Annotated in this window: 100 protein-coding genes and 2 pseudogenes (2 of these 102 cut by a window edge); 49 read left to right on the forward strand and 53 right to left on the reverse strand. The window is 69.1% G+C overall.

What is annotated here, in order from left to right; all coding sequences use genetic code 11:
• Positions 1-94, forward strand: partial view of a 3-hydroxyacyl-CoA dehydrogenase gene (locus tag EV671_RS00230; RefSeq protein ID WP_132569016.1) — the 3' end only. It extends 1,346 nt beyond the left edge of the window; only the last 94 of its 1,440 coding nucleotides appear in the window; its start codon lies off the left edge, out of view; its stop codon occupies positions 92-94.
• A complete protein-coding gene (pcaF, locus tag EV671_RS00235; RefSeq protein ID WP_132569017.1) occupies positions 91-1,293 on the forward strand; it encodes a 3-oxoadipyl-CoA thiolase in 1,203 nt (400 codons plus the stop codon). The genes EV671_RS00230 and pcaF overlap by 4 nt, the downstream gene beginning before the upstream one ends.
• A gap of 59 nt (positions 1,294-1,352) precedes the next feature.
• Here pcaF and EV671_RS00240 read toward each other — a convergent pair whose 3' ends face one another.
• From EV671_RS00240 to EV671_RS00265, 6 genes and pseudogenes are all read right to left on the reverse strand, one after another.
• On the reverse strand, positions 1,353-2,555 hold the full coding sequence (locus EV671_RS00240) for an NAD(P)/FAD-dependent oxidoreductase (protein WP_132569018.1): 1,203 nt from the start codon (positions 2,553-2,555) through the stop codon (positions 1,353-1,355).
• A gap of 180 nt (positions 2,556-2,735) precedes the next feature.
• Complete coding sequence (locus tag EV671_RS00245; protein WP_132569019.1) at positions 2,736-2,936, reverse strand: hypothetical protein; 201 nt, start codon at positions 2,934-2,936, stop codon at positions 2,736-2,738.
• Between the two features lie 273 nt (positions 2,937-3,209).
• Entirely contained in the window at positions 3,210-4,169 is a 960-nt protein-coding gene (locus EV671_RS00250; RefSeq protein WP_132569020.1) for an IS1595 family transposase, read from the reverse strand.
• 97 nt (positions 4,170-4,266) lie between these two features.
• Positions 4,267-4,581, reverse strand: a pseudogene (locus tag EV671_RS00255) (transposase); the annotation flags it as partial.
• 445 nt (positions 4,582-5,026) lie between these two features.
• Positions 5,027-7,960 (reverse strand): TonB-dependent receptor domain-containing protein, encoded by a 2,934-nt coding sequence (locus tag EV671_RS00260; RefSeq protein ID WP_132569021.1) that lies wholly within the window; start codon positions 7,958-7,960, stop codon positions 5,027-5,029.
• A gap of 458 nt (positions 7,961-8,418) precedes the next feature.
• Complete coding sequence (locus EV671_RS00265; RefSeq protein WP_132569022.1) at positions 8,419-10,590, reverse strand: malate synthase G; 2,172 nt, start codon at positions 10,588-10,590, stop codon at positions 8,419-8,421.
• A 156-nt stretch (positions 10,591-10,746) separates the two neighbouring features.
• Between EV671_RS00265 and EV671_RS00270 the strand changes: the two genes are divergently transcribed.
• On the forward strand, positions 10,747-11,664 hold the full coding sequence (locus EV671_RS00270) for a LysR family transcriptional regulator (protein WP_132569023.1): 918 nt from the start codon (positions 10,747-10,749) through the stop codon (positions 11,662-11,664).
• Here the strand turns inward: EV671_RS00270 and EV671_RS00275 are convergent.
• The 7 genes from EV671_RS00275 to EV671_RS00305 form a co-directional block, all read right to left on the reverse strand.
• Complete coding sequence (locus EV671_RS00275; protein WP_132569024.1) at positions 11,661-12,041, reverse strand: DnaJ family domain-containing protein; 381 nt, start codon at positions 12,039-12,041, stop codon at positions 11,661-11,663. The two genes, EV671_RS00270 and EV671_RS00275, sit on opposite strands and share 4 nt — an antisense overlap.
• Positions 12,042-12,228: 187 nt before the next feature.
• Positions 12,229-13,929, reverse strand: coding sequence for an AMP-binding protein (locus tag EV671_RS00280; RefSeq protein ID WP_132569025.1), 1,701 nt, complete (start codon positions 13,927-13,929; stop codon positions 12,229-12,231).
• A 100-nt stretch (positions 13,930-14,029) separates the two neighbouring features.
• The gene (locus EV671_RS00285; protein ID WP_132569026.1) at positions 14,030-16,834 is read right to left on the reverse strand and encodes a serine/threonine-protein kinase; all 2,805 of its coding nucleotides are present in this window, start codon (positions 16,832-16,834) and stop codon (positions 14,030-14,032) included.
• Entirely contained in the window at positions 16,834-17,427 is a 594-nt protein-coding gene (locus EV671_RS00290; RefSeq protein WP_132569027.1) for an ECF-type sigma factor, read from the reverse strand. The genes EV671_RS00285 and EV671_RS00290 overlap by 1 nt, the downstream gene beginning before the upstream one ends.
• Position 17,428: 1 nt before the next feature.
• Positions 17,429-18,727 carry a tryptophan--tRNA ligase gene (locus EV671_RS00295; RefSeq protein ID WP_132569028.1) on the reverse strand — a complete coding sequence of 433 codons (1,299 nt, stop codon included), beginning with the start codon at positions 18,725-18,727 and terminating at the stop codon, positions 17,429-17,431.
• Positions 18,728-18,856: 129 nt separating this feature from the next.
• A complete protein-coding gene (locus EV671_RS00300; protein WP_132569029.1) occupies positions 18,857-19,879 on the reverse strand; it encodes a LacI family DNA-binding transcriptional regulator in 1,023 nt (340 codons plus the stop codon).
• A 30-nt stretch (positions 19,880-19,909) separates the two neighbouring features.
• Complete coding sequence (locus EV671_RS00305) at positions 19,910-21,844, reverse strand: glycoside hydrolase family 3 protein (RefSeq protein ID WP_132569030.1); 1,935 nt, start codon at positions 21,842-21,844, stop codon at positions 19,910-19,912.
• A gap of 220 nt (positions 21,845-22,064) precedes the next feature.
• On the opposite strand from EV671_RS00305, the gene EV671_RS00310 reads away from it, so the two are divergent.
• The 8 genes from EV671_RS00310 (at position 22,065) to EV671_RS00345 (ending at position 33,336) form a co-directional block, all read left to right on the forward strand.
• Positions 22,065-24,806 carry a TonB-dependent receptor gene (locus EV671_RS00310; protein WP_132569031.1) on the forward strand — a complete coding sequence of 914 codons (2,742 nt, stop codon included), beginning with the start codon at positions 22,065-22,067 and terminating at the stop codon, positions 24,804-24,806.
• A gap of 138 nt (positions 24,807-24,944) precedes the next feature.
• Positions 24,945-26,309: a GH1 family beta-glucosidase gene (locus EV671_RS00315; RefSeq protein ID WP_132569032.1), complete on the forward strand. Its 1,365-nt coding sequence runs from the start codon at positions 24,945-24,947 to the stop codon at positions 26,307-26,309.
• A gap of 129 nt (positions 26,310-26,438) precedes the next feature.
• Entirely contained in the window at positions 26,439-27,668 is a 1,230-nt protein-coding gene (locus tag EV671_RS00320) for an ABC transporter substrate-binding protein (RefSeq protein WP_132569033.1), read from the forward strand.
• Positions 27,669-27,670: 2 nt separating this feature from the next.
• A complete protein-coding gene (locus EV671_RS00325) occupies positions 27,671-28,549 on the forward strand; it encodes a carbohydrate ABC transporter permease (RefSeq protein WP_207911056.1) in 879 nt (292 codons plus the stop codon).
• Complete coding sequence (locus tag EV671_RS00330; RefSeq protein WP_132569034.1) at positions 28,546-29,409, forward strand: carbohydrate ABC transporter permease; 864 nt, start codon at positions 28,546-28,548, stop codon at positions 29,407-29,409. Before EV671_RS00325 ends, EV671_RS00330 begins: the two co-directional genes overlap by 4 nt.
• Positions 29,406-30,446 carry an ABC transporter ATP-binding protein gene (locus EV671_RS00335; RefSeq protein WP_132569035.1) on the forward strand — a complete coding sequence of 347 codons (1,041 nt, stop codon included), beginning with the start codon at positions 29,406-29,408 and terminating at the stop codon, positions 30,444-30,446. Before EV671_RS00330 ends, EV671_RS00335 begins: the two co-directional genes overlap by 4 nt.
• Positions 30,443-31,954, forward strand: coding sequence for a tryptophan halogenase family protein (locus tag EV671_RS00340; RefSeq protein WP_277592354.1), 1,512 nt, complete (start codon positions 30,443-30,445; stop codon positions 31,952-31,954). The genes EV671_RS00335 and EV671_RS00340 overlap by 4 nt, the downstream gene beginning before the upstream one ends.
• Positions 31,951-33,336 carry a glycoside hydrolase family 30 protein gene (locus tag EV671_RS00345; RefSeq protein WP_132569036.1) on the forward strand — a complete coding sequence of 462 codons (1,386 nt, stop codon included), beginning with the start codon at positions 31,951-31,953 and terminating at the stop codon, positions 33,334-33,336. Before EV671_RS00340 ends, EV671_RS00345 begins: the two co-directional genes overlap by 4 nt.
• A 75-nt stretch (positions 33,337-33,411) precedes the next feature.
• Here EV671_RS00345 and EV671_RS00350 read toward each other — a convergent pair whose 3' ends face one another.
• Both EV671_RS00350 and EV671_RS00355 read right to left on the reverse strand, forming a co-directional pair.
• Positions 33,412-34,998 carry a ricin-type beta-trefoil lectin domain protein gene (locus EV671_RS00350; protein WP_207911057.1) on the reverse strand — a complete coding sequence of 529 codons (1,587 nt, stop codon included), beginning with the start codon at positions 34,996-34,998 and terminating at the stop codon, positions 33,412-33,414.
• A gap of 279 nt (positions 34,999-35,277) precedes the next feature.
• Positions 35,278-36,591 (reverse strand): glycoside hydrolase family 30 protein, encoded by a 1,314-nt coding sequence (locus EV671_RS00355; RefSeq protein ID WP_207911058.1) that lies wholly within the window; start codon positions 36,589-36,591, stop codon positions 35,278-35,280.
• Between the two features lie 502 nt (positions 36,592-37,093).
• On the opposite strand from EV671_RS00355, the gene EV671_RS00365 reads away from it, so the two are divergent.
• On the forward strand, positions 37,094-39,043 hold the full coding sequence (locus EV671_RS00365) for a sialate O-acetylesterase (protein WP_132569039.1): 1,950 nt from the start codon (positions 37,094-37,096) through the stop codon (positions 39,041-39,043).
• A 58-nt stretch (positions 39,044-39,101) separates the two neighbouring features.
• Positions 39,102-41,366, forward strand: a complete 2,265-nt coding sequence (locus EV671_RS00370) for a putative bifunctional diguanylate cyclase/phosphodiesterase (protein ID WP_132569040.1) — start codon at positions 39,102-39,104, stop codon at positions 41,364-41,366.
• On the opposite strand, the gene asd is transcribed toward EV671_RS00370, so the two are convergent.
• Positions 41,352-42,188, reverse strand: a complete 837-nt coding sequence (gene asd / locus EV671_RS00375) for an archaetidylserine decarboxylase (RefSeq protein ID WP_132569041.1) — start codon at positions 42,186-42,188, stop codon at positions 41,352-41,354. The genes EV671_RS00370 and asd overlap by 15 nt on opposite strands.
• Positions 42,189-42,270: 82 nt before the next feature.
• Here asd and trhO point away from each other — a divergent pair, with 82 nt between their 5' ends.
• The 5 genes from trhO (at position 42,271) to EV671_RS00400 (ending at position 47,476) form a co-directional block, all read left to right on the forward strand.
• A complete protein-coding gene (gene trhO / locus EV671_RS00380) occupies positions 42,271-43,065 on the forward strand; it encodes an oxygen-dependent tRNA uridine(34) hydroxylase TrhO (RefSeq protein ID WP_132569042.1) in 795 nt (264 codons plus the stop codon).
• A 184-nt stretch (positions 43,066-43,249) separates the two neighbouring features.
• Positions 43,250-44,551, forward strand: a complete 1,302-nt coding sequence (locus EV671_RS00385) for a UDP-N-acetylglucosamine 1-carboxyvinyltransferase (RefSeq protein ID WP_132569043.1) — start codon at positions 43,250-43,252, stop codon at positions 44,549-44,551.
• Between the two features lie 2 nt (positions 44,552-44,553).
• On the forward strand, positions 44,554-45,456 hold the full coding sequence (locus EV671_RS00390; RefSeq protein WP_243655536.1) for a TIGR02285 family protein: 903 nt from the start codon (positions 44,554-44,556) through the stop codon (positions 45,454-45,456).
• Positions 45,453-46,361, forward strand: a complete 909-nt coding sequence (locus tag EV671_RS00395) for a pseudouridine synthase (RefSeq protein ID WP_132569045.1) — start codon at positions 45,453-45,455, stop codon at positions 46,359-46,361. Before EV671_RS00390 ends, EV671_RS00395 begins: the two co-directional genes overlap by 4 nt.
• On the forward strand, positions 46,358-47,476 hold the full coding sequence (locus tag EV671_RS00400; RefSeq protein ID WP_132569046.1) for a GGDEF domain-containing protein: 1,119 nt from the start codon (positions 46,358-46,360) through the stop codon (positions 47,474-47,476). Before EV671_RS00395 ends, EV671_RS00400 begins: the two co-directional genes overlap by 4 nt.
• Here EV671_RS00400 and EV671_RS00405 read toward each other — a convergent pair.
• A complete protein-coding gene (locus tag EV671_RS00405) occupies positions 47,448-48,158 on the reverse strand; it encodes a hypothetical protein (RefSeq protein WP_132569047.1) in 711 nt (236 codons plus the stop codon). The two genes, EV671_RS00400 and EV671_RS00405, sit on opposite strands and share 29 nt — an antisense overlap.
• A gap of 37 nt (positions 48,159-48,195) precedes the next feature.
• Between EV671_RS00405 and EV671_RS00410 the strand changes: the two genes are divergently transcribed.
• Both EV671_RS00410 and EV671_RS00415 read left to right on the forward strand, forming a co-directional pair.
• Positions 48,196-49,074 carry an amino acid ABC transporter substrate-binding protein gene (locus EV671_RS00410; protein WP_132569048.1) on the forward strand — a complete coding sequence of 293 codons (879 nt, stop codon included), beginning with the start codon at positions 48,196-48,198 and terminating at the stop codon, positions 49,072-49,074.
• 100 nt (positions 49,075-49,174) lie between these two features.
• Entirely contained in the window at positions 49,175-50,161 is a 987-nt protein-coding gene (locus tag EV671_RS00415; RefSeq protein WP_132569049.1) for a GGDEF domain-containing protein, read from the forward strand.
• 3 nt (positions 50,162-50,164) lie between these two features.
• On the opposite strand, the gene EV671_RS00420 is transcribed toward EV671_RS00415, so the two are convergent.
• On the reverse strand, positions 50,165-50,983 hold the full coding sequence (locus tag EV671_RS00420; RefSeq protein WP_132569050.1) for an HDOD domain-containing protein: 819 nt from the start codon (positions 50,981-50,983) through the stop codon (positions 50,165-50,167).
• A gap of 36 nt (positions 50,984-51,019) precedes the next feature.
• Positions 51,020-51,781, reverse strand: coding sequence for a sulfite exporter TauE/SafE family protein (locus EV671_RS00425; RefSeq protein ID WP_132569424.1), 762 nt, complete (start codon positions 51,779-51,781; stop codon positions 51,020-51,022).
• A gap of 537 nt (positions 51,782-52,318) precedes the next feature.
• On the opposite strand from EV671_RS00425, the gene EV671_RS00430 reads away from it, so the two are divergent.
• The 3 genes from EV671_RS00430 to EV671_RS00440 all read left to right on the forward strand — a co-directional run bounded on the left by EV671_RS00430 (position 52,319) and on the right by EV671_RS00440 (position 54,757).
• Entirely contained in the window at positions 52,319-53,719 is a 1,401-nt protein-coding gene (locus tag EV671_RS00430; protein ID WP_165917424.1) for a TIGR03790 family protein, read from the forward strand.
• A gap of 99 nt (positions 53,720-53,818) precedes the next feature.
• A complete protein-coding gene (gene gspG, locus EV671_RS00435; RefSeq protein ID WP_132569052.1) occupies positions 53,819-54,241 on the forward strand; it encodes a type II secretion system major pseudopilin GspG in 423 nt (140 codons plus the stop codon).
• A 57-nt stretch (positions 54,242-54,298) separates the two neighbouring features.
• Positions 54,299-54,757, forward strand: a complete 459-nt coding sequence (locus EV671_RS00440) for a hypothetical protein (protein WP_132569053.1) — start codon at positions 54,299-54,301, stop codon at positions 54,755-54,757.
• Positions 54,758-54,779: 22 nt separating this feature from the next.
• Here the strand turns inward: EV671_RS00440 and EV671_RS00445 are convergent, their stop codons facing one another.
• Positions 54,780-55,187, reverse strand: coding sequence for a hypothetical protein (locus EV671_RS00445; RefSeq protein ID WP_132569054.1), 408 nt, complete (start codon positions 55,185-55,187; stop codon positions 54,780-54,782).
• 54 nt (positions 55,188-55,241) lie between these two features.
• Between EV671_RS00445 and EV671_RS00450 the strand changes: the two genes are divergently transcribed.
• Positions 55,242-55,760: a CAP domain-containing protein gene (locus EV671_RS00450; protein ID WP_132569055.1), complete on the forward strand. Its 519-nt coding sequence runs from the start codon at positions 55,242-55,244 to the stop codon at positions 55,758-55,760.
• Here the strand turns inward: EV671_RS00450 and EV671_RS00455 are convergent.
• From EV671_RS00455 to EV671_RS00475, 6 genes are all read right to left on the reverse strand, one after another.
• Complete coding sequence (locus EV671_RS00455; RefSeq protein ID WP_243655523.1) at positions 55,738-56,403, reverse strand: response regulator transcription factor; 666 nt, start codon at positions 56,401-56,403, stop codon at positions 55,738-55,740. The genes EV671_RS00450 and EV671_RS00455 overlap by 23 nt on opposite strands.
• On the reverse strand, positions 56,394-57,623 hold the full coding sequence (locus EV671_RS00460) for a sensor histidine kinase (protein WP_132569056.1): 1,230 nt from the start codon (positions 57,621-57,623) through the stop codon (positions 56,394-56,396). The genes EV671_RS00455 and EV671_RS00460 overlap by 10 nt, the downstream gene beginning before the upstream one ends.
• A gap of 1 nt (position 57,624) precedes the next feature.
• On the reverse strand, positions 57,625-58,824 hold the full coding sequence (gene mnmA, locus EV671_RS00465; protein WP_132569057.1) for a tRNA 2-thiouridine(34) synthase MnmA: 1,200 nt from the start codon (positions 58,822-58,824) through the stop codon (positions 57,625-57,627).
• Positions 58,825-59,019: 195 nt separating this feature from the next.
• A complete protein-coding gene (locus EV671_RS26620) occupies positions 59,020-59,193 on the reverse strand; it encodes a hypothetical protein (protein ID WP_165917425.1) in 174 nt (57 codons plus the stop codon).
• Positions 59,190-59,972 (reverse strand): substrate-binding periplasmic protein, encoded by a 783-nt coding sequence (locus tag EV671_RS00470; RefSeq protein ID WP_165917426.1) that lies wholly within the window; start codon positions 59,970-59,972, stop codon positions 59,190-59,192. The genes EV671_RS26620 and EV671_RS00470 overlap by 4 nt, the downstream gene beginning before the upstream one ends.
• A 42-nt stretch (positions 59,973-60,014) precedes the next feature.
• Positions 60,015-60,512: an NUDIX hydrolase gene (locus EV671_RS00475; protein WP_132569059.1), complete on the reverse strand. Its 498-nt coding sequence runs from the start codon at positions 60,510-60,512 to the stop codon at positions 60,015-60,017.
• Positions 60,513-60,596: 84 nt separating this feature from the next.
• Here EV671_RS00475 and EV671_RS00480 point away from each other — a divergent pair, with 84 nt between their 5' ends.
• From EV671_RS00480 to EV671_RS00510, 7 genes are all read left to right on the forward strand, one after another.
• Complete coding sequence (locus EV671_RS00480) at positions 60,597-61,712, forward strand: Re/Si-specific NAD(P)(+) transhydrogenase subunit alpha (RefSeq protein ID WP_132569060.1); 1,116 nt, start codon at positions 60,597-60,599, stop codon at positions 61,710-61,712.
• Positions 61,713-61,714: 2 nt separating this feature from the next.
• On the forward strand, positions 61,715-62,035 hold the full coding sequence (locus EV671_RS00485) for an NAD(P) transhydrogenase subunit alpha part 2 (protein WP_132569061.1): 321 nt from the start codon (positions 61,715-61,717) through the stop codon (positions 62,033-62,035).
• On the forward strand, positions 62,032-63,507 hold the full coding sequence (locus EV671_RS00490; RefSeq protein ID WP_132569062.1) for an NAD(P)(+) transhydrogenase (Re/Si-specific) subunit beta: 1,476 nt from the start codon (positions 62,032-62,034) through the stop codon (positions 63,505-63,507). The genes EV671_RS00485 and EV671_RS00490 overlap by 4 nt, the downstream gene beginning before the upstream one ends.
• A gap of 96 nt (positions 63,508-63,603) precedes the next feature.
• Positions 63,604-65,277 carry a long-chain-fatty-acid--CoA ligase gene (locus EV671_RS00495; RefSeq protein WP_132569063.1) on the forward strand — a complete coding sequence of 558 codons (1,674 nt, stop codon included), beginning with the start codon at positions 63,604-63,606 and terminating at the stop codon, positions 65,275-65,277.
• A gap of 77 nt (positions 65,278-65,354) precedes the next feature.
• Positions 65,355-65,855, forward strand: coding sequence for a hypothetical protein (locus EV671_RS00500; RefSeq protein ID WP_165917427.1), 501 nt, complete (start codon positions 65,355-65,357; stop codon positions 65,853-65,855).
• 175 nt (positions 65,856-66,030) lie between these two features.
• A complete protein-coding gene (locus tag EV671_RS00505) occupies positions 66,031-66,747 on the forward strand; it encodes a 16S rRNA (uracil(1498)-N(3))-methyltransferase (RefSeq protein WP_132569428.1) in 717 nt (238 codons plus the stop codon).
• Positions 66,744-67,907, forward strand: a complete 1,164-nt coding sequence (locus EV671_RS00510) for an MFS transporter (protein WP_132569065.1) — start codon at positions 66,744-66,746, stop codon at positions 67,905-67,907. Before EV671_RS00505 ends, EV671_RS00510 begins: the two co-directional genes overlap by 4 nt.
• Before the next feature lie 137 nt (positions 67,908-68,044).
• On the opposite strand, the gene EV671_RS00515 is transcribed toward EV671_RS00510, so the two are convergent.
• The 12 genes from EV671_RS00515 to EV671_RS00570 form a co-directional block, all read right to left on the reverse strand.
• Positions 68,045-68,560 (reverse strand): hypothetical protein, encoded by a 516-nt coding sequence (locus tag EV671_RS00515; RefSeq protein WP_132569066.1) that lies wholly within the window; start codon positions 68,558-68,560, stop codon positions 68,045-68,047.
• Entirely contained in the window at positions 68,547-69,815 is a 1,269-nt protein-coding gene (locus EV671_RS00520) for a THUMP domain-containing class I SAM-dependent RNA methyltransferase (RefSeq protein ID WP_415840398.1), read from the reverse strand. Before EV671_RS00520 ends, EV671_RS00515 begins: the two co-directional genes overlap by 14 nt.
• A 27-nt stretch (positions 69,816-69,842) precedes the next feature.
• The gene (locus EV671_RS00525; protein WP_132569067.1) at positions 69,843-70,436 is read right to left on the reverse strand and encodes a uracil-DNA glycosylase family protein; all 594 of its coding nucleotides are present in this window, start codon (positions 70,434-70,436) and stop codon (positions 69,843-69,845) included.
• A gap of 25 nt (positions 70,437-70,461) precedes the next feature.
• Positions 70,462-70,965 (reverse strand): hypothetical protein, encoded by a 504-nt coding sequence (locus EV671_RS00530; RefSeq protein WP_132569068.1) that lies wholly within the window; start codon positions 70,963-70,965, stop codon positions 70,462-70,464.
• Between the two features lie 8 nt (positions 70,966-70,973).
• Positions 70,974-72,476 carry an RNA polymerase factor sigma-54 gene (locus EV671_RS00535; RefSeq protein WP_132569069.1) on the reverse strand — a complete coding sequence of 501 codons (1,503 nt, stop codon included), beginning with the start codon at positions 72,474-72,476 and terminating at the stop codon, positions 70,974-70,976.
• 166 nt (positions 72,477-72,642) lie between these two features.
• On the reverse strand, positions 72,643-73,404 hold the full coding sequence (lptB, locus tag EV671_RS00540; protein WP_132569070.1) for an LPS export ABC transporter ATP-binding protein: 762 nt from the start codon (positions 73,402-73,404) through the stop codon (positions 72,643-72,645).
• The gene (gene lptA, locus EV671_RS00545; RefSeq protein ID WP_243655524.1) at positions 73,401-74,021 is read right to left on the reverse strand and encodes a lipopolysaccharide transport periplasmic protein LptA; all 621 of its coding nucleotides are present in this window, start codon (positions 74,019-74,021) and stop codon (positions 73,401-73,403) included. Before lptA ends, lptB begins: the two co-directional genes overlap by 4 nt.
• Before the next feature lie 45 nt (positions 74,022-74,066).
• Entirely contained in the window at positions 74,067-74,729 is a 663-nt protein-coding gene (locus EV671_RS00550; protein ID WP_132569072.1) for a thiol:disulfide interchange protein DsbA/DsbL, read from the reverse strand.
• Positions 74,726-75,388 (reverse strand): thiol:disulfide interchange protein DsbA/DsbL, encoded by a 663-nt coding sequence (locus tag EV671_RS00555; RefSeq protein WP_132569073.1) that lies wholly within the window; start codon positions 75,386-75,388, stop codon positions 74,726-74,728. The genes EV671_RS00550 and EV671_RS00555 overlap by 4 nt, the downstream gene beginning before the upstream one ends.
• Before the next feature lie 34 nt (positions 75,389-75,422).
• Positions 75,423-76,073 carry an SPOR domain-containing protein gene (locus EV671_RS00560; RefSeq protein ID WP_132569074.1) on the reverse strand — a complete coding sequence of 217 codons (651 nt, stop codon included), beginning with the start codon at positions 76,071-76,073 and terminating at the stop codon, positions 75,423-75,425.
• Positions 76,070-77,788 (reverse strand): arginine--tRNA ligase, encoded by a 1,719-nt coding sequence (gene argS / locus EV671_RS00565; protein ID WP_132569075.1) that lies wholly within the window; start codon positions 77,786-77,788, stop codon positions 76,070-76,072. The genes EV671_RS00560 and argS overlap by 4 nt, the downstream gene beginning before the upstream one ends.
• A 64-nt stretch (positions 77,789-77,852) precedes the next feature.
• The gene (locus EV671_RS00570; protein WP_132569076.1) at positions 77,853-78,257 is read right to left on the reverse strand and encodes a VOC family protein; all 405 of its coding nucleotides are present in this window, start codon (positions 78,255-78,257) and stop codon (positions 77,853-77,855) included.
• Between the two features lie 30 nt (positions 78,258-78,287).
• Here EV671_RS00570 and EV671_RS00575 point away from each other — a divergent pair, with 30 nt between their 5' ends.
• The 3 genes from EV671_RS00575 (at position 78,288) to EV671_RS00585 (ending at position 80,407) form a co-directional block, all read left to right on the forward strand.
• Positions 78,288-79,631, forward strand: a complete 1,344-nt coding sequence (locus EV671_RS00575; protein ID WP_132569077.1) for a serine/threonine-protein kinase — start codon at positions 78,288-78,290, stop codon at positions 79,629-79,631.
• An 80-nt stretch (positions 79,632-79,711) separates the two neighbouring features.
• Complete coding sequence (locus EV671_RS27905; protein WP_132569078.1) at positions 79,712-80,005, forward strand: PsiF family protein; 294 nt, start codon at positions 79,712-79,714, stop codon at positions 80,003-80,005.
• A 165-nt stretch (positions 80,006-80,170) separates the two neighbouring features.
• On the forward strand, positions 80,171-80,407 hold the full coding sequence (locus EV671_RS00585) for a glycine zipper domain-containing protein (protein WP_132569079.1): 237 nt from the start codon (positions 80,171-80,173) through the stop codon (positions 80,405-80,407).
• 9 nt (positions 80,408-80,416) lie between these two features.
• Here EV671_RS00585 and EV671_RS00590 read toward each other — a convergent pair whose 3' ends face one another.
• The 5 genes from EV671_RS00590 to EV671_RS00610 all read right to left on the reverse strand — a co-directional run bounded on the left by EV671_RS00590 (position 80,417) and on the right by EV671_RS00610 (position 85,783).
• Positions 80,417-81,376 (reverse strand): peptide ABC transporter ATP-binding protein, encoded by a 960-nt coding sequence (locus EV671_RS00590; RefSeq protein ID WP_132569080.1) that lies wholly within the window; start codon positions 81,374-81,376, stop codon positions 80,417-80,419.
• Positions 81,369-82,319 carry an ABC transporter ATP-binding protein gene (locus EV671_RS00595; protein WP_132569081.1) on the reverse strand — a complete coding sequence of 317 codons (951 nt, stop codon included), beginning with the start codon at positions 82,317-82,319 and terminating at the stop codon, positions 81,369-81,371. Before EV671_RS00595 ends, EV671_RS00590 begins: the two co-directional genes overlap by 8 nt.
• A gap of 604 nt (positions 82,320-82,923) precedes the next feature.
• Positions 82,924-83,820 carry an ABC transporter permease subunit gene (locus EV671_RS00600; RefSeq protein ID WP_132569082.1) on the reverse strand — a complete coding sequence of 299 codons (897 nt, stop codon included), beginning with the start codon at positions 83,818-83,820 and terminating at the stop codon, positions 82,924-82,926.
• Positions 83,817-84,842: an ABC transporter permease gene (locus EV671_RS00605; protein WP_132569432.1), complete on the reverse strand. Its 1,026-nt coding sequence runs from the start codon at positions 84,840-84,842 to the stop codon at positions 83,817-83,819. The genes EV671_RS00600 and EV671_RS00605 overlap by 4 nt, the downstream gene beginning before the upstream one ends.
• Positions 84,842-85,783, reverse strand: a complete 942-nt coding sequence (locus tag EV671_RS00610; protein ID WP_207911060.1) for an N-acetylmuramoyl-L-alanine amidase — start codon at positions 85,781-85,783, stop codon at positions 84,842-84,844. The genes EV671_RS00605 and EV671_RS00610 overlap by 1 nt, the downstream gene beginning before the upstream one ends.
• A gap of 274 nt (positions 85,784-86,057) precedes the next feature.
• On the opposite strand from EV671_RS00610, the gene EV671_RS00615 reads away from it, so the two are divergent.
• Both EV671_RS00615 and EV671_RS00620 read left to right on the forward strand, forming a co-directional pair.
• Positions 86,058-86,717: a hypothetical protein gene (locus EV671_RS00615; RefSeq protein ID WP_132569083.1), complete on the forward strand. Its 660-nt coding sequence runs from the start codon at positions 86,058-86,060 to the stop codon at positions 86,715-86,717.
• A gap of 74 nt (positions 86,718-86,791) precedes the next feature.
• A complete protein-coding gene (locus tag EV671_RS00620) occupies positions 86,792-87,628 on the forward strand; it encodes a right-handed parallel beta-helix repeat-containing protein (RefSeq protein WP_132569084.1) in 837 nt (278 codons plus the stop codon).
• A gap of 8 nt (positions 87,629-87,636) precedes the next feature.
• Here EV671_RS00620 and EV671_RS00625 read toward each other — a convergent pair whose 3' ends face one another.
• Genes EV671_RS00625 through EV671_RS00640 form a run of 4 tightly spaced genes read right to left on the reverse strand, consistent with a single transcriptional unit; the run spans position 87,637 to position 92,084 of the window.
• Entirely contained in the window at positions 87,637-88,185 is a 549-nt protein-coding gene (locus tag EV671_RS00625) for a DUF2894 domain-containing protein (protein ID WP_132569085.1), read from the reverse strand.
• Positions 88,185-88,829, reverse strand: coding sequence for an OmpA family protein (locus EV671_RS00630; RefSeq protein ID WP_132569086.1), 645 nt, complete (start codon positions 88,827-88,829; stop codon positions 88,185-88,187). Before EV671_RS00630 ends, EV671_RS00625 begins: the two co-directional genes overlap by 1 nt.
• Positions 88,822-91,410: a hypothetical protein gene (locus EV671_RS00635; RefSeq protein ID WP_132569087.1), complete on the reverse strand. Its 2,589-nt coding sequence runs from the start codon at positions 91,408-91,410 to the stop codon at positions 88,822-88,824. Before EV671_RS00635 ends, EV671_RS00630 begins: the two co-directional genes overlap by 8 nt.
• Positions 91,407-92,084 carry a DUF3348 family protein gene (locus EV671_RS00640; RefSeq protein WP_132569088.1) on the reverse strand — a complete coding sequence of 226 codons (678 nt, stop codon included), beginning with the start codon at positions 92,082-92,084 and terminating at the stop codon, positions 91,407-91,409. Before EV671_RS00640 ends, EV671_RS00635 begins: the two co-directional genes overlap by 4 nt.
• Positions 92,085-92,169: 85 nt before the next feature.
• On the opposite strand from EV671_RS00640, the gene EV671_RS00645 reads away from it, so the two are divergent.
• Entirely contained in the window at positions 92,170-93,279 is a 1,110-nt protein-coding gene (locus EV671_RS00645) for a threonine aldolase family protein (RefSeq protein ID WP_132569089.1), read from the forward strand.
• 51 nt (positions 93,280-93,330) lie between these two features.
• Complete coding sequence (locus EV671_RS00650; protein WP_132569090.1) at positions 93,331-94,977, forward strand: acyl-CoA synthetase; 1,647 nt, start codon at positions 93,331-93,333, stop codon at positions 94,975-94,977.
• A 15-nt stretch (positions 94,978-94,992) separates the two neighbouring features.
• Here EV671_RS00650 and infA read toward each other — a convergent pair whose 3' ends face one another.
• The 4 genes from infA to pdxR all read right to left on the reverse strand — a co-directional run bounded on the left by infA (position 94,993) and on the right by pdxR (position 98,154).
• Positions 94,993-95,241, reverse strand: a complete 249-nt coding sequence (gene infA, locus EV671_RS00655) for a translation initiation factor IF-1 (protein WP_132569091.1) — start codon at positions 95,239-95,241, stop codon at positions 94,993-94,995.
• 84 nt (positions 95,242-95,325) lie between these two features.
• Positions 95,326-95,547, reverse strand: coding sequence for a hypothetical protein (locus EV671_RS00660; protein ID WP_132569092.1), 222 nt, complete (start codon positions 95,545-95,547; stop codon positions 95,326-95,328).
• A 345-nt stretch (positions 95,548-95,892) separates the two neighbouring features.
• Positions 95,893-96,567: a PAQR family membrane homeostasis protein TrhA gene (gene trhA / locus EV671_RS00665; protein WP_132569093.1), complete on the reverse strand. Its 675-nt coding sequence runs from the start codon at positions 96,565-96,567 to the stop codon at positions 95,893-95,895.
• Positions 96,568-96,630: 63 nt separating this feature from the next.
• Complete coding sequence (gene pdxR / locus EV671_RS00670; protein WP_132569094.1) at positions 96,631-98,154, reverse strand: MocR-like pyridoxine biosynthesis transcription factor PdxR; 1,524 nt, start codon at positions 98,152-98,154, stop codon at positions 96,631-96,633.
• A 289-nt stretch (positions 98,155-98,443) separates the two neighbouring features.
• Between pdxR and EV671_RS00675 the strand changes: the two genes are divergently transcribed.
• The 7 genes and pseudogenes from EV671_RS00675 to EV671_RS00705 all read left to right on the forward strand — a co-directional run bounded on the left by EV671_RS00675 (position 98,444) and on the right by EV671_RS00705 (position 106,155).
• Positions 98,444-101,290, forward strand: coding sequence for a TonB-dependent receptor plug domain-containing protein (locus tag EV671_RS00675; RefSeq protein ID WP_132569095.1), 2,847 nt, complete (start codon positions 98,444-98,446; stop codon positions 101,288-101,290).
• Positions 101,291-101,605: 315 nt separating this feature from the next.
• Entirely contained in the window at positions 101,606-102,127 is a 522-nt protein-coding gene (locus EV671_RS00680; protein WP_132569096.1) for a DUF4209 domain-containing protein, read from the forward strand.
• A 291-nt stretch (positions 102,128-102,418) separates the two neighbouring features.
• Entirely contained in the window at positions 102,419-102,718 is a 300-nt protein-coding gene (locus EV671_RS00685; RefSeq protein WP_243655525.1) for a helix-turn-helix transcriptional regulator, read from the forward strand.
• Positions 102,715-104,028, forward strand: coding sequence for a type II toxin-antitoxin system HipA family toxin (locus EV671_RS00690; protein ID WP_132569097.1), 1,314 nt, complete (start codon positions 102,715-102,717; stop codon positions 104,026-104,028). Before EV671_RS00685 ends, EV671_RS00690 begins: the two co-directional genes overlap by 4 nt.
• A 560-nt stretch (positions 104,029-104,588) precedes the next feature.
• Positions 104,589-104,813, forward strand: a pseudogene (ligD, locus tag EV671_RS00695) (non-homologous end-joining DNA ligase LigD); the annotation flags it as partial.
• 333 nt (positions 104,814-105,146) lie between these two features.
• A complete protein-coding gene (locus tag EV671_RS27935; RefSeq protein WP_415840382.1) occupies positions 105,147-105,329 on the forward strand; it encodes an MbcA/ParS/Xre antitoxin family protein in 183 nt (60 codons plus the stop codon).
• Between the two features lie 505 nt (positions 105,330-105,834).
• Positions 105,835-106,155, forward strand: a complete 321-nt coding sequence (locus EV671_RS00705; protein WP_132569099.1) for a hypothetical protein — start codon at positions 105,835-105,837, stop codon at positions 106,153-106,155.
• Positions 106,156-106,496: 341 nt separating this feature from the next.
• On the opposite strand, the gene EV671_RS00710 is transcribed toward EV671_RS00705, so the two are convergent.
• Positions 106,497-106,730, reverse strand: coding sequence for a hypothetical protein (locus tag EV671_RS00710; protein WP_132569100.1), 234 nt, complete (start codon positions 106,728-106,730; stop codon positions 106,497-106,499).
• Between the two features lie 226 nt (positions 106,731-106,956).
• Here EV671_RS00710 and EV671_RS00715 point away from each other — a divergent pair, with 226 nt between their 5' ends.
• The 3 genes from EV671_RS00715 (at position 106,957) to umuD (ending at position 112,140) form a co-directional block, all read left to right on the forward strand.
• Complete coding sequence (locus EV671_RS00715) at positions 106,957-109,980, forward strand: HsdM family class I SAM-dependent methyltransferase (protein WP_132569101.1); 3,024 nt, start codon at positions 106,957-106,959, stop codon at positions 109,978-109,980.
• Positions 109,981-110,030: 50 nt separating this feature from the next.
• Complete coding sequence (locus EV671_RS00720) at positions 110,031-110,690, forward strand: hypothetical protein (RefSeq protein ID WP_165917428.1); 660 nt, start codon at positions 110,031-110,033, stop codon at positions 110,688-110,690.
• A 232-nt stretch (positions 110,691-110,922) separates the two neighbouring features.
• Positions 110,923-112,140: a translesion error-prone DNA polymerase V autoproteolytic subunit gene (gene umuD, locus EV671_RS27660; protein WP_165917429.1), complete on the forward strand. Its 1,218-nt coding sequence runs from the start codon at positions 110,923-110,925 to the stop codon at positions 112,138-112,140.
• Positions 112,141-112,255: 115 nt separating this feature from the next.
• Here umuD and EV671_RS00730 read toward each other — a convergent pair whose 3' ends face one another.
• Positions 112,256-112,690, reverse strand: a complete 435-nt coding sequence (locus tag EV671_RS00730) for a mercury resistance transcriptional regulator MerR (protein WP_003131969.1) — start codon at positions 112,688-112,690, stop codon at positions 112,256-112,258.
• A 71-nt stretch (positions 112,691-112,761) separates the two neighbouring features.
• On the opposite strand from EV671_RS00730, the gene merT reads away from it, so the two are divergent.
• Positions 112,762-112,845, forward strand: the 5' portion of a protein-coding gene (merT, locus tag EV671_RS00735; RefSeq protein WP_132569104.1) for a mercuric ion transporter MerT. 267 nt of this gene lie beyond the right edge of the window; only the first 84 of its 351 coding nucleotides appear in the window; the start codon lies at positions 112,762-112,764; its stop codon lies off the right edge, out of view.

Here is a 112,845-nt window from a genome sequence, read left to right on the forward strand (position 1 = left end):
GCGCTGGGAGCGCGGCGCCGTCGTCGCGCTGCTCGACCGACTCGATTCCCACTATCGCGGCGAGCGCTATCGCGTCAGCCCCTATCTGAAATGACCCAAGCCTTCATCTGCGACGCGATTCGCACGCCCTTCGGCCGTTATGGCGGCGCGCTGTCCTCCATCCGCACCGACGACCTCGCGGCCCTGCCGATCAAGGCGCTGATGGCGCGCAACGCGAATGTCGACTGGGCTGCCGTGGCCGACGTCATCTACGGCTGCGCCAACCAGGCCGGCGAGGACAACCGCAATGTCGCCCGCATGGCCGCGCTGCTGGCCGGCCTGCCTGTGGACGTGCCCGGCAGCACGGTGAACCGCCTGTGCGGCTCGGGCCTGGATGCCATCGGCACGGCCGCGCGCGCCATCCGCGCCGGCGAGGCCGGGCTGATGATCGCCGGCGGCGTCGAGAGCATGAGCCGCGCACCCTTCGTGATGCCCAAGGCCGAATCGGCCTTCAGCCGCGCGAATGCCGTCTACGACACCACCATCGGCTGGCGCTTCATCAACAAGCAGATGAAGGCCCAGCACGGCGTGGACTCCATGCCCGAGACGGCCGAGAACGTGGCCCAGGATTTCGGCATAGCACGCGAGGCCCAGGACCGCATGGCGCTGGCCTCGCAGACCAAGGCCATCGCGGCGCAGCAGCGCGGCTTCTTCGAGCGCGAGATCGTGCCCGTCGAGGTGCCGCAGAAGAAGGGCGAGCCGCTGCGCGTGCTGCTGGACGAGCATCCGCGCGCGACCAGCCTGGAGGCGCTCGCCAAATTGAAGGGTGTCGTCAAGCCGGACGGCAGCGTGACGGCCGGCAATGCCAGCGGCGTCAACGACGGCGCCTGCGCGCTGCTGATCGCCAGCGAGGCCGAGGCCGCACGCCAGGGCCTGAAGCCGCGCGCCCGTGTCGTCGGCATGGCCACGGCCGGCGTCGCGCCGCGCATCATGGGCATCGGCCCCGCGCCGGCCACGCGCAAGGTGCTGGCGCTGACGGGCCTGAGCCTCGCGCAGATGGACGTCATCGAGCTGAACGAGGCCTTCGCGGCCCAGGGCCTGGCCGTGCTGCGCGACCTGGGCCTGGCGGACGACGACGCCCGCGTGAACCCCAACGGCGGCGCGATCGCGCTGGGCCACCCGCTGGGCGCCAGCGGCGCGCGGCTGGCGACGACGGCGCTCAACCAGCTCGAAGTGAGCGGTGGCCGCTACGCGCTGTGCACGATGTGCATCGGCGTGGGGCAGGGCATCGCGCTGGTCATCGAACGGGTCTGATGACCTTGCGGGACAGACCCTGGCACGCAGCGCCACGCGCTGTCCCCAACTGATCAGGGCTACTCGAAGAAGAGCCGGCTGAGACCCTTCACGCTGACGAGGTTGCCAGGGTTGCTGGTCTCGTTGAGTACGCCGCTCATGCGCTGAAGCAGCCGCGGGCTCTTCTTCGCGCGCCAGATCAGCAGGTCGGCCAGCCAGGGGTGGGCGTTGACGCGGTTGGCACGTTCGTACAGGTCGAACTTGGGCTTGAGCGCCGTCAGGCCGACCTCGTAGGCCGCCCGCGCTGCCGTGTCGTCTTCGCGATGGGCCAGGATGGCGTCGGCCGCCAGCATGCCGGTCTCCATCGCCTTGCCTATGCCTTCGCCGGTGAAGGAATAGGTGCTGCCGGCCGCCTCGCCGGTGACGATGAGGCCGGGCCGCGTCCACTTCGCGCCGGTCAGCGTGCAACGCAGCGGCGCGCCCTTGAGCTCGCCGACCAGTTCGCCGACGCGCATCAGTTCCGCCGCCGGCTCGTACTTGGCGACGAAGGCGTCGAAGATCGCGCGCAGGTTGACGTCCTTCTTGCGGCCCTTGCCGCCGCCCAGGTCGCGGTGCGAGTCCGTCACACCGACACCGATGTTGAAGTGGCCGTCCGGCGCCGGGAAGATCCAGCCATAGCCGGGCCGCACGGCCTTGTCCCAGACGACTTCCAGCGCCTTGATCCTGCCCACCATCTGCGGCGCCTTCACATAGCCGCGCAGGGCCACGCCGCTGGGCGTGTGGCGCTCGCACATGCCGGCGGCCGTCAGCGCCTTGGGCACGGCGCCGGTCGCCAGCACGACCCAGCGAGCAGCAACCTCGATGGTCTCGTCGCCATGCTTCAGCCGCGCACCCGTCACCCGGTCGTCGGACTCCAGCGGCGCTTCGAAGCGGGCCTGCTCGAAGCGCGCTCCCGCGTCCCGGGCCGCCTGCAGCAGCAGCGCGTCCAGCTCGCGCCGCGGCAGCACGGCCAGCGCGCCCGGCACGTCGATGCGCCCGCCGCGCGGCCCGATGCAGCCGACATGGGCCACGGGCTGGGCCAGGCGCATGACCTCGTCCAGCAGGCCCAGGCGCGCCAGCGCCTTGTGCGCATCGGGGATCAGCCCGTCGCCGCAGGTCTTGTCGCGGCCGGGCGGGTGCTGGTCGACGAGCAGCACGTCGACGCCCGCGCGGGCCAGCACGCGCGCGCAGGCGCTGCCGGCGGGGCCGGCGCCGATGATGAGAACGTCGGTGAAGAGGGGCATCGTTCGGTCGGGGCGGGACGGGAAAGACTTGGCGAGAAAAATGGCGCGCATCATCGACGCAACCCTCGGGCATTGTCTCAGCCCGCACGCGTTGCCGTCGACAGGCTGCTCACTACGTCAGCACTGGTAGTGAGACGAGACCTTATGGTGGTGGCCAATGGCAGCCGACCAGTCGAGCGGTTAGTGGCCGATGGCTCCATAGGTCCGGAAGTCCGTGGCGGGCTTGCGGTCGAACATGTTGGCGATCGAGCCGGACAGGTCCAGCGTCATGAACGGGGCAATTTTTTGGCCGTTGGGTGCATCGGAGCCGTTCAGATAGGTCAGGGCGCTGGTGTTGTCGGACTTCTCGAGCTTGTTGTCGAGCGAGCTGCGATAGTTCACATTCGCACCCAGGCGCTACTGGCCCATGTCCCTAGCGGCTAGTCGCGGCCTAATCTTACTGTGGCACAAGAATATCGACGTTCGGCCACAGCACGTACATGGGCCTAATTGAAGGGTCAACTCATAGCTCAGCAGGTGACGCAAGGACGTGATTGACGTCGGCACGTGGCGCTGAGCGCGCTGGGCTACCCCTCGGGATGTAATCTTTGGGACGGTCAGGCAACGCGCGGATGGCGAAGTTGTTGGCGCTGTTCGCGTTAGCTGATGACGCAGTCAGACTCCCCGCGCCAAGTCCAAGAAGGACGCGGACTTGGCACCGGTTTGGGCGTTGCGGTCCAGGGCGCGGAACCAGCCCAGGTAATTCTGCAGGTTGGACGTGGCCACGCCGTTGAAGCGCCGCATCCAGGTCTTGAAGCGCGAGTGATAGGCATTGACGTTCTGGATGTGCCACGCCCCACGGCGGCGCTCGCCCTTGGAGAGGTTGAGCGCCTGGTGCTCGATGCCCAACTCGCGTGCGGCCGCCGCCAGCGTGCCGCTGCCATCGGTGCACAGCACCGCATCGGCGGCCAGCGCTTGGGGCAGGACCTGCTTCACGGCGGCCTTGGTGGCACATGGCAGCACGAAGTCCGTCGTCGCGCCGCTGCGGTCGCGCAGCACCAGCACCGGGACCTGCTCGTCGGACAGGCCGCGCTTGGCCGCGTGTCCGCCACGGTGGCGGGCCTTGCGCGACTGCTGCGCCAACAGCTGGCGCTGCCCTTTGAACGAGCGCAATTCGTAGGTCTCATCGGCCTCGGCCACGCCTTGCAAGCCACCCGCCTTGACGGCCTGGGGGAGGGTCAGAAAGCGATGGCGCCACCGAAACGCCGTGGTGCGATGCACCCGCAACTGTTGTGCGGCCTGACGCGCACTCAGGCCCGAAACCAGCACATCGGTCTGCGCCAGCCACCGGTCGCGGTGACGCAGCCGGGCCAGCGGCGTACAGGTCAGCGCATTGAAACTGCGCGTACAGGCACGGCACTTGTAGCGTTGCCGACCGTCGGCGTGTCCGTTGCGCACGACGCGAAGACTCTGACAACGCGGGCACTGGGGATGTTTGTCGCGCAGTCGCTGCAGCGCCCCGTCCACCTCGTCCAGCGAGGTCGCAGCATCCAGGCGCCGGCGCAGTTGCTGGCGCTGCTCGGGATTCAAGTGGTCGACGCAGTCAAGCCAGGCCTTCAGTTCGGTGTCGCGCATCACGGGCTCCACTGGCCCCTCCTGAGGGGGCGTAGGTCAAGCTTCTCAGCTCGGTGGCTCACCAGGTGAGCCATCATCAGCTAACGCGAACAGCGCCCTTCGGAAACCCGGTGTCGTCAATGATCCACCAGCCCCCTTCGCTGAAGTCCATCTTGGGCACGACCCACTGGCAGACGCGACGAAGCATTTGCTCATCGGACCACTCAGCCTTCGCCACGAAGTGATGCAACGACTGATGTCGTGCACTGGCATGAACCGGGTCGACACGAGCGGCCGTGGGCTCGACACTCTTGCGAGCCAGCGGCAACATCAGCCCCGTGCAATAGCCACGAAGCCCCTCGTGGCGGTCGGCATGCCCCAGGCCCGAAGCCAAATGCCTCAGGTATTCCTCAAAGCGGTCTGCGGCATTCATCGATCCTCATCGAAAGAATCAAGAAGTTCGCATAATGCCTTGATTTTATTGACACAGTAAGACTAAGGCTACGCTGAACAAGCCGGCGATTTCGACGCTGCGTCGCGCCAACGTCTTGCTTGCTCGAATTGACGCCGTTTTGCCGCGCCAATGCTGCATTTTTCGGCGCTTTTGAGGCAGTAAGCGCGTAGCGCGCCCGTTGCGGGCGCACTCATGCCACAAGGCGCTTGCGCGCCATGTAGATGGGCCAGCATCCTCTTGAGGTCACGGCTGCGCATTTGGAGCTCCTGCAGCCCCGAACGTCGGGGCCATGCCCCCCCCAATGTCCTCTCTCACTGGCTCACCAGATGAGCCATCACGAATCAATGCGCAAAGAGCCAACAACAAAGCCCGCGCGAAGGCGGGCTTTGCATTCGATGCAGGACGCCGAAGCGTCTGCCATCGATCAGTACGACATGCGAACGCCGACGTAGTAGCGGCGGCCGATGGCGTCATAGGTGCCTGCATCGGTCTCTGCGCCGGTCGTATTGCCCGGCAGGCCTGAGATGATCGGGGGCGCCTTGGTGTTGAACAGGTTGTTCACGCCGGCGTAGAGCTGAGCCTTGCCCAACTTGTAGCTGCCTTGCAGGTCGAAGTAGGCCTTGGCCGCGACCTTGCCCTGTTCCTTGAGGGCGGGCTGGCAGACGTTGTTGGCGTCGGTATTGCACAGCCCGTTCATGAACTGGTCATCCAGATAGGCCTTGCCGATGTAGGTAGTCGTCGTGTTGACGGCCCAGGGACCGGAGGCATAGCCGAGGTTCAGCATCCAGCGGTTGCGCGAGTTGCCCACTTCGCCCAGCGAGGTGTCCTTGTCGGCATCGTCGGTAGGCTTGTTCCAGGCATCCAGCAGATGCGTCCAGGTCAGGCGGGCTGTCAGCATGCCCGGGCCGACGCGCTCGGCGTAGCTCGAGGTGAAGTCGATGCCGCGGGCCTTCTGGCCGCCGCTATTGACCGGGTTGTCGCTGATGAATTCCAGCGAGCCCACGCTGTACGCACCCTGCACGGCCGTGCGGCGGGTGATGAAGCCGCAGTAGGCCTGATTGCCCTTGTTGAAGCACTGGTCCAGCGAATAGGCGCGACCCGGGCTGTTGATTGCGCGGTCGATCGAGATGTCGTAGTAGTCAGCCGTGAAGGTGAAGTTCTTCAGCAGGTCGACGCTCTTGGGCGTGAGCACCAGTCCGACGGTCGTCGACTTGCCTTGCTCGGACTTCAGCTTCGGGTTGCCGCCGCCAAAGCCGCTGATGCCCTGCAAGTCGGCTTGGCTCAGCAGGAACTTGCCGTTGGCCGCCATGTTGGCCACCACGCCCGGGTAGGACTTGCAGGTGTCCGCCTTCACGCCGGTGTCGGTGGGCAGGAGGCCGCTGCAAGGATCCTTGAGTCCGGTCGGGAAGGTCTGCGAGGCACCCTGGTAGAGGTCGCCTATGTTCGGCGCGCGCGTCGACACGGCCCGGGTCGCGCGGACACGGACGGTGGAGTTCACGGCCCAGTCCAGGCCGGAGTTCCAGCTGTTGGTGCCGCCGACCGTGGAGTAGTCGCCATGGCGATAGGACAGCAGGCCGTCCAGGTTCTTGACGGCCGGCAGGTTCTTCAGCAGCGGCAGCTTCGCTTCGACGAAGAGTTCGCGAACGCTGTACTGGCCTGCAGTGTTGGCCAATGCATTGCCGCCGTTGAGGCCGGATTGGGTCAGTGCGTCGAAATTGGTGGCGGAAGCCTCCTTGCGCCATTCAAAACCAGCCGCAACGCCGACGGGGCCGGCAGGCAGGTCGAAGGCGTCGCCGGTAACCGATGCGCCGGCCATCTTCTGGCTCACGCTCGTGTTCAGCGAACTCGGTGCGTTGATGTACTTGGCCGCAGCAGCGCTCAGAGTGTTGGCGCCGAAGATGTTGGCCGGCACGCAACCCTGCTTGCGTGCATCGGCGCTCACGCAGATCGGGTTCCCGAAGGCATCGGGAATCACGTTCAGTGCGTTGTACAGGTTCATCACGTTGATCTGACCGGTACCAACTTGCCCTTCGCGGGTGAAGCCGTAGCCGACGTAGGTCTCATAGGACCAGCTCTTGGTCAGGTCGCCCTTGGCCCCGCCGACAACGCGGAAGGTGTCGCGGTTGGCCGACTGGGTGCGATCGGCGACGTCGGACATGCGACGGGTGAAGTTGTAGTCCTTCAGGCCATCACCGTTGCGGTCCGTCATCAGCGCGAGCAGCGCCGGCGGGATCAAAGGATTGGCGACCTTGACGCCGTTCACCAGAGTTTCGGCCGGGATGTTGCCGCCGCCCGGCGTGACGTTCACGGACGAATCCAGCGGGAAGGGCTCGAGATGGGTGAAGGTCTTCGTGTTGGCGTAGGTGCCTTCGAAGAACAGGGTATGGGACTCGTTGAGCGCGTAGTCGCCCTTGGTCGCCATCAGCACACGATCCGTGGGGATCGCGATCGTGCGGAAGGCGGAGCGGTTGAAGCCGGTCGCGCCGACGCCGTCACCCGCGGGGCCATTGCTTGAGAACGGGATCAGATTGCCGTTCGCGTCGAACGTGCGGCTGGTCTTCGCACCCGTGGGGCTGGTGTAGAAAAAGCGGCCTTGCGGAGCAAAGCTCGAATAGAAGGGGCGCTTGACCTTGAAGATGTCGGACGCCTCACCGGTGAGTGCGCTCGTCGAGATCTGGTCAACGGCCGAGGCTTCGCGGTCGCGCGAGTACACGGCGCCCTGCTTGCTGACGGCGAAGTGGGCCATGATGTTGCCCTTGCCGTCGGCCGCGTTCGTGCCGAAGGTGATGCCGAACTTCTTCAGCGTGTCGTCGTTCTTCTGGCTCTGGCCGACCGACGCATCCATGTTCACGCCTTCGAAATTGCGCTTCAGGATGATGTTGACCACGCCGGCCACGGCGTCGGAGCCGTAGGTGGACGAGGCGCCGCCGGTCATGACTTCGACGCGTTCGATGAAGTCAGTCGGGATGGTGTTCAGGTCAACGGCCATCGAGCCCGGCACGCCGGACACATAGCGGCGGCCGTTGACCAGCACCAGGGTGCGGTCAACGCCGAGGTTGCGCAGGTCGACGGTCGACACGCCGGCGCTGGACGTCGAGAAGTTGGAATTCGTGCGGCTGATGCTGGGCGTACCGAAGGTCGGGTTCTTGAGCAGCAGATCCTGCAGATTGGTCACACCGGACGCCTTGATGTCGGCGGCCGTCATCACTTGGATGGGGGCCGCGGACTCAGCGTTGACGGACAGGATGCGGCTGCCTGTGACTTCGACACGCTCCAGCTGTTGTTGGGCTAGAGCTGGCACGGCCGCTGCGGTCAGGCAGGCCAGCACCGCGGCGCTCATTGCGTTTCGTTTGAACATAAGAAGAGGCTCCAAAGGGATGATCACCCGCCCGGCGTCGTGGCCGAGACTTGACTCGTCGCCGCGGTGACACGGCAAGGAGGGCGGTAGTCTGTGTGAGGCTGCGTTAGCGAAGTCAAGGGTTCGTCCCAATTGAGCCGTGCTTCCGTGATCGAGCAGGTCCTGGGTTCTCGCGTGCGTCGGGTGAATCGCTATCCGCACCCATCGGCGCTGCTTCCCGGCGTCTTCAACAAAGCCTAGGCAGGACCGGCACTTGGAGCATTCGGTATCAAGTCAGGAAGCCCCTCTGGCTGCGGAGAAGTGCACCGTTCCCCTCGAGCGGTGTCAAAGGAGAGGCTCGGCCCTGATTTTCGGGGGGTGAGCCGGTTTTGTTGTCCCGCAGCGACGCATCCCCCCCCTAGTCCGTCAAGTTTTATGACTTTTGGCAGGGGCGTAAATTTTTTTTTCCGAAAGTGACTTCATGCTGCGCCTTTCACTTTCAGCCGCCACGCATGCAGCAGCGGCTCCGTATACCCGCTCGGCTGCGCCTCGCCTTTGAACACCAGATCCTGTGCTGCCTGCATCGCAGCGCCCTGCGGACTGGCGGCCAGTGACTTGTAGGCGGCATCGCCCGCGTTCTGGCCGTCGACGACCTTGGCCATGCGGGCGAAGGTCTCGCGCACCTGTTCGGCGCTCACGACGCCGTGGCGCAGCCAGTTGGCGATGTGCTGGCTGCTGATGCGCAGCGTCGCGCGGTCTTCCATCAGGCCGATGCCGTTGATGTCGGGCACCTTGGAGCAGCCCACGCCCTGGTCCACCCAGCGCACCACGTAGCCGAGGATGCCCTGCACGTTGTTGTCCAGCTCCTGCTGGCGCTGCTCGGCGGTCCAGTCGGCCTTGGGAGCGACGGGGATGGTCAGCAGCGCGTTCAGGATGGCCTCGCGCTCGGCGCCGAGGTCGACCTTCTCCAGCTCCTGCTGCACGGCGGCGACGTTGACCTGGTGGTAGTGCAGCGCATGCAGCGTCGCGGCGGTGGGCGAGGGCACCCAGGCGGTGTTGGCGCCGGCCCTGGGGTGGCCGATCTTCTGTTCCAGCATCGCGGCCATCAGGTCGGGCATGGCCCACATGCCCTTGCCGATCTGGGCGCGGCCGCGCAGGCCGCAGGCCAGCCCCGTGAGCACATTGCTGCGCTCGTAGGCCTGGATCCAGCTCGTGGTCTTCATGTCGCCCTTGCGCAGCATGGGGCCGGCGCGCATGGCGGTGTGCATCTCGTCGCCGGTGCGGTCCAGGAAGCCGGTGTTGATGAAGGCGACGCGGCTGGCGGCGGCGGCGATGCAGGCCTTCAGGTTGACCGAGGTGCGGCGCTCCTCGTCCATGATGCCCAGCTTGACCGTGCTGTCCGGCAGGCCGAGCAGCTTCTCGACGCGCGTGAACAGCTCGGCCGCGAAGGCCACCTCGGCCGGGCCGTGCATCTTGGGCTTGACGATGTAGACCGAGCCGGTGCGGCTGTTGCCACGGCGCTTCAGGTCATGCATCGCGATCGTCGTCGTGACGACGGCGTCCATGATGCCCTCGGGGATCTCGCTGCCGTCGTCCAGCAGGATGGACGGGTTGGTCATCAGGTGGCCGACATTGCGCACGAACATCAGCGAGCGGCCGTGCAGCGTGACCGTACCGCCGTTCGGCGCCGTGTAGACGCGGTCGGCGTTCAGGCGGCGCGTGAAGGTCTTGCCGCCCTTGGCGACTTCCTCGGTCAGCGTGCCCAGCTGGATGCCCAGCCAGTTGCGGTAGGCCAGCAGCTTGTCTTCGGCGTCGACGGCGGCGACGGAGTCTTCCAGGTCCAGGATGGTGGACAGTGCCGACTCCAGCACGACGTCGGCCACCCCGGCCGCATCGCTCTTGCCGATGGGCGTCGTGCGGTCGATGCGGATGTCAAGGTGCAGGCCGTGGTGGACCAGCAGCACGCTGCTCGGCGCGGCGGCGTCGCCCTGGTGGCCGGCAAAGGCGGCCGGGTCCTGCAGGCCGGTCGTCGCGCCCGAGGCCAGCGTGACGACGAGCCGGCCCGCCTCGACGCGGTAGCCGATCGCGTCGGCATGCGAGCCGGCCGCCAGCGGCGCGGCCTGGTCCAGCACCTGGCGGGCGAAGGCGATGACCTTGGCGCCGCGCACCGGGTTGTAGGCGCCGGCGCGCGTGGCGCCGTCGGTCTCGGGGATGGCGTCGGTGCCGTAGAGCGCGTCGTACAGCGAGCCCCAGCGCGCATTGGCCGCGTTCAGCGCATAGCGGGCATTCAGGATGGGCACGACCAGCTGCGGGCCGGCCTGGCAGGCCAGCTCGGCGTCGACATTGGCGGTGCTGACCTGCACCTGGGCCGGCGGCTCGACGAGGTAGCCGATGCGGGTCAGGAAGGCCTTGTAGGCCGGCATGTCGGCGATAGTGCCCGGGTGGGCCTCGTGCCAGGCGTCGATCTCGGCCTGCAGGCGGTCGCGTTCGGCCAGCAGCGCGCGGTTCATCGGCGTGAGCTCATGGGCCAACTGGCTGAAGCCGGCCCAGAAAGTGTCGGCTGCCACGCCGGTGCCGGGCAGCACCTCGGCATCGATGAAGCGGGCCAGGTCGGCATCGACCTGCAGGCGGTGGAGCGTGGTGCGGGACATGGGGGCCTCCATGAAGACGGTTGACGGATTGCTGCACATCTTGCCCCCGCGCGAGCCCGGGATTCGCATGCGGTGGCGCAAGGAATCTGTGACCAAAACGCAAAGATACATGCTGAAACCGCTGTCTTTGCATCGGCAAGTCAGCACAATCCGGGCATGGACAAGCTCAAGCAGATGGAGTCCTTCGTCCTCGTCGCCGGCAAGGGCAGCCTGACGGCGGCGGCGGCGGTGGAAGGCGTCGCGCCGGCCGTCATGGGCCGGCGGCTGGACGCGCTGGAGGCGCGCCTGGGCGTCAAGCTGATGCTGCGCACGACGCGGCGGCTGACGCTGACACCCGAGGGCCAGTCCTTTCTGGAGGACTGCCAGCGCCTGATCGCCGCGCTGGCCGACGCTGAAGGCGCCGTCAGCGCCGGTGGCCTGAAGGCCAGCGGGCATCTGCGCGTGACCGCGCCGGCCGGTTTCGGCCGCCGCCACGTTGCGCCGCTGGTGCCGCGCTTCCTCGCCGAGCATGCGGAGCTGAGCCTGTCGCTGAATCTCAGCGACCGCGTCGTCGACATCGTCCACGAGGGCTTCGACTGCGCGGTGCGCGTGGGCGACCTGCCGGACTCCAGCCTCGTCAGCACGCGGCTGGCCGACAACCGGCGCCAATGCGTCGCCGCGCCGGCCTATCTGAAGCGTGCCGGCACGCCCCGCCATCCCGACGAACTGGCCCGCCATGCCTGCCTGACGCTCAGCTCGGAGGCCAGCCAGACCCGCGGCTGGGCCTTCCGGATCGACGGTGCCGTGCAGCATCTGCGCCCCGAAACCCGGGCCCAGGGCCGGCTGGACTGCAGCGACGGCCAGGTGCTGCACGACTGGTGCGTGGAGGGGCTGGGCATCGCCTGGCGCAGCACCTGGGAGGTCGAGGCCGACCTTGCGGCAGGCCGGCTGGTCAGTGTGCTGGACGAGTTCGCAGCGCCGCCCAATGGCATCTATGCCGTGTTCCCGCAGTCCAGGCATCTGCCGCTGCGCACGCGACTGTGGGTGGAGCATCTGCGCGCCCATTACGGGCGGTCAGACTACTGGAGAAGTTAGATCCTGCCGCTGGCACGCATGCCTTCGAGGCGCAGTGCAATGAGCTGCTCCAGCTCTGACAGCTTCTGCCGCAAGGCCGCGCGCTCGGCATCGTCGCGGCTTGCGTCCAGCTGCCTGCGCAAATCCGCGCGGGTCTTGAACAACTCCAGCTCCGGCGGCGGCACGCCGGCGTTCTTCAGCACCTTGAAAGGCAGGCGGAACTCCAGGGGCGTCTCGGCCCAGCCTTCGGCCTCCTGCAGCGGACGGCCAAAACTCTCGGCGCTCTGCAGCTCGCCGGACCGCATGGCCGCGGCGAGGTGTTTCGCGATCACGTCATCCTGCTCGCGCAGCAGCGTGTTGCGGTGAACCTCGGGGTCGGGTGAGGGCAGGGGCTTCATGGCCCGATATCTTGCATCAGCTGCAGCCCCGCCTCATGCCCGCCGCCCTGCATGGCGGCGGTCCTTCGTGAGCCGTCGGACGAGCCGCAGGGCTCGTCCTCGGTGCTCACTCATGCCGACCGCCTTGCATGGCGGCCGTCCTTCGGCAGGCGTCGAACAGGCCGCCGGGCCTGTTCTCGGTCCTGCCTCAGTCCCCGAACTGCACCTTGGCCCGCTTGCCCACCCAGCTCTCGAACTCGGCGCCATAAGCCTCCTCGATGCGGTTGCGCTTGACCTTGAAGGTCGGCGTGATGAAGCCGTTGTCCACGGTCCAAGGCGTCTTGATGAGGACCAGGGTGTCGAGCTGCTCGTGCGGGTCCAGGCGCGCGTTCACGTCGTCCAGGTGGCGGCTCAGCTCGGCCATCAGCGTGGTGCGCTCGGCCTCGCTGCTGGCGCGCTGCAGGCCCTGGGGCGACAGCATCGCGATGCCCAGCGGCTGACCCATGTTGGCGCCGGCCACGCAGCAGGCCTCGACATTGGGGTTCATGCCCAGGCGGTCCTCGATGGGCGCGGGCGCGACGTACTTGCCCTTGCTGGTCTTGAACAGGTCCTTCACCCGGCCGGTGATGCGCACGCAGCCGTCCGGGTCCTGGCTGGCCTTATCGCCGGTGCGCAGCCAGCCGTCGGCGGTGAAGGCCTCGCGGGTCTGCTCGGGCGCCTTGTAGTAGCCCAGCATCACGGCCGGGCTGCGCATCTGCAGCTCGCCGCTGTCGGGGGCGATGCGCACCTGCACGCCCTCGTAGGCCGGGCCTACCGTGCCGCGCTGGTTCCTGCCCGGCACGGTCAGGTGGGACAGCGCCAGGTTCTCGGTCATGCCATAGCCCTCGTTGATGGCCAGGCCCAGCCGCGCATACCACTCCAGCAGCGCCACCGGCATCGGCGCGGCGCCGCCGGCAGCGAAATGGCAGTGGTTCAGGCCCAGGGCCTTGAGCACCTTCCTGCGCACCAGGCCGCCGATGATCGGCAGGCGCAACAGGCGGTCGAGCTTTTGCTGCGGCATCTTGGCCTGCACGCCCTGCTGGAACTTGACCCACAGCCGCGGCACGCTGAAGAAGACCGTCGGCAGCGCGCGCTGCAGGTCGGCCGCGAAGGTGTCCAGCGACTCGGCGAAATAGACCCGCATGCCGGTGGCCAGCCAGCCATGCTCGACCAGGGTGCGCTCCACCACATGTGCCAGCGGCAGATAGGACAGCATGCGGTCGCGGCCCGTCATCGGGATGCGCCTGAGGCCGGCGTCCACGGCCCAGGCGAAGGCGCCGAAGTTGTGCATCACGCCCTTGGGCAGGCCGGTCGTGCCCGAGGTGTAGATCAGCGTGCAGAGCTCGTCGGCCGCGCGCACCACCTCGCCCTTCAACGGCTCGGTGCGGGCACAGATCGCGTCCCAGTCCTCGTAGGTGCTGCGCGCATCGTCGGGCGACAGCGCATAGCTCGCGCCGGCCAGGCCGGCCGGCACGCCGGGCTTCATGTGCTCCCAGCCGTCGAGCTTGCCGACGAAGAGGAAGCGCGCCTCGCTGTGCGTGAGGATCTGGCTGATCGTCTCGGGGGCCAGCGTCGGGTACAACGGCACGGAGACATAACCGGCCATCCAGATGGCGAGGTCGCTCATCAGCCACCAGGCGCAGTTCTTGGACAGGATGGCCACCTTGGCATCGGCCGGCCAGCCCTCGGCGGTGCCGCGGGCCTTCAGGAAGGCGGCCATGCGGCGCACCTGGTCGCCCACCTGGGCCCAGGTGAAGTCCTTGACGACGGGGCCACCCATGGGCTGAGTCAGCGTCACCGTGCCGGCCGCCGTGCGCTCCCAGTGGTACAGGCGTGGCAGGGCGAGCTGGTCGGCGGCGATCGTGGCCATGTGAGTCTCCTCGGGCATTCTTATTTCGGGAGCGGTGAAGTTAACCGCGCGTCAAGCGTGCCCCGCTACGGGTAAACACCCTGCGGCTAGAGTGAGTCCTCTAGAACTGGCCGTCCCAGTCCGCCGGCATGGCCGGGCCATCGAGCTCGCGGCGCAGCCGGTCCAGCGGATGGCTGCCCAGCCAGGCCGGGCGCAGCGCGTCGGCGCGGGCCAGGGCCTCGGCCACGGGCTGGCGCGCGCGGCGCAGGCTCAGGGCCAGGTCGAGCTGGGCGGCCCAGTGCGCCAGCGGCTCGGGCTGGGGCAGGCCGTCGAGGTAGGCGACGCGCTGGCGCAGCGCCGCGATGCTGGCCGGCAGCGCGCCGCGCGCGCGCAGCAGCTCGCCCTGCCATTGCGCGATCAGGCTCTGCAGCGCGGCATGCTGCTGCAGCCAGGGCTGGGCTTCCAGGTCCTGCAGCGGCGCGAGCGCGATGCCGGCGAGGTCGGGGCGCTGCAGGGCCAGGGCCGCACGCACGACATTGCCGCTGGCCTCGACCCAGTTCGGCCCCGTCAGCAGCTGCGAGGGCTGCAGGGCCTCGGTGAGGCGCTGCACCTCGGCGGCGGCGCCCTGGCTGCGGCCGGCGTTGACCCGGGCGAGCAGGGCCGCGGCGTCCAGCGGCAGGCGCAGCCGCGGGTGGTCGGCGGCGCGGATGCTTGCCGCCAGAGTCTCGTGCACGGGCAGGGCCTCGGCCCACTGGCCGCGCGCGCCGAGCTGGCGGGCCAGGTCGCTGCGCGTGCGCTGGGCGCTGAGGTTGCCGGGGCCGAGCAGCGCGTCGCAGTCCGCCGCCAGCTGCAGGGCCGCCTCGACCGTCGCCTCGGGCCGGCCCAGCCGCGCCTGCGCGTTCCACAGGTGGCGGCGCAGCTGCAGCGCGAAGCGCTCGCGGTGGGCCGGCGGCTTGAGCATGGCCGGGCGGATGTCCAGCATCAGCTTCTCGGCGTCCTGCAGCCGGCCCTGGGCCAGGCGCAGGTGGTAGACGTAGGCGTTGAAGTACTGCGCGTCGAAGGAGTCGGCCGGGAAGCGCTCGAGCACCAGCGGCCAGGTCTCGGCGCGCAGGCGCTCGGCGTCGTCAGGCCGGCCGGCCTGGGCGTAGGCGACGATGAGCTGGTAGCGCAGATCCAGCTGTTCGCCCGGGTCGACATGCCGGTGCTCCAGCGCGGCCAGCAGCGGCTCGCCGCGCGCGATGACGCCCAGCGGCGAGCTCAGCGCGGTGTCCAGCCGCAGGCGCAGGCGCAGCGCGCGCAGGCTGGCCGGGTCGTCCTCGCCCCAGAGCTCGCGGGTCAGCGCGACGAGCTGGTCGGCGAGCGGGAGCGCGACGTCGAAGCGGTTCATGTCCGCATAGGTGTTGCCCATCACCTCCAGCACGCGGGCATGCGTGACCGGGTCGTCCGCGAAGCGCGTCGGCAGCTCGGCGCGGCTGCGGTCCAGCAGCTCCAGCACATTCGGGGTGTGGCCGCCGTGCCGATCGGGGTTGGCGCTGGACAGCAGCTCGGTCAGGAAGCGTGTGACCGCCTCGCTCTGGCGCGCCGCCGCCTGGGCCTCGCGGCGCTGCCACAGGCTGACGGCCAGGCCGGCGCTGAGCGTCGCGAACATCAGCGTGGCGCCGATCGCCAGCGCCGCGTTGCGCCGCATCCAGAGCCGCACGCGATGCCACCAGTCCTCAGCGCGCACGCTGACCGGGCGCTGGGCCAGCCAGTGCTCCAGGTCGTCGATGAAGCCGCCGACGCTGGCGTAGCGCTCGGCCGGCTCCTTGCGCAGCGCCTTGGCCGCGATGGCCTCCAGGTCGCCGGCCGCGCGTTCGGCGTCATGCGGCCGGCCCGGGCCGGCGCTGGCGCTGGCGCCGTGCAGGGTGGCGCCGCCGGTCGAGCCCGAGGTGCGCGTGCCGCGCGTCGAGCGCGAGATTCGCTGGGCGTCGCCATGCAGCACCGCATGCTCCAGCGCCGTGCGGTTGAGGCCGCGCTCGCCGAAGGGCAGCTCGCCGCTGGCCAGCTCGTAGAGCATGACGCCCAGCGAATAGATGTCGCTGGCCACGCCGACCGACTCGCCGGTGATCTGCTCGGGTGCCGCATAGGCCGGCGTCAGGCGCCGGCCGGAGATCAGCGTCAGCTGGTGGTCGGCCTGGTGGCCCGAGTCGTCCAGCAGGCCGGCGATGCCGAAGTCCAGCAGCTTGGCCTTGCCCCGCTCGTCCACCATGACGTTGCCGGGCTTGAGGTCGCGGTGCAGGATGAGCTGGGCATGCGCATGCTCGACGGCGCGCGCCACCTCCAGCAGCAGCCTCACGCGCTCCACGAGGCCGAGGTCGTGCTCGCGCACATGCTCGGACAGCGTGCGCCCCGGCACGTACTCCAGCACCAGGTAGGCGCGGCCGTCCTGCTCGCCGGCGTCCAGCATGCGCGCGATGCCGGGGTGGGTCAGCCGGCCGAGCAGCGCGCGCTCGCGGGCGAAGCGCGCGGCCAGGCCGGGGCCGGAGCGGTCGGCGCGCAGCAGCTTGATGGCGGCCTCGCCCTGGTAGAGGCCATCGGCCCGCTCGGCGCGCCAGACCTGGCCCATGCCGCCCTCGCCGAGCAGCTCGGCCAGGCACCAGGAGCCCAGGCGGTCGCCGGGCTGGGGCGGGGTGGTGGCCGAGAGCGTCGGTTCGCTCAGCGCCGCGACCAGGCCGGCGTTGTAGCCCGGCATCTCGACGATGACGGTGGCGTCCTCATCCTCGGCGGGCAGCGAGGCCAGCATGCGCGCCAGGCGCGCGGCCAGCTCGGGCGGTTGCAGCGCGGCCAGGCGGGCCTGACGCTCGGCCGCGGGCAGCTCGGCCAGTTCGTCGAACAGCGCGGACAGGCGCTTCCAGTCGCTCGCCTGCAAGCCCGGCCCCGTCTGCATCAGTAGACGGTGGTGGGCGGGTCGCCGAGCAGCTCCTGCAGCAGCGCCCGGGCCTTCAGCAGCTCGCGGTTGATGCTGCGCGTGGACAGGCCGCGCACGGCGGCGACCTCGGCGATGGACAGGCCGGCGAAGCCGATCATCTCGATCAGCTCGTAGAGCCCCGCGTCGAGTTCGCGCATGCGCGCCAGCGCCTGGTCCAGGCCGATCAGGTCGACCGCCTGGCTCTGCGCGGCGGCCACGTCGCCGGCGGCAGACAGCGTCACCATCACCGCGTCGCCGCCGCGCTTGTCGCGGCCCTCGGTGCGCAGGTGGTCGATGACCACCGAGCGCAGCACGCGGCCGACGTAGGCGAAGAAATGGCCGCGCGTGTCGCCCTGCAGGCCCTGCTGGTCGGCCATGCGCAGGAAGCCCTCGTGCACCAGGGCCGTCGTGTTCAGCCCCGCCATCCGCCCATTGGGGCCGCTCTGCGCCAGGCGCACGCGCGCCACGCGCTTGATCTCGGGGTAGAGCAGTGCGTAGAGTTGCTGCAGCGAGGCCGCGTCGCCGCGGGCGGTGCCCGCCAGCAGTTCGGTGATGGCGGGCTGGGCGCTCACTTCAGCCTTCTTCCTGGAAGGCGGTCAGCGCGGCGGCGATGTCGGCGTCCGAGCCCTCGCGCCGCACCGGCGCGTCGGCGCTCAATGCGGCCGAGCCCTCGCGCTTGAGCCGCGCGACCCACTGGCCGGCGTCGCGGCCCTGCTCGAAGCCGCTGCTCTGCAGCAGCAGCTCGCCGCCGGCCGACAGCAGCTTGAAGTAGAACCTGCCGTCGGCTTCGCGGTATTGCTTGAAGACGGGCAGCGCCGCTTTATCGAGCTTGGCGGCCTTGGCCGTTGCGGCGGCGGACGTGTAGGGCCGCAGCCCTACGGCCTCGCGCAGCTGCTTCAGCAGGGGCGCGGCCATCGCGCGGGCGCGCGCAGCGCCGGCCTGCAGGATGGCCTCGAGCCGCTCGGGGTGGGCCATCAGCTCGTCGTAGCGGGCGCGCATCGGGCCGATCTGGCCTTCGATCAGCGCCACCAGCTGCTGCTTGGCCTCGCCCCAGCCCAGGCCGCCGCGCAGCGCCGCACGGAAGGCGGCGCGCTGCTGGGCGCAAGCGAAGGCGTCGTAGATCGTGACCAGGGCCTGGCCCTCGGGGGCCTTGGGCTCGCCGGGCAGCTTGCTGTCGGTGACGATGCGCGCGACCGCGTCCTTCAGCGCCGCGCTGCCGCCTTCGAACAGAGGGATGACGTTGTCATAGCTCTTGCTCATCTTGCGGCCGTCCAGGCCGGGCAGCAGCTCCATCTCGGCATCGGTCACGGCCTCGGGCAGCGTGAACAGCTCGCGGCCCTGGCCGAACAGGTGGTTGAAGCGCTGGGCGATGTCGCGCGTCATCTCGATGTGCTGCACCTGGTCCTTGCCCACCGGCACCTTGTGCGCGTTGAACATCAGGATGTCGGCCGCCATCAGCACCGGGTAGCTGAACAGGCCCATTGTCACGTTGGCGTCGGGTTCCTCGCCGGCGGCCGTCGCCGCGTCCACCGCGGCCTTGTAGGCATGGGCGCGGTTCATCTGGCCCTTGGCCGTCACGCAGGTCAGCAGCCAGGTCAGCTCGGGGATCTCGGGGATGTCGCTCTGGCGGTAGAAGGTGACGCGCTCGGTGTCCAGGCCGGCAGCCAGCCAGGTAGCGGCGATGGCGCGGCTGGAGCGGGCGATGCGGTCCGGCTCGTCGCACTTGATCAGCGCGTGGAAGTCGGCCATGAAGAAGAAGCTCTCCACGCCCGGGGTGCGGCTGGCGGCGATGGCCGGGCGGATGGCGCCGACGTAGTTGCCGAGGTGCAGGGTGCCGGTGGTGGTGATGCCGGTCAGGACGCGAGAGGACATGTCAGGGGTGCTCGGCCGTCCGGAGCCACTGACGCGCCCCTCGGGGGGCAGCGAACGAAGTGAGCGTGGGGCGGCATAGAAGTGGGCCGAAACAGAAAGTTCAGGCCCGGATTGTGGCGGCTGTTGCCGTCAGCCGCGTTTGCGCGCAGGCGGTGCCGCCACCGAGGCCCGCCAGGTCACCGAGATGTCGAACTGCCGTGCCACCGGCAGCTCCAGCCCGTAGCAGCGGTTCAGCAGCCAGTTCAGGCCCGAGAGCGTGACCTCGTGGCTGGGGATGTGCACCGACGTGAGGCGGGGTGCTGCGAACTCCGCGCTCGGCGAGTCGTCATAGCCCAGCACCGACACCTCGTGCGGCACCGACACGCCGCGCTCCTGGAAATGCGAGAGCAGGCCGATGGCCATCTCGTCGTTGGCGCAGAACACGGCGGTCGGCAGGCGCTTGGCGCTCAGCAGCACCTCGGCCGCGTCCCAGCCGGCCTGGTTGGAGAAGTCGCCCGGCACGGTCAGCAGCTTGGACGTGTCCAGGCCGCGCAGCGCCAGCTCGCCCATGAAGCCGGCCAGGCGGGCGACGTTGTCGGGCGAGCTGCCCGGTCCGGACACGACGGCGATGTCCTTGTGCTTGTGCTGCAGCAGTGCGCGCGCCGCCTGCACGCCGCCCTGCACATGGTCGGCCGTGAAGCACTGCTCCCGGATGCGGTCGAAGTGGCGGTTCAGCACGACGACCTGGCGCGCGGCCGGGCCCAGTGCCTTGATGTCCTCGTCCTGGATGGCATTGGACAGCACGATGAGGCCGTCGCAGTCGCGGTCCAGCAGGAAGCGCACGCCGTCTTTGGTCTCGACGCGCTCGTCCTCGATGCCTTCGCCGAAGGCCACCACCATGTGCAGACCCTGCGCGCGCAGCACGAGGTCGATGGTGCGCAGGATGGGCGTGTAGTAGGTGCCGCGCAGGAAGGGGATGTAGACGCCGATCAGCTTGGACGTGCCGGCACCCAGCGAGCGCGCCGTCTGCGAGGGGCGGAACTTGAGCTGGGCGATGACCTTGCGCACGCGCTCGGCCGTGGCCGGCGCGACGGAACCGTTTCCGCTGATGACGCGCGATGCGGTGCCCACGCCCACGCCTGCCAGTCTCGCCACGTCCTTGATCGTTGCCATTCGCCCTCTAGGTCTGCTGGGCGGATTGAATCACAGTGGGCAGATGGGCTGCGGGTCGGCGGGTTCGGGGAGAAGTTTGCCGCCGGCTTGCGTTTCCTTGCCGCTCAGGCCGCCGCCGACGGGCCACCAGGGCTTGGCTTCATGGCTGCTGAACTGGCAGGGCCCGGCCGGCCAGGGGAAGGGCAGGCGGCCTGTGAAGCCCGGCCAGGGCCTGCCGTCGGCCGGGGCGACGAGGGCGTCCACGAGGCCGGCGCCTTCGCTCCCCGGCAGCCAGGCGGCAATGAAGGCGTCGCTGTGGTTGGCCAGGTCGTTCACATAGAGCGGCCGGCCGGAATAGAGCAGCGTGACGACGGGCGCGCCGCGGCCGGCCACGCGCTGCAGCAGCGCCAGGTCCTGCGGCTGGCGCCGGCTGTGGCGCAGGTTGTCGGTGATGCGGATGTCGCCCTCACCCTCGGCATAGGGCGACTCGGCCAGCACGGCCACGACGGCGTCGAAGCGGGCCGGGTCGCTGCGGCTGCCGTCGGCGTCGAAGGCGACCTGGGGCCCGCCCAGGCGCTGGCGCAGCGCGGCCAACAGCGTCGTGCCCTGGGGGAAGTCGGCATTCGTCGTGTCGCGGCCCTGCCAGGTGAGGCTCCAGCCGCCGGACTGGTGGGGCAGGCTGTCGGCCGCCGCGCCGACGACGAGCACGCGCGCCGTCGGCCTGAGCGGCAGCAGGCCCGGCCGGTTCTTCAGCAGCACCAGGGACTCGCGCACCGCGCGGCGCGCCAGCTCGGGCGCCTGCATGGCCTCCACCGTGGCGGGCACGGCCGGCTGCATGCCGACGCCGAACTTCACGCGCAGGATGCGCCGCACCGCGTCGTCGATGCGTGCCATCGGGATGCGGCCCTGCTCGACGGCCTTCACCGTGTTGGCGATGAAGGGCTTCCAGTGGAAGGGGACCATGACGATGTCGATGCCGGCATTGATCGCGGCAGGGCAGTCGTCCACCGTGCAGCCGGGCAGCTGGGCGATGCCGTCCCAGTCGCTGACGACGAGGCCGTCGAAGGCCAAGCGGTCTTTCAGCACGCCGGTCAGCAGCGCCGCATTGCCGTGCATCTTGCCGTGCTCGACATAGCCGGCGCTGTCGGTCCAGCTGCTGAAGGAGGCCATCACGGTCTGCACGCCGGCGTCCAGCGCGCCGAGGTAGCCGGCGCCGTGCACCTGGGCCAGCTCGGTGGCCGTGGCATGGCTGACGCCCTGGTCGATGCCGCGCCGCGTGCCGCCGTCAGCGATGAAGTGCTTGGCCGTCGCCAGCACGCCGCGACCCTGCGCGAGCCCGTCCTGCAGGCCCTCGACCTCGGCCTGGCCGAGGCGGCGCACCAGGGCCGGGTCGGCGCCGAAGCTTTCATAAGTGCGGCCCCAGCGGACGTCCTGCACGACGGCCAGCGTGGGTGCGAAGGTCCAGTGCAGGCCAGAGGCGCGCACCGCGCTGGCGGTGGCGCGGCCGATGTCGCGCACCAGGTCGGCGTCGCGCGTCGCGCCCAGCGCGATGTGGTGCGGGAAGAGGGTGGCGCCGCGCACATTGTTGTGGCCGTGCACGGCGTCGGTCCCCCACAGCAGCGGGACGCCCGGCGTGGCCTGCCGGGCCGCGGCCTGGAACTGCTCGGACAGCGCGCGCCACCGTGCCGGCGTGGCGTTGCGGTCCTGGCCCGGCCAGCCGCCGCCGCCGTTGAGCACGGTGCCGATGGCGTAGTCGCGCACCTCGTCGGGCGTGATCGCGCGGATCTCGGGCTGGGTCATCTGGCCGATCTTCTGACGCAGGCTCAGGCCCTTCAGCGCGGCCTCCACGCGGGCTTCCAGGGCGGCGTCGCGCACGGACGGGCGTGTCGGCCAGGCCTGCACGATGGAATCGGTTCCTGCCGCGTCGGCAAGAGTGGCGACACACAGCAGCAGGGTGCCGGTCAGGATGGGAGTGGCGCGGGGCATCGTTGTCGTTCGGTTGGGGCTGCGACGGTAGCTGGTGAGACGAAAAAACGTCAACCCCCGGGCGGGCGAGATTGACAAGGTGGGCACTGGCGATTTAGATTTGCGCCGCGTTTGGAACCGGTTCCATTTTGCGACGAAACTCACCTGCCGGGCAGGCGAAGCACGATCCGCAAGATGGCCTCGCCAAGCAGCGAACAAGATCGAACCAGGAGACAAAGAAATGCCAGTCCACCAGCTGCGCGCCGCAGGGCGCGCTTTCGCGTCCATTCCCGCCCGTCAACGCCTCACACCCGTGGCGGCCGTCTGTGTCGGCCTGTTGTGTCTGCCGATGCCGACCCAGGCGCAGGCCCAGTCCGCCGGCGACCAGAAGCTGGACACAGTGACGGTGAGCGGCTTTCGCGCCAGCCTTGAAAGCTCCATCAGCACCAAACGCAATGCCGATGCCATCGTCGAGGCCATCTCGGCCGAAGACATCGGCAAGCTGCCCGATGTGTCCATCGCGGATGCCATCTCCCGCCTGCCTGGCCTCACCGCCCAGCGCGTGGCCGGCCGCTCGTCCGTCATCAGCATCCGAGGCATGGCGCCTCGCTACGGCGTGACGCTGCTGAACGGCCGCGAGATCGTCTCCACCGGCGACAACCGTTCGGTGGAATACGACCAGTTTCCGTCGGAGCTGATCAATGCCGCCACCGTCTACAAGACGCCTGACGCCAGCCTGTCCGCCCAGGGGCTGTCGGGCACGATCAATATGAAGACGCTGCGGCCGCTGGACTTCGGCAGCTCGCGGGCGGTCGTCGGCGCACGCCTGGAGCGCAACTCCAATGGCGCGCTCAACCCGGAAATCTCGGGTATGGGCAACCGCCTCAGCGCGTCCTACGTGACCCAGTCTGCGGACCGCACCTTCGGCGCGGCCGTGGGCTTCGCCCATCTCGACTCGCCCAGCCAGGAGAAGCACTACAAGAGCTGGTGGTGGGCCAATACCAACAACTGGGGTTCACCGCTGGCCGGCGTGCCGACCGACGCCGTGGCGCTGCAGGGCTTCGAGCTGGGCGCGGCCTCGTCGCGCCAGAAGCGCGACGGGCTGATGGGCGTGCTGGAGTACAAGCCCAACGCCAACCTGCACGGCACGGTGGACCTGTACTACTCCAAGTTCGACCAGACCGAGGCGCGCCGCACGGTGATGTCGGACATGTCGACCTGGTCGGGTGCCGTCTGGACCAACGCCCAGACCAGCTACGTCAACGGCGACAAGATCGTCACCCGTGCCGACGTCACGAATGCCACGCCCGTGGCCCTGACGACCTACAACAAGCGCCAGGACGACATCCGCGCCGTCGGCTGGAACAACGAACTCAAGCTGGCGGATTGGAAGCTGGTGAGCGACCTCAGCTGGTCCAAGGCCAAGCGCGATGAACAGAACGCCGAGGTGGAGGCGGGCTCCAAGAGCCGCGTGGACCTGGGCCCGGACCACTTCGTCACCGGTGACGGCCGCTCCACCTTCCAGCCGGTCTTCGACTTCTCCGACCCCAAGAGCGCCTACCTGACCGACCCGGCCAACTGGGGGCGTGACGGCCGCAGCCAGTTCCCCAAGGTGCGCGACGAGCTCAAGGCGCTCAAGCTCTCGGCAGGTCGCAACTTCGAGGGCTGGATGAACAGCTTCGAAGCGGGCCTGGACTACTCCGAGCGCGACAAGTCGATGAACCGCACCGAGGTCTACTACAACCTCAAGAACAACCGCACCCCGGTGCTGATCCCGAGCAACCTGCTACGCACGCCGACGGACCTGAGCTTCGCGGGCAGCAACATCCACATGGTCAACTTCGACCTGCCCAGCGTGCTCGGCCTGTACGACGCGGTCCCAGCCTCGACCGATCAGGCGCCGGGCCGCATCTGGTCGGTCCATGAAAAGGTTACCGCCGGCCACGCCAAGCTAGGTCTGGAGTTCGACTGGGGCGTGCCGGTGCACGGCACCCTGGGCCTGCGCGTGGTGCATGCCCAGCAGTACAGCAACGGCCTGCTGTGGAACCCCAAGACCAGCGCGAGCGACCCCACCAGCGGCGGCACCAGCTACACCGACACGCTGCCCAGCATCAACCTGTCGGCCGACGTGACGCCCAACACCATCGTGCGCTTCGGCCTGGCCAAGGTGCTGGCACGCCCGAACATGGAAGACATGCGCGCCGGCTTCTCGGGCATCAGCGTCAGCAGCAACGACCGCACCTGGTCGGCCAGTGGTGGCAATGCCAAGCTGGAGCCGTGGCGCGCCGATGCGGTGGACCTGTCGGCCGAGCACTACTTCAGCAAGCGCAGCTACGTGGCGGCAGCGGCCTTCCACAAGCACATCAGGAACTTCGTCTACTCGCAGAGCATTCCGTTCGACTTCACCGGCTTCCCCAATCCGACGACCTACACGCCCATCAGCAACATCGGCCTGCTGAGCACGCAGGCCAATGGTCACGGCGGCATGATTGCCGGCACTGAGCTGAGTGGCTCGCTGGACGCCGGCCTGATCAGTCCTGCCGTGGACGGCATCGGCATGAGCTTCAGCTACGCCAACACGCGCAGTTCGCTGCATGAGGACAACAACCTCAACAACCCGCTGGACGGCCTCTCGGGTGTGGTGAGCAACTTCGTCCTGTACTACGAGCGCGACGGCTTCTCGGCTCGCATCGGCAGCCGCCACCGTTCCGCCTTCGTGACCACTGTGCGTGGCACCTTCGGCGAGAACGTACCCAGCATGATCTCGGCCGAGACCATCCTGGACGGGCAAGTCGGCTACTCTTTCGAGACTGGCGCATTCAAGGGCCTGTCGCTGACGCTGCAGATCAACAACCTGCAGGACCGGCCCTACCGCACCCGGGTCGGCATCTCTACCGGCGCCAAGGATCCCAACGCCACGCTGCCGGAGCGTTACACCTCGTACGGCCGTCAATTTCTGCTGGGAGGGACCTACAAGTTCTGACCAGGCGCCGCCAGTGGGCCCCGCGGCCCGCCTGGTGTGTCCCGAGTGCCAGGCGGCCCCCGTGCCGTCTGGCCCACGTTGTTTCCTGTTTCCCGAATCTGCGCCGGCGCCCCCAGCCGGCGCCTTCCCTCCTGCCGCATGAGCTCCAACCCCGCCCCGATCCGCAAAGACTTCCCCGCCGACTTCCGCTGGGGCGTGTCCACCTCGTCCTTCCAGATCGAAGGCGGCGCCCGCGAGGACGGGCGCGGCGAGTCCATCTGGGACCGCTTCTGCGCCGAGCCCGGCCGCATCCGCGACGGCTCTAACGCCGAGGTCGCCTGTGACCACTACCACCGCTGGCCGCAGGACCTCGACATGGCCAAGGCCCTGGGCGTCAATGCCTACCGCTTCTCCATCGCCTGGCCGCGCATCCTGCCTAACGGGAGCACAGGCCGTGGGCCGGTGAACGAAGCGGGCCTGGCCTTCTACGACCGGCTGGTGGACGGCATGCTGGAGCGCGGCCTCGACCCCTGGGCCACGCTCTATCACTGGGACCTGCCGCAGACCCTGCAGGAGCAGGGCGGCTGGACCTCGCGCGACACCGTCACCGCCTTTCTCGAATACACCGACATCGTCACCCGCCGCCTGGGCGACCGCGTCGGGCACTGGATCACGCACAACGAGCCCTGGTGCTCCTGCATGATGGGCTACTGGGAGGGTGTGCACGCCCCCGGCGGCAGGAGCCTGGCCGACGCGATGCAGGCCTGCCATCATGTGCTGCTGTCCCACGGCCAGGCCGTTGCGCTGATCCGCCGCAACTCGCCCGACGCCCAGGTCGGCATCACGCTGAGCCTGCACCCCATCGCCGCCGCGTCCGACAGCGCCGCGGACCTTGCCGCGCTGCAGCGCCACGACGGCCTGCGCAACCGCTGGTTCCTCGACCCGCTGTTCGGCCGTGGCTACCCCGAAGACACGCTGGCCCTGCTGGGCGAGGCCGCACCGCGCGTCGAGGCCGGCGACCTGGCGGCGATCGCCGCGGCGACCGATTTCCTCGGCGTGAACTACTACTTCCCCGAGGTGGTGCAGGACGATCCCGATCCGACGACGGGCGGCCCCACGCGCACCCGGCTCGTCGAGCGCGAAGGCGTGGAGCGCACCGGCTTCGGCTGGGAGGTCTCGCCCCAGGGCCTCGTCGACCTGTTGGCCCGCATCCAGCGCGATTACGCGCCCGCCGTCATCCAGCTGACCGAGAACGGCTCCACCTTCGAGGACGTGCTGACGACCGAAGGCCGTGTGCACGACACCGAGCGCCTGTCCTATCTGCAGCGCCACCTGGCCGCGCTGCGCCAGGCCATGGACGCCGGCGTGCCAGTGAAGGGCTATTTCGCCTGGAGCCTGCTGGACAACTTCGAATGGGCCGAGGGCTATCTGCGCCGCTTCGGCCTGGCTCATGTGGACTACGCGACCCAGCAACGCAGGCTGAAGGACAGCGGCCTCTGGTATGGCCGATTTCTGAACGAATAATTAATGAAAACTGGGCCACCCATACCGGGGTACGGCCAGTTTCTAAATGAAATATTACAGGGTTCTCCCTCAGGCGCATTGAACCGCGCCGGGTGACACTGCGCTCGCCCCACAAGATCCGGAGACAAGATGAAGACCGCCCGCCATGCCCTGGCCGCCGCCGCGCTCGCCGCCGCAACCCTGCCCGCCACCGCTCAAGCGCTGAAGGCCGAGGTCATCCACTGGTGGACCTCGGGCGGCGAGTCCGCCGCCGTCAAGACGCTGGCCGAGGCCTATCGCGCCCAAGGCGGCGTCTGGGTGGACACGGCCGTCGCGCTGGGCGAGCAGGCCCGCTCGGTCGCCATCAACCGCATCGCCGGCGGCAACCCGCCGACGGCCGCGCAGTTCAACACGACGCAGCAGTTCCGCGACATCGTCGACCAGGGCATGCTGAACAACGTCGACGCGGTGGCCCAGCGCGACGGCTGGGACAAGTTCCTGCCCGAGACGGTGCTGCAGGCCATCAAGGTCAAGGGCCACTACTACGCGGCGCCGGTGGACATCCACAACATGACCTGGTTCTGGTTCTCCAAGGCCGCCTTCAAGAAGGCCGGCATCGAAGAGCCCAGGAGCTTCGACGAACTCTTCACGGCCCTGGACAGGCTCAAGGCCGCCGGCCTCGTGCCCCTGGCCCACGGCGGCCAGCCCTGGCAGGACGGCATCGTCTTCACGGCCGTGCTGGCCCATTACGGCGGCCGCGAGCTCTACCTGAAGGTCTTCCGCGACCGCGACCCCAAGGCCATCATGGGCGAGGACTTCAGACGAGTGCTGCTCGCCTTCAAGCGCCTGCAGGGCTACACCGACAAGGGCTCGCCGGGCCGCAACTGGAACGACGCGACGGCCCTGCTCATCAGCGGCCGCGCCGGCGTGCAGATCATGGGCGACTGGGCCAAGGGCGAGTTCGCCCAGGCCCGTCAGGAGGCCGGCAGGGACTACGGCTGTGCGCCCGGCTTCGGCCCGCATGCGCCCTACATCGTGCAGGGCGACGTGATGGTCTTCCCCAAGACCGACAAGCCCGACCAGGTCAAGGCCCAGCAGCTGCTGGCCAGCGTCATCACCCAGCCAGCCACGCAGGTGGCCTTCAGCATCAAGAAGGGTTCCATCCCCATCCGCACCGACGTGGACGCCAGCAAGATGGACCTCTGCGCGCAGATGGGCGTGGCCGCGATGAAGGACAAGTCGCGCCAGCTCGGCAACGGCGAGATCTACATCACGCCCGACCAGAACGGCGCGCTGCAGGACGTGCTGACCGGCTACTGGAACCGCAACATCCCGGTCGAGAAGGTCCAGAAGGACATCGTGGCTGCGCTGAGGAACTGAGGATGAAGCGTCGCGGTCTCGCGGCCTGGGGGGCCTTGCTGCCCCTGGCCGTCATCGTTCTCGTCGGCTATGTCGGCACCGTGCTGTGGACGCTACGGACTTCGATGTCCACGTCGCGCACCTTCCCCAAGGGCGACTTCGTCGGCCTGCAGCAGTTCGAGCGCCTGCTGGACAACGAGCGCTGGCAGCTCGCCATCCACAACCTGGCCGTCTACGGCGTGCTCTACATCGCGGCGGCCATGGTCATCGGCTTCCTGCTTGCCGTCTTCATCGACCAGAAGGTGCGTGGCGAGGGCGTGCTGCGCACGGCCTTCCTCTACCCCTATGCGATGTCCTTCGTCGCGACCGGCCTGGTCTGGCAATGGGTGCTCAACCCCGACAGCGGCCTGCAGAACGCGATGCAGCAGCTGGGCTGGCAGGATTTCACGTTCGACTGGATCGTCGATCAGGACAAGGTCATCTACACCGTCGTCATCGCCGGCACCTGGCAGGGGGCGGGGCTGGTCATGGCGCTGATGCTGGCCGGCCTGCGCGGCGTCGACGAGGAGATCTGGAAGGCCGCGCGGCTGGACGGCATCCCGGCCTGGCGCGTCTACCTGTCCATCGTGCTGCCGATGATGGCGCCGACGCTGGCCACCGTCTTCACGCTGCTGGCCACCGGCGTCGTCAAGGTCTTCGACACCGTCGTGGCCATGACCCAGGGCGGCCCCGGCACGGCCAGCGACGTGCCGGCCAAGTTCATCATGGATCACCTGTTCGGCCGCGCCAACCTCGCGCTGGCCTCGGCCGGCGCGGTCATGCTGCTGATCACCGTGCTGGCGCTTGTGGCACCCCTGGTTTATGTGCGCAGCCGAAAGCAGGCCCGGGGAGGCCACGCATGAGCACGCGCAAAGCCACCCAGGCCTGGGCCCGCGTCGGTGTCTACGCCTTCCTGGGGTTCGCCGCGGCCTTCTTCCTGCTGCCGCTCTACGTGATGCTGACGACCTCGTTCAAGAGCATGGAGGAGATCCGCCTCGGCCAGATCTTCGCGCTGCCGTCGGCGATCACCCTCGACGCCTGGCGGGCAGCCTGGAGCGAGGCCTGCACCGGCGTCAGCTGCGAGGGCGTGCGCGGCGGCTTCTGGAACTCCGTCAGCATCGCCCTGCCCTCGGTCGTGTTGCCCATCCTGCTCGGCGCCCTCAACGGCTATGCGCTGTCCTGGTGGAAGCCCAGGGGCGGCGAATGGCTGTTCGGCACGCTGATGCTGGGTGCCTTCATCCCCATCCAGGTGATGATCTACCCGCTCGTCAAGCTGGAGGCCGCCGTCGGCATCTACAGCAGCCTGCCCGGCATCGTGTTCGTGCACATCGTCTTCGCGATGCCCATCATGACCCTGCTGTTCCGCAACTACTACGCGGGCCTGCCGGGCGAGCTGTTCAAGGCGGCGCGGGTGGACGGCGGCGGCTTCTGGCGCATCTTCGGGCAGCTGGTGCTGCCGATGTCCACGCCCATGCTCATCGTCGCGGCCATCATGCAGATCACCGGCGTGTGGAACGACTACATCCTGGGCCTGACCTTCGCCGGCCGCGACAACCTGCCGATGACGGTGCAGCTCAACAACGTCATCAACACGACGACCGGCGAGCGTCTCTACAACCTCAACATGGCCGCGACCATCCTGACGTCGGCGGTGCCGCTGCTCGTCTACCTCGTCTCGGGTCGTTGGTTCGTTCGCGGCATCGCCGCAGGTGCAGTGAAATGAGTGGTGTGAACATCCAGGGCCTGAGCATCAAGTTCGGCCACAACGAGGTCATCAAGGGGCTGGACCTGCAGGTGCACGAAGGCGAGTTCCTCGTGCTGCTCGGCCCCTCGGGCTGCGGCAAGTCCACGTTGCTGCACAGCATCGCCGGCCTCATAGCCGTCAGCGGCGGCCGCATCCATATCGGCGGCCGGGACATGACCGAGGCCGAACCCTCGGAGCGCGGCATCGGCATGGTCTTCCAGAGCTATGCCCTCTACCCGACGATGACGGTGGAGAAGAACATGAGCTTCGGCCTGCGCGTGGCCGGCACGCCCAAGGCCGAGATCGCACGGCGCGTAGACAAGGCCGCGCGGATGCTGCAGCTCACGCCGCTGCTCGACCGCAAGCCGGCCCAGCTCTCCGGCGGCCAGCGCCAGCGCGTCGCCATCGGCCGGGCCCTGGTGCGCGAGGCCGGCGTCTTCCTGTTCGACGAGCCGCTGTCCAACCTCGACGCCGAACTGCGCCGCGAACTGAAGCTGCTGCATCAGACGCTGGGCAGCACGATGATCTACGTGACCCACGACCAGGTCGAGGCGATGACGCTGGCCTCGCGTATCGTCGTCATGAAGGGCGGCGTCATCCAGCAGATCGGCACGCCGGCCGAGGTCTACGAGACGCCGGCCAACCTCTTCGTCGCCGGCTTCCTCGGCGCGCCGGCCATCAACCTCGTACCGGCCACCGTGGCCGCCGATGGCGTGTCGCTGCATGGCGCGCTGCCGCTGCGCCTGCCGGCGGGCAAGGTCGGGGCGGGGCAGGGCGTCGTGCTGGGCATCCGCCCCGAGCATCTGCGCCTGCAGGACGACGGCCGCTGGCGCGCCACGGTGCAGCTCGTCGAGCCCATGGGCAACCATCAGGTCGTCTGGATGACGCTCGGCGGGCAGGGCCTGTCGGCCCTCGTGCACGACGGCCGCCGCGTCGCGGCGGGCGACACGCTGGCCTTCGATCTCGACGAGTCCCGGCTGAGCATCTTCGACGCCGGCAGCGAGCAAAGGCTGTGAACGGCGAGCGCCGCATCGTCATCGTCGGCGGCGGCACCGCCGGCTGGATGAGCGCGGCGGCGCTGGCGTCACGGCTGCTCGGCAAGGACGGCGCGGCGCGCTGGACGCTGCGGCTCGTCGAGTCCGACGAGATCGGCATCGTCGGTGTCGGCGAGGCCACCATCCCGCCCATCCGCGGCTTCAATGCGCTGATCGGCCTGGACGAGGACGAGTTCCTGCGCGAGACCGGCGGCACGTTCAAGCTCGGCATCGAGTTCTTCGACTGGGGCGCCCTGGGCGAGCGCTATATGCATGCCTTCGGCGACGTCGGTCGGTCGCTGGACGAACTGCCCTTCCACCAGCACTGGCTGCGCCTGGGCGCCGCGTTGCCTCTGGCCGAATACTCGATCAACAACCAGGCCGCGTTGGCCGGCCGCTTCATGCGCCCGCGGCCCGACATGGCCGGCTCGCCGCTGGCCGAGATCGCCTACGCCTTCCATTTCGACGCGGCGCGCTATGCCGCGTTGCTGCGCCGTCACGCCGAGGCCCGCGGCGTGCAGCGCGTCGAAGGCCGCATCACGCATGTGGAGCGCGACGGCGGCGGCGTCCGCCGCCTGCGGCTGCAAGACGGCGAGGTCGTCGAAGGCGACTTCTTCATCGATTGCTCGGGCCTGCATGGTTTGCTGATCGACAAGACCCTGGGCGTCGCCTTCGAGGACTGGTCGCATTGGCTGCCCTGCGACCGCGCCTGGGCCGTGCCCACACCGCCGAGCGGGCCGCTGCTGCCCTACACCCGCGCGACGGCGCGCGAGGCCGGCTGGCAATGGCGCATCCCGCTGCAGCAGCGCACCGGCAACGGCCATGTCTTCGCCAGCGCCTTCGTCGACGAGGCGGCGGCGCGTGAGACCCTGCTGCGCCACCTTGAGGCCGAGCCCCTCGCTGAACCGCGCCTGATCCGCTTCCGCGCCGGCCGCCGGCGCGAGGCCTGGGTTGGCAACTGTGTCGCCATCGGCCTCGCGGGCGGCTTCCTGGAGCCGCTGGAGTCCACCAGCATCCACCTGATCCAGAGCGCCGTGCTGCGTCTGATCGAGATCTTCCCGGGCGACCGGGCCGAGCCCGCCGACATCGCCGAATACAACCGCCAGACGGCGGCCGAGATGGAGGCGGTGCGCGACTTCGTCATCCTGCACTACAAGCTCACGCGCCGCGACGATTCTCCCTTCTGGCGCCATTGCCGCGAGATGGCCGTGCCCGAGGCGCTGCAGGCCCGCATGGCGCGGTTTGCCAGCCATGGTCACATCCTGCGCCGGGGTCAGGAGCTGTTTTCCGAGCCGAGCTGGCTGCAGGTCCTCGTTGGCCAGGGGCTGCGCCCTCGCCACGCCCATCCGCTGGCCGGGCTCAGCGCCGGCGAGCGCGTGCAGGCCTTCGTCGACAACACCCGCGACGTCGTGCGCCGCTGCGTCGCCGTCATGCCGGCCCATGCCGACTTCATTGCCGCCCACTGCGTGGCTCCCAGCCAGAAACCATGAAGACACTGCTCCTGACCCTGACGGCCGCGTGCGTCGGCGTTGCCAACGCCTCACCTGTACAGGCCTTCCTGACCACGGCCGACCGCCAGCACCTGCTCGTGCCCAGCGAGGTCGCCACGCCCTCGGCCGCTGCGGGCGCCGTCATCCGCATCGACCCCGCGCGCCGGCACCAGAAGATCGCCGGCTTCGGTGCGGCCCTCACCGAAGGCTCGGCCTGGCTGATCCGCCACGGCATGAACGAGGCCCAGCGCGACGCGCTGATGCGCGAGCTGTTCACGCGCGAGGGGGAGGGCATCGGCTTCGAGTTCACGCGGCTGACCATCGGCGCGTCGGACTTCTCGCGCCACCACTACAGCCTGGACGACATGCCGCCCGGCCAGGTCGACCCCGAGCTGAAGCACTTCTCGCTCGACCCCGAACGGGCCGACGTCATCCCGCTGACGAAGCAGGCCCTGGCGCTGAACCCGGCGCTGCAGGTCATGGCCTCGCCCTGGAGCGCGCCGGGCTGGATGAAGACCGGCGGCAGCCTCGTGCAGGGCCGGCTCAAGCCCGAGTTCTACGGCGCCTTCGCCCGCTACATGGTGAAGTATGTCGAGGCCATGCAGGCCGAGGGTGTGCCCGTCTTCGCGCTGACGCTGCAGAACGAGCCCCACTTCGAGCCCGGCGACTACCCCGGCATGCGCCTGCCGCCGGCCGCGCGCGCCGCCATCGTCGGCCAGCACCTCGGCCCGCTGCTGAGAAGCAAAGGCATGAAGACCCAGTTGCTGGAGTGGGACCACAACTGGGACGAGCCCTGGAGCCCGATGTCGATGCTTGCCGACAAGACGGCGCGGCAATACGTGTCGGGCATCGCCTGGCATTGCTATGCCGGCGACGTGTCTGCACAGTCGCAGGTGGCCGGGCACTTTTCCGAACTGGACGTCTGGCTGACCGAATGTTCGGGTGGCGACTGGAAGCCGCATTGGGCCGAGACCTTGCCCTGGATCACGCGCAACCTCATCATCGGCGGCACCCGCCACGGTGCGCGTGGCGTGCTGATGTGGAACCTGGCCCTGGATCCGGCCCACGGCCCGCACACCGGCGGTTGCACCGACTGTCGCGGTGTCGTCACCATCGACCCCAAGGATGGGAGTGTCACGCGCAACATCGAGTACTACGCCTTCGGCCACGCCAGCCGCTTCGTGCGCCAAGGCGCGTGGCGCGTGGATTCAGAAGGGGGTGCGGCGGGGCTGGACCATGTCGCCTTCACGAACCCCGATGGCGGCACCGTGCTCATCGTCTGCAACTCGGGTGCCGCGGCGCACCGCTTCACGGTGCAGGCGCCGGGCCGGCGCTTCGCCTACGAGCTGCCGGCCAGTGGCGTGGTGACATTCGTGTGGTGACGAGAACACTGCTGCGCGCGGTCCCGTCGGCATCGGCGGCGGTCGCTTGAGCCGCCGCCGCGAACCGTCCCGGCCTCAGGGCTGGGCGGCCAGCTTCCAGCCCTGCTGGGCGCTGCCATCGCAATCGGCGATCTGCAGCCCGGCGCCATTGGTGGTGGCGCCGCCGGCCACCGCCAGGCAACGGCCACTGGCCAGCCCGACGAACTGGTAGTAGCCGTCGGCCCGCAGCACGGGCGTCCATTGCTGGTTGCCGCCGCCACCATAGGCCCAGAGCTGCGTGGGCGAGCCGTTGGTGGTGGCCGCGCCGGTCACGTCCCAGACTTCCCCGGGCGCACCGCGGCTGACCACCTTGCGCACGCCGCCGCTGACCGCCTGGAACTGCCAGCCCTGGTTGCTCTGGTTGCTGCCGCAGGCCCACTGCTGCAGCACCGTGCCGTTCGCCGTGCCCCAGCCGGCGGCGTCGATACACAGGCCGCTCTTGACGTTGACGACGTTGAACCAGGTGCCGGTGGCGATGCCACCGCGGCCGTTGACGCCGCCGCCATCGATGCCCAGGGCCGGGTTCTTCGCGAATGACTTGGCCGTCGTCCACTGGGCCCACTTCGATGCGATGGTGGCCTGCGAGTCGGTCGAGATATCGGGCGTCTGTGGCCAGTAGGTCGGGTCGTAGAAGCCCCAGCTGTCGGTCGGCAGGCCGTGCGTGGCCTTGTAGGACCACATCGTCCAGCTTAGGCCGGCGTTGTTGTAGGTGTCGACCGTGTACTGCCAGGTGGTGGCGCCGTTGCCGAAGTCGTTGAACTCGCCGATGTAGGCCGGCACGTTCCAGCTAGCGTGGTTGTTGAAGTCGGCCACCTGCTTGTCGGCGCCGGCGCGCACGCTTGCGTCGCTCATGTTCGAATACTGGTACTCGTGCATCTGATAGACCACGTTGGTCCAGTTGTGCAATGCCGGCGAGGGCAGCATGTCCCAGTTCCAGTTGCCGAAGGTGCCTTCGATGTAGACGATATGGTCGGGGTCGGCGGAGCGTACGGTGCTGTAGAGGCTGTCGTAGGCCGAGATGACCGCGGCGGCGTTGGGTGCGCCGGTGGGCTCGTTGAGCAGGTCGTAGCCTGCGACGGTCGGATTGCCCTTGTAGTGGTTGGCGATCTGCCACCACATGAAGCCCGTGTTGCCCTGGTTGTTGGCGTCGGTCCAGTAGGTGTTGAGGTTGGCTTGTCCGGTCGTGTCGGAGGCGGATTGGCCGCCTACCGCGCCGTGCATGACGATGACGACATAGAGGCCACGCTGGGCGCAGGCGTCGACGAGCCAGTCCAGCATGTCGAAGGCGTCCGCACGCCAGCCGCTGTTGGACACGTTGTCCAATGGGTAGAACTGACCCCACCAGACGGGCACCCGGACGGTGTTGAAGCCCGCAGCCTTGATGTTGTCCAGGTCCGAGGCCGTGATCCAGCTTTGCTGGTAGGTCTTGAGCAGCGCCTGCTGCGCCGCGACGCCGAAGCGGCTGTTCAGCGTGCGCATGACGCTGTAGGTGTCGGGCAGGGAGCCGCTGTCCAGCGGGCTCATCCACTTCTCCATGACGAACCAGCCGCCCAGGTTCAGACCGCGCTGCGGCACGACGTTGCCGGCCGCATCGACGACGCTGCGGCCGCTGGTGCGCAGCATGGGCAGTGTCGCGTGCGCAGATGTCGTGAGGCCGGCAAGGGCGGCGACCAGGAGTGGTGGGACCAGTGACCTGCGGAAATTGAACATGTGTTTGTCTCCGTTGTTTGCGCGTTTGCGCTTGCTCGAGGTGATGCCCGCCGGCACGCGGACCCGTTTCCGAGCGCGCGCAGCGGGCAACATTGGAATCGATTCCAATGTTCTTGCCGGATGCGATTCGTGCAGGCCCTGAGGGCGTCACCTCGCATGCGACCTATCGGTCGGGGCAGGCCTGTCCGCGGCCTATTTCCAGCGCATGGTGGCGGCCGACTGGGCGGCCAAGGTCAGCGAGAAGTTGCCCGCCGCCGCGTTCACCGAAACATTGCTGGCGACGCTGCTGTCGTTGAACACCAGTAGCACGGTCGTGCCGTCGGGGTTGGCAAAGGCAACGGAAAGCACCGTGCCCACGCTGGTGGAAGCGATGCGCTTGGCGCCCTTTTGCACGAAGCGGCTCAGGTGGCCCAGCGCGTAGAACTCGGCGTTCTTGGTCACGGCGCCCGTCGCGCTGTTGACGGTGACAACGCCGCGGCAGTCAGTGCAGCCACCCGTGTGTGGGCCATGGTTTTCGTCCAGCGCGATATTGAACAGCAGCACGCCCTGCGCCCAGTTGCGCGTCGCGCCGATCATCAGCGTGCGCATGTTGTAGGCGAGCGTGTTGCCGAAACCCGGCGCGCCTTCGAAGCCAGTGCATTCCGTGAAGAAGGTGCCGAAGCCCGGGAAGGCATCGTGCACGGTGGATTGGGCGCTGACGTCGCCCCGGTAGCAGTGCCAGGCCACGCCGCCGATGAAGCCGGCTGCCTTGGTATCGGCCAGCACCGTAGTGGCCTGTGCAGCCAGATCCCAGTTGTGATCCAGCTCGAGTAGTTTGGTGGGCAGGCCCGCCGTGCGCAGGGCCGGCCCGACATAGTCGCCGACGAGGCTGATGCGCTGCTGTGGGCTCAGCCTCATGCCCGGGTAGTCGGTGGGTTCGAAGTCCGGCTCATTCTGCAGGCTGAGGTAATCCACCGTTACCCCTTCGGCGCCGAAGGCCTGGACCGTCTTGGTCAGATAGCGCGCGAAGGCGTCGTAGCTTTCGGTCTTCAGCGTGCCCTGGATCAGGGAGTCCGTGCTCTTCATCCAGCCGGGCGGGCTCCAGGGCGTGGCCATCACGGTCAGATCCGGATTGAGCGCCAGTGCGGCGCGCGCCGTCGGCAGCACGTTCTGCTTGGCGGGCGCTATGGAGAAGGCGGCCAGCGTGGGGTCGGTCTGCCCGGCCGGCATATCGTCATAGCTGTATTGCGTCTGCGAGAAGTCAGACGCGCCCAGCGGGATGCGCACGAAATTGAACCGATTGCCTTGCGGGCCGAACAGGTCTGCAAGCAGCGCATCGCGCTGGCCAGCGCTCATGGTGCGCTGGATGACGTAGGCCGCGGCGTCGGTGATGCTGGCGCCAAAACCCACCATCCGTTGATAGGTCTGTGTCGCGTCCACGGCGATGGCCGCACCGGCCGCAGCGCCGGTGTAGATCGGCAGCGGCGTTTGCTGGGCCAGCAGGGACGTTTGGTCTGGCGTGGTCACCCAGATGTCGGCCGCGCTGCCTGTCGGTATTGGCGCTGGAGCTGGAGCTGGAGCTGGAGCTGGAGCTGGAGCTGGAGCTGGAGCTGGAGCGGGGGATGGTGAGGGCGCGCCCCCGCCGCCGCAGCCTACCAACAGCGCGGCGGTCATCAGGCCGCCAAGCAAGGTCACGCGCACAGGAATGGTCTGGCTCGCATGTTGGAGCATCTCTTTCGTCATGACGCTATGTCTCCTTTGCTGTTAAAGTGGAGCCGGTTCCATTTCAGTGTCGAGCAGGGTTGGCGGCTTGTCAACTCGCGGCGCGCCCTCAATCAGGCCGGCTGTGAAAACCATCGAAATACGAATTCCACGTCGCGTTGACGCGCCACCTGTCCGCGACGTCGAGGTTGTGCAGGCCGGCGGCGCGCCTGTCTTCGCGCCGAGGCTCCAGTGCTCGGTCGCAGGCGGACCGGCAATGCCCCGCGCCGAGCGTCCGGTGGGCAGATTTCGCGGTTCTGGAGTGGTGATGAGGGCCCTCCCGCTCCTGGCCCTGCTAGCCACGTTCCATGCCAAGGCGCTGGAGTTGGCCGGCGTGTTCGGCGATCACATGGTGCTGCAGCGGGATGCGCCGCTGCACATCTGGGGCCGGGCCGAGCCGGGTCAGCGCGTGCGGGTACAGATCGCCGGCGGCGAGGCAGGCGCTCAGGCCGGGCAGGACGGCCGCTGGCAGGCGACGCTGAAGCCGCTGAAGGCTGGCGGCCCGCATGAACTGCGCGTCAGCGCCGGGGCCGATCAGCGGTTGCTGGCCGACGTGCTGATCGGCGATGTCTGGGTCGCCGCCGGCCAGTCCAACATGGAGTGGCGACTGGCCGACACCCTCGGCGCCGCGGCCGACGTCGCCGCGGCCGATCTGCCGCGAATCCGCCACGCCAGGATGCCGCACCGCGCCAGCCTCACGCCGCTGCGCGATACGCCGCCGCTCGCCTGGGACATCAGCAGCCCCACAGCGGCCGGCGAGTTCAGCGCCGTGGCCTGGCACTTCGCACGCCGCGTGCAGGCCGAGACCGGCGTGCCCATCGGCCTGCTGAACCTGAGCTGGGGCGGCACGCCTATCGAAACATGGACCAGCCCGCGCGCCGCCGCGGCCGACCCCGATCTGGCCGGCACGATGCGCACGATGCCCACCGACGAGGCCGCCTTCGTGCAGCGCCGCCGCGGCATCATCCTGGAGCGCGTGCGGCGCTTCCAGGGCGATGCGCCGAGCGCGGTGGACGGCGCCGACCCCGCGCTGGACGACAGTGGCTGGCCGACGCTGAACGCGCCCCAGGTCTGGGAGACCCAGGGTCTGCCCGGCCTGGACGGCCGGATCTGGCTGCGCCGCCACGTCACGCTGACGGCCGCCGAGGCCGCCGGCGCGGCGACGCTGCACCTGGCCCGCGTCGACGACTGCGACGAGAGCTTCGTCAACGGCCACCCCGTCGGCCAGACCTGCGGCTGGGACCAGCCGCGCGCCTACGCCCTGCCTGCCGGTCTGCTGCATGCAGGCGACAACCTCGTCGCCGTGCGCGTGACCGACACCGGCGGCGATGGCGGCATCCATGGCCCGGCCACCGAGCTGCGCCTGGACACCGCGGCCGGCCCCAGGCCGCTCGCCGGCCGCTGGCGGGCCCGCGTCGAGGCCCTGCAGACCCTCACCGAGCCCGGCCCCAACGACCTGCCCGGCCTGCTGTTCAACGGCATGGTCAGCCCCATGACGCCCTTCGCGGTGCGCGGCGTCATCTGGTACCAGGGCGAGACGAATGCGCCGCGCGCGGCACGCTATGCCCAGGCCTTCCCGCGCCTCATCGGCGACTGGCGGGCACAGTGGCGCGAACAGGGGCAGAAAGGGCTGCTGCCCTTCTACTTCGTGCAGCTCGCCTCCTACGGCCCGCGCCCGCCGCTGCCCGAGGGCAGCGCCTTCGCCGAGCTGCGCGAGGCCCAGCGCCAGACGGCCGCCCGGGTGCCCGGCACCGGCATGGCCGTCAGCATCGACGTGGGGGACGCCGACGACATCCACCCGCGCGACAAGCGCACGGTGGGTGAGCGTCTGGCACGCATCGCGCTGGTGCAGTCCTATGGCCGGGCCATGCCCTTCCGCGGGCCGACGCTGAAATCCAGCCGCTTCCTGCCCGACGGCCGCATCGAGCTGCGCTTTGCCGACGTGGCCGGCGGCCTGGCCACGCGCGGCGGCGGCCCGCTGCTGGGCTTCGCGCTGGCGGGCGAGGACCAGCGCTTCCAACCCGCCCGGGCCGAGATCGTCGGCCGCGACCGCGTGCGCCTGTCGAGCGACGCGGTGCGTCGGCCCGCCGCCGTGCGCTATGCCTGGGCCGACACGCCGCTGGAGGCCAACCTCGTGGACGGCGCCGGCCTGCCGGCTTCGCCCTGGCGCAGCGACCACTGGCCTCTGGTCACGCGGGACGTTCGTCCGGAGTTCTGACGAGGCAAGTGCCCCACAGACGCGCCCGCGCCAGGCGCATCCTGGCTAGGATGTGCCCATGACCGGGTTGTTATTGATCAGCACCAGCTTGATCGCGCTGCTCGGCGCCACGCTGCTGGTGCTGGCCCGGCTGGAGCCGCAACACCGCCACATCGGCGAATGGGGCTGGAGCCACATCTGCCTCGCGGCCGGCCTGGCGCTCGGCGTGGCCCTCGCGCCGGCGGACACCCAGTCGCTGCACTACCGCCTGCAGGCCACCGTGGCCACGGCCGTCATCATCGCGTCGCTGGCGCTGCAGCTGGCCGGTGCCGCCCACTATGCCCGCCGGCCCTGGTCCTGGCGCCTGCTGCTGCCGGTGTTCGGCCTGCTGCTCGCCGCCATCCTCGGGCTGGCCCTGGCGCAGCAGCGCCTGGGCGTCATCGCCGGTGCCCTCATCCTCGCGGGCGGCGCCTGGCTGGCCGGTGCCTGGCTGTGGCGGATGGGCGAGGCGGGCGAGCGCTTCGTCGCCGCCTGCTTCTTCGCCTCCGGCCTCGTGCACCTCAGCGGCCCGCTGCTGGACCCGCTGGCCCGCTCGGTGCTCACCCACGTCTTCGGCACCTATGTGCAGGGCGTGCTGGCGATGGCGCTGATCCTGCTGTCGGTGCGTCGCGCCCACCAGGAGACCGAGCGTGTCAACGCAAGGCTGCGCCAGCTCTACGAGCAGTCCATGCAGGGGCTGGTCGTGCTGCGCGACGGCCGGGCCGTCTATGCGAACCCGGCGGCGCTGGCGATGTTCGGCTTCGACGGCGTGGATCAGGTGGGTGCCATCGCACCGCTGATCGCCGCGGCCGATGCCGACGCCGTGCAGGCGCGCTACACGGCCCTGCTGCAACGGCGCCGCGGCCATGCCGCCTGGGAGGGCGAGCGTTGCCGGCGCGACGGCAGCGCCCTCTATCTGCGCGGCAGCTCCAGCTACATCGAGTGGGAGGGTGGCCCGGCCCTGCTGGAGCTGATGCTGGACGACACCGAGCGCCAGCGCGCCACCGAGGCGCTGCGGCGCCAGGCCCTGCACGACGAGCTGACCGACCTGCCCAACCGCCATGCGGCGCTGGCCCGGCTGGCCGAGCTGACGCGGCCCGGCGGCCCGGGCTTTGCGCTGCTGTCGGCGGACCTGGACCGCTTCCAGCTCGTCAACGAAAGCCTGGGCCACGAGGTCGGCGACGCGCTGCTGCAGGCCATCGCCCGGCGGCTGCGCGAAGCCCTACCGCCCGAGGCCCTGCTGGCCCGCCTGGGTGAAGACCAGTTCCTGCTGTTGCAGCCCGGCATCGACGACGACGCGGCCGCGCAGCTTGCCGGCCAGCTGCTGCTCGCGCTGCTGACCGCCCCTTTTGCCGTCGGCCACCGCGCGCTGTATGTGCATCTGTCGGTCGGCATCGCGCGCTTCCCGGCCCATGGCCGGGATGGCGCGGCGCTGCTGCGCGCCGCCGACATGGCCATGCACCAGGCCAAGCAGCTGCCCGGCGCGGCGGCCGTGATCTTCCAGCCCGCGATGGCGGCGAGTGCCGGCAGCCTGCTGGAGATCGAGCAGGCCCTGGCCGTGGCCATCGAGCGCGGTGAGTTCCAGCTCGACTACCAGCCCAAGTTCGCGTCCGGCAGCCGGCGCCTCGCAGGCTTCGAGGCCCTGGTGCGCTGGCAGCGGCCGGGGCAGGGCCGCGTCAGCCCGGCGGACTTCATCCCCGCGGCCGAGCGCACCGGCCAGATCGTGACGCTGGGCGCGCTGATCCTGCGCGAGGCCGCCGGGCGGCTGCGCGCCTGGCAGCAGCAGGGCCTGGCTGTGCTGCCGGTGGCGGTCAATGTGTCGCCGCTGCAGTTCGAGGACGCGGGTTTCGCCGACTGGCTGCTGGCCCTGGTGCGCGAGCATGGCCTGGCCCCGGCCAGCATCGAGGTCGAGATCACCGAGACCGCCGCGATGACCCATATGGACCGCGTGCTGCCCCAACTGGCACGGCTGCGCGAGGCCGGCGTGGGCGTGGCCTTCGACGACTTCGGCACCGGCCAGAGCTCGCTGACGCTGCTGCGCCGCCTGCCGATCACGACGCTCAAGCTCGACCGCAGCATGGTGGACCCGCTGCCCGAGCCCTCGGCCGGCGCCATCGTGCGCGCGGCCTGCGTGCTGGCGGAGGCGCTGGGCCTGACCGTGGTGGCCGAAGGCGTGGAGACCGAGCTGCAGGCGACCGAGGTCGAGCGCCTGGGCTGCACGCATCTGCAGGGCTGGCTGCTGGGGCGCCCGCTGGGCGCGGACGCGGCGGGGGCCTTGCTCAGCGCGCCTTCATCGGGCCATTAGCTCGCCCATGCGGACCGCGCCGCCGGGCTGCCAGGCCGGGTTGAACTGCAGGCCGCTGTTCTGGAACAGCATCACGACGGTCGAGCCGAGCAGGAAGCGGCCCATCTCGTCGCCCTGGGCGAGCGTCGCCTGGCCCGGCGCATAGGTCCACTCGCGCACCGGGCCTTCGCGCTTGATCTGGCCATGCCAGACCGTGGCCATGCTGCCGACGATGGTGGCGCCCACCAGCACCAGCACCCAGCGGCCTAAAGCGTCGTCGTCGAACACGCAGACCAGCCGCTCGTTGCGCGCGAACAGCCCCGGCACGCCGCGCGCCGTCGTCGGGTTCACCGAGAACAGCTCGCCCGGCACATGCACCATGCGCAGCAGGCGGCCGGCGGCCGGCATGTGGATGCGGTGGTAGTCCCTGGGGCTCAGGTAGAGGTTGGCGAACAGGCCGTCCTGGAATTGCGCGGCCAGCGCCGTGTCGCCGCCGACCAGGGCCGCCGTCGAGAAGGCCTGGCCCTTGGCCTGGTAGACCTGGTCGCCCTGGATGCGGCCGACCTGGCTGATCGCGCCGTCCACCGGGCAGATCAGCGACGCGCTGGCCAGCGGCCGCGCGCCGGGCTTCAGCGCCCGGGTGAAGAAGTCGTTGAAGGTCTTGTAGGCTCCGATGTCCGGCTCGGCCGCCTCGGCCATGTTCACGCCGTAGCGGGCGACGAAGCGACGGATGGTGGACGTCGTCAGCCCGCCCATCGGCTTGGACGCGTAGTGCCCGGCCAGGCGCGTCATCGCGAGCTTTGGCATCAGGTACTGCGGCAGGACTTTGAGTCGATCGGACATGGGCTTGGGCCGTAGGGGGTCGGGGATTCTAGGAGCGCACCTCCGGCGCGCAGCCTAGGGTCAGCGCGGACAATCCGGGCCGATGTCCCTGCTCCACAGCTCCTTCTACCGCTTCACGCCGCTGGCCGATCCCGCCGCCTTCGCCGGCTGGCTGCGCCAGGCGGCCCAGGGCCTGGGCGGCGTCGTGCTGGTGGCCGAAGAGGGTCTGAGCGCGGCCGTCGCCGGGCCGGCCGACACGCTGGCCGGCTTCGAGTCCGCGCTGCAGCAGCAGCCCGGCTTTGCCGGCCTGCATTTCAAGCACAACGCCTGCGAGCGTCTGCCCTTCAGCCGGCTCAAGGTCAGCGTCAAGCGCGAGATCGTCGCCTTCGGCATCCCTGGCGTCAGGGGCCGCGACGCTACCGACACCCATGTCAGCCCGCAGCGCTGGCGCGAACTGCTGGCCGAGCCCGGCACCGTCGTGCTCGACAACCGCAACAGCTTCGAGTTCAGGCTGGGGCGCTTTCGCGGCGCCATCGACCCCGGCGTGGCCCACTTCCGCGACTTCCCGGCCTATGTCGAGGCGCACCGCGACGAATGGCAGGGCAAGACGGTCGCGATGTATTGCACCGGCGGCATCCGCTGCGAGAAGACGGCGGCCTGGATGCAGGCCCAGGGGCTGAAGGTCGCGCAGCTGGACGGCGGCATCCTGAACTTCCTCGAAACCTTCCCCGACGCCGCGCAGGACTGGCAGGGCGAGTGCTATGTCTTCGACAAGCGCATCGCCATCGACGCGCAGGCCCGCGAGACCGGCACGACGGCCGAAGCCGTCTTCACCGACCCGGCGGACGCCTGGCGTCTGGCGCGGGCACGGCGTCTGGACCCGGCCGCGGAGGACTGAGGCCGGATCGAGAACAGGCCCTGCGGCCTGTTCGACGCCTGCCGAAGGGCGGCCGCCATGCAGGGCGGCCGGCATGATTCCCCCGGCGCGGAGCAAAGCTTCCGGGCCGCCGCGGGTGCGCGCTGCCGCAAACGCCGACAATGCCGACGCGCGTCGCTTGCGCGCACCGAAATCTCCTCATTCGATGTCCCATCTGATCGTCCACGGCGGCACGCCCCTCTCCGGCCGCATCACCCCCTCGGCCAACAAGAACGCCGTCCTGCCCATCCTCTGCGCCACGCTGCTGACCCGTCAGCCCGTGCGCCTGCGCGGCGTGCCCGAGATCACCGACGTGAAGAAGATCGTCGAGGTCTTCCGCAAGCTCGGCTCCAAGGTCGACCTGGACTTCAAGACCGGCATCCTGGACGTCCACCACGAGCACACCCGTTTCGACCCCAACGTCGACCGCCTGCCCGAGGAGATGCGCTCCTCCATCATGCTGGTGCCGGGCCTGATGGCGCGCTTCGGCGCGGCCCGCATCGAGGACGACGTCAAGGGCTGCACGCTGGGCGCGCGCGAGATCGACCCTCATGTCGAGGTGTTCGAGCGCTTCGGTGCCCAGGTCGAGCGCCTGCCCGACGGCCTGATCCTGCGCGTGCACCGCCCGCTGACTGCGAATGCGCACTGGACGGACTACGCCTCCGTCACGACGACCGAGAACTTCGTGCTCTGCGCGGCCCTGGCCGACGGCGTCTCCACGCTGACCAACGCCGCCAGCGAGCCCCATGTGCAGGAGTTCTGCAACTTCATGTCCCTGCTGGGCGCGAAGATCGAAGGCCACGGCACCTCCAAGCTGAAGATCACCGGCGTGCAGGAACTCGGCGGCGCCGACTACAGCTTCACCGAGGACTTCCACGAGATCGTCACCTTCCTGGCCCTGGGCGCCATCACCGGCGGCAATGTGCAGGTCAAGAACGGCGCGCCCGAGATGTTCCCGCTGCTGGACCGCACCTTCGCGAAGTTCGGCGTGCAGGTCAGGCACGAGGACGGCTGGAGCAGCGTGCACGCCAACGGCCCGCTGAAGGTCAAGGAGCCCTTCACGCGCAACATCCTGCAGAAGGTCGAGGCGGCGCCCTGGCCCTATGTGCCGGTGGACCTGCTGCCCATCTTCGTGGCCCTGGGCGTCAAGGCCGAGGGCAGCGTGATGTTCTGGAACAAGGTCTACGACGGCGCGATGGGCTGGACCAGCGAACTGGCCAAGTTCGGCGCCCACGCATTCCTCAGCGACCCGCACCGCATGATCACCTTCGGCGGCAAGCCGCTGAGCCCGGCCGAGGTCGAGAGCCCCTACATCATCCGCGTCGCCATCGCGCTGCTGATGGTGGCGGCGAGCATCCCGGGCAAGAGCGTGATCCGCAATGCGACGCCTATTCGCCGCGCCCATCCCAATTTCGTCGAGCACATCGGCGAGCTGGGCGCGCGCATGGAATGGGTCGAGGGCGATTGAGCATGCGCCGGGGCCGGGCCCTGGTGGCCCTGCTGGCCATTGGTGTGGCCCGGGCGGCACCGCCCATCGAGACGATCCGCTGGGTGGCCCAGGACATGCCGCCGCATTTCAGCTTCGTGCAGGGCCATGCGCCGCGCTCGGTGGCCGAGCTGGGCAACGGCGAGGTGGACGGCTTCATGCGCCTGCTGCTGGCACGCATGCCCGGCTACCGGCACGAGTTCGTCGCGGCCAGCACGGCGCGCTACGAAGCCGAGAGCCGGCGCGGCGAGACGCTCTGCTCCACGCTGCATGTGCGCACGCCGGCGCGCATGACCTGGGCCTACTTCTCCCACCTCTACCCGCCGCTGATCTCGCGCGAGATCCACGTCGTCGTGCGCCGCGAGTCCCTGGCGCGTATGAACCAGGGCCGGCCCGGGGATGGTCGCCTCGTGCTCGCCGAGCTGCTCAAGCGCGATGACCTGCACCTGCTGCTGGCGCGCGACCGCGCCTACGGCGCCCAGATCGACAACCAGCTCGCCCAGCAGGCCGTGCCGCGCATGACCGTCGGCGCCCAGCTCAGCAGCCAGCTGCTGAACATGCTGCGCGCCGGCCGCATGGACTACACGCTGGAGTACCCGTCCATCGTCAAGGACTACCTCAAGCGGATCGGCGACCCCGATGCCCTCGTCGCGCTGCCGGTGGCCGAGGGCCTGAGCACGCTGGTGGCCACCGTGTCCTGCAGCCGCACGCCCGAGGGCCGGCGCCGGATCGAGGCCATCGATGCGGCCGTGCGCGCCCTCGCCCGCGAGCCCGACCGCGAGGCCTGGGTGCGGGAGTGGCGCGGCGACAGGGTCGACCCGGCCGACCTCAAGCGCCTGAACGCCTACATGGACGAACGCGCCCGCGGCGGGCCGCGCATCGAGTGAGTCGTCCTCCCAAGCCCGCGCTGCCCTTGCGCGACGGCGTCGCCGCCAGCGCGGTGTTCTGCCCGGCCGGCCCTTGGCCGAGTTTCGCGGCCTTCCTGAACGAGCGCCTGCCGCGCGTGCTCGACTGGCCCGAGCGCATCGCGCGCGGCGACGTCGTGGACGACGACGGCCGCGCGATCGCCGACGCGCCCTACCGCGCCGGCCGCCGCGTCTACTACTGGCGCTACCTGGAAGCCGAGCCCGAGGTGCCGTTCGACGCGCGCATCGTCTTCCAGGACGAGCACCTGCTGGTGGCGGACAAGCCCCACTTCCTGCCGGTCACGCCCAGCGGCCTGTACGCGCGTCAGACGCTGATGGCGCGGCTGCGCCACACGACCGGCCTCGCGGACCTGATCCCCATCCACCGGCTGGACCGCGAGACGGCCGGCCTGGTCGTGTTCGGTGTCAGGCGCGACGAGCGCGACGCCTACCACCAGCTGTTCCGCGAACGCAGCGTCGCCAAGGTCTACGAGGCCATCGCGCCGCGGGGCGACGGCCCCTGGCCGCGTACCGTGCATCACCGCCTGGCCGAGCCCGCGGGCGAGAACTTCATGCAGATGCAGGTCGTCGAGGGCGAGCCCAACGCCGAGACCTGGATCGATCTCGTCGAGCCGCTCGCGGGCGGCCTGGCCCGCTACGAGCTGCGCCCGCACACCGGCGCGCGCCACCAGTTGCGCGCGCAGATGAACGCGCTGGGCCTGCCCATCGTCGGCGACCGCATCTACCCGGTGCTGCAGCCGCACGAGAACCCGCCGCGCTTCGATGCGCCGCTGCAACTCGTCGCCCGCGAGATTTCGTTCACGGACCCACTCACGGGTGGGCTGCGTTTTTTTTCACGCAGTACCGCGACAATCGCGCCGCTATGAGCTCGTCGCCCGACACCCAAGCCCAGGCGCAGGTCCAGGAACTGCGCCACCGGCTGCAGTCGCTGCTGGACGCCGCCCACGCCAACGAGCGCAAGCTCGACCGCTTCGACGCGCTGGAGCGCCGCCTCATCGCGGTGAGCTCGATGGAGGAACTGGTCAACCTGCTGCTGGTCGACTGCCGCGCCGATTTCGGGCTGGACGCCGCCGAGCTCTGGCTGGTCGACGTGGACGACGAGTTGCGCCGCTCGCTGCCGACGCTGCCCATGGCCAAGGCGCCGCGGCTGCTGGACGGCCACGGTCCGCTGAGGGAGCTGTTCGGCGCCGCGCGCACGACCCGGCTGATCGGGCCCGGCCCCGACGCCGGGCTGCTGCCCGCGGCCTTCGAGGCCGACGCCGGCGTGCGCTCGGCAGCCCTGCTGCCGCTGATCCGCCAGGGCCTGCTGATCGGCGGCCTGCACCTGGGCTCGCGCGACCCCGAGCGCTACGACGCCGCCTCGGGCACCAAGTTCCTGGACCGGCTCGCGGCCATCGCGGCCATCGCCATCGAGAGCATGCTCAACCGCGAGCGCCTGCGCCGCGCCGGCATGACCGATGGCCTGACCGGCGTGCACAACCGCCGCTACTTCGACCACCGCAGCCTCATCGAGTTCAGCCAGGCCGTGCGCCACCGCTACCCGCTGGCCTGCCTGTTCCTGGACATCGACCACTTCAAGGCCATCAACGACGGCCACGGTCACCCGGTCGGCGACGAGGTGCTGCGCCAGGTCGGCGGTCTGATCCTGCGCTCGCTGCGCACCGGCGACCTGGCCGCCCGCTACGGTGGCGAGGAGTTCGTCGTGCTGCTGCCCCGCACCGACCTCGCCGGCGCCCGCGAGGTGGCCGAGCGCATCCGCCACATGGTGCAGGAGGCGCCCTTCATCACGCCCGAGGGCGGCACCGTCGGCGCGACGCTGTCCGCCGGCCTGGCCATGCTGCCGCCCGGCGCGACCAGCTTTGCCGACCTGCTGGCTGCGGCGGATCGGGCTCTCTACGAGGCCAAGCGGGCAGGGCGCAACCGCACGGTGGCGGCGTGCGACGAGGCGGACATCAACGCAGCCACTGCAGCTGCATCGTGAACATGTCGCCGCGGCGGCCGTAGGTCTTGCCGAACAGATAGGCCGTGTTCAGCGTCACGGTGTCCGGCCCCTCGTCCCACAAGGTGGCCAGCAGGGCCGGCCCGGCGCGGTGGGACTGGCGCGCATGCGGCAGCCAGTCGTTCCAGCGCCCGACCTCGCTGAAGCCCTCGGCGCCCAGCCGCCAGCCGGGGGCGACGCGATAGACGCCGCGCCACTGCAGCTTCAGCCGGGTGTCGCGCCGGCCGCTGTCGTACTCCCAGAACGCGTTGGCGTTCAGCTTGAGGCGGCCGAGGTCGGTCTGCCAGACGGGGCCCAGCTCCAGCGCATGGGTCCGGTCGCCGGGGTTGCGCACGAGCTGGGCGTGGAGGGCGAGGTCATAGGGCTTCTCGCCCTGGGTCAGCAGCACCTCGTTGATCCAGTTCCAGCTGTCCAGCGTGGCGCCGCCGAGGCTTTCGCCCTCCCAGCTCGCCAGCAGCCGCGTCGTCCAGCGCGTATTGACGCCGTAGCTCAGGCCCAGTTCGGGCCAGAGCGTCGCGCCTTCGCCCGGCGGCTTCACGGTCCAGTAGCGCAGCTCGGCGCCCACGCGACCGGCCTGGTCATAGAGGGTGACGATGTAGTAACCGGGGTCGGCGCGGGCCGGCCCGGCCAGTGCGGCAAGCAACACCCAGTGCCAAATTCGCATGGCGGCACTTTAGAGCCGAGGCCCACAATGCTCCGTCATGAAAACCCTGTTGCCGCTCCTCCTTGCCCTCGGAGTCTGCGCCACCGCCAAGGCCGGCCCGGCGCTGGATCGCATCCAGTCCAGTGGCCGCATCGTGCTCGCCCACCGTGAGTCTTCCGTGCCCTTCAGCTACCTGCTGCCCGACGGCCGGCCCGTCGGCTATGCGGTCGACCTCTGCCTCAAGATGGCCGAGGCGGTGCGCAAGAAGCTGAAGATGAGCACGCTGAACCCGCAGTTCCTGCTGGTCACGCCGGCCAACCGCATCCAGATGGTGGTGGACGGCAAGGCCGACATGGAATGCGGCTCGACGACCAACAACGCCGAGCGCCGCGAGAAGGTCGCTTTCACCGTGCCCCTCTACATCACCGGCGCGCGCTACCTGGTGCGGGCCGACAGCGGCATCGTCGAACTCGCGCAGTTCGACGGCAAGACCCTGGTCTCCACCAAGGGCACGACGCCGCTGAAGTCAATCACCCAGGCCAACGGCGAGCGCGCGCTGCACATCAACATCGTCGAGGCGCCGGACCACGCCAAGGCGATGGAGATGCTGGCCGCCGGCCAGGCGGACGGCTTCGTCATGGACGACGTGCTGCTCTATGGCATCGTCTCGGCGCGGCCGGACGCGGCGAAGTTCCGCGTCGTCGGCAAGTTCCTGACCATCGAGCCGCTGTCCATCGTGCTGCCCAAGAACGACCCGGAGCTCAAGGCCATCGTCGACGAGGAGATGAAGCGCCTCATCGCCAGCCACGAAGCCCAGGCCATCTACGACCGCTGGTTCATGAAGCCCATCCCGCCCAAGAACACGGCGCTGAACCTGCCGATGAGCTACCTGCTGAAGGACTTCTGGAAGTACCCGTCGGACCAGGTACCGTATTAGGCCCGGCGCCGCCGGCTTCGCGGCGCTCAAACGCCCAGATAAACCCCGAGCAAAGGCGCGGCGAAGGTCGAGACAATTTGTGGCGCAGCCCGTGTCACAGATGAGCACCGAATCCCTCGCCGAATCCCTTCCCCGCGTCGGCCCGCGCCGGCTGGGTTCGCTGCGGTTGCGGCTGATGCTGGGGGTGCCGCTGCTGACCGGCCTCGTCGTCGCGGCCTTCGAGTGGAGCCTGGGCGGCTTCGAGCCGCTGCGCGAGATGCTGGCGCGCACGGGCCTGCTGGTGCTGCTGCTCAGCGCGGCGCAGCTGCTGCTGGTCGAGACCCTGCTGCTGCGGCCGCTGCGCCGCCTGGCGGCGGGCTGCGAGGCGATGGAATCGGCTCCCGTGCCGCTGACCCCCGAGGCCGATGTTCCGGCGCCCGGCCTCACGGCCGAGCTGGACCGCATCGGCCACGCGATGCGGCGTGCGCGCGGCTCGCTGTGGCAGCAGGACCAGGACGCCCGCGAGCTGCGCCGCGAGCTGGCCCAGCAGCGCCACCTGCTCGAGGAGGCCCGCTCGGCCCTGGACGCCAATCAGCGCGAGCTCGCCAGCCTCGTGCGCACCGACGTGCTGACCGGCATCGCCAACCAGCGCGCCTTCGACGAGGCGCTGCGCCGCGAGTTCAAGCGCGCCCAGCGCCAGCGCGGGCTGCTGGCGCTGGCGGTGCTGGACCTGGACCAGTTCAAGCAGTTCAACCTCGCCCACGGCACGGCCGTCGGCGACCAGGCGCTGCAGCGCGTGGCCACCTTGCTCAACGAGCGTTTCCAGCGCGACACCGACGTCGTCGCGCGCCTGGGCGGCGAGGAGTTCGTCGCGCTGCTGCCCGGCTTCGGCATGGCCGAGGCGCAAGGTGTGCTGGAGTCTTTGCGCGACGAGCTGCGTGCGCTGCGCCTGCCCGATGGCCAGGGCGACCTGACGCTCAGCGTCGGCCTCGCCGCGGCCAGCCCGGCCCATCCTTACCTCAGCGCGCAGGCTCTGCTGCAGGCGGCCGACGAGGCGCTCTACATCGCCAAGCACGCCGGCAGGGACCGGCTCAGCCTGGCGGCCTGAACGTCAGCGCCCGTGCTCCTGGGCAGCGAGCAGCTGCTCGTTGACGCGCCGTGCGGCGCGCAGCACCAGGGTCTCGTCGAGCTGGGCCTGGGGTGCGATCTGGCTGGCGATCTCGTCGAGCTGGTCGGGGTGGGTCAGCAGCGCCCAGGCCACGGCCGAGATCGCGCAGACGCTGCGGCGCGCCAGGCTCTCGGGCATGGTCAGCGTCGTCTGCACCTCGACGTGGTAGCGCACGCTGGCCACCGCGGCCGGCGCCAGGCCCCAGCTCTCGCACAGCGCCGCGCCGAGTGCGTCGTGGCTGACGCCGAAGGCCGTCTTCTCCAGCTCCACCAGATCGGCGTCGCGCGTGGCGGCGCGCAGCATGGCCGGGTAGTGGGCGGGCGCGTGGCGGTAGAGCACCGCCTTGCCGCACTCCTCGAACAGGCCGGCCGAATGCGCGGCCCAGGGGTCCACGCCCAGCATCTGGCCCATGCGGCCCATCAGCAGGCCGCGCTGCGACGCGCGCGTCCAGACCGACTCCAGTTCGGCCGCGGCCGGGAAGGCGGCGCGCAGGCCCATCTCAAAGGTGATGGCGGCGACCTCGCGCATGCCGAGGTAGGTCAGCGCCTGGTGCACCGTCTGCACGCGGCCGCGCAGGCCGTACAGCGACGAGTTCACCGCCTTCATGACGGCGGCGGCCAGGGCCATGTCGGTTTCGACCAGCGAGGACATGGCCTGCAGGTCGATGTCCTCGGCCGCCATCAGCAGCGAGAGCTTGACCAGGACCTCGGGCTGGGTCGGGATCTCGATGTCCAGATTGCGCAGTTGAGGATCGACGGGCATGGTGGGTGGGGACGCTGGGGGATGCCTGATGGTAGTTCAGCGGAGGAAGGCGTCCCAGGCTGTTTTCAGGATCAGGCAGCCGACGACGACGACGAAGACGCCCCGCACGAAACCGGCGCCATGCTTCAGGGCCAGCCGCGTGCCGAGCAGGCTGCCGGCGACATTGGTCACGGCCATCACCGCGGCCACATGCCACCAGATATGGCCCTTGCTGACGAACAGTGCGATCGCGAACGCATTCGTCAGCAGGTTCATCAGCTTGGCCGTGGCCGACGCGTGCAGGAAGTCGTAACCCAGCAGCCGCACGAACAGGAAGACGAAGAAGCTGCCCGTGCCGGGGCCGAAGAAGCCGTCGTAGAAGCCCACGGCCAGCGCGATGGCGCCGGCCACCGCGGCCTCGGCGCGGCCTTGGAAGCGCGGCCGGTGCTCGCGGCCGAGGTCCTTCCTGGCCAGCGTGTAGGCCAGCACGGCCAGCAGCACCAGGGGCAGGGCCTTGCGCAGGCCGTTCGGGCTGACGAGGGTCAGCGCCCAGGCGCCGGCGAAGCTGCCCAGCCCGGCCAGCGCCGCGGCCGGCATCAGCCGCCGCCAGGGCAGGTCGACCCGCTTGACGTACTGCAACGTGGCCCATCCTGTGCCCCAGACGGACGCGCCCTTGTTCGTGCCCAGCAGCGTGGCCGGCGCCGCGCCCGGGAAGGTGCTGAACAGCGCCGGCACCAGCACCAGACCGCCGCCGCCCGCCACTGCATCGATGAAGCCTGCGAGCAGGGAGGCGAGGGCGACGGTGAGCAGTTCGAGCATGTTGGATTCCATCAGCACGCGGCGTGGCCGGCGTGCCTTCATCGGGCCGAGCGCCGGGCCGCTCCCAAGCCGGCCCGTCCGGCGATGTGCGAGCGGGGCATGCCCCGCGAGCATCGCCATCCCCTCGGGGGCTGAGGCCGGACACGGTGAGTCCTGTGGACTCACCGTGCCTGCCGAAGAGCTGCGGGCTGGCCCGCAGCGCGGTCTGCAAGACCGCGCCAGGACCGCCCGCGTTCAGCGGGGCGAGACTGGACGAGGGGCGAAAATAAAACGGCCACCAAGGGGTGCCTTGGTGGCCGGTGTGATTGTCTTCGGGGTCACGAAGCAACCTTCTGCGCTGCGCGCTTGTCTTGTCTCCTCACAACCCGCCCGGCGGTCCGAAACCAGGGTCTGGAACCGCGTCGAGTGACAGGAATGTATTGCCCCGCCGCGGTGCACGGCACTGGGGTATGCCCGGGTTCGCCGGCCGCGAAAGGTGCGTTTTGCACCAGGCGGGTGCCGATTTCGGGCCCGTCGGCCCGGGTCAAAATGGCCGCCATGCGCCGCGTCTTCCAGCTGTTTTCCCTCTGTCTGAGCCTGCTTCTGGCCGCCTGCGGCGGGGGCGGTGGCGGGGCCACCACCAGCAGTTCCGGCGGCGCGACGGGCGGAACTTCCGGAGGCACCGGCGGCATCGGGCAGACGCTGACACTGTCGCTTCCGACCAACGGCCTCGCGCCGGCCGACCTGGCCGTCGTCGTGGCCGAGGGCGATGCGCTCAGCGAGGCCGTAGGCGCGGCCTATGTCGCGGCGCGTGGCGTGCCGGCGGCCAACCTGATCAAGGTCAAGCTCGGCACGGCCAGCGACAGCATCGGTGCGGCCGATTTCGCGGCGCTGAAGGCCGACCTCGACGCCAGGCTGCCCGCCGGCATCCAGGCCACCTTGCTGACCTGGAGTGCGCCCAGCCGTGTCGTGGGTGCCTGCAGCATGGGCATCACCAGCGCCATGGCGCTGGGCTTCGACACCAAATACTGCAACCCGACGGCGACGGCCTGTGTGGCGACGGCGGCGTCGCCGCTCTACGACAGCGAGTCCCGCCGCCCGCAGGGCGAACTGCAGCTGCGCCCGTCGATGCTGCTGGGCGCGCGCACGCTGGATGCCGCCAAGGCGCTGATCGCCCGCGGCGTGGCCGCCGACGCGACGCTGCCCGCGGGCGACGGCTGGCTGGTGCGCACGACCGACACCGACCGCAACCTGCGCTGGACGGACTTCGCGCCGCTGCCTGCCGCCTGGAGCGGCGCGCTCGCGCTGAACTACGTCGACAACAGCGCCGCTCCCGCCGGCGCCGACTCGCCGTCCGGCAAGAGCAATGTGCTCTTCTACCTGACCGGCCTGGCCAGCGTGGGCAATCTGTCGACGCTGCAGTTCCGCCCCGGCGCCCTGGCCGACACGCTGACCTCCTATGCCGGCCTGCTGCCCGGGGCCAACGGCCAGATGCCCGTCACCGCCTGGCTGGACGCCGGCGCGACGGCCAGCTACGGCACCGTCGAGGAGCCCTGCAACTACCAGCAGAAGTTCTCGCGCGCCTCGGTCCTCATCGACCAGTACTGGCGCGGCGCGACCGCCGTCGAGGCCTATTGGAAGGCCGTGCAATGGCCGGGCCAGGGCCTGTTCGTCGGCGAGCCGCTGGCCCAGCCATTCCGCGACAGCCCGAGCTTCGCCATCGTCGGCGGCGAATACCAGATCAGGACGCGCGCCCTGCGGCCCGGTGGCCGCTATGCGCTGCAATACCGCCTGTCCGGCGCCAGCGATTGGACGACGCTGGCCACGTTCACCGGCGTGCGCGGCCAGGCCCTGGACGGCCGCGCGCCGCTGCCACCGGCCGCGGCCGTGCAGATACGCTGGCAGGGGCCCTGCCCCGATAACGTGGCCAACAGCTGCACGCTGGCGCAATCGAGCTGACCGTCACGTGGCCCGCCGAGAATGTGGGTCGGTCAAATCCCGATTGCAGGGGCTGGTCCGCTGATGAACAGTCGCCCTCCCGCTGTAGCCCGCCCGACCATGTCCCGTCCGTTCCCCGTCCGTTCCAGCGGCTTCACACTGCTCGAACTGCTCGTCGTGATGGTCATCATCGGCCTGCTGGCCGGCTACGTCGGGCCGAAGTTCTTCGGCCAGATCGGCAAGAGCGAGGTCAAGGCGGCACGGGCCCAGATCGACGCGCTGCAGAAGTCGCTCGACCAGTACCGCCTGGACGTCGGCCACTACCCTAGCACCGAGCAAGGCCTGGCCGCGCTCTTCAGCAAGCCGGCCGACGAGCCCAAGTGGTCCGGCCCCTACCTGGCCAAGGCCGTGCCCAAGGACCCCTGGGGCCACGCCTACCAGTACCGCAGCCCCGGCGAGCATGGCGAGTACGACCTGCTCAGCTACGGCCGCGACGGCCGCCCCGGCGGCGAGGGCGAGGACGACGACCTCATCTCCTGGTGACATGAAGCACTCGCCTTCGCTTCGCTCTGCGTCACCAGTGCAGGGCTGACGGCCTCCATGCCGCAGGTCTTGACCCGCGTGCTGCGCACAGGCGCAGTCAGCGCCGAGCGCGTGGAGGCGCCCGACCGTGCCGCTGCCGAGACCGCGCTGACCCGCCTGGCCAGCGGCACCGCCGCGGCGCCGGTCATGGCCGGCTTCTCGTCGCGTGGCCCCAAGCAGGGCGACAGCAACCTGATGAAGCCCGACCTGACCGCGCCGGGCGTGGACGTCATCGCACAGGTGACGGCGCTGCTGAGCCAGGCCGACCGTGACGGCGTCGCCGCCGGCACCACGGGCAACCCGCAGTCCACCACGGTGCTGCGCGTGTCGACGGGCGGCAGCGTGCCCATCCTGAGCGAGCCGGCTACGGTCTCGTCCAAGCCGCAGGTCGCGAGGCCTGCGTCTTTTTGCGTCGGCTTCGCGGTATTTCGGGCCGGGCCGCCAAGCATCGCCGCCCTTGGGGGCGCCCCGGCGTAGCTGCTGGGCCTGGGGCCCCGGTTCAGCGCAGGCTGGCTGGTGTGGCGAGCTGGCAGCGGCCGGCCACGCAGACCGCGCCCGGATCGGCCACGAAGGCGCAGTTGGAGCGCAGCCCGCTGGCCACGTTCTCGCGCCGCTGCGCCTCGGTCAGGCGCGCGGCCAGCTCCTTGAGGCGGGCCGCGTCGGTGCCCACGGAGGACCAGGCCAGATAGCCGGCCGGCCCGCCGCAGGCCTTGGCGCCCACGGCCAGCGAGCTGCACTGGCTGTCGGCCGTGCAGGCGGCCGTGCCGACGGCGGCCTGCAGCTCGCGCGACAGGCGTTGCGACTCGGGCTCGGCGGCGCTCGCGGCGGGTGAGGGCGGCGGCGTCTGGGCGCAGCTGGCCAGCGCGGCCGAGACGAGGAGGGCGGCGAACAGATGTTGCGGTTTCATGCGGTCATGGTCGCCGCTGCCGGAGGGCTTGGCAACAGGCCCTAGGATGCCGGCATGCGCTTCCTGCTCTTCCTGCTGCTCGCCATATGCGGTCCGGCGCCTGCCGCGCCGGATGGCGGCTGCGAGCCCGATGCACAGGCCGGCGCCGCGGCCCTGAACGCGCTGCGTGCCCAGGCCCGCGAATGCGGCGGCCACCTCTGGCCCGCCGCGCCGGCCCTGCACTGGCAGGCCGTGCTCGGCGACTCGGCGCGGCGCCATGCGCAAGAGCTGGCGCGGCGCGACCACGTCGAGCATGTCGGCGAGGCCGGCCAGTCCCTGCGCGCACGCCTGCACGAGGCCGGCTATGTGCTGCGCGCGGCCGGCGAGAACCTGGCCGGGGGGCCGCAGACGCTGGACGAGGCGCTGGCGCATTGGCTGGCCAGCACCTCGCATTGCGAGAATCTGATGACCGCCGAGTTCCAGGACTTCGGCCTGGCCTGCGTGACCGGCCCCGGCCGTTGGCAGCGCTACTGGGTGCTGCAGATGGCAGCGCCGGCGGGCCGGCCCGAGTTCAGATCCAGCCCAGGTCGATAGCGCGCAGCACCGCCTGCGTGCGGTCGCGCACGCCCATCTTGGAGAAGATGGCCGAGCAGTGGTTCTTGATGACGCCCTCGCTGTTGCCCAGCAGGCTGGCGATCTCGGTGTTGCTGCGTCCGCTGGCCACCAGGCGCAGCACCTGCAGCTCCTTGGGCGACAGGGGATCGGGATGGTCGGCGGCCGTGAAGGCGCGCTCGCCGCCCTTGGCCTCCATGCGGGTGGTCAGAGACGGCCGCAGCGCGGTGCCACCGCCGTGCACGTCGCGCAACGCCTGGGCGAGCGTCTCGGGGCTGATGGCCTTCAGCAGGAAGCCCTTGGCGCCGGCGCGGACGGCCTCGTCGAAGGCGGCCGTGTCGTCGAAGGTGGTCAGCAGGATGACCGGCAGGCGCAGCGCGCGCGCGGCCAGCGCGCGGATCAGGCCGATGCCGTCCAGGCGCGGCATGCGCATGTCGGAGAGGATGACGTCGGGCATCGAGCTGGCCACGTCGTCGGCCGGGATGGCCGACAGCCACTCCAGCGCCTCGGCGCCATCGCTGGCCTCGCCAACGACCTTGAGCTCGTCGTGCAGCGCCAGCAGGCCCTTCAGGCCCTCGCGCACCAGTTGCTGGTCCTCCACCAGCAGGATTTTGATCACAGCCATCGCGGACATCTCAATTCGATTCGGAACCCCGGGCTCGTGCGCGTCACGCGCATCTGACCGCCCAGCTCTGTCATGCGCTCGGCCATGCCCGAGAGGCCATTGCCAAAGCCCTCGGCACGGCCCTCGCGCCAGCCCGGCGCGCCCCGCCCATCATCGTCGATGCTGACGCTCACCTCATCCCCGCCTTCCCCCAGCCCGCGCAGCTCCACCTGCACGCGTCGCGCGCCGGCATGGCGCACGCTGTTGGTCACGCCCTCCTGCACGCAGCGCAGCAGCGCGTGGGCGGTGCGGGGGCCGAGGTCGCGCGCCGCCTCGTCCAGCGCCAGCTCGATGCGGGTGCTGGCGATGCCCTCGGCGAGGGCCTGCAGCGCGGCGGACAGGTCGATGCGCTGCGAGCGCCGCTGCTGCGAGACCGACTCGCGCACGTCGGCCAGCAGCTGGGCCGCAACGCCCTGGGCGCGGCCCAGGGCCTGGCCGGCGCCGGGCTTGTCCTCGCGGGCGAGCAGCGCGCCGCCGAGCTGCAGCTGCAGGTTCAGCGCGGTCAGGTGGTGGCCCATCAGGTCGTGCAGCTCGCGGGCGATCTGCATGCGCTCGCTGTAGCGCATCTGCTCGGCCAGCAGCTGCTCGCCCGACAGCCGCTCGGCCAGCACGGCCTGCAGCCAGCGGCGCTTCTCGGCCTCGGCGGCGGCCATGCGCCCGAGGCCGAAGGCCAGGCCGTGCAGCGCCAGCATGGACGACAGCAGGCCGAACTGGTCCAGCCAGGCGGTGTCCGACGGTGCGGCGTAGATGCCGGTGTTCAGCAGCACCTGGGCGAAGCCGAAGCCCAGGGCCATGCGGGCCGGCAGCAGCACGGCGGCCAGGGCCGTGACGAGGAAGGGCAGGCCCGGCGTCACGCCGAAGGCCAGCAGGTCGACGAGCAGCAGCCAGGCCAGGCGCCGGTCCACGGCGACGACGCGTGCGCCCTGGCTGGCCAGGCGCCACATCAGCGCGACGAAGACCAGCAGCAGGGCCACGCAGATCAGCAGCAGCGCGCGGTCGTCGGCCCGGCCGCCGAGCTCGCGCCAGAGCTTGGCCACGAGGCCGTCATAGGGCTCGGTGCGCGCGCCCAGCAGCGCCGCGCCGGCGCTGACCAGCTCCATCGCGCAGACCACCAGGGCCGCCAGGCGCAGCACGACGCCGGGCTCGGCGAGCCGCGCCAGGAGTCGATCGAACTTGGTCATGTCAACGCTGCGCGGCCGCCGCGATGACGCCGCCGCCCAGGCAGACCTCGCCGTCGTAGACCACGGCGCTCTGGCCCGGCGTGACGGCCCACTGCGGGTCGGGGAAGCGCAGCGTCAGATGGCCGGCCGCGTCGAAGCCGACGCTGCAGCGCGCGTCGGCCTGGCGGTAGCGCGTCTTGGCCGCGGCCGGGCCGGCGGCGGGCGCACGGCCGGCGACCCAGCTCAGGTCGTCGGCCACCAGCGCAGGGCTGAGCAGCAGCGGGTGGTCGTGGCCCTGCACGGCGATCAGCGTGTTGTTCGGGATGTCCTTGGCCGCGACGAACCAGGGCTCGTGCTCGCCACCGCCGCGTGGTGCGCCCTTTTCCTTCACGCCGCCTATGCCCAGGCCCTGGCGCTGGCCCAGCGTGTAGAAGGAGAGGCCGACATGCTCGCCGAGCTTGCGGCCGCGCTCGTCCTTGATGGGGCCGGGCTGGTGGGACAGGTATTTGTTCAGGAACTCGCGGAAGGGCCGTTCGCCGATGAAGCAGATGCCGGTGGAGTCCTTCTTCTTCGCGTTCGGCAGGCCGATCTCGGCCGCGATACGCCGCACCTCGGTCTTGGGCAGGTGGCCGACCGGGAACATGGCCTTGCTCATCTGCGCCTGGCTCAGGCGGTGCAGGAAGTAGCTCTGGTCCTTCAGCGGGTCCAGGCCTTTCAGCAGCTGGAACTCGCCGTCGACCTCGCGGACGTGCGCGCCATCGGGCGCAACTGCGCCCGATTCGTCATGACGCCCAACGGGCATGCGCGAGTCCGATGGCACCCATCGGACGCGTGCGTAATGCCCTGTGGCGATCTTCTCGGCGCCCAGGCGCATCGCGTGGTCGAGGAAGGCCTTGAACTTGATCTCGGCGTTGCACAGCACGTCGGGGTTGGGCGTTCGGCCGGCCTGGTATTCGCGCAGAAAGCTCTCGAAGACGCGGTCCTTGTACTCGGCGGCGAAGTTGACGTGCTCGATCTCGATGCCGAGCACGTCGGCCACCGAGGCGGCATCCAGGAAGTCCTGGCGCGAGGAGCAGTACTCGTCGTCGTCATCGTCTTCCCAGTTCTTCATGAAGATGGCGATGACCTCGTGGCCCTGTTCCTTCAGCAGATGGGCGGTCACGGCCGAGTCCACGCCGCCGGACAGGCCGACGACGACACGGTGTTTCTTGGTGGAACACATGGGCCCGATTGTCCCAAAGGCCCCATCAGCCCGGCTTGAACAGGCTTTCGGCGCGCTGGTACAGCACCCAGCTGGCGCGCGGCGCGATGCCGCGGCCCTGGTAGAGGAATTCGGTCTCGCCGGCGGCGAAGCCGCCGTTCGGGTAGATCGTCCACAGCAGTGCGCGGTGCAGGGCGTCGCCCTGGCCAGCCGAGGTTACGGCTCACAGGCATCGGCCCATTCGGGATGGCGGCTGATGCAGATGCCCCAGCTGTCCTTCATCGCCAGGTCCGCGCCGCTGCCGGTCTCGCCGCGCTGCACGCGCGGGCTGGCCTGGAAGCGCTCGACCAGCGCGCGGCAGACCTCGATGAAGTCGGGCGGCGTCGTCATGGCCGCGGATTGTCGGCGCCGCCCTGGCGCTTCAGCAGCGCCTGCAGCGTCGACTCGCGCAGCGTGTCCAGCTCCCCGCTGGCCTGTAGGCGCAGCAGGGCGGCATTGAGCTTCTGGGCCAGGGCGGCGTGGCGGCCGGCCAGCACATGGTGGACGCTGTGCTCGTCCAGCACGGTCTCCAGCCGCCGCAGGCCGGGCACGCCGGCCGGCTTCTGCGTCGGGCTGCCGGCCGGCTCGCTGAGGATGGCGACATCGGCCGCCTCGGTGGCCAGCAGCCGCCACAGCTCCTTCAGGCTGCCGGCCTCGACGCGGTGCACGCCCGCCGGCATCAGCTGCTCCACGCGCACGACGCCGCGCAGATGGGCGACGCGCCAGCGCGTCAGCTCGGCCCAGCCGGCGAGGGCCAGGGCCGGGTCGCGCGCGTAGGCGCGCAACTGGACATGGTTCAGCGGCGTGGCCACGGCGACGACGCCGGGGTTGGCTTCGATGAAGTCGTGCGCGCGGTGGGTGTTGGCGTCCACCTCGCCGCTGCGCAGCAGCAGGCCGGCGCGGCGGGCGGGCAGATCGACGAAGCGCATCGGCTGGCCGACCTCGGCATAGAGGCGCGCCAGCAGCGCCTCGCTGACGCCGATCAGCGGGTTGGTGCTGCGGTCCCAGCTCGCGATCTGCACGGGCTCGGGCTGGCCGACGGCGCATGGCGCCAGGCCCAGCGGCAGCACGGGCAGGGCCAGCCAGGCGGCGAGGCGCCGGCGTCTGATGTGCAGGGGAGGGTGGGGCATGGGTTGGCGCGGCATTGTGCAGCGCCGCGGCGCCCGGCCCGCTCAGCCCGGTTGCAGCGGCGCGGCCAGCGAAGCGTCGGCGCTCACGCTGTCCAGCGGCAGCCTGCGGCCGGCCGCGTGGTCCTCGATGCAGCGCAGCACCAGCGGGCTGCGATGGCGGGCCTGGCTGGCGCGCAGCTCGTCCAGGCTCAGCCACAGCGTGCGGTGGATACCCTCGTCCAGCGCGCGGCCGGCGATGGTCTCCCCGACCGTACCGCTGAAGGCCAGGCGCACGTAGGTGACATCCTCCAATGGCTGCGGGCGCACGAAGCGGGCCAGGTAGACGCCCAGGAAGGCCTCGGGCACGAAGGCCCGCGCGGTCTCCTCCAGCGCCTCGCGCACGACGGCCTCGATGGGGTTTTCTCCCTGCTCCAGATGGCCCGCCGGGTTGTTCAGGCGCAGGCCCTCGGGGGTGTCTTCCTCGACAAGGAGATAGCGTCCGTCGCGCGCTATCACCGCCGCGACAGTGACGCTGGGACGAAACCTGTGTGTACCAGCCATGAAACTTCCTCTCGAATTCCCGCACCGGAATGACGCAGGCATTGTGTAAGCTGCCGCGCACCCCCTGCCCCGCAAGGAGATTCCATGCAGATCGGCGTCCCGCGCGAACGTGCGGCTGGAGAAACACGCGTGGCCGTCACGCCCGAGACGGCCAAGAAACTGAAGGCCCAAGGCCATGTGCTGCGCATCGAGAGCGGCGCCGGCGTCGCGGCCAGCGTCACCGATGCCGCCTACGAAGCCGTAGGCTGCGAGATCGTCGACCAGGCCGCGGCCCTCGGCGCCGAGCTGGTGCTGAAGGTGCGCGCCCCCGGCGCCGACGAGCTGGCGCTGATGAAGCCCGGCACGGCCCTGGTCGGCATGCTCAACCCCTTCGACCTCGAAGGTCTGCTGGCGCTTGCCGGCGCCGGCCTGACCAGCTTCGCGCTGGAGGCCGCGCCGCGCACGACGCGGGCCCAGAGCATGGACGTGCTGAGCAGCCAGGCCAATATCGCCGGCTACAAGGCCGTGATGATCGCGGCCGACCGCTACCAGCGCTTCTTCCCGATGCTGATGACGGCGGCCGGCACCGTGAAGGCGGCGCGCGTCGTCATCCTCGGTGTCGGCGTGGCGGGCCTGCAGGCCATCGCGACGGCCAAGCGCCTGGGCGCCGTCATCGAGGCCAGCGACGTGCGGCCCTCGGTGAAGGAGCAGGTCGAGTCCCTCGGCGCCAAGTTCATCGACGTGCCCTACGAGACGGCCGAGGAGAAGGAAGCGGCCGAAGGCGTCGGCGGCTATGCCCGACCGATGCCCCAGAGCTGGCTGGACCGCCAGAAGGCCGAGGTCGCCAAGCGTGTCGCGGCGGCCGATATCGTCGTCACGACGGCGCTGATCCCGGGCCGCGCGGCGCCGGTGCTGGTCACGGAGGACATGGTCAAGGCGATGAAGCCCGGCTCGGTCATCGTCGACATCGCGGCCCCGGCCGGCGGCAACTGCCCGCTGACCGAGGCCGGCAGGACGGTCGTGAAGCACGGCGTCGTCATCGTCGGCGAGACCAATCTGCCGGCGCTGGTCGCGGCCGATGCGTCGGCGCTGTACGCGCGCAATGTGCTGGACTTCCTGAAGCTCGTCATCACCAAGGAGGGCGGCTTCGCCGTGCCGCTGGATGACGACATCGTCGCGGCCTGCCGCGTCACGCAGGACGGCACCGTCACGAGGAAATGAGCATGGAAATCGTCGACCACACCATCATCAACCTGATCATCTTCGTGCTGGCCATCTACGTCGGCTACCACGTCGTCTGGACCGTCACGCCGGCGCTGCACACGCCGCTGATGGCCGTGACCAACGCGATCTCGGCCATCGTCATCGTCGGGGCCATGCTGGCCGCGGCGCTGACCGAGACGCCCTTCGCCAAGGGCATGGGCGTGCTGGCCGTGGCGCTGGCCGCGGTCAATGTCTTCGGCGGCTTCCTCGTCACGCGGCGGATGCTGGAGATGTTCAAGAAGAAAGAGAAGAAGGTCGTGACGACGGAGAGCAAGCAATGAGCCTCAATCTCGTCACGCTGCTCTACCTCGTCGCCAGCGTCTGCTTCATCCAGGCGCTCAAGGGCCTGTCGCATCCGACGACCTCCATCCGCGGCAATGTCTTCGGCATGGCCGGCATGACCATCGCCGCGTTCACGACGGCGGCCCTCATCGTCAAGCTGGCCGGCTCGGCCACGGGCCTGGGCTGGGTGCTGCTGGGCCTGGTGGTCGGCGGCGGCTTCGGCGCCTGGAAGGCCAAGACGGTCGAGATGACCAAGATGCCCGAGCTGGTCGCCTTCTTCCACAGCATGATCGGCCTGGCGGCCGTGGCTATCGCCGTGGCGGCCGTCGCGGAGCCGGCGGCCTTCGGCATCACGCCGGCCATGGATGCGGCCCTGGCCGCCATCGCGCCGGAAGACGGCGTGGCCTCGCGCGCGCTGGCGCCCATCCCGCGCGGCAACCGGCTGGAACTGGCCCTGGGCGCCTTCATCGGCGCGGTCACCTTCACCGGCTCCGTCATCGCCTGGGGCAAGCTTTCGGGCGGCAGCAAGTTCCGCCTGTTCCAGGGTGCGCCGGTGCAGTTCGCCGGCCAGCATCTGCTGAACCTGCTGCTGGGCGCGGCGGCGCTGGCCTTCTGCGGCATGTTCTTCGCCGGCCAGTCGGCGCTGGCCTTCGGCCTTGTCGTGCTGTTGGGCCTGGTGCTGGGCGTGACGCTGATCATCCCCATCGGCGGCGCCGACATGCCGGTCGTCGTGTCCATGCTGAACAGCTATTCCGGCTGGGCGGCGGCGGGCATCGGCTTCTCGCTGAACAACCCCATGCTGATCATCTCCGGCTCGCTGGTGGGCAGCTCGGGTGCGATCCTGAGCTACATCATGTGCAAGGCGATGAACCGCTCGTTCTTCAACGTGATCCTGGGCGGCTTCGGCGGCGAGGCCGGCGGCCCTGCGGCCGGTGCGGCCCAGCAGCGCAATGTGAAGAGCGGCAGCGCCGACGACGCGGCCTTCGTGCTCGGCAACGCCGAGACGGTCATCATCGTGCCGGGCTATGGCCTGGCGGTCGCGCGCGCGCAGCATGCGGTGAAGGAGCTGGCCGCCAAGCTGACCGAGAAGGGCGTGACGGTGAAGTACGCCATCCACCCGGTCGCTGGCCGCATGCCGGGCCACATGAACGTGCTGCTGGCCGAGGCCGAGGTGCCCTATGACCAGGTCTTCGAAATGGAGGACATCAACGCCGAGTTCGCGCAGGCCGACGTGGCCATCATCCTCGGCGCCAACGACGTCGTGAACCCGGCCGCGCATGTGAAGGGCAGCCCGATCTACGGCATGCCCATCCTCGAGGCCCACAAGGCCAAGACCGTCATCGTCAACAAGCGCTCCATGGCCGCCGGCTATGCGGGCCTGGACAACGAGCTGTTCTACATGGACAAGACCATGATGGTCTTCGGCGACGCGAAGAAGGTCGTCGAGGAGATGCTGAAGGCCGTCGAATGATCTAGACGCACGGCCCTAGGGCCGCTATCGAATCCCCTCAAGCGTCCGCTGTCAGCCATCGGTCAGAATCGGCGCCAGTAAAAAGGAGACAAGGCCATGGAGCCGATCTGGCTGAAGCATTACCCGGCCGAGGTGCCGCGCGACGTCAACGTGTCGCTCTATCCCAGCCTGGTCGACCTGCTGGACACCTCGTTCAAGAAGAACGCCGCCAAGCCGGCCTATCACATGATGGGCAAGAGCGTGAGCTTTGCGCAGGTGGACGAGGCCTCGCGCGCCTTCGCCGCCTACCTGCAGAGCCTGGGCCTGGAGAAGGGCGACCGCGTCGCCCTCATGATGCCCAACCTCTTCCAGTACCCGGTGGCCGTGGCTGCCGTGCTGCGGGCGGGTTATGTGGTCGTCAACGTGAACCCGCTGTACACGCCGCGCGAACTGGAGCACCAGCTCAAGGACTCGGGCGCCAAGGCCATCGTCATCATCGAGAACTTCGCCTCGGTGCTGCAGCAGGTCATCCAGAACGTGCCGACCAAGCACGTCGTGCTGGCGGCGATGGGCGACATGCTGGGCCTGATCAAGGGCAGCATCGTCAACTACGTCGTGCGCAACGTGAAGAAAATGGTGCCGGCCTTCGAGCTGCCCGGCGCCGTGCGCTTCAACGACGCCCTCGCCAAGGGCCGCAGCCTGACCTACAAGGCGCCCAGGCTGGGTCCTGACGACATCGCTGTGCTGCAGTACACCGGCGGCACGACCGGCATCAGCAAGGGCGCCGTGCTGCTGCACCGCAACCTGGTCGCCAACATCCTGCAGAGCGAGGCCTGGTACCAGCCGGCGCTCAAGAAGATCCCGAAGGGCGAGCAGGTCGTCACCATCTGCGCGCTGCCGCTGTATCACATCTTCGGCTTCAACACGAACATGATGCTGTCCATGCACATGGGCGGCGCCAATGTGTTGATCCCGAACCCGCGCGACCTCGCCGCCGTGTTCAAGGAACTGAGCGCACACCGCTTCCACAGCTTCCCGGCCGTCAACACCCTCTTCATGGCCATGGCCAACCATGCCGACTTCGGCACCGTGGACTGGAGCCGCCTCGTCATCTCGGTGGGCGGCGGCATGGCCGTGCAGCAGGCCACGGCCAAGCTGTGGCTGGAGAAGACGGGCTGCCCCATCGTCGAGGGCTATGGCCTGTCCGAGACCTCGCCGTCGGCCACCTGCAATCCGACCGACAGCACCGCCTACAGCGGCACCATCGGCATGCCCATGCCGCAGACCGAGCTCAAGCTGCTCGACGACGAGGGCAACGAGGTGGCGATGGGCCAGCCCGGCGAGATCGCCATTCGCGGGCCCCAGGTGATGGCCGGGTACTGGCAGCGCCCGGACGAGACCGCCAAGGTCATGACGGCCGACGGCTTCTTCCGCACCGGCGACGTCGGCACCGTCGACGAGCGCGGTTATTTCAAGATCGTCGACCGCAAGAAGGACATGATCCTCGTCAGCGGTTTCAACGTGTATCCGAACGAGGTCGAGGACGTGCTCACGCAGATGCCCGGCGTGCTGGAATGCGCCGCCGTCGGCGTGCCCGACGCCAAGGCCGGCGAGGCCGTGAAGGTCGTCATCGTGAAGAAAGACCCGAATATCACCGAGGCCGACGTGCGGGCCTATTGCGAAGCCAACCTGACCGGCTACAAACGACCCAAGATCGTCGAGTTCCGCAACGAGCTACCGAAGACCCCCGTGGGCAAGATCCTGCGTCGGGAGCTGCGGGACAAGGGCTGATCGCCTTTCCCCCGACCCTAGCCGGCTTGCGTGCGGCGATGTCGCCCACGGGCAAAACCTGAAACGTGCTCGACCTGTTGCATTCCAAGACCGATGCCGGCCGCGCCGAGATCCGCGCGCGGGCGCTGCCGCTGTCGCGCGCCGCGCGCAATCTGCTGCTCGTGCTGGACGCCAGCAAGATGGCCGGCGACTGGCTGCGCCTGGTGGCCGGCGCCACCGAGGCCGATCTCGGTACGCTGCGCGAGCACGGCCTGATTGCGCCCCAGGGCGCGGGCGCCACTGCGCCGCCGCCGGCCGCCGCGCCAGCCCCCGCAGCCCCTGCGCCGACACCCGCTGCCGCACCGGCACCGGCCGGCGGCGCGCCGCTGCTGGACCGCGCGGCCCTCTACACCTATCTGAGCGGCGAGGCGACCAAGCTGCTCGGGCCCTTCAAGGGCTATGCCTTCGCGCTGGAAGTCGAGCGCGCCGACAGCCTGGCCGCGCTGCAGGCGCTGGCCCTGCAGCTGGTCGAGCGCGTGCAGAAGGCCAAGGGCGAGGCCGCCGCGGCGGCCGTGCGCGAAGCACTCGGCCTGCGCTAAGCCTGGAAGCGGCGACTGAGCCCGCCCGCTGGTCTGGCGCAGCGGTGCGCTGACTGCGTTGCTCCTCCTCGCGGGCGCGAGCCCGCAGCGTCGTCGCGCCTTGCCAGCCCCTCGGCCGCGCTCAATCGCCGCTTCCAGGCTGAGGGACACTGGGCGCCCATCCTTCGTCGAGTTCATCTTGCCCCGCTTCTTCGTCGATGCCCCGCTCGCCGCCCCCGGTGAGATCGCCCTTTCCGCCGGCGCCGCCCGCCATGTGCAGGTGCTGCGCCTGCAGCCCGGCGACGCGCTGAGCCTGTTCGACGGCAGCGGCCCCGAATGGCGGGCCGAGGTCACGGCCATGGGCCGCAGCGAGGTGCGCGTGAACCTCGTCGAAGCCACGCAGCCGCAGCGCGAGCTGGCCCGTGCGGTGACTCTGGCCGTCGTCATGCCGGCCAACGACCGCATGGACTTCCTCGTCGAGAAGGCGACCGAGCTCGGTGCCGCGGCGCTGCAGCCCCTCGTCGGCGAGCGCTCCGTGCTGCGCCTGGCCGGCGAGCGGGCCGACAAGAAGCGCGCCCATTGGCAGGGCGTGGCCATCGCCGCCGCCGAGCAGAGCGGGCGCACGGTGCCGATGCGCGTCGAGCCCGTGCTGCCGCTGGCCGCCTGGTTGGCGGCGCTGCCCGAGCCGGGTGGCGATGAGTGGCGCGGCCTGCTGAGCCCGCGCGCGGCGGCGCCGATCACGCCCTTCGCGCAGCAACGCGCACTCTTCCTCAGCGGTCCCGAAGGCGGCCTCAGCGACGCCGAGGAGGATGCCGCGCGCGCCCGCGGGTTCGCGGCCGTCACGCTCGGCCCGCGCGTGCTGCGCGCCGACACCGCGCCGCTCGCCGTGCTGTCCTGGCTGGCACTGTCGTGAACAGGAAGCTCGCGCTGCTGGTCCTCGTGCAGGGCCTGTTCCTGACGAACAACATCTGCTTCATGGCCATCAACGGCCTGGTCGGCCTGGCGCTGGCGCCGCGGCCGTGGATGGCGACGCTGCCGATCTGTGCCTATGTGGCCGGCGGCGCGCTGATGGCCCGCCTCGTCGGCCGCCATCAGCTGCGCTTCGGGCGCCGGCGGGCCTTCCAGATCGGCCTGAGCGTCGCGCTGCTGAGCTGCGCCATCGCGCTGTGGAGCGTGCTGAACGGGCAGTTCTGGGGCGTCGTCGCGGCGACGCTGGTCGCCGGCTACTACAACGCCAACGCGGCCCTCTACCGCTTCGCCGCGACCGAACTCGTCGCACCCGAGAAGCGCGAGGCGGCGATCTCCTGGGTGCTGGCCGGCGGCTGCCTGGGCGCCATCCTCGGCCCGCTGCTGGCGCGCGAGAGCCGCAACCTGCTCGTCGCACCCTTCGCCGGCGCCTATCTGCTGCTGATGGGCGTGGCCGTGGCCGGCCTGCTGCTGATCTCGCTGATCGACTTTCCCGCGCTGGCCCGGCCCGCACCGGGTGCCGGCGGGCGCCCCAGCGCGGAGCTGGCCCGCCAGCCCGTCTTCCTCGTCGCGCTGGCCGCGAGTGCGCTCGGTTACGGCGTCATGAACCTGTTGATGGCGGCCACGCCGATTGCGATGGGCCAGTGCGGCCTGCCCTTTGCCGATGCGAGCCGGGTGCTGCAATGGCATGTGCTGGGCATGTTCGTGCCGAGCTTCTTCACCGGGCCGCTGATCCGCCGGGTCGGCGTGCTGCCCGTGATGGCGGCCGGCGTGCTGCTCAACCTCGGCTGCGTCGCCTTCGCGCTGTCGGGCCAGGACCTGGAGCATTTCCTCGGTGCGCTGCTGCTGCTGGGCGTGGGCTGGAACTTCCTCTACATCGGCGGCACGACGCTGTTCACCCAGGCCTACCGCCCCGAGGAGAAGACGCGGGCCCAGGGCCTGCTGGACACCGGCGTCTACGCGACGATGACGCTGACCTCCTTTTCCTCCGGGGCCCTGGTCACCGGCGGTGGCTGGCAGTGGATGAACTGGGCCAGCCTGGTGCCGATCGGCCTGTGCGCTGCGGCGCTGGCCGGGCTGGCCGTCCAGCCCAGAAAGGGTGGCTGAGCACTCCTGCTGGTCCGGCGCTTCGGGCCGCTGGTGGTGCTCCTCCTCCTCGCGGGCTCGAGCCCGCAGCGTCGTCGCACCTTGCCGGTGGCCCGCCTCGCCAGCCCCTCGGGTGCGCCCAGCCCCCCTTTCCGGGCTCAGCGCCGATCGTTCTGAAGATATTCGGCCGCCATCTGCGCGGCCAGCAGCCCGGGCCTGAGCCGTGGCAGCGTGGACAGCGCCAGCTCGCGCTGCGTGACGAACAGCGGCGCGCCGATGTGCAAGCCGACGATGCCGCCGCCGTCGAGCTGGGGCAGCAGCGGGTAGACGCGCAGCCTCAGCACCAGGGCGTCCTGCTCGTCGGCGAAGACGGTGGTCTCGACCAGCGTGCCGCAGCCGGATTCGTCGGCACGCTGCAGCAGCGCGAGGCCGGTGGCCTGCGGGTCGATCTGGGCGCTGGACGCCGTCATCGCGACGACGCGCCGGCCGGCCTCGTCCAGCGCGCTCGCGACGGCGGCGCTGAACTGCGCGTTCAGGCCGTCCCAGTCCGGCGTGCCGGCGGCCGGCGGGTTGCGGCCCTGGCCGAAGACCAGGGTGCAGGGCGTGAGTGCCTGGGCGGCCGTGGCGGCCAGCGCGAGCAGGGCCGCGCCGGCCAGGCGCTCAGGCCGGCGCATCGCCTTCCGCGGGCTTGCGCGCCGAGCCCTTGACGAGGTCGAAGCGGAACAGCCGGCATTCGATCGGGCCGTTCCACATCGGCACGCGGCGCGATTCCTTCAGCCGCATCTTGCTGGGCAGCTTCATGTCGGGGCTGAGCATCCAGGCCGTCCAGCCGGCCGGGTTTTCGGTGTACTGGCGCTTCCAGTGCGCGGCCAGGCGCGGGAAGAAGTCGTCGCCCGCGTCACGCTCCTCGCTGCCGCCGGCATCGCGCGTCATCGCCGCCTTGCCACGCACCTCGATGCGCTCGCCATACGGCGGGTTCATCACGATGCTGCCCGCCATGCCCTCGGGCAGCCGGGGTGCCGGCCGTTCCAGCGCATCGCCGCCGTTGAACTGGATGTACTGGGCCACGCCGGCGCGCTCGGCATTGCGGCGTGCGAAGTCGACCATGCGGAAGGCCACGTCGCTGGCATAGATGGGCACGCCAGGTGCGTGGATGCGCGCGCGCGCGGCCTGGGCCATATCGCCCCAGGCGGCCTTCATCGCCGGCGTCGAGAAGGGCAGCTGGTGCTCGAAGGCGAAGCGGCGCTGCAGGCCGGGTGCGGCATCGCAGGCGATCAGCGCGGCCTCGATGGGGATGGTGCCGGAGCCGCAGCAGGGGTCGTGCAGCGCACTCTCGCCGCGCCAGCCGGCAGCCGCCAGCATTGCGGCGGCCAGCGTCTCCTTCAGCGGCGCATCGCCCTTGTCGATGCGCCAGCCGCGCTTGAACAGCGGCTCGCCGGAGGTGTCGACGTAGAGGGCTGCGCGCTCCGGGCCGACGTGCAGCACGACGGGCAGGTCGGGCCGCTGCGTGTCCACGCTGGGGCGCTCGCCGGTGTGCTCGCGGATCTGATCGCAGATCGCGTCCTTGATGCGCAGGGCCGCGAAATTCAGGCTCTTCAGCGGCGAGCGCTGGGCCGTGGTGTCGATGCGCAGCGTGTGCTTGGGTGTCAGCCAGTCGCGCCAGTCGACGCGCCGGGCCAGCGCGTAGAGATCGTCCTTGTGGCGGTAGGGGCCTTCGATGATCTCGACCAGGACGCGCTGCGCGAGCCGGCTCTCGAGGTTGATGCGCATGATGTCCTCGGCCGTGCCCAGCACGCCGCAGCCGCCGCGCAGGGCCTCGACCTTGCTGCGCACGCCCGGCGGCAGGAAGCGTTTGAGTTCCTCCTCCAGCAGCGGCTCGACGCCGGCGGGGCAGGACACGAAAAGGGGCAACTTGTTGGGCAGGCTCACGGCGCAATTGTCGCCGGGCGGTCGCGGTCAGGCTGATGGGACCTTGCCGAGGGCCTCGGCGACCCGGGCCTGGAGGGCGGGAACCAGCTCGCGCTCGAACCACGGGTGCTGCGCCAGCCAGCCGTTGTTGATGGGGCTGGGATGGGGCAGGGGCAGGAGATCGGGCCAGTATTCGCGCCAGTTCTCGACCGCTCGCGTCAGGCCCGCGCGCTCCTGCGGCAGGTGGTAGGCGATGGCGTACTGGCCGATGACCAGGCGCAGTCGCAGCCGCCCCAGCGCCTGGAGCAGGGGGGCGCGCCAGCGCGGCGCGCATTCCGGCCGGGGCGGCAGATCCCCCGACCGGCCCTTGCCGGGATAGCAGAAGCCCATGGGCAAGATGGCGACGAGCCGCGGGTCGTAGAACTCGTCGCGCGTCAGTCCCAGCCAGCGGCGCAGCCTGTCGCCGCTGGCGTCGTTGAACGGCCGGCCCGTCTCGTGGACCTTGCGGCCCGGCGCCTGGGCCGCGATCAGGATCCTGGCGTCCGGATGCAGCTGGACGATGGGGCGCGGGCCCAGCGGCAGATGCGCCGCGCACAGCGTGCAGGCGCGGACGTCGGTGAGCAGCGCTGCAAGGGTGGGCATGGCGGCAGCGCCGGGCCGGCGGCCTTCAGCGCATGCGGGTCACGCGCATCTGGAAGCCCACGCCTTCGATCTCCAGATAGAAGGCACCCAGCATGCCGCGATGCACGACGACCTTGGGGTCCTGCAATTCGTAGACGGCTTCGCTGCCATCGGCGATGCGCCAGACCTGGCCGTTCTCGAGCTCGAGCTGGCTGCCGGCGTGCCAGCCGTGGAACTTGCCGCGGATGCGGCTTTCGATCTGCTTGAGCTCGGGAGGCGCCCCTGCCGGCGCCTTCACGCTCTCCTGGCCAAACTTGGCGACCGGGTCGGCCGCTGCGGCAGCCGGGACCAGCGGTGCGGCAGTGGCGACAGGTGCCGCGGTGGCAGGCTCGGCCTGCAGCTGCAGGGCGTCGTAGCAGGCGAGGCGGCGGGCCGGATCCGTCAGTTGGCGGCAGGCCTTCGCTTCCGTGGCCAGGTTCTGGGCCTGCGCCACATGACCGCCGAGCAGCGCGGTGATGGCGAAGGCGGCCAGGGGAAGGACTCTCGACATGGGGGCTCCTAAAGCGCCTTGCGCAGGTTGGCGGGCGCTATCTTCATCCCCTCGCGGTACTTGGCCACCGTGCGCCGTGCGCACTGGATGCCCTGTTCCTCGAGCATGCCGGCCAGCGCGCTGTCCGACAGCGGCTTCTTCACGTCCTCGGCCGCGACGAACTGCTTGATGAGGGCCCGCACGGCCGTGCTGGAGGCCTCGCCGCCGGCCTCGGTGCTGAGGCCGGAGCCGAAGAAATACTTCAGCTCGAAGGTGCCCCAGGCCGTGGCCATGTATTTGGCCGTCGTCACGCGCGAGATGGTGGACTCGTGCAGGCCGAGCTCGTCGGCTATTTCTCGAAGCACCAGCGGCTTCATCGCCAGCTCGCCGTGCGTGAAGAAACCGCGCTGGCGCTCGACGATGGCCTGGCTGACGCGCAGGATGGTGTCGAAGCGCTGCTGGATGTTCTTGATGAACCAGCGCGCCTCCTGCAACTGGCCGCCCAGCGGCGAGTTGCTGATGCCGCCGCGCGTGGCGCGCAGCGCGTTGGCGTAGAGCTCGTTGATGCGCAGCTTGGGCGCAACCTCGGGGTTGAGCATCACGCGCAGCTCACGGCCGACCTTGCGCACGATGACGTCGGGCACGATGGCCGCGGCGGCGCCCTGCGCGAAGCGGCGGCCCGGCTTGGGTTCGAGTCGCGTGATGAGGGCCTGGGCCTCGCGCAGCAGGGCCTCGTCGGCGCCGGTCTCGTTCATCAGGCGGCGCATGTCGCGGCGCGCCAGCAGCTCGAGATGGCTGCCGCAGATCCGGACGGCGACGGCCTGGGCCGGGCCGCATTGCGCGGCGGGCAGGGCGCGCAGCTGCAGTACCAGGCATTCGGACAGGCTGCCCGCGCCGATGCCGGCCGGCTCCAGGCTCTGCAGCAGGCGCAGCGCGATGCGCAGGCTGTCCAGCAGCTCCTCGCGGTCCTCGGCATCCTCGGCCAGGGCGGCGGCGATTTCCTCCAGCGGGTCCTCGAGGTAGCCGTCCTCGTTCAGCGACTCGATCAGCACCTGCACGGCCGCGCGGTCCTCGGGCGACAGGTGCAGGCCGGCGAGTTGCTGGGCCAGGTGCTCGGCCAGCGTCGTCTCGGCGGATTCCTGGCTCTCGCGCTCGCCGTCCTCGTCGCCGCTGCCGCTGCCGGCGCTGCTGGGCAGTTCGCGGATGCCGTCGAAGTCGTCGCGCTCGGTGCCGTTCTCCCAGTCCTCGCGCTCGGTGCCGCCGAAGTCCTCGGCGTTGAGCTCGGGCGCATCGCCGCTCTCGGATTCGCCCGCGGAAGCCTCGGTTCCGCTCTCGGCCGGCGCATTCGACGCCAGCTCGGGTGTGCTGACGGTGAATTCCTCTTCGGTCTCGAGCAGCGGGTTGCTGGCGAGCATCTGCTCGACTTCCTGGTGCAGCTCCAGCGTGGAGAGCTGCAACAGGCGGATGGACTGCTGCAGCTGGGGCGTCAGCGCGAGGTGCTGACTGAGCCGGACCTGGAGGGTCTGTTTCATGGCGCAACGCCAGTGCGAGCCGCTTTCGGGCCGAGCGCCGGGCCACCCCCAAGCCGGCCCGCGCTGGCGATGTGCTCGCGGCTCAACGCCGCGAGCATCGCCGCCCCCTCGGGGGGGCGGTCAGACGGGCCCGCGTTCAGCGCGGCAAGGCTGGGCGGGGGGCTCATCACATCCGGAAATGTTCGCCGAGATAGACCTTGCGCACGTCGGCATTGGCCACGATCTCGTCGGGCGTGCCTTCGGCGAGCACGGCGCCCTCGCTGATGATGTAGGCGCGGTCGCAGATGCCCAGCGTCTCGCGGACGTTGTGATCCGTGATCAGCACACCGATGCCGCGCGCCTTCAGGAAGCCGATGATGCGCTGGATCTCCAGCACGGCGATCGGATCGACGCCGGCGAAGGGCTCGTCCAGCAGGATGAAGCGCGGCTGCGTGGCCAGCGCGCGGGCGATCTCGACGCGGCGGCGCTCGCCGCCGGACAGCGCCGGGGCCGGGCTGTCGCGCAGGCCCTCGATGGAGAGGTCGTGCAGCAGACTGTTCAGCAGCTCGTCGATGCGGCCCCTGGACAGCGCGCGGCCGCGGTCGTCCTGCTGCAGCTCCAGCACGGCGCGGATGTTCTGCTCGACGGTCAGCTTGCGGAAGATCGAGGCTTCCTGCGGCAGATAGCTCAGGCCCAGTCGCGCACGCTGGTGGATGGGCAGGCGCTGCACCTCGGCGCCGTCGATGCGGATGATGCCGGCGTCCGAGCGCACGAGGCCGACGATCATGTAGAAGCTCGTCGTCTTGCCGGCGCCGTTGGGGCCGAGCAGGCCGACGACCTCGCCGCAGTCCACGCGCACATGCACGTCCTTGACGACCTTGCGCACGCCGTAGGTCTTGGCCAGGCCCTCGGCTTCGAGCCGGCTGCCGCAGGTCTCGGGGCTCGTCATGAGGGCTTGTGCGGCGGCGTGATCGTCGTGGACGGCTGCAGCGGCAGCGCGGCCGGCGGCGCCGCGGCGGGCGCCGAGGCCGGCGCATCCGGCTGCTGGCGCGGCATCAGCACCATGCGCACGCGGCCGTTGGGATTGGGCGAGGCGTTGCCGCCCTCCAGCGCGAAGACCTCGGTGCGGCTGTCGTAGACGATGACAGCGCCGGTCACCTCTTCGGCCACCGTCGTGCCGCGCGTGCGCCGCACGGTGGCGTTGCCGATGAAGCGCACGGTCTCGGTCCTGGTGTCGTACTCGAGCTGGTCGGCCACGCCCTCGATGGCCTCGCCGGGCACGTCGCGGGCCTGGCGGAAGCTGACCGGCTGGCCGTTCATGCCGCTGGCATAGGCCTGGTGGTAGCCGTCGCGGGTTTCGCGCACGTCCACCTTCTCGGCGCGCAGCATCAGGCTTCCCTTGGTGATGATGACGTTGCCGAACAGCTCGGTGCGCTGGTTCACGCCATCCAGCCGGCCCTGCTTCTCGGCCGTGAACACCATCGGCTTGAGCCGGTCGGCCTTCTCCGCCAGCGCGGGGCCGGCGGCGAGGGCAAGGGCGAACAGGAGGGGTGGGCGCAGGAGCATGGCGGCACGGAAGTTGCAGGTCATTCTAGGGGCCTGCCACCTTCGTCAGCCTTTCCCGCGCGACAAGCTGATCAGGTAATCCGCGACGGCCAGGGCCTGCTGGCCGTCGGTCTGCTCGTTCTGGCCCGGCGTGCCGGCCATGCTGGGGCTGGTGCGCCAGCGACCGCCGACCACCAGGGCCGGCACGGACTCGACCCCGCAGGCCTCGGCCAGCCTGGTGCCCTGGGCGATCTTGGGCTCGATGCCGAAGGCGTGGAAGGTCGCCTTGAAGCGGGCGGCATCCACGCCGAGCTGGCTGACCAGGGCGGTGACGGCGGCCTCGTCTTCCAGGCCCATGCCGCCACGGTGGATGGCATTGAAGATGCCGCCGTGCACCTGGGGCGTCAGCGCGTTCATGGCCTGCAGCGCATAGAACATGCGCTGGTGCAGCTGCAGGATCTTCTGGCCGCCCACCGGCACGCGGCGGAAGCTCACGTCTGCCGGCAGCTTGTGCACCCAGGCCTCCAGCAGCGGGTCGAAGGCATAGCAGTGCGGGCAGCGGTAGAAGAAGAACTCGACGACCTCGATCTTGCCCGGCGTGCCCGGCAGGGCCTGGGGCAGGCGGGCGTATTGCCGGCCCTCCACCGGGCCGCCCTGGGCCCGGGCGGCAGTTGCCAGCGGCAGCAGGCCGGCCGCGGCCAGGGCGGCGGTCGCGTCGCGGCGCCTCATGCCTTGGCGCGGGCGCGCTGGATCAGGAAGTCGGTGACCTGCAAGGCCTTCTGGCCCAGTTCGATCTCGGTCATGCGCTGGCCGGCCGCGGCCTGGCTGGGCGAGGTCAGGAAGCGGCCGCCGACGCCGATGCTGGGCACGCCGTCGATGCGGTAGGCCTCGGACAGCTTCTCGGCCTGGCTGCACTTGGTCACGACGCCGAAGGAGTTGTAGGCCTCCTGGTACTTGGCCGGGTCGATACCCAGGCTGCTCAGGAACTTGGCCTGGCTCTTCGGGTCGTCCAGGGCCTGGCCCTGCTGGTGCATCGCGTTGAAGATGGCGGGGCGGGCCTGGGCTTCCTTGCCCATGGCCTCGAGCGCATAGAACATGCGCTGGTGGATCTTCACGTTGGCGCGGAAGGCGACGTGGACCTTGCGGAAGGCGACGTCGGGCGGCAGCTGCCTGGCCCAGGCCTCGATGGCGGGCTCGAAGGCATAGCAGTGCGGGCAGCCGTACCAGAAGAACTCGATGACCTCGACCTTGCCCGGCGTGGTGGGCAGGGGCTGTCCCAGGGTCAGGTATTGCCGGCCCTCGACCGGTCCGCCCTGGGCGAGGGCGGTGCCGGAGGCAGCCAGGACGGGGGTGGTGGCAAGCAGGGTGGAGAAATCGCGGCGCTTCATGGCGGCAGGCTTCCTTCAGGCGGGGTGATGCGGATCAGCGTTGTACACGAACGAGGTTGGCCTCGAAGCCGGCCCCCTCGATCTTGCGCTGCAGGTCTTCGGCGGCTTCGCGCGTGTCCATCGGCCCCAGGCGCACGCGGTAGACGGTGCGGCCGTTCTGCTCGCGCTCCATGGTCTTGGCCGTGAAGCCCTGGATGGCCAGCCTGGCCTTCTGGCTCTCGGCCTCCTCGGGGCGGGTGAAGGCGCCGGCCTGCACGAAGTAGACATAGGCTTCGGCCGCGGCGTTGGCCGGCGTCGCGGCGGGCGGCGTGGCCGCCGTCGAAGGCGGCGGTGCGTCCGCCTTGGCGGTGGCCTTGGCGGGCGGTGTTGCGGTGGCCGGTGCGGGCGCCGCATCGGCTGCGGAGGCGGCCGGCGCCGGCGCGTTGACGACGCCGCTGGCGCTGCGGGCGGCGGCCTTGCCGGCCAGTGGCGCGTTCGGGTCCCAGTTCTTGTTGCGCTCGGCCTCTTGAGCGTCCTGCTCGGCGGTGCGCTGCGGCACCTTGTTCATGAACGGGAAGGGCGACTTGGTGATGTAGAGGGCCACGCCGAGGGCGACGGCCAGGCCGACGAGCAGGCCGACGATGAGGCCGAGGACGAAACCGCCCTTCTGGTTCTTGTTGCCGGCGGGCTTGGATGCGGAACTCATTCGGTCTCCGTTTGGTCCTGAGCCTCGCGGCTCATCTGTTCAGGGGCGCTGACGCCGAGCAGGCCCAGCGCATTGGCCAGCACCTGGCGGGTGGCGGCCAGCAGCGCCACGCGGGCGCGGCTGAGCTCGGGCGCCTGGCCCATCACGCGTTCGGCGGCGTAGTAGGAGTGGTAGGCGCCGGCCAGGTCGCGGGCATAGAAGGCGATGTCGTGCGGCGCGAGGCCGGCGGCGGCGGCCGCCAGCATGTCGGGGTAGGCGGCGAGCTTGAGCATCAGCGCCTCCTCGGTCGGCGCGGTCAGCAGGCTCAGGTCCGCGCCGGCGATGGCCGCCACGTCGCCGCCCATGTCGGCGGCCCATTTGGCGGTAACCGAGCAGATACGCGCATGCGCGTACTGCACATAGAACACCGGGTTCTCGTCGTTCTGCTTCAGCGCCAGGTCGACGTCGAAGACGAACTCGGTGTCGGCCTTGCGGCTGATCAGGAAGAAGCGCACCGCGTCGCGGCTGGTCCAGTCGACGAGGTCGCGCAGCGTCACATAGGAGCCGGCGCGCTTGGAGATCTTGACCTCCTCGCCGTTCCTCATCACCGTGACCATCTTGTGCAGCACGTAGTCCGGGAAGCCCTGCGGGATGCCCAGGTTCACCGCCTGCAGACCGGCGCGCACGCGGGCGATGGTGCCGTGGTGGTCCGTGCCCTGGATGTTGATGCACTGCGTGTAGCCGCGCTCGAACTTGTTGATGTGGTAGGCCACGTCGGGCACGAAGTAGGTGTAGCCACCTTCCTTCTTGCGCATCACGCGGTCCTTGTCGTCGCCGTAGTCGGTGGTGCGCAGCCACAGCGCGCCGCCTTCCTCGTAGGTCTTGCCGCTGGCCACCAGGCGCTCGACCGTCTTCTCCAGCTGGCCGCCCTTGTAGACGCTGGTCTCCAGGAAGTAGCTGTCGAACTTCAGGCCGAAGGCCTGCAGGTCCAGGTCCTGCTCGTGGCGCAGATAGGCGACGGCGAACTGGCGGATGCTGTCCAGGTCGTTCACGTCGCCCGAGGCGGTGAACTCGCGGTCGTCGGCCTTCACCGTCTCGCGGCGCAGGAAGGCGTCGGCGATGTCCTGGATGTAGTCGCCGTTGTAGGCCGCCTCGGGCCATTCGGCGTCGCCGGGCCTGACGCCCTTCAGGCGCAGCTGCGTGGAGTTGGCCAGCGTGGCGATCTGCATGCCGGCGTCGTTGTAATAGAACTCCCGGGTCACGTCGTGGCCCTGGGTCTTGAACAGCGAGCACAGCGCATCGCCCAGCGCGGCCTGGCGGGCGTGGCCGACGTGCAGCGGGCCGGTCGGGTTGGCGGAGACGAACTCCACCATCACATGCTTGCCGGTGGCCGCGCGCTGGCCGAAGTGGGTGCCGGCAGCCAGCACCTCGCCGACGACGGCCTGCTTGGCGGCCGGCTTCAGGCGGATGTTGATGAAGCCCGGGCCGGCGATCTCCAGCGCCTGCACCCAGGTCTGGAACGCGGGCTTGGCTTGCAGCGCGGCGATCAGCCGGGTGGCCAGTTCGCGGGGGTTGGCCTTCAACGGTTTGGCCAACTGCATGGCGGCCGTGCAGGCGAAATCGCCATGGGCGGCCTGCTTGGGGGATTCGAAGGCTGCGACGGCTCCTGAGCCGGGGGCAATCTCGTGGAGGGCTTCGGCGAGTGCAGCGAGCAGCGCCTGCTTGGCTTGGATCATGGGCGCGATTTTAGGAGGCGGGCTCAAGCCTGACCGAAACGCATGGGCCGTTCATGGCGCCGACTCAGCCGGCCGTCGTCCGCTCCGCATCGTGGCAGGCCACGCAGAGCTTGTTGCCGTCGGGGTCGCGGAAGTAGGCGCCGTAATAGTTCGCGTGGTATTCGGGGCGCAGGCCCGGCGGGCCGTCGCAGCGGCCGCCATGGGCCAGGGCGCTCGCGTGGGCGGCATCGACCTGGGCGCGGCTGGCCGCCAGCAGGGCCACCATCTGGCCGTTGCCGGGCTCGTGCCCGCCAGCCAGCGGCGCGCCGACCAGCAGCAGCGGGCGCGGCCCCGGGCTGCTCTGCCAGCCGGCCCAGGGCCGCGAGGGGTCGCAGAAGCGCTCGGCCAGCCCCAGGCCCGCCATCAGCGGGCGGTAGAAGGCCAGCGCGCGCTCGAAGTCGCGGGTACCGAGGAAAACATGGGAGAACAAGGGGCTGCACCTCCGTGGGCGGCCCGTATCATGCCCCGCGTGACCGCTCTTGCCGACGATCTCCCTTCGCACATCGGCCGCTACCAGGTGCTCAAGCGCCTGGGCGAGGGCGCGACCAGCGACGTCTTCCTGGCGCGCGATCCCTTCCAGGGCCAGGACGTGGCCATCAAGCGCATGCGCGCCTGGGCCCCGCCGGCGGATGCGCCCAGCAGCGACTTCAGCAACCGCTTCTTCAGCGCCGAGGCCGCGCTGGCCGGGCGGCTGAACCACCCCAACGTGGTCGCCATCCTCGACGCGGTGGCCGAGGACTCCTCGCCCTATCTCGTGATGGAGTACGTGCCCGGCGTCACGCTGAAGCACTTCTGCCGCAGCGACCGCCTGCTGGCCCTGGACCAGATCGTCGAACTCGGCTTCAAGTGCGCGATGGCGCTGAGCTATGTCTACCGCCAGGGCGTCATCCACCGCGACGTCAAGCCCGCCAACCTGCTGGCCGTGCTGGACAGCGGCCAGGTCGTCGACGTCAAGGTCAGCGACTTCGGCTCGGCGCTGAACCTGAACGCGGACGCGACCCAGATCCACCGCGTCGGCTCGCTGGCCTATATGCCTCCCGAGCAGATCGAGGGCGGCGACGTGGACTGCCGCGCCGACATCTATGCGCTGGGCGCCGTGCTCTACCACCTGATCAGCGGCCGGGCCCCCTTCGACGCGCCGCACCAGATGGCGCTGATGCACCAGATTTACCACCAGCCGCCGCTGCCGCTGGTGGGCCAGCGCGAGGGCGTGTCCGAGGCGCTGGACGCCGTCGTGCTGCGCGCGCTGGCCAAGGCGCCGCACGACCGCTTCCCGGACTGGGAGAGCTTCGCCCAGGCGCTCTCGGCCCTGGTGGCCGGCCAGCAGGTGCCGCTGAACCGCCTCGGCGAGGTGCGCGACTCGGAGCGCTTCAACCTGCTGCGCTCGCTGGAGTTCTTCGCCGATTTCGGCGACGTGCAGCTCTGGGAGGTCGTGCGGCGCGCGCGCTGGAAGCGTTATCCGCCGGGCTATGCCCTCTTCAAGCGCGGCCAGGAGGGCAACAGCTTCCACATCATTGCCCAGGGCGAGGTGGAGGTCTTCCGTGACGGGCGCCTGGTGGCGACGCTGGGCCAGGGCACCTCGGTGGGCGAGATGGCCTACCTCGCGCCCAACCCCGACCTGCGCCGCCACAGCACCGACATCAAGGTCAGCCAAGAGTGCACGACGATCTCGTTCACCCCCGAGTCCATCGGCCAGCTCAGCCCCGAATGCCAGCACCGCTTCGACCGCGGCTTCATCCGCGTGCTGGTGCGGCGGCTGCACGCGGCGCACGAGGCGCTGGCGCATCCGCGCCGCATTCTGTGACACGGATGAAACACGGCTTGGCAGTGTCACGGCCGCGTGCTTGAATCAATCGTCCACCACCCCAGAGGAAGGAGTCCCTGATGAAACGATTTGCCATCCTGCTCGCTTGCGCCGCCGTTGCCTTTGGTGCCCAGGCCACGCCGCAGCAGGACAAGATGAAGTCCTGCAATGCCGAAGCCAAGGGCAAGAAGGGCGACGAGCGCAAGGCCTTCATGAAGGAATGCCTGTCCGCCGGCGCCGCCGCCTCGGCCCCAATGGCCGATGCCGCTGGCGCGGCCTGCGAGAAGTCCGCCGCCGACATGAAGCTGCATGGCGCGGCCGCCAAGAGCCACGTCAAGAAGTGCATGGCCGACGCGGCCGCGGCACCGAAGTGACTGTGGCCTGACCCCACGGTTCGCCACCGAGCCGCCTGCGGGCGGCTTTTTCGTGGGCGGCTGTCGGCCGTGTCCGACAGCCGATCGGCGGCTTGGCCGGCCCTGCAGGACCGGCGGGGCTGGGCACAGTGAAGGCCTGTTCAACGACTCCCCAAGGAGCTCGCCATGACCGTCAACATTCCCAAGCCCGCCGTCCGACGCATCGCGCTGACCGGCCTGCTGGCCGCGGCCAGCCTGTCCCTGAGCGCCTGCGCCGGCATGTCGCGCCGCGAGGCCAGCACCGTCGTCGGTGCGACCGCCGGTGCCGTCGTCGGCGGTGTCGTGACCGGCACGACCACCGGTGCCGCCCTGGGTGCCGCCGCGGGCGGCGTCATCGGCAACGAGGTGTCGAAGCGGCGCTGATGAAGCGCGTCAGACCTCGTGGCAGGCCACGCGCCGCCCATCCACCTCGCGCAGCAGCGGCACTTCCTCGCTGCAGTGCGCCACCGCCAGCGGGCAGCGCTTGTGGAAGGCGCAGCCGCCGGGGGGCTGTAGCGGGCTGGGCAGCTCGCCGTGGATGACGATGCGCTCGCGCCGGTCGACCGCGCGCAGCGCCGGCGTCGCACTCATCAGCGCCCGCGTGTAGGGATGCAGCGGCGCGGCGAACAGGCGCTTCGTCGCGCCGATCTCCACGGCCGCGCCGAGGTACATCACCATCACCTCATCGGCCACATGCTCGACCACGCTGAGGTTGTGCGAGATGAACACATAGCCGGTGCCGAACTCGTCCTGCAGGTCCATGAAGAGGTTCAGGATCTGGGCCTGGATGGACACGTCCAGCGCGCTGACCGGCTCGTCGGCGACGACGATGCCGGGGTTGAGGATCATGGCCCGCGCGATCGCGATGCGCTGGCGCTGGCCGCCCGAGAACATATGCGGGTAGCGGCGCAGATGCTCGGGCCGCAGGCCCACCTTGGCCGCCAGCGCCTCGACGCGCTCGCGGCGTTCGGCGGCGGACAGCGGCGTGTTGATCAGCAGCGGTTCGGCCAGCGTCGTCGCGACCGTCTTGCGCGGGTTCAGAGACGCGAAGGGGTTCTGGAACACCATCTGCACGTCGCGGCGCAGGGCTTGCAGCGTGGCCTTGTCGGCCCGGGCCGCATCGCTGCCGCGTATCTTCAGTGCGCCACGGGTCGGCGCCTCGATCAGTGTCAGCTGGCGTGCCAGCGTGCTCTTGCCGCAGCCGGACTCGCCGACGACGGCCAGCGTCTTCTTGGTGCCGAGCGTGAAGCTGACGCCGTTGAGGGCCTTCACCGTCGCCTTGGGCTTGAAGAAGCCGCGGCTGACGGCGTAGTGCTTGGCGAGGTCGGTGGCTTCGAGAAGGAGCTCAGACATGGGCCAGCACCTCGACGGGGAAGAAGCAGCGCACGCCGGTCTCGAGGGCGGGGCGCTCGGTGCGGCAGCGGGCCTGCATGCGCGGGCAGCGCGGGCTGAGCAAGCAGCCGCTGGGGCGGTCCAGCGCGCCGGGCACGATGCCGGGCAGGGCCGACAGGCGCTTCGCGCCCTTGTTGTGCTCGGGGAGCGCGGCCAGCAGCGCGTGGGTATACGGGTGGCGGGGCGCGTCGAACAAGCCAGGCACGGGGCCGGTCTCGACGACCTGGCCGGCATACATCACCGCCACCCGCTGGGCCATCTCGGCCACGATGGCGAGGTCGTGCGTGATCATGATCAGGCCCATGCCCTGCTCGCGCTGCAGCTTCAGTAGCAGGGCCATGATCTGGGCCTGGATGGTCACGTCCAGAGCCGTGGTCGGCTCGTCGGCGATCAAGAGCTTGGGCCCGCAGGCAATCGCCATCGCGATCATCACGCGCTGGTTCATGCCGCCGGAGAGCTGGTGCGGGTAGGCATTGGCGCGGTTGGCCGCGTCGGGAATCTCGACCTGCTCCAGCAGTTCGACGACGCGCTTTCTGGCCGCCGCGCCGCGCAGGCCCAGGTGGGCGAGCAGCACCTCGGCGATCTGGGCGCCGACGGTGTAGCTGGGGTTGAGGCTGGTCAGCGCGTCCTGGAACACCATGGCCACGTCGCGGCCGATCAGCTGGCGGCGCTCTTTCGGCGTGAGCTTGAGCAGGTCGCGGCCCTGGAATTCGATGGCGTCGGCGGTGACTTTGCCCGGTGCGTCGATGAGGCCCATCAGCGCCAGCATGGCCACCGACTTGCCTGAGCCGGATTCGCCGACGATGCCGAGCAGTTCGCCCTTGTCCAGCTGCAGGTCCACGCCGTCGACGGCGGGGAAGGCGCCGAACGTGACGCGCAGGTTCTTGATGTGGAGGAGGCTCATCGCTGTTGTGGGTTGGTGGCGAGAGCGGTGCGGGGATTTCGCCCCCGCGGGCGACCTACTTTCTTGTGTCGACAAGAAAGTAGGCAAAGAAACGACCCCCGAACCGCCCGGCCCTTAGCTTCGCAGCGGGCTGCCCTGCGCTGCTCAGGCCTTGAGGGCTCGCGCGGAACTCGCTTCGCTACGCTGCGCTCAGACAACCGCGCGAAGTCAGTTGTCGAAGTGCGCTGCGCGCACGCCCTCAAGTCCTTGCGCTGCTCGGCGGTCTCAGAGGGGGCAAGACAAATACCTCGTGGCGAACGGCTTTCGGGCTTGGCTGTTGGCTGTTCGGCTGTTTTGGGGTCTCCCCTTCTAAACCGCCGAGAAGCGCAGAAGCCCGGCGCGCGCGCGCAGCGCGCATCAACGTCTGACTTCGCGCCCCTTTGTTTGAGCGCAGCGTAGCGAAGCGAGTTGGGCGCGGCCCCGGGCTTCGAGCATCGCAGGGAACCCCGCAGGGGCGGTTTTGCAGGGGCCGCTCTTTGCCTACTTTCTGGCGGGCCAGAAAGTAGGTCGCCCGCCGGGGCGAACTCCCGGCTGGGCCTCGCCAGAAAGCCAGCGCAACGAGTCATCACGCCACCTTCTTCAACTTCGGATCCAGCGCATCCCGCAGGCCATCGCCCATCAGGTTGATCGCCAGCACCGACACCAGGATCGTCAGCCCGGGCAGCGTGACCACCCAGGGCGCGCGCGTGATGTAGTCCCGCGCCGCTGACAGCATGGTTCCCCACTCGGGTGTGGGCGCCTGCACGCCCAGGCCCAGGAAGCCCAGGCCGGCCGTCTCCAGGATCGCCGATGAAAACGAGAGCGTCGCATTGACGATCAGCGGCGCCATGCAATTGGGCAGCACGGTGACGAACATCAGCCGCCACACGCTGGCGCCGGCCACGCGGCTCGCGGTCACATAGTCGCGCCCGATCTCGCCCAGCGCGGCGGCGCGCGTCAGGCGCACATAGCCCGGCAGCGCACCGATGGCGATCGCGATGACGGTGTTGACCAGGCCGGGGCCCAGCACCGTGATGACGCAGATGGCCAGCAGCAGCGCCGGCAGCGCCAGCACGATGTCCATCACACGCATGATGGCCGGCGACAGCAGGCGCTGGAAGAAGGCCGCAAGCAGGCCCAGCAGCACGCCTGGCAGCAGCGACATCGCCACCGCCGCCAGGCCTATGCCCAGCGATACGCGGCCGCCGTGCAGCAGCCGGCTCAGCATGTCGCGGCCCAGCTCGTCCGTGCCGAGCAGGAAGCGCGTGCTGCCGCCTTCGTTCCAGACCGGCGGCGTCAGCATGAAGTCGCGGTATTGCTCGATGGGGTCGTGAGGCGCGATCAGCGGCGCGAGCAGCGAGGCCAGCGCGATCAGCGTGAAGACGATCAGCGCGAACAGCGCGCCGCGGTTGGCGGCGAAGCCTTGCCAGAACTCGCGCAGCGGGCCGACCGGCTCGATGGGTTTTTCAAGTACGGCGCTCAATGACCACCTCCGCGGATGCGTGGGTTCACCACGCCATACAGCACATCCACGATCAGGTTCACGCCGATGAAAGTCAGCGCCGAGATCAGGATGCCCGCCTGCACGACGGGGTAGTCGCGCCGCGCAATCGAGTCGATCAGCCATTTGCCGATGCCGGGCCAGCTGAAGATGGTCTCGGTCAGCACGGCGCCGGCCAAGAGGCTGCCGGTCTGCAGGCCGACGACCGTCAGCACCGGGATCAGCGCATTGCGCAGCGCGTGCACGATGACGACGCGCGCCGGCGACAGGCCCTTGGCGCGGGCGGTGCGCACATAGTCCTCGCGCAGCACCTCGAGCATGCTGGAGCGCGTCATGCGCGCGACGACCGCCAGCGTGCTCGTGCCCAGCACCAGGGCCGGCAGGATCAGGTGCATGAGGGCCGACTTGAACGCGCCTTCCTCGGCGCCGCGCGCGTCGCTCAGCCAGGCGTCGATCAGCATGAAGCCGGTCACGCGCTCGGGGTCGTACTCGATGCCGATGCGGCCGCTCACCGGCGTCCAGCCCAGGTTGACCGAGAAGAACATGATGAGGATCAGCCCCCACCAGAAGATCGGCATCGAGTAGCCCACGGTGGCCATGCCCATGACGCCCTGGTCGAGCAGCGAGCCGCGCCTGAGTGCGGCGCTGACGCCCAGCAGCAGCCCGAAGCCCACCGCGAAGATCAGCGCGGCGCAGGCCAGCTCGACGGTGGCCGGGAACAGCGCCGCGAACTCCTTGACCACCGGCTCGCGGCTCACCAGGCTCTGGCCCAGGTCGCCGTGCAACAGCTTGCCCACATAGTCCGCGTACTGCACCGGCAGCGGCTGGTCCAGGCCCATGCGCTTGACGAGGGCGGCATGGGCCTCGGGGTCGAGCCGGCGCTCGCCCATCATGACCTCGATGGGGTCGCCTGGTACGAGGCGGATCAGGCCGAAGGCGACGAGGGTGATGCCGACCAGCGTCGGCACCAGCGTCGCGAGGCGCTTGAGCAGAAAGCCCAGCATCACCAGCGCGAGGTATAGGGCCGCGTCGCCGTGTCGCCACCGCTGCCCGCCACATGCATCGCGCTGGGCATGGCGGCCACCTCGATCAGCGCCGCCGTCTCGGCGTCGGGCTGGCCGGAAATGTCGCCCGGCCGGTACTTCATCTGGAAGGTGGAGATGACGTCCTTGGTCGCCGTGTCCAGCAGGCCCGAGCGCGGCACGTTGTAGCCGATGCGTGCCAGGCGCTCCTGCAGCCAGGCGGCGTCGTGCGGCGCGACCTCGTTCTCCAGCGTCTTCAGCAGCACCAGCGGGCCGTCGGGCCAGGGGATGAGTCCGGCGTCGGCCAGCTGCTTCCACGGGAACATCGGGCCCGGGTCCTGCTTGCGGCCGGGCGCGATATCGGCGTGACCGATGATGCGCTCGGGCTTTACCTGGTGGCGCTGTTGGATGTCGCGCACCAGCGCGATCACCTCGTCCACCTGGGCCTGCGGGAAGGGCGCGTAGACGCGGCCGGCCGGCGTGTCGGTGAAGCCGGGGTTGACGATCTCGATGCCGATGGAGGCCGAGTTCAGATTGGTGTTGCCGGCCCAGTAGCTCGCGCCGGCATGCCAGGCGCGGCGGTTCTCGTCCACCAGCGCATAGCTGGCCACCGGGTTGTCGCGCACCAGATAGTGGGCCGACACCTGGCCGCCGGTGGTCAGCACCTTCAGAGACTTCTCCCAGTTCAGCACCGTGTAGTGCAGCACGATGTAGAGGGCGCGGCTGTCCTGGTTCTGCGAGGTGTAGCTGCGGTCGATGACGGGCGGGCGCACGACGATGGCCGGCGTGGCCGCGGGGGTGGGCGACGTGGCGGATGGCGGTGTGGCGGGCGCGGGAGGCGCAGGATGTGCGGGCGGAGCCACGCTGGCGCAGGCGCTGAGCAGCAGGGCCAGAAGGGCGACGACGAGGGCGGTGGGCTTCATGCGTGGGGAGACGTGGCCAGACCTGGATTGTTGCAGCGCACCCGATCGGAGGATTGCGGGTGTGCCCGCAGACAGCCATGCCCGACGCCGCAGCGGGTATGCCGGCAGGTGATGGCCGCGGCCGTCCGCAGTCGGTAGGCGGGGCCCCCCGCGGCTGATGGGGCCGCATCACGCCTGCTTGTGCCAGAGTCGCTCGACCACCCGGTGGTTGTCTCGAAAAACGGCATGCATTCCTTGGGGCCGGGGCTTCGCAGCCTCGTTAAGGAGACGTCCGATGGAGCTCAAGCACACGAGGGGCGCAGCCCTGGTTGCGGCGATCGCGCTGGCAGCGTCCTGTTGCGCACGTGCGGCGCCGGTCACCTTCTCGTTCACGGGCATGGTGACGCAGGTTGCGGCACTCGACCCCGTCTCGCCATTCCCGCAGGCCGTGGACCTCGGCACCGCCTTCTCGGGCAATTACACCTTCGATTCGGCCGCCCCCAACGGTGCTGCCGACCCCAGCACCTCGGGCGCCTATGCGGCTGCGCTGGGTGGCTTCTCGATCAGCCTGGGCGGGCTCACGTTGGTCTATGACGGGCTGAGCATCGTCATCCAGACCTCGCCGGGGTTCGACTTCTACGGTGCCATCCATAGCGAAGACCCTAGTGCCGACAAGCCCAGCGGCGCGCTCATCGATATCGCATTGAGCGACTACGCCGGCACCGCGCTGGCGGGAACCGGCCTGCCGATGCTGCCGCCGCTGCTGTCTCTCTTCGACCTGACGAACAGTTTCTTTCTCACCGACACCATCGACGGCAACCAGGTCGAGCTTGGCGGCGCGATCGACTCGCTCCAATGCACGGCTGGCTGCCCCTTGAGCGAGCCGGTGGCGCCCCTGCTGTTGCCGATGGCGCTGGGGATCGCCGCGCTGGCCAGGCGCCTGCGCGCCCGCTGAATCCTGCAATCGCCGCACGTCCGGCCGGCCATGCCGGGCTTTTGCTGGGGTGCCAGGCACCCAAGGAGGATGACATGCATGCGGAACGTTCTCTCGTCAGGGTCGCGCGTCGCGGCCTGCTGCTGGGTGCGTTGCTCCTCGCCGCGCCACTCGCCCTCGCGGTGGACGGCGCCATCCTGATCAATCAGGCGCGGGCGCTGGCCGGCGGTGTCAGCGCTGGCGATGCACCGGGCTTTCCGGTCAGCATCAACACGCCCGGCTACTACGTGCTGACCAGCAATCTGACGGTGCCGAACTCGAGTACGACGGCCATACAGATCAACGCGAACAACGTGACGATCGACCTCAACGGCTTCGCCATCCTGGGGCCCAATGTCTGCGCCACCGACGGCTTCACGGTGGCCCAGCCTTGCACACAGCCCTCGGGCAGCCCGTATGCGGGCGTGGGCGTGGATGCCGGCACGGCGGTCGCGTTCAACGTCAACAACACCCGCATCATCAACGGCACCATTGACGGCATGGGCGGCATTGGCGTGTTCGCCAACGTCAACGCGCGCATCGAGAAGCTCAACATTACCAACTGCGGCAGCTACGGTATCTATACCTTCGGTGGCGTGATCCTGGACACCCTCGTGCGTGGCAACGGCAATACCGGCATCCTCACGACCGGTGCCGTGATCCGGGATTCGCGGTCGGTATTCAATCGCGGCACCGGCATTCAGACCGGTGCAGCCAGCAGCCTCAGCGGCAATATCGTCAGCACCAACCTCGGCTACGGGCTGCTGCTGTCTGGCAACTCGCGTTTTGCGGACAACGTGATCGACAACAACAATGGCGGCAATGCCAACCCGCAGATCAGCGGGGGCACGGCGGCCGGCGTCAATACCTGCGGCACGGCAGCCTGTCCGTAGGCGATTGGCTAGCGCTTACGTGCCGGCGGCTTGCCGGCCCTCGCGCCGCCGACGCGGCGCACCGGCGTGTCGCCCGTGTCGGCGGTGGTCAGCGCTTGCAGCGCGGCAAGCCCGTCGAGCTGCGCGACAAGGCTTTGCAGATAGGCCGGCGACAGGGCTTTCAACTGCTGCAGCGCGCGACGCACGAGGACCTGGCTGTGCAAGGGGCCGAGCTGCTCGGGCGGCGGCGCATCCACCTCGGCCAGGCACCGCGCCAGGCGCAGCGCGCTCCAGGTGCGGCGGTGGGCCTGCACGTGGCGCAGCTCCGGGCCGGCGCCGTGCTGCAGCCGGGCGAGGAGTTCGGTCAGTGGGCTTGCGGCGTTCGCTGGGCGGCGCGCCGGTTGCGGTTTCGGCGCGGCTTCGGCGCGGTGCAGCAGCCTGGCCACCAGCGCCTCGCGCAGCGCACCCGCTGGCGCGGCGCCGGCGCGTCGGGCCAGCGCCTCCAGCACGCGGCGCTGCACCGGGTCGGCGGCGGGCCGTGCCGCCACCCAGCCGACGGGGTCGTCCAGCGCGTCCATCAGGGGGTGGACGCGGCGGCGCGCCGGGGCCGCGGCGTGGGTGCGATCTCGACGCGGCGGTTCAGCGCGCGGCCGGCGGCCGCGTCGTTGGACGCCACCGGCTGCTGCGGGCCGAAGGCAGCGGCGAACACCGTGTCCGGCGGCAGGCCCTCGGCGATCAGCGTGCGCGTGACGGTCAGCGCGCGCTGGGCCGACAGCTCCCAGTTGTCGGCGAACTGCTTGCTGGTGACGAGGGCGCGGTCGTCGGTGAAGCCGCTGACCATCAGGATCTCGTCGCGCTGGGCGAGATAGGTGCGCAGCGGCACGGCCAGGCTCTTGATGAGCGCGCGGCCGTCGGCATGCAGCTGGTCGGAGCCGGTGGCGAACAGCACCGCGCCGCTGATGCCGATGCGGCCTTCGACCAGCGTGATGCGGCCATCCGCCAGCGGACCGGCCAGCGCCCGCTCCAGCGCCTCGCGGCGGGCCTGCTCGGCCTGGCGCTGCTGCATCTCGGCTTCGAGCTTGTTGGCCAGGTCCAGCTGGCCGACGAGGGCCGCCGCCAGCACCAGCACGAAGGCGCCCAGCACGCCGGCCATCAGGTCGCCGAAGGCGGCCCAGGCGGGGGCGCCGACGCCTTCTTGTTCGATCTCCAGCGGCTCATCCATTCGCGGTGGCCCCCTGCAGCGCGTCCAGCACCTGCTTCTGCGAGCCCAGGCAGAGGTCGATGACCTCGCGCGCCTGGGCGACGTAGTAGCCCAGCTGCTCGTCGCTGCGCGTCATCGCGCCGGAGAGGCGCTCCTCCAGCGCGGCCAGGTGCTGCACGAGCTGGGCGTTCGAGCCCTGGAACTGCTCCACCGCAGCGCTGAAGCCCTCGCCCAGGCTGCCCATCTCGGCGGCGCTGGCGGCCAGCGTCGTCGCGGCGTCGGCCAGGGTCTGGCCGGTGGCGTCGGCCTGGGCCGTGAAGCGCTGGCCCAGGGCTTCGAGTTGCGTCGCCGAGCTGCTCACCAAGGCATCGATGGACGCGCGCTGCTCGCCGGCCGCCTGCTGCAGCGAGGCCAGCAGCGTCGAGACGGTCTGCATCAGCTCGGCGCGCTCCGCCAGGGCCGAGCGGTCCTGGGCCTGGCTCTGCATCAGCTGCTCGCGCAGCGCAGCCACGACCTCGACGGCTGCGCGCGGCGCCTCGCCGGCGGCCTGCAGCAGAGCACCGGCCTCGCCGAGCGTGCTGCTGGCCTGGGCCTGGTTCTGCGCGACCAGGTCGCGGGTGTGCGCAAGCAGGCTATCGGCCAGTTGCTGTTGCCGGGCCAGCTGGGCGCTGCCGGCGGCCTGCAGCTCGGTGCGCCAGGCGGCCAGGCGTTCGGCGTCGTTGTGGGCATGGGCCGACTGCAGCTGCCGGTGCGCGTCGGACAGCGCCGCGATGGCGGCTTGGGTCTGGGCCGTAAAGCCGGCGGTCAGCTCGGCCATCGCGTTCTGGGCGCGTTCGCCGCTGGCGGCCAGCAGTTGCTGCGCGGCCTCGCGTTGCGCCAGCAGCAGCTGCTCGTTGGCCTCGCGCTGCTGGGCCAGCGCCTCGGCCTCGGCACGGGTCTCGGCACGCTGCTGGGCATGTAGTTCGGCCTGCAGAGTGGCGTGGCGGGTCTGGGTGTCGGCGATGCGGTCGAGCAGGTCCTGGGTCTGGCTGGCGAAGCCGGTGGTCAGCTCGGTCAGCGCGTTCTGGGCGCGGCTGCCGCTGTCGGCCAGCAGCTGCTGGGCGGCTTCGCGCTGAGCGGCCAGCAACTGTTCGTTGGCGGCGCGCTGGCCGGCCAGGGCCTCGGCTTCGCTGCGGGCCTCGGCGCGGCGCAGCGCATCCTGCTCGGCTTGCGCGGCCTGTTGCCGGGACTGGGCCTCGGCCACGCGGTCCAGCAGCGCCTGGGTCTGCGCGGCGAAGCCGGCGGCCGTGTCGGCGATGGCCTGGGCGGCGGCGGCGCGCTGCTCGGCCAGTGCATCGAGCTGGGCCTGCAATGCGGCGGCACGGATGGCCTCGGCCTCGGCCTGCGCGGCCTGCTGGCGGCTGGCGGCGGCGTCGAGCGCGGCCAGCAGCGCCTGTGCCTCGCCGGTCCAGCGCTCGCCGAGCTGTTGCGCGGCCTGCTGCGTGGCGGCGCCGGTGTCGGCCAGAAGCTTGAGCGCGGCCTCGCGTTGTTGGGCCAGGCCGTCGGCGTGGGCGCTGGCGGCGGCCTCGTTCTGCTGCCCGATCTGCGCGACACCGGCTTCGAAGGCCGCGCTCAGCGCACCCAGCTGGCCGGCCACCTGCGCGCCCACGCGCTCGTGCAGGGCCGCGGCCTCGCGGGCGATGCCGGCCATCGCGGCCTCGGCGGCGGGCTGGATGGCGGCGCCGGCGAGGCGGGCGCTCTCGGCCAGGCTGCTGCGCAGCGTCGTGTCCACGCTGGCGGCCAGGGCGGTGTAGGCCTGGCTCGTCTCGCTGTGAAAGCGCGCCTGCTCGGCGTTGCGCGCTTCGTCGAGGCGCGCGTTCTGCGCGGCGAGCTGGTCGGCCATCTGCTGCGCGAAGCGCTGCAACTGGGCGACGAGTTCGAGCTGGTTCTGCTTTGCGGTCTCGGCCGCAGCAGCCTCCGCCGCTTGCTGGGCCTGCGCGCGGCGGTGGGCGGCGGTCAGCGGGCCCAGGCGGCCCAGCAGGGCCACGTCCAGTGCGCCCGACACGGCGGCGCGCTCGCGGCGGGCCAGGGCCACCATCAGGCCCAGCATGGCCGAGCCGGTCACGCCGGCCACGCTGGCGCTGAAGGCCAGGCCCAGGCCCTGCACCGGCGCGCCCAAGGCGTTGCGCAGCGCGGCCAGGTCGGCCGTCTGGCCCAGCGCGCTGGCCGTGCTGCTCAAGGTGATGACGAGGCCGATGAAGGTGCCCAGCATGCCCAGCAGCACCAGCAGGCCGGCCAGGGCCGGCGCCAGGCCGAGGCCGGGCAGGGCCACGCGCAGGCCCTCCAGGCGTTGCTGCACGGCGGCGCGCAGCGTGGGCGGCAGGGTGTCGACCCAGTTCTCACCGGGCTCGCCGCGCTCGGTGGCCAATGCCGCATCCAGCGCGCGGCTGGCGCGGCGGAAGTCGCGCAGCTCCACGGTGCCCAGCAGGAAGAAGGCGGCGATCAGCAGCGTCATCGCCAGCGCCACGGGGTGGTGGCGCGAGGCGGCGACGGCCGCGCCGGCGATGCCCGCGAGGCCGGCCGCGAGGGCGAGGGGGTAGAGGGCGTTCAGGAGGCGGTTCATCGGGGGGTGTCGTCGTGCAGGGCCTCGATCAGGCCCAGCACCGGTTGAAGTCGGAGATCCAGCTCGGCCCGCAGCAGGCGCTGCAGGTCGGCCCAGAAGCGCAGGCGCCAGCGCCGTGGGTCGGCGGCATGGTGGGCTTCGGCGCGCGTCGTCAGCAGCGCAGGCAGGCCGGCCAGCCGCTCGCGCTCGTGCGCGGCAACGGCGCGCTCCAGCACCGCGTCGAGCTGCGCCAGGCGTGCCAGCGGCCCGGAGGCCTCGGCCAGCCGCGGGCGCAGGCGTTCGCGCAGGCTGGCAATGCGTGCGGCCATGCCGCGCTGCTGCTGCGCATGGTGCAGGCGCAGGGGCGCCAGCAGGTCGGCCAGCGGCACGCCTTCGGGCGCGGCCTCGGCGGCCTCGCGCGCCAGCAGCGCGTCGTCGAAGGCATTGAGCAGGTCGGCCTGCACGCGCTCCAGCGCGGCGGCGGCCCAGTCGCGGGCCTCGCGGCGCGCGGCGGCGTCGGCCGTGGCCGCAGGCGCCGTGGCCAGCAGCTGGGACAGGCCGATGGCCTCCGCCCAGCCCAGCCAGCCGCCCAGGCGCTCGGCCACGGGCGCAACGGGCTGGGGCGCCACGCCCCATTGCAGCAGCAGCCGGGCCAGGGGCTCGGCGGCGGGAGGCTGCGGGAGGGCTGCTTGCATGGACGCGGGCGCGCGAGGAAAAAGGGCGAGATTTTAGTGAGGACAGCTGGGAAGGGCCTCGCGCCCCCGCGGCGACACTGAGCCCATGCCCGCCACCCGCCCCGCCCACGCCGACATCGAACTGCGCAACCGCTGTAGCCGCTGGCTCAATGCCCACCGCCCTTTGCGCAGCATGCGCGAATCCCTGCTGGCCCTGGCCGAGCTGCCCGAGGCGGCCCTGCCGCTGGATGTCTACGGCGAAGGCGAGGCCATGCAGGCGCTGGAGGTCGACGTCGCCACGCTGCTCGGCAAGCCGGCGGCGCGCTTCTTCCACAAGGGCGTGGCGGCGCAGCTGGCGGCGTTGCGCGTGGCCTGCGGCGAGGGCGCCGGCCCGGTGGCCCTGCATCCGCAGAGCCATATCGCCATCGACGAGGCCGAGGCCTTCGAGGCGCTGCTGGGCCTGCGCGGGCTGCGCGTCGGCGCTCCCGACACGCCCTTCACGGCCACCGAGCTGGCGGCCCTGCCCGAGAAGCCGGCGGTCGTCGTCGTCGAGCTGCCGCTGCGGCGTGGCGGCTTCCGGCTGCCGGACTGGGAGGCGCTGGTGGCGATCAGCGCCTGGTGCCGGGCCGAGGGCGTGTGGCTGCATTTCGACGGTGCGCGGCTGTGGGAGGCGGCGCCGCACTACGGCCGGGCGCTGGCCGACATCGCCGCGCTGGCGGACTCGGTCTATGTGTCCTTCTACAAGGGCCTGGGCGGCCTGGCCGGCAGCGTGCTGGCCGGGCCGGCGGACTTCATTGCCGCGGCGGCGCCCTGGCAGACCCGGCTGGCCGGCAATGTCTACACCCTCTACCCGATGGTGCTGTCGGCGCTGGACGGCCTGCGCCGCCGGCTGCCGCAGATGGGCGCCTGGCGCGAGCGTGCGCGTGCTCTGGCCGCGCTGCTGGCGGCCGAGCCTGGCTGGCAGGTGGCGCCCGAGCCGCCGCAGACCAATTCCTTCCAGCTCCACCTGCCGGTCGCGCCGGAGAAGTTGCGCGAGGCGATGCTGGAGGTCGCGCGTCGGCAGGGCTCCTGGCTGGGCGCGCGGGCCGCGGGGTCGGGGCGCATCGACTGCGGCGCGATGGTGGAGATCGTCATCGGCGAGGCGGCCGACGACTGGAGCGATGCCGAGGCCCTGGCCGCCTGGCGGGCGGCGGTGGCCTTGTCAGCTTCCCTGTAAGCCTGCGGTCCTAGGCTGGGCGGCAATCCCTTGCAGCTCAGGACCGCGCCCATGACCCGTGCCAGCCCCTACCAGATCGGCCTCGACAAGAACGCCGCCAACCATGTGCCGCTGTCGCCGCTGAGCTTTCTCGGCCGCGCGGCGGCGGTCTTCCCGGATCGTGTGGCGCTGATCCATGGCGAACTGCGCCAGACCTGGCGCGAGACCGAGGCCCGCTGCCGCCGCCTGGCCAGCGCACTTGCCAAGCACGGTGTGGGGCCGGGCGTGACCGTGGCGGCCATGCTGCCCAACACGCCGGCCATGTTCGAGACCCATTACGGCGTGCCCATGGCGGGCGGCGTGCTGAACACGCTGAACACGCGGCTGGACGCCGAGGCGCTCGCCTTCATGCTGGAGCACGGCGAGGCGCGCGTGCTGCTGGTGGACCCGGAGTTCGCGGCCGTCGTGGGCCGCGCGCTGCAGGCCGTCGAGCCCCGTCACCGCCCGCTGGTCATCGACGTGCTGGACAGCGGCGCGCCCGAGGCGCCGCGGCTGGGCACCCTCACCTATGACGAACTGCTGGCCGAGGGAGACCCGCAGGGCGCCTGGCAGCTGCCGGCGGACGAATGGGATGCGATCGCGCTGAACTACACCTCGGGCACGACGGGTAACCCCAAGGGCGTCGTCACCCACCACCGCGGCGCCTACCTGAACGCGGCAAACAACGTCATCGCCTGGCAGCTGCCCGACCACCCGGTCTATCTGTGGACGCTGCCGATGTTCCATTGCAATGGCTGGTGCTTCCCGTGGACGATGGCCCTGGTCGGCGGCACCAGCGTCTGCCTGCGCCGCGTGGACCCGACCCTGGTCTGGCAGCTGATGCACGAGCATGGCGTCACGCATCTGTGCGGCGCGCCCATCGTCTACGGCATGCTGATCAACGAGCCGGTTTCAGCGCGCGGCCCGCTGGGCCGCGTCGTGCGCGGGTTGATCGCCGGCGCGCCGCCGCCGGCCGCCGTCATCGAGGGCTGCGAGGCCGCGGGCATCGCCATCACCCATGTCTACGGCCTGACCGAGGTCTATGGCCCGGCGGCCGTCTGCGTGCAGCAGGAGCACTGGGCCGGCCTGCCGGCGGCGGAGCGCGCGCGGCTCAACGGCCGCCAGGGCGTCAGCTACCCGTTGCAGGAGGCCGTGACCGTGCTCGATCCCGACACGCTGGAGCCCGTGCCGGCGGACGGCGAGACCATGGGCGAGATCTGCTTCCGGGGCAATGTCGTGATGAAGGGCTACCTGAAGAACTCGCTGGCCACCGAGGAGGCCTTCGCCGGCGGCTGGTTCCATACCGGCGACCTGGCCGTCGTGCAGGCGGACGGCTACATCAAGATCCGCGACCGCAGCAAGGACGTCATCATCTCCGGCGGCGAGAACATCAGCTCCGTCGAGGTGGAGGACGTGCTGCACCGTCACCCGGCGGTGCTGATCGCCTCCGTCGTGGCCCTGCCCGACGCCAAATGGGGCGAGGTGCCCTGCGCCTACGTCGAGCTCAAGCCCGGCGTGGCCGTGACGGAGGAGGAGGTCGTCGAGTTCTGCCGCAGCCAGCTGGCGCGCTTCAAGGTGCCCAAGCGGGTGGTCTTCACCGAGCTGCCCAAGACCTCGACCGGCAAGATCCAGAAGTTCGTGCTGCGCGAGCGCGCCAAGTCGGCCAGCGCCATCGAGTGATGGCGCCGCAAGGGCTCAACGGCCGCCAGGTGCCGGGCGCGGGCCGCCCAGGTGACGGAAGGTGATGCGGCCCTTGCTCAGGTCATAGGGCGACATCTCCAGCGACACGTTGTCGCCGGCCAGGATGCGGATGTGGTGCTTGCGCATCTTGCCGCCCGTGTAGGCGATGACCTTGTGGCCGTTCGTCAGCGTCACGCGAAAGCGCGAGTCCGGCAGGATCTCGTCGACGACGCCGTGCATTTCGATCAGTTCTTCCTTGGCCATGGGGGCTCCGTTCTTCAGTGTTGATCCGGGTTGCCGGCGGTGGCGACGGGCGCCCTGCCGGCCTGCATGTTGTTGGGCCGCCGCTCAGTGGGCGCGCGCCCAGGCCAGGCCTTCGGCGCTGGCATAGCGCACCGCCGCCCTGGAGCTGCGGAACTGTGGCGTGAAGCGCATCACGCGATCCACGCTGGCCATGCCATGGCCGGAGCGGATGGAGACGAGGGCGTCGAAGCCGCCGCCGTCGCGTGCCTGGCTCATTGGTGAGACCATGAAACGGCCCACCTCGAAATTCTTGTTGTTGGTCTGCATGTTCTTCTTCTTGTGGTTGCCGCGAGCCCGGCAGAAGGCCGGCCGCGGCGCGGTTGTGAAAGACGCTGCACGGCAGCCAGGGCGCATGCGGCGAATACTCCACCGGCGCCATGCCGCGAGGAGACAGATGCACGAAAGAACACTCGCCGGGAGTTGTTGCTGTAGCGAGCCGCTCGCGAGAAAGGGCCAGGGGGTGGCCAGCGGGGCTGCAGTGAGACCTTGAGAAAACGGTCTTGCGCGAATCTATGGCCTGCATTCTACCCGGCGGAGCGCGGGCACGCGCCGGGGGCGCGGGCGCAAACCCTTGCCGTGCAAGGCTTTATGCCGCTTTTGGCGGCTGGCGCCTCAGGCGTAGGCGTAGAACAGCGCGGCGAAGAAGTGGCAGACGCTGCCGCCCAGCACGAACAGATGCCAGACGAAATGCGCGTAGCGCAGCCGGTTGTCCAGCAGGAAGACGAAGGCGCCCAGCGTATAGCTCAGGCCGCCGGCCACCAGCAGCGCCAGGCCGCCGGCCGGCATGCGCTCCAGCAGCGGCCCCGCCGCGAACACCACCACCCAGCCCATGGCCAGGTAGATCGCCGTCGACACCAGCGGGTGGCGCAGCCGGTTCAGCAGCTTGATCGCCACGCCGAAGGCCGCCGCGGCCCAGACGGCGATCAGCAGCGTCAGGCCCGGGCCGGTGTGCAGCACGCCCAGCGTGAAGGGCGTGTAGCTGCCGGCGATGAAGACGTAGATGGCCGCGTGGTCCAGCCGCATCAGCCAGGCCTTGGCACGGCCTCGGGCCAGCGAGGCCGGCAGCGCGTGGTACAGCGCCGAGATGCCGTAGAGCAGGATGGCCGTGGCGCCGAAGATGGCCGCGGCCACGACATCGGCCGTACCGCCCTGGCTCGCCGCGCGGACGACGAGGATGGGCAGGGCCGCGACGGCCAGCAGGGCGCCCAGGCCATGGCTCAGCGCGTTGGCGATCTCCTCGCCCAGGGTCTGGGGGCGGTCGGCGGTGGGGGCGGTGGTGCGGGACATGAGCGGCTGGCAGCTGGCCTGCGAATTGTCGGCTATGGGGCCTTCGAATGAAGTCTAGAGGGTCTACAGAGTCGGAGGCGATTCGGCGTGAACCTCGGGTTCGCGCTGTGCTTGTACTCCCGATGGCTGTCGTGCCGTTCCGGCCAGACCTGCCGCCGTCTTCACGGCCGCCAGAGTTTCGCCGAGCAGCCGCGTCGCGACCCGTAGCTGTGCCGAGGAGAGCGACGCGAATCCCAGCAGCAGCCCGGCGCAGGGCGGCGTCCCCGCATAGTAGGGCGCGATCGGATGCAGGCCGAGCCCGCAGCTTTGCGCGGCTTCGACAAGTGACGACATGCGGTGGCCCGGCCAGCCGGGAAGCCAGCCGACCACGTGCATGCCTGCAGACGAATGGGTGACCACGATGTCCTCGGCACAGTGCTGCTGCAGCCCCGAGAGCAGGGAGCCGCGGCGGCTGCGAAGCTCGAGCGCCGCCTTGCGCAGATGCCGCTCGAAGCCGCCATTGCCCATGAAGGCGGCCATGGCCGCCTGCTCGATGGCCCCGGAGGCGAGGTCGTCGAAACATTTGGCGCCGATGAGATCCGAACGAAGACCGGGTGGGCAGATCAGATAGCCCAGGCGCAGTGCCGGAAACAGCGTCTTGGAGAAGGTCCCCATGTAGATCACGCGGTCCTCCAGATCGAGGGCGCGCAGGGCCGAGGTGGCATGTCCTTCGTAACGGAATTCGCCGTCGTAGTCGTCTTCCAGGATCCAGCAGCGCTGCTCGGCGGCATAGCGCAGCAAGGCCAGCCGGCGCGCGGGCGACATCTCCACGCCCGAAGGGAATTGGTGCGAAGGCGTGACATACACCATGCTCACACCCTCGCGAGGCAGTGCCTCGCAGCTGAGCCCTTCGGAGTCGGTCCTCGCCGAAACGATTCGGGCCCCGTGCGCCCTCAGTGCGCACACGGCGTAGGGGTAGTGCGGGTCTTCCACGACGACGCTGGAATCCTCGTCCACCAGCACGCGTGCGAGCAGGCTGATGGCCTGCTGCGTGCCGTTGACGATCAGCACGTCGGCAGGAGCGCAGAACACGCCGCGCCGGCGCGCGACATATTCACAGACGGTTTCTCGCAACTCGCGCAGCCCGTTCGACGGCGGGTAGTTCAGGTCGCAGCGCGACGCGGCGCGCGAAAGCTCCCGGCGCCACGCGGTGACAAGCGCCAGGTCGAGCATGGGCTCCCCGTAACGCAAGTCATAGCGCACCGTTTTCTCGAGGCGGTGAGATGTGATCGGTGGCAGGTCGCGCAGGCGGGCGGCATAACGCGACTGTGCAGGCACCGATGCCGCGACACGGCGCGTGGCGGCCGTCGACATGGCGTTGGCGGCCACATAGGTGCCCGATCCCTTCATGGGCAGCGCCAGCCTCTCGGCGACGAGCATCTCGTAGGCGGTCAGCACCGTGTTGCGCGACATGCCCAGTTCCTGGGCGAGCTGCCGCGTGGCGGGCAGACGTGCATGCGGCTTCAGTGCGCCCTGGAGGATCGATCGTTTGAGTGCACGAGACAGCTGTTCGTAGATGGGCCCGTTGCCGTCGAGGTCCAGATGCATATACGACCGCCTCCAATTGCCTATACAACCGCCACGACGGCGTCACAAAGTGGCACCTGGGCGCAGAGAAGAAGTGGCACTTGATAGTAGAAGCGCAGCTCTCCAGACTGCCGTTGGTAATGCCTGGAAGCCATTGCGCACGTGGCCGCTTCACTCGCCGGTAGCGTGAGCTGTCGAACTGCCTGCGAAGCGGGAGCTGCGCATGGATGGATGGTTATTCATCTGAGCGCGCGTGCGCTTGTTACCAGGCGTGACATTGGTGATCAGCCATATCAACCCAGGAGACCCCATGATCCACAAGACCCAGGTCTGCAAGGGCCTGATGCTCGCCTTTGGCGGGTCCATCGCATTCAGCGCCTCACCGGTGCTGGCCCAGCAGTCGCAAGATCAGCAGCAACAGCAGCCTCAACAGCTGATGCGCGTCGAAGTCACCGGCTCGTCCATCAAACGCATCGAAGGTGAAACCGCGCTGCCGGTGCAGGTCCTCACGCGCCGGGACATCGAGAGGAGCGGCGCCACGACCGTCGAGCAATTGCTGCAGACCGTGACGGCGGCGTCCAGCTCCGGCGGACTGACCGCTTCGTCGATGTCGGGCGCCACCACGGGCGGCATTTCGGCCGTGGGCCTGCGCGGCCTGAGTTCGCTGCGCACCCTGGTGCTGATCAATGGCCGCCGCATCGCGCCCTACGGCATCGGCTTCACCAACGACTCGGTGTCGGTCGACGTCAACAGCATTCCGCTGAACGCGGTCGAGCGCGTCGAGGTGCTGAAGGACGGTGCCTCGGCCGTCTACGGCTCCGACGCCGTCGCCGGCGTCATCAACTTCATCCTGCGCCGGGACCTGCAGGGCGGCGACATCTCGGCGCAGTACGGCGACAGCACGCGAGGCGGCGCGGCCTTCAAGAAGATCAGCGGCGCCTGGGGCATGGGCGACCTGACCGCCGACCGCTACAACCTGATGCTGGTGGCCAACTACCAGAAGGAAGAGCCGCTGTTCGGGCGCCAGCGCTCGTTCGCCGATCACTCCGCCAATGTCGACCACCTGAACGACACGTCTTCAAGTGCGAGCTTCCCGGCCAACTTCTTCACCCTGACGCCGGGGGCCGGCAATCCCATCCCCATCGTCAACCCCGGCGCGATCGGCCCCGACACCAAGGCCAATCCCGGTGCGCCGGCATGCCCGGGGCCCTGGTCGTACAGCGATCCGCTGTCGGGCGGCGACCGTGCCGGCACGACATGCCACTTCAATCCCTCGCCCTTCGTCCAGCTGGTGCCGAGCGCCGAGCGCATCAGCCTGTTCGCCTCGGGGCGCTATGCGATCACGAACGAGATCGAAGGCTATGTCGAGGCCTCCTACAACCGCAACAAGCAGAACAACGTCATCCAGCCTTCGCCGCTGGGCTTCGCCTACGGCATCCCGCCGAACAATCCGCTGGCCAACCAGTACCCCTACAACCAGGGCTACCAGACGCCCTATGCCTCCACGATCAACATCACGTCGAGCAGCCCCTACTACCCGACGGCTTATGTGAAGGCGCTGACCGGCGGCACCACGCCCGACCTGACCATCCTCTACCGTGATGTGGCCAATGGCCTGCGCAACCTCACCGACACCGCCACCGCGCCGCGCCTGACCTTCGGCGTCAAGGGAACCGCTGCCGGCTGGGATTTCGACGCGAATTTCCTGCACAGCGAGAGCAAGGTGGTCGAGACCGACCAGACCGGCTTTCCCATCCTGTCCAAGATCCTGCCCATCCTGAACAGCGGCAACTTCAACTTCTGGGGACCCAACACCGATGCGGTCAACGCCCAGGTGGCGGCCACCAACTATGTCGGCGAGGCCTATCGCGTGAAGTCCAGCCTGGACAGCGTGCAGGCCCGGGGCTCGCGCGAGCTGATGCAGCTGCCCGCCGGTGCGCTGGCCCTTGCGGTCGGCGTCGAGGCGCGCAAGGAGAAGTACGACTTCCAGAGCAGCGTGCCGCTGGCTGCGGGCGACCTGGCCGGCTACGGCGGCAGCATCGCCAGCGTCAACAGGTCGCGCAATGTCGAAGCCGCGTTCGGCGAGTTGAGCATCCCGATCCTGAAGACCCTGGAAGCCGACCTGGCGGTCCGCTACGACCATTACGCGGGCGTGGGCAGTTCAACCACGCCCAAGGCCAGCCTGCGCTACCAGCCGATGAGGCAACTGCTGATCCGCGGCGCCATCGGCAGGGGCTTCCGTGCGCCGAGCCTGGCCGATCTCTACACGCCGGTCACGACGGGCGTGACGACGCCGGGCCTGAACGACCCGCTGCGCTGCCCGACCACCAACAACACGCCGATCGATTGCCAGACCCAGTTCAACATCACCAACGGCGGCACACCAACCCTGAAGCCCGAGAAATCGACCAGCGCAACCCTGGGCTTCGTGGCGGAGCCCACCAGCAATGTGTCGATTGCGGTCGATGCCTTCAAGATCGACCTGACCAACACGATCAACAACGGCATCCCGGCCAACTTCATCCTGTCCTCTCCCGCGCTGGCGACGCAGTACGGCTACCTGATCACGCGCAACCCGCCGTCCGGCGGGCTGCCCGGTTCGATCGCCAACATCGACCAGACCAACGTGAACCTAGGCGGCACCAAGCTGTCCGGCATCGACTTCGACTTCAAGCTGGGTGTGCCCAGCAGCATCGGCAAGTTCACGCTGTCCTACACCGGCACCTACTTCAAGAAGTTCGATACCGAGAACCCGGACGGCACCTGGACGCCGGGTGTCGATCAGGCCAACACCACGAACGGCGGCACCACGCCGCGTCTCAAGACCTATCTGATGCTCAACCTGACGTCCGGCTCCTGGAGCTACACGCTGGCGCAGAACTGGCAGACCGGCTACACGGATGCGCCCGGCAGCGTCCAGAACGCGCAGTACCCCAATGGCAAGCCCAACCAGGTTTCGAATCTCGAGACCTATGACGGCATGGTCCAGTACAGCGGATTCAAGGACCTGAAACTGACCTTGGGCGTGAGGGACATCCTCAACCACCAGCCGCCCTACGCCAACTCGCCGGCCTCCTTCCAGACCGGCTACGACCCGCAAGTGAGCGACCCGCGAGGCCGCTTCATCTACGGCGTCGTGAGCTACTCGTTCCGCTGATGGATAGGGGCGTGGTCGGCGTCCGACGAATACGCCCCCGAATGTGGCTGGGCCGTGCAGATCGGTGGGTTCCGGTACGTTTTCTACAGCATCGGCGATACGAACCGAGAACTGATCCTCACGGTGCTCGTGTTCCATGTGCCAACCTAGCCGTGTGGCTGCGGTCGAAGGCAGCCGCGTGGCCGCCAATGGCCGGCTCCTGTAACCCAATCCGCATATTGTTTGTTCGCGCCTTCGCCGGAGCTGTCCCGGGCGACTGGATGCTGGGCTGCATACGCCGCCTTAGCAGCAAGGGTACTGACGCACACGCTGCGCATGTTGCATTTCCATCTGCCCTTTCTTCATGAGGCCATGCGAGCGGCAATCGCGCGGCACCACCTGACTCCCGGAGACTTCGCAGCGTGGGCAAACCGCAAGGGCGTGGTGGCGCCGGGCAAGCTAGGGCTTCTGCTGGCGGGCATCGTTGCTTGGTTCAACCGAGACTTCTTCAAAGCGCTCCACGTCTTGATCCCACAGGTGGAGGCTGCCTTGCGTTCGATGGTCGATCTTGTCGGGCGTCCGACAACGAAGCCCGCCGGCACCGTGCCGGGCGTCAGCGTCTCGATCAACATGGGAGACATCCTGTTCAACCCAGACCTAGTCGCTTCACTTGGACCGCTCGGTCCTCGACTTGCCCTTTACCTGAAGGTTGTTTTTGCCGACCCGCGTGGCATGAATCTGCGCAACGAGTTCGCGCACGGGTTGATGGATGCGGAGGAGGTCAGTGAGGGTGCCGTGCTGTGGGTCATCCATAGCCTGCTGGTCATCGCGCTTTGGCAGAAGCCAGATGGCGCGTGAAGGCGGGTTCCACCATCAGACCTGGCTCTCTGGGAAGAGGGCTCTCGCGGACCACGGGCTGCCTCGGGATGCTTCAGTGCGCCGGCACCGAGGCATGGCTCTGACAGAAACTGTGAAACTTTGAGGCAGACCGGAGCCCTGACCTCGAAAGCGCTCCTCTTTGATACAGCCTGGTTGCATCACCATTTTGGACAAAAACCTTTCTTTCTGTCCATAATGGTGAACGTTTCGTCCATTCCGGCCGAACCAATGCCCAGCAAACCTCCCGTCATATTTCCCCAGGAGCAGCGCATGCTCGCTGCGCTGGGCGAGCGCGTGCGTCTTGCCCGGTTGCGCCGCAAGCTGACCACCACCACGGTGGCGCAGCGAGCCGGCATTTCCCGTTCCTCGCTGTACAACGTCGAAGCTGGAGATCCCGGCGCAACGCTAGGCACGTATCTGCGAGTGCTTGCGGTACTCGGGTTGGACAAGGACATCGACAGGGTGGCAGCCGACGATCAGGTCGGGAGGAAGCTGCAGGATCTCCAGATGGATTCCCCGCCGAAGTCTGGACGTACTGCCGCCGCCATCAAGCGTGAGAGCGCGAAATGAGCGGTTCGGATCTAGAGGTTTGGCTCGACAGCGACCTGGACGAGATGCGTCGCGTCGGCACGCTTTCCCATGACCGGGGTCAGGTTCGCTTCAGTTACGACAAGGCGTGGATCAAGGACGCGAAGGCGTTCATGCTTGATCCGGACCTCTCCCTGGATGAACAACCCTTCTTCCCGAAGCCAGAGGCCGGGAGCTTTGGCATCTTCCTGGACTCGTCGCCGGACCGTTGGGGCCAGACGCTGATGAAGAGGCGCGAGGCACTTCAGGCAAAAGATGCCAATGAGAAACCTCGAACGCTGTACGCATGGGACTTCCTCATCGGTGTCCAGGACTTCACTCGGCAGGGTGCTCTGCGGTTCCGAATCGAAGGCACCGACGAATTCCTTGGTGACGAGAAGATGGCGGCGCCACCGGTGACGAGCCTGCGTGAGCTGGAGTCCGTTGCAACGCTTCTGACGAGCAAGCGTATCGACGACTTGGACGCACTGCGCCGCTGGCTCGCGGTGCTCGTAGCGCCGGGCGCGTCGTTGGGCGGTGCCCGGCCCAAGGCAAACTTCTCGGAGCAGGATGGCGCGCTGTGGATCGGCAAGTTCCCATCTCGCGACGATGACCGCGACATCGGTGCCTGGGAAGCGGTGATCCACACGATGGCCGACAAGGCTGGAATCGATGTTCCGCCCGCCAAGGTGGTCCAACTGAACAACGAGTTCCACACCTTCTGCGTCCAAAGATTCGATCGCGCCGAAGGCAAGCGGCGCTTCTACGCCTCCGCCATGACGCTGCTGCGCCGAGACCAGAGCGAGGGCGTCAGCTACCTGGAATTGGCCCAGTTCCTGAGGGCGGCCGGAGATCCGGCGCACGTGGCCAGCGACCTGGAGCAACTCTTCCGCCGGGTCGCCTTCAACGTCGCGGTTGGCAATCGTGACGATCACCTCCGAAACCATGGCTTCCTGCTCGGCAAGGAAGGCTGGCGGCTTTCCCCCGCTTTCGACGTCAATCCAAACATCGACAAGGCCGAGCATGTGCTGAGCATTGACGACTCGGACAACCGACCGAGTCTGGCCACGGTGCTGACGACGGCCGAGTTCTATGGCCTCACGACGGACCGCGGTGCTGCCATTGTTGAGGACGTGGCCAGCGCGGTCGACGGGTGGGCAGATCTTGCGTGCAAGGCCGGGATCTCGGGCGCAGACATCGCGGTCACTGCGGCCGCGTTTTCAGCGCATCGAGAGTACCGCGAGAACGCCGCGAATACGCCCGTCACTCCCGTGCCGGCAGCGCCCAAATCGCGTCGGCCGCGCGCCAGGTGAACTCGATCGCCGAGTTGGCCATCGACGCTGAGTAGCGTCATATCCGCGCGGTAGTTGTGACCCGCTCCCATGTCTGTCCGGGAGTCGCTCGCAGCCTTGACCAATTCTTGGCCGATCTTTGCCTTGATCGCAGATCGGCGCGGCTGATTTGGTGTCTCGGAAGTGAGCCATTGGCCCTCTTCTTAGCAGATGTTTGTCCGGGAATATTGGCGAGTTGCAGCTCTGGCCGGGAATTAAACGCTGGTCTGACAACAAGATATTTGCACCCTAGGGCCGTTCGCGGCAAACATCGGCCGGCAATTGGGCTGCGGGCGCAGTGTCGTCGGCAGCAACTGCGCGCTTGCCAGGCGTGACCCTGGACCGCGCGTAGGTATTCTGTTCGGCGCTGTGTTCCGACTCAATCCAAGCCTCCTCCCCTTCGGACTCGATGCGGGCGATCGCTTGGTGCACGCGTCAGTTGCTGTACGTGGTCAGTAACATCGTTGCCCAGGTTGCGACGATGCGCTGGACCTCCACCGTGGCACCAAGCTTCGCCCTCACTTCTCTCATCGCGGGGGGAAGGCTTGCTCAACCGCGTGGGCAAGATCTTCATCGACTACCTGCGCAACGGCCACGGCCAGACGACAGCTGCCGCGTTCTCGGCTCGCGCCAGGCCGGGTCTTGGTGTCTCGGTGCCGATCAGCTGGGACCAACTCGGCGCGCTGAAGAGCGGTGCGCAGTGGACCATCACCACGGCACGCGAATACCTGTCGTTCGAGAAGGAAGATCCCTGGCGGGACTATTGAAAGAGCAGGCAGACGCTGACCGCGGCCAGGAAGATGTTGAACCTGAAATGACCGCTCAAAGGTGACCAGCGACTGCGGCCGACCGGCCAAGCTACCGAACTCGAGCGTCAAACAAATACTCGTGCCGTATCTGCGGATGTGATTTAAGTAGTTGATCTGTAAAGGTAATATGGGCGGCCGCATGGCGCCCGACCCTGTCGCCGCCCGCGTCGCATAGCACGTCGTGCCTCCTCGGGCCCGCCACTTTGCCGACTCTCCACATGCATTTTCAGGACGCTCATCTTGAAGGTATTCGCACAAGTCCGAGCGATGCTTCTGAGTAGTCTCGGGCAGATGATCGAGGACAGCGGTGGCCCCCGCGACGACGTCGCGCTCTCTGATTGGTTGGATGCCTGGTTCGCTGAGCCATCGCCTTGGCTCAATGGCGCAACACCGTCACAGGTGATGCTCACCGAGGATGGGCCGCAGCGATTGAACAGCCTTCTTGAGCGCATGCGCGGAGGCCTTCCTGGCTAGGCGGCTCCAGGGTGGCAAATTCCCATGAAGCGAGTGCGCGTTGCCGCGGGTAAGCACCTCATGATCTCCCCTGAGCTGGCAACAAAGGTGGAGCGGGTGTTTGCTACTGCTCTCACGCGCCAGCAGGCCCTAGACCTCATGGTGACGGAGCCGCGCCGAACCGGTCTGATGGCGGGCTCCAAAAAGCCGTTGGCCATTGCAGGGCCTCGGCAGCGCGATCGCGCGAAACTGCCAGATCCAAAGCAACCATCGACACCTCCGATGCAACAAGCGCTTACCCGCTCACCTGCAGGTTCGTCAGCAAGGTTGACAGCCCTGAGGAGCTTGAAATCGTCGAGGGATCTCTCTGCGTCGATACCAGCTCTTGGTGGGACGGCTACCAAGACGAGGGAGATTTGTAGTGAGCGTCGGCTTCGCGGCCCCGTCGGCGCAGAAAGTGCAGCCGGCACGAGGCGTTGAAGTCGCAACTTGATGTGAGGTTGCGACTTCACTGGAGGACAAGTTGATGAACATGTTGGCTCCCATAGGATTTCCCGAGTCGCCGTCGGTTGCGGTGCTGCGCTGCTGGTCTGTGCTGGAAGTGCTGGACGACGACGACGCCTTGGTGCGGCTGGCGGTGGGGTGGGTGACACCAACTCGACTGAGGGTCACGAGTCCATTGGAAAGATTCGAAGGCGGTCAGGTCCTGACCAGGACCGGCAGCATCTACACATTGGACGGGCCGCCGGCGAGCCCACAGGACCTGGTAGAGCAGAAGACCCGCCGCGATGCCCTGCTTGGCGGCCGTAGTGCCATCGACGTCACAGCCCTGTACTTGGCCGCGTGAGCAGTCTTGGGCGGCCTCGTTCAGCGATCACGACGCAAAGCTCATGTTCTTCGCCATCAAGTGGCACTACGACCAGGGCAAAAAGAAGAAGCAGCAACAGGTGGAGAAAGCGGGCGGTGCACCTCAGGATCAGACAGTCTGAAAGTGGCGGAGAACCCGCTAGGACGCCACGCTGTCTCGGCCGATCGAACTCGGTGGTCCCGAAGCTCGGTTGCGGGGCCTACTAGGCTGGCCCAACGATAGGAGAGTGCCAGGGTTTCCTGGGGTTTCGTTTTGCGCCCGAAGACAAGTGGCTCACGTCTTGAGCCACCTAGCTCGCATGCTGTGAATCATCCGGCTGGCTAGCGGATTCCCTCAATCAGCGAGGCGATGGCCGCGCGCGCTGCCGCGTGCTCGAGCCCGGCCAGTCGTTCCCGAATTAGTTTCACCAACGAGTCCTCGCTGACCGCCGCCGCATTCTTAGGATTCAAAATATTCATGCATTGCATAACCAGCGTGCTCGGTGGATCAACTAAGCCACGCTCGTATTTCGAAATCAAAGACTGACGACTTTTCGTCGCGAGGGCAAACTCCACTTGTGTCTGCCGCACAAGCCGTCTGGCTGCAAGTACCAGCGCGCCAGGGCTTAGGGTGTCGCTTGCGTGTGTCATCATAGACGCGTAAAATTCATCCTATGCATATTTTGAGGACTAACTTGGTTCCCGTAAAGACCCCTGGCCAACGCGTTTCTCCCTTGGGTTACGCTCCTCGGCCAGTTAGGGGCATCTCGCGCCTTTGCGTCTTGGGCTGAATCAGATTCCCATGCTTGGCACGACCACTGACCTGATCGAAAGAACGCTGCGCGAGCACGGCGCAGCGCTCGAGGGCATACGCTTTTTCGAATCGGACTCGGCGGACCTCCTCGCCTACGCCACGCTCACGTCAGTAAGGCGCGACGATGGTGGCGATTTGCAGGCGCTATGTGGTGTCTACGAATGGCAGCAGCAGCCACTGGCGTTCCTGCTTGATGGGCAGTTGATCGAGAGCGCTGATCACCTTCGACGTGTCCGGCGCATGCTGGCCATGCGCGGGGGCGCGCCATACATCGCGCTGATCCAAGGTGGCAGCTTGACCGTTTACGGCGTCGGGTTGGACGGCGCCAGTGCGAAAGCTGCGGAGATCAAGCTGCCGCAGAAAATGCAGCCATCTGAGGTGGTCCCGTACCTATCCAACGAGCGTCCGGGCAACCTCACGCGGCGCCGCTGGATCGAGCAGGTGGTGCTCTCCCTCCTCGACCACGCGATCTCGCATCTCATCAAGGTCTTGGCGGTCCCGAGCGAGCAGGCGATTTCCCTGGTTGGACGAGCGCTGTTCACGCGCTTTCTCGCGGACCGAGGGCTGCTGTCTGATGCGGATGCCATCCGCATCGCAGGCGCGCACGTGGATCAGGTCTTCGACCGGGCAGAGTCGGCGTCGAGCATGAACGTCTGGCTCGACAACACATTCAACGGCGATCTGCTGCCGCTTTCCGTGGGAGCGATGTCGGCTTTGCCGCAGGCCGTGTTCGGGACTCTCGGCAGCATCATGCGGCGAGCGCCTGGCGGCCAACTTTCCCTAGATTGGCGCGAGGACTGGGCCCATCTGGACTTCGCCTACATCCCCGTCGGTGTGCTGAGCCAGGCCTATGAACACTTCCTGCGCAGCCACAACGTCGACAGACAGGAGAAGGAAGGCGGCTTCTACACGCCGGCGCCGATTGCTCAAATGATGCTGCGCGGCGCGCTGCATGCACTGCGCGATCAACGCCGCGCCCACGAGGCCAAGGTGCTGGATCCAGCCGCAGGGGCTGGCGTCTTCCTCATCTGCGCGTTCCGGCACCTTGTTGAAGAGCGCTGGAAAGCGACCGGAACTCGTCCAGACACGCATACGTTGCGCGACATCCTGTACGGGCAGATCGCGGGATTCGACGTCAATGAGGAGGCGCTACGGTTCGCTGCCCTCGGCCTCTATCTCATCTCGATCGAGCTGGATCCCAACCCACGGCCAGTACAGAAGCTGAAGTTTGAGGAGAACCTTCGAGATCGAGTGCTCTTCAAGGTTGGAGAGGAAGGCAGCGCGGGCAGCCTCGGACGGCATGTTGGTGCTGAGCATGATGGCCGCTACGACCTCGTCATCGGCAATCCTCCATGGTCCAGCAGCACCATGCTCAAGGAGTGGGCTGATATCGAGGCCGGGGTGCGGGAGATTGCTGAGCCGCGGCTTCGGCACGTGCCCTTCAGACCGCTACTGCCCAATCAAGTGTTGGACTTGCCGTTTGTCTGGCGTGCAATGCGGTGGTGTCGCGACGGCGGTCAGATCGCGTTCGCGCTGCACGCCCGGATGTTGTTCCAGCAGGGTGATGGCATGCCAGAGGCGCGCAACGCGATCCTCAGTGCACTGGACATCACCGGGATCGTCAATGGTGCCGACTTGCGCAATTCGCGAGTCTGGCCGGGCGTTGCTGCGCCGTTCTGCCTGCTCTTTGCACGCAATGCAATGCCCGCACCAGGAGCCAGCTTTCGATATGTGAGCCCTCGTCGCGAAGATCGATTGAACGCGGCAGGGATGTTCCGAATCGACGCCTTCAATGCGCCGCAGCTCACGCCTGGTCTGGTGATCGAGCAGCCGGACGTCCTGAAGGTTCTCTATCGCGGCGGACAGCTAGACCTCGAGTTGCTGAATCGCATGAAGAGCGACGGTCTCTCGGTGGATGAGTATTGGCGACAGTTCGGGGAGGTGCGCGGAAAGGCGCAGTGGTCGGGCAACGGCTATCAGCGTGAACGGGAAAGTAGCAAGGTCGACGACGATGGGAACGTGGGCCAATCCTCCATGCATCTGAAAGGCAAGCCGCACCTGGTCGCCATGCCGATGCTTCCCGCGCTCTTGGACGTTGACACGCTTGGAGACTTTAGAGACGAGCGTGTGCACCGGGCTCGGTCGCCGAATATCTACGAGGGGCCAATGCTCCTCGTGCACCAGTCTCCGCCAGCCCACTCTGGAAGGCTGAACGTCGCTGTCTGCGACAGCGACCTCGTCTACACCGAGAGCTTTTACGGCTACAGCGCAGCAAAGCACCCGCGCGGCAAGGAACTCGTCCGCTTCATGGCTCTGGTGATCGGCAGCCAGCCTGCGCTGTGGTACTCGCTCATGACGAGTGGCAAGTTTGGGTTTGAGCGAGAGGTCGTCGAAAAGAGCGTGATCGACGCCATGTGTGTACCAGCGTTCGACAAGCTTTCGGCTGCGGATCTCAAGGAGGCCGAAAGGCTCTTTGCAATGCTCACGGCCGCGGGCGGGCCGGACCCTGAGGATGTTTGGGCGCAGATTGACGCCTGGGTTGCCGGGCTCTACGGCTTGAAGTCCAGGGACGTGGAGGTCATCTCCGACACCTTGGAATTCAGCGCACCGTTCTCCGCGAGCCGCCATGCGGCGCAACTCAGGCCGAAGGCAGTTGCTGTTGACCACTTCCTCCGGACGCTGGAGGGTTCTTTGCGTCCGATTGCCGGCCGTCATGGCATGACCGTCAAGGCGGAGGAGGTCAAGCTTTCGTACACGATGCCGTGGTTGATGTTTAAGCTGCAGGCGAGCCGCGGCGATGCCACGCCACAAGGGAACGAGGTCGACGTTCAACCGCTGCTGCACATGGCCGACGCGCTCGGCACCACTGAAGTCGTAACCCGCCTGGAAGACGGCGGCCTGTTGGTCGCGCGCCTGGATCAGGCGCGCTACTGGGCGCCGACCCAAGCTCGAATGTTCGCGCGGCGTGTGGTCTGGCAGCACAGTGAAGATCTGTTCAAGGTGGCTGGATGACGAGGTGGCGGATATCCGAGCTTGACCAGGTCACTTCGCTCACCCGAGGCGTGGCGCTGCCTCTGCCGCCGATTGGTCAGCAAGCGATAGACATCATCCTCGAGGCCATTGCCAGTGCATGGGAGCAACTGCAGTTGGGTTACATGCATGTGTTGGTCATGGGAACCGAGGTCGAAATCTCCACTTTGCTAATCAACCTGATGAACGAGGCACTGGGAAGCGACGACGATGGTGGGCTAGGTGTCTACGTCTCGAGCGTGTCTCGCGGCAGCGAGCAGATCAACTTCAACGGGGAAAAGCTAGAACTGCGTCCAGATATCCAGTTTGCGCTCACGAGGCTGGACACGCGCTTCAGGCTCATCGTCGAATGCAAGCTCATCGATCTAAAGGCCAAGAAGACGCCAGCTCTCTACCGTGACCACGGCATCAAGCGGTTCGTTGATGGTGACTACGCCTGGGCATGCCAGGAAGCCATCATGTTGGCTTACGTGCGGTGCGCGACTTCACGGTTGGAGCCATCCGTGCTGAGTGGTTTGATGGGAATACCCGACATGCAATGTGTCGCCCAGAGTATGCAGTTGAGCAGCAGCGGCCTCATCAAGCCAGACGCACTCGGCACGTCCAGCCACGACCGCAAATTTCAGTATGTGCCCGCGCAGGCAGTGCCGCCCGGCAAGATAGACCTCTGGCATCTCTGGCTAGAGGTTTGACGTCACCTCCCTCACGCCGTAACGCGGCCCGTGGGGCTCGTCGGCCCGGCCGGTCTCGACCCCGTACTGGTGTCCAAGACATAGGCGCATGGGGCGGATGAAGTTAAATCCGCTCAGCTTGCCGGATCCGTTGTTGGCGACGTCAGACCACTGCCCGGCAGCCATGAAGTTGGCATGGTGCCGACATGCTGGCTACGACTTCAAGTCTGTTGAGAACGGAAGGTTCATCCGAATGGTCGACGACTCTGGGAATGCAGTGCAGCAGCCAGCGCCAGAATGGGCGTACTGGCATGCCTGCGAACGCTGCACAGGCAGCCGGCACCTCTTCAACGCCTGCAGTCGTTCGTTGTCAACCAGTTGCCACTACTGCCGCGAACCCGTGGAGATCGCAGCCCCTCTCGGAGCGATGGCCTCGGTTGCCGCTGCAAGGCTCGAGGCGTTGATCGATCAAGACGAGACGAGTTCAAGCGGACTACCACTCAAGATGGTCGGAGATGTGATCCGTGACAACTTGAAGGACGCGAATCCAACCCTCTGTGATGACTTGATCCAGATTGTTGGCACAGCGCAGTCCAGGTCAGACTTGCGCCCAACTCAGAGCTATCGCTGGAACTACAGACGGGTGGGGCAGGAAGAACAGGACAAGGTCTGGGAAGGCTTCCGAACAAGCCTTCGCGGCAGGAGTCGGTTCTTCAATGCGGACGCAAAAATCTTCCTTGACGGCCTCTTCAGCATTTTGCCGAGCCTGTCGCCGAACGGGTTCTTTTATGCGAACGTGCAGGTCGATCTTGATGCGGGCCGGACGCTGTTCCGGGCGCGCCGTGCCAACACACAGGCCGACATTGACCGAATCAAGTCAAGTCCGGCCAGGGAACTCCACGCCCCACCGCCGGAGATAACTCCATCAGATCGCATGAATGTGGAGAGGGCCCCCGCCTTCTATGCCGCTTTTGACAACAAGACGGCGATCGCTGAAGTCCGCCCCTCTCGTGGCAGCAGGGTTGTGGTGGGCGGTTTCACCACAACGCGAAAGCTAAAGATCTTCGACTTCACATCCTTAGCCAAGAACAGTGCTCCCTACTTCAGTATCTGGAGCGAAGACTTCGTTGACCGCAGCCGCATCGGCGCCAAGCGGATCGATCTGACGGCGCAGTTGGTACAGCACCCGCAGGCCACATGCCTCGTCCGAGCTCGGGGAGACTCCATGCGCGACGCTGGCATCTTTGACGGCGACGTGCTCGTGGTCGACAAGGCCGTCACCGCCAAGAACGGCCACGTGGTTGTTGCCGTCATCGACGGCGAGTTCGTCTGCAAGCAGCTGCAGCTGCGTGCGGGCCGCATGAAGCTCAAGGCGGCCAACCCCAGCTATCCGGACATCGTGCCCAAGGATGGCCAGGTGGTTGAAGTCTGGGGCGTTGTCACGGCGTCGATCAAGACGATGCCAGTGTGATGCCATGCTGGCGCTGCTCGACATCAACAATGCCTACGTGAGCATGGAGCGGGTCTTCCGCCCATCCCTGAACGGTCTGCCAGGGGTCGTCTCAGAAAACGGAAAATAAAGCACGCTAAGGCATAGCCGAACCTGCCAAGCTTGCTCCACCCTGTAGTGACGCGATCAGCGGGCAGGAAACGTTCCCCCTTCGCGCATGGCAGGCGCACACCAACTCAGACAGCACGGCCTCCATGCGCGCCAGGTCAGCCATTTTCTCGCGCACGTCCTTGAGCTTGTGCTCGGCCAGACTGCTGGCTTCCTCGCAATGGGTGCCATCCTCCAGCCGCAGCAGCTCGGCGATCTCATCCAGGCTGAAGCCCAGCCGCTGGGCTGATTTCACGAAGCGCACCCGCGTTACATCCGCCTCGCCATAGCGGCGGATGCTGCCATAGGGCTTGTCAGGCTCCAGCAACAAGCCCTTGCGCTGATAGAAACGGATGGTCTCCACATTGACCCCGGCCGCCTTGGCGAAAACGCCAATGGTCAGGTTCTCCAAATTGTTTTCCATATCGCTTGACTCCGTACATGAGTACGGAAGTAAGGTTACGCTATCCAATTTCAATTCGAAAGGACAAGCGCATGTCTGAACCAAAAACCGGGCGCCGCGCGCTCTTCACTGGAGGGCTTGCCGCCATCCTCGCCTCGGCTTGCTGCCTCGGGCCG

Source organism: Roseateles saccharophilus (genome assembly GCF_004342485.1).
In the GTDB taxonomy this organism is placed as follows: domain Bacteria; phylum Pseudomonadota; class Gammaproteobacteria; order Burkholderiales; family Burkholderiaceae_C; genus Pelomonas; species Pelomonas saccharophila.

Bases quoted from the DNA above. Each gene is read 5' to 3' on its own strand.
- pcaF (WP_132569017.1), top strand. From the start codon at position 91: ATGACCCAAGCCTTCATCTGCGACGCGATTCGCACGCCCTTCGGCCGT.
- EV671_RS00240 (WP_132569018.1), bottom strand. From the start codon at position 2,555: ATGCCCCTCTTCACCGACGTTCTCATCATCGGCGCCGGCCCCGCCGGC.
- EV671_RS00250 (WP_132569020.1), bottom strand. From the start codon at position 4,169: ATGCGCGACACCGAACTGAAGGCCTGGCTTGACTGCGTCGACCACTTG.
- EV671_RS00260 (WP_132569021.1), bottom strand. From the start codon at position 7,960: ATGTTCAAACGAAACGCAATGAGCGCCGCGGTGCTGGCCTGCCTGACC.
- EV671_RS00265 (WP_132569022.1), bottom strand. From the start codon at position 10,590: ATGTCCCGCACCACGCTCCACCGCCTGCAGGTCGATGCCGACCTGGCC.
- EV671_RS00270 (WP_132569023.1), top strand. From the start codon at position 10,747: ATGGACAAGCTCAAGCAGATGGAGTCCTTCGTCCTCGTCGCCGGCAAG.
- EV671_RS00275 (WP_132569024.1), bottom strand. From the start codon at position 12,041: ATGAAGCCCCTGCCCTCACCCGACCCCGAGGTTCACCGCAACACGCTG.
- EV671_RS00280 (WP_132569025.1), bottom strand. From the start codon at position 13,929: ATGGCCACGATCGCCGCCGACCAGCTCGCCCTGCCACGCCTGTACCAC.
- EV671_RS00285 (WP_132569026.1), bottom strand. From the start codon at position 16,834: ATGCAGACGGGGCCGGGCTTGCAGGCGAGCGACTGGAAGCGCCTGTCC.
- EV671_RS00295 (WP_132569028.1), bottom strand. From the start codon at position 18,727: ATGTCCTCTCGCGTCCTGACCGGCATCACCACCACCGGCACCCTGCAC.
- EV671_RS00300 (WP_132569029.1), bottom strand. From the start codon at position 19,879: ATGGCAACGATCAAGGACGTGGCGAGACTGGCAGGCGTGGGCGTGGGC.
- EV671_RS00305 (WP_132569030.1), bottom strand. From the start codon at position 21,844: ATGCCCCGCGCCACTCCCATCCTGACCGGCACCCTGCTGCTGTGTGTC.
- EV671_RS00310 (WP_132569031.1), top strand. From the start codon at position 22,065: ATGCCAGTCCACCAGCTGCGCGCCGCAGGGCGCGCTTTCGCGTCCATT.
- EV671_RS00315 (WP_132569032.1), top strand. From the start codon at position 24,945: ATGAGCTCCAACCCCGCCCCGATCCGCAAAGACTTCCCCGCCGACTTC.
- EV671_RS00320 (WP_132569033.1), top strand. From the start codon at position 26,439: ATGAAGACCGCCCGCCATGCCCTGGCCGCCGCCGCGCTCGCCGCCGCA.
- EV671_RS00325 (WP_207911056.1), top strand. From the start codon at position 27,671: ATGAAGCGTCGCGGTCTCGCGGCCTGGGGGGCCTTGCTGCCCCTGGCC.
- EV671_RS00330 (WP_132569034.1), top strand. From the start codon at position 28,546: ATGAGCACGCGCAAAGCCACCCAGGCCTGGGCCCGCGTCGGTGTCTAC.
- EV671_RS00335 (WP_132569035.1), top strand. From the start codon at position 29,406: ATGAGTGGTGTGAACATCCAGGGCCTGAGCATCAAGTTCGGCCACAAC.
- EV671_RS00345 (WP_132569036.1), top strand. From the start codon at position 31,951: ATGAAGACACTGCTCCTGACCCTGACGGCCGCGTGCGTCGGCGTTGCC.
- EV671_RS00350 (WP_207911057.1), bottom strand. From the start codon at position 34,998: ATGCTGCGCACCAGCGGCCGCAGCGTCGTCGATGCGGCCGGCAACGTC.
- EV671_RS00365 (WP_132569039.1), top strand. From the start codon at position 37,094: ATGAGGGCCCTCCCGCTCCTGGCCCTGCTAGCCACGTTCCATGCCAAG.
- EV671_RS00370 (WP_132569040.1), top strand. From the start codon at position 39,102: ATGACCGGGTTGTTATTGATCAGCACCAGCTTGATCGCGCTGCTCGGC.
- asd (WP_132569041.1), bottom strand. From the start codon at position 42,188: ATGTCCGATCGACTCAAAGTCCTGCCGCAGTACCTGATGCCAAAGCTC.
- trhO (WP_132569042.1), top strand. From the start codon at position 42,271: ATGTCCCTGCTCCACAGCTCCTTCTACCGCTTCACGCCGCTGGCCGAT.
- EV671_RS00385 (WP_132569043.1), top strand. From the start codon at position 43,250: ATGTCCCATCTGATCGTCCACGGCGGCACGCCCCTCTCCGGCCGCATC.
- EV671_RS00390 (WP_243655536.1), top strand. From the start codon at position 44,554: ATGCGCCGGGGCCGGGCCCTGGTGGCCCTGCTGGCCATTGGTGTGGCC.
- EV671_RS00400 (WP_132569046.1), top strand. From the start codon at position 46,358: ATGAGCTCGTCGCCCGACACCCAAGCCCAGGCGCAGGTCCAGGAACTG.
- EV671_RS00405 (WP_132569047.1), bottom strand. From the start codon at position 48,158: ATGCGAATTTGGCACTGGGTGTTGCTTGCCGCACTGGCCGGGCCGGCC.
- EV671_RS00410 (WP_132569048.1), top strand. From the start codon at position 48,196: ATGAAAACCCTGTTGCCGCTCCTCCTTGCCCTCGGAGTCTGCGCCACC.
- EV671_RS00415 (WP_132569049.1), top strand. From the start codon at position 49,175: ATGAGCACCGAATCCCTCGCCGAATCCCTTCCCCGCGTCGGCCCGCGC.
- EV671_RS00420 (WP_132569050.1), bottom strand. From the start codon at position 50,983: ATGCCCGTCGATCCTCAACTGCGCAATCTGGACATCGAGATCCCGACC.
- EV671_RS00425 (WP_132569424.1), bottom strand. From the start codon at position 51,781: ATGCTCGAACTGCTCACCGTCGCCCTCGCCTCCCTGCTCGCAGGCTTC.
- EV671_RS00430 (WP_165917424.1), top strand. From the start codon at position 52,319: ATGCGCCGCGTCTTCCAGCTGTTTTCCCTCTGTCTGAGCCTGCTTCTG.
- gspG (WP_132569052.1), top strand. From the start codon at position 53,819: ATGTCCCGTCCGTTCCCCGTCCGTTCCAGCGGCTTCACACTGCTCGAA.
- EV671_RS00440 (WP_132569053.1), top strand. From the start codon at position 54,299: ATGCCGCAGGTCTTGACCCGCGTGCTGCGCACAGGCGCAGTCAGCGCC.
- EV671_RS00445 (WP_132569054.1), bottom strand. From the start codon at position 55,187: ATGAAACCGCAACATCTGTTCGCCGCCCTCCTCGTCTCGGCCGCGCTG.
- EV671_RS00450 (WP_132569055.1), top strand. From the start codon at position 55,242: ATGCGCTTCCTGCTCTTCCTGCTGCTCGCCATATGCGGTCCGGCGCCT.
- EV671_RS00455 (WP_243655523.1), bottom strand. From the start codon at position 56,403: ATGGCTGTGATCAAAATCCTGCTGGTGGAGGACCAGCAACTGGTGCGC.
- EV671_RS00460 (WP_132569056.1), bottom strand. From the start codon at position 57,623: ATGACCAAGTTCGATCGACTCCTGGCGCGGCTCGCCGAGCCCGGCGTC.
- mnmA (WP_132569057.1), bottom strand. From the start codon at position 58,824: ATGTGTTCCACCAAGAAACACCGTGTCGTCGTCGGCCTGTCCGGCGGC.
- EV671_RS26620 (WP_165917425.1), bottom strand. From the start codon at position 59,193: ATGACGACGCCGCCCGACTTCATCGAGGTCTGCCGCGCGCTGGTCGAG.
- EV671_RS00470 (WP_165917426.1), bottom strand. From the start codon at position 59,972: ATGCCCCACCCTCCCCTGCACATCAGACGCCGGCGCCTCGCCGCCTGG.
- EV671_RS00475 (WP_132569059.1), bottom strand. From the start codon at position 60,512: ATGGCTGGTACACACAGGTTTCGTCCCAGCGTCACTGTCGCGGCGGTG.
- EV671_RS00480 (WP_132569060.1), top strand. From the start codon at position 60,597: ATGCAGATCGGCGTCCCGCGCGAACGTGCGGCTGGAGAAACACGCGTG.
- EV671_RS00485 (WP_132569061.1), top strand. From the start codon at position 61,715: ATGGAAATCGTCGACCACACCATCATCAACCTGATCATCTTCGTGCTG.
- EV671_RS00490 (WP_132569062.1), top strand. From the start codon at position 62,032: ATGAGCCTCAATCTCGTCACGCTGCTCTACCTCGTCGCCAGCGTCTGC.
- EV671_RS00495 (WP_132569063.1), top strand. From the start codon at position 63,604: ATGGAGCCGATCTGGCTGAAGCATTACCCGGCCGAGGTGCCGCGCGAC.
- EV671_RS00515 (WP_132569066.1), bottom strand. From the start codon at position 68,560: ATGCGCCGGCCTGAGCGCCTGGCCGGCGCGGCCCTGCTCGCGCTGGCC.
- EV671_RS00525 (WP_132569067.1), bottom strand. From the start codon at position 70,436: ATGCCCACCCTTGCAGCGCTGCTCACCGACGTCCGCGCCTGCACGCTG.
- EV671_RS00530 (WP_132569068.1), bottom strand. From the start codon at position 70,965: ATGTCGAGAGTCCTTCCCCTGGCCGCCTTCGCCATCACCGCGCTGCTC.
- EV671_RS00535 (WP_132569069.1), bottom strand. From the start codon at position 72,476: ATGAAACAGACCCTCCAGGTCCGGCTCAGTCAGCACCTCGCGCTGACG.
- lptB (WP_132569070.1), bottom strand. From the start codon at position 73,404: ATGACGAGCCCCGAGACCTGCGGCAGCCGGCTCGAAGCCGAGGGCCTG.
- lptA (WP_243655524.1), bottom strand. From the start codon at position 74,021: ATGCTCCTGCGCCCACCCCTCCTGTTCGCCCTTGCCCTCGCCGCCGGC.
- EV671_RS00550 (WP_132569072.1), bottom strand. From the start codon at position 74,729: ATGAGGCGCCGCGACGCGACCGCCGCCCTGGCCGCGGCCGGCCTGCTG.
- EV671_RS00555 (WP_132569073.1), bottom strand. From the start codon at position 75,388: ATGAAGCGCCGCGATTTCTCCACCCTGCTTGCCACCACCCCCGTCCTG.
- EV671_RS00560 (WP_132569074.1), bottom strand. From the start codon at position 76,073: ATGAGTTCCGCATCCAAGCCCGCCGGCAACAAGAACCAGAAGGGCGGT.
- argS (WP_132569075.1), bottom strand. From the start codon at position 77,788: ATGATCCAAGCCAAGCAGGCGCTGCTCGCTGCACTCGCCGAAGCCCTC.
- EV671_RS00575 (WP_132569077.1), top strand. From the start codon at position 78,288: ATGCCCCGCGTGACCGCTCTTGCCGACGATCTCCCTTCGCACATCGGC.
- EV671_RS27905 (WP_132569078.1), top strand. From the start codon at position 79,712: ATGAAACGATTTGCCATCCTGCTCGCTTGCGCCGCCGTTGCCTTTGGT.
- EV671_RS00585 (WP_132569079.1), top strand. From the start codon at position 80,171: ATGACCGTCAACATTCCCAAGCCCGCCGTCCGACGCATCGCGCTGACC.
- EV671_RS00590 (WP_132569080.1), bottom strand. From the start codon at position 81,376: ATGTCTGAGCTCCTTCTCGAAGCCACCGACCTCGCCAAGCACTACGCC.
- EV671_RS00595 (WP_132569081.1), bottom strand. From the start codon at position 82,319: ATGAGCCTCCTCCACATCAAGAACCTGCGCGTCACGTTCGGCGCCTTC.
- EV671_RS00605 (WP_132569432.1), bottom strand. From the start codon at position 84,842: ATGCTGGGCTTTCTGCTCAAGCGCCTCGCGACGCTGGTGCCGACGCTG.
- EV671_RS00610 (WP_207911060.1), bottom strand. From the start codon at position 85,783: ATGAAGCCCACCGCCCTCGTCGTCGCCCTTCTGGCCCTGCTGCTCAGC.
- EV671_RS00615 (WP_132569083.1), top strand. From the start codon at position 86,058: ATGGAGCTCAAGCACACGAGGGGCGCAGCCCTGGTTGCGGCGATCGCG.
- EV671_RS00620 (WP_132569084.1), top strand. From the start codon at position 86,792: ATGCATGCGGAACGTTCTCTCGTCAGGGTCGCGCGTCGCGGCCTGCTG.
- EV671_RS00625 (WP_132569085.1), bottom strand. From the start codon at position 88,185: ATGGACGCGCTGGACGACCCCGTCGGCTGGGTGGCGGCACGGCCCGCC.
- EV671_RS00630 (WP_132569086.1), bottom strand. From the start codon at position 88,829: ATGGATGAGCCGCTGGAGATCGAACAAGAAGGCGTCGGCGCCCCCGCC.
- EV671_RS00635 (WP_132569087.1), bottom strand. From the start codon at position 91,410: ATGAACCGCCTCCTGAACGCCCTCTACCCCCTCGCCCTCGCGGCCGGC.
- EV671_RS00640 (WP_132569088.1), bottom strand. From the start codon at position 92,084: ATGCAAGCAGCCCTCCCGCAGCCTCCCGCCGCCGAGCCCCTGGCCCGG.
- EV671_RS00645 (WP_132569089.1), top strand. From the start codon at position 92,170: ATGCCCGCCACCCGCCCCGCCCACGCCGACATCGAACTGCGCAACCGC.
- EV671_RS00650 (WP_132569090.1), top strand. From the start codon at position 93,331: ATGACCCGTGCCAGCCCCTACCAGATCGGCCTCGACAAGAACGCCGCC.
- infA (WP_132569091.1), bottom strand. From the start codon at position 95,241: ATGGCCAAGGAAGAACTGATCGAAATGCACGGCGTCGTCGACGAGATC.
- EV671_RS00660 (WP_132569092.1), bottom strand. From the start codon at position 95,547: ATGCAGACCAACAACAAGAATTTCGAGGTGGGCCGTTTCATGGTCTCA.
- trhA (WP_132569093.1), bottom strand. From the start codon at position 96,567: ATGTCCCGCACCACCGCCCCCACCGCCGACCGCCCCCAGACCCTGGGC.
- pdxR (WP_132569094.1), bottom strand. From the start codon at position 98,154: ATGCATCTGGACCTCGACGGCAACGGGCCCATCTACGAACAGCTGTCT.
- EV671_RS00675 (WP_132569095.1), top strand. From the start codon at position 98,444: ATGATCCACAAGACCCAGGTCTGCAAGGGCCTGATGCTCGCCTTTGGC.
- EV671_RS00680 (WP_132569096.1), top strand. From the start codon at position 101,606: ATGTTGCATTTCCATCTGCCCTTTCTTCATGAGGCCATGCGAGCGGCA.
- EV671_RS00685 (WP_243655525.1), top strand. From the start codon at position 102,419: ATGCTCGCTGCGCTGGGCGAGCGCGTGCGTCTTGCCCGGTTGCGCCGC.
- EV671_RS00690 (WP_132569097.1), top strand. From the start codon at position 102,715: ATGAGCGGTTCGGATCTAGAGGTTTGGCTCGACAGCGACCTGGACGAG.
- EV671_RS27935 (WP_415840382.1), top strand. From the start codon at position 105,147: ATGATCGAGGACAGCGGTGGCCCCCGCGACGACGTCGCGCTCTCTGAT.
- EV671_RS00705 (WP_132569099.1), top strand. From the start codon at position 105,835: ATGAACATGTTGGCTCCCATAGGATTTCCCGAGTCGCCGTCGGTTGCG.
- EV671_RS00715 (WP_132569101.1), top strand. From the start codon at position 106,957: ATGCTTGGCACGACCACTGACCTGATCGAAAGAACGCTGCGCGAGCAC.
- umuD (WP_165917429.1), top strand. From the start codon at position 110,923: ATGGTCGACGACTCTGGGAATGCAGTGCAGCAGCCAGCGCCAGAATGG.
- EV671_RS00730 (WP_003131969.1), bottom strand. From the start codon at position 112,690: ATGGAAAACAATTTGGAGAACCTGACCATTGGCGTTTTCGCCAAGGCG.